Origin of the sequence: Spongiivirga sp. MCCC 1A20706 (assembly GCF_046524175.1) — a bacterium.
Lineage (GTDB): Bacteria > Bacteroidota > Bacteroidia > Flavobacteriales > Flavobacteriaceae > Spongiivirga.
In genome coordinates this window covers 173,015-288,357 of the sequence record NZ_JBEFZF010000002.1, presented here as the reverse complement: position 1 = coordinate 288,357, position 115,343 = coordinate 173,015, and the positions used below count along the sequence as shown (strand labels likewise).

Annotated in this window: 96 protein-coding genes and 1 pseudogene (2 of these 97 running past the window's edge); 56 read left to right on the top strand and 41 right to left on the bottom strand. The window is 36.6% G+C overall.

Going from position 1 to position 115,343, the window contains the following annotated elements; all coding sequences use genetic code 11:
- From ABN763_RS05305 to ABN763_RS05275, 7 genes are all read left to right on the top strand, one after another.
- Nucleotides 1–809 carry the end of a tetratricopeptide repeat protein gene (locus ABN763_RS05305; RefSeq protein WP_410484394.1) on the top strand. The gene continues 1,180 nt to the left of window position 1, outside the view, so 809 of the gene's 1,989 nt are visible here — the last part of the coding sequence; its start codon lies beyond the left edge, outside the window; its stop codon occupies nt 807–809.
- A complete protein-coding gene (locus tag ABN763_RS05300; RefSeq protein ID WP_410484393.1) occupies nt 806–1,546 on the top strand; it encodes a LytR/AlgR family response regulator transcription factor in 741 nt (246 codons plus the stop codon). The genes ABN763_RS05305 and ABN763_RS05300 overlap by 4 nt, the downstream gene beginning before the upstream one ends.
- A gap of 109 nt (nt 1,547–1,655) precedes the next feature.
- Nucleotides 1,656–1,853 (top strand): hypothetical protein, encoded by a 198-nt coding sequence (locus ABN763_RS05295; RefSeq protein WP_410484392.1) that lies wholly within the window; start codon nt 1,656–1,658, stop codon nt 1,851–1,853.
- A gap of 101 nt (nt 1,854–1,954) precedes the next feature.
- Nucleotides 1,955–3,397, top strand: coding sequence for a leucine-rich repeat domain-containing protein (locus ABN763_RS05290; protein WP_410484391.1), 1,443 nt, complete (start codon nt 1,955–1,957; stop codon nt 3,395–3,397).
- A 10-nt stretch (nt 3,398–3,407) separates the two neighbouring features.
- Entirely contained in the window at nt 3,408–4,016 is a 609-nt protein-coding gene (locus ABN763_RS05285) for a DUF6515 family protein (protein WP_410484390.1), read from the top strand.
- Nucleotides 4,017–4,035: 19 nt separating this feature from the next.
- Nucleotides 4,036–4,989 carry an alpha/beta hydrolase family esterase gene (locus ABN763_RS05280; protein ID WP_410484389.1) on the top strand — a complete coding sequence of 318 codons (954 nt, stop codon included), beginning with the start codon at nt 4,036–4,038 and terminating at the stop codon, nt 4,987–4,989.
- A 38-nt stretch (nt 4,990–5,027) separates the two neighbouring features.
- On the top strand, nt 5,028–5,528 hold the full coding sequence (locus ABN763_RS05275) for a hypothetical protein (protein ID WP_410484388.1): 501 nt from the start codon (nt 5,028–5,030) through the stop codon (nt 5,526–5,528).
- Nucleotides 5,529–5,614: 86 nt separating this feature from the next.
- Here ABN763_RS05275 and ABN763_RS05270 read toward each other — a convergent pair whose 3' ends face one another.
- From ABN763_RS05270 to ABN763_RS05255, 4 genes are all read right to left on the bottom strand, one after another.
- A complete protein-coding gene (locus ABN763_RS05270; protein ID WP_410484387.1) occupies nt 5,615–8,452 on the bottom strand; it encodes a leucine-rich repeat domain-containing protein in 2,838 nt (945 codons plus the stop codon).
- A gap of 117 nt (nt 8,453–8,569) precedes the next feature.
- Complete coding sequence (locus tag ABN763_RS05265) at nt 8,570–9,004, bottom strand: DUF3995 domain-containing protein (RefSeq protein WP_410484386.1); 435 nt, start codon at nt 9,002–9,004, stop codon at nt 8,570–8,572.
- 7 nt (nt 9,005–9,011) lie between these two features.
- Nucleotides 9,012–9,548 (bottom strand): 3-hydroxyanthranilate 3,4-dioxygenase, encoded by a 537-nt coding sequence (locus ABN763_RS05260; RefSeq protein ID WP_410484385.1) that lies wholly within the window; start codon nt 9,546–9,548, stop codon nt 9,012–9,014.
- A gap of 55 nt (nt 9,549–9,603) precedes the next feature.
- Complete coding sequence (locus ABN763_RS05255; RefSeq protein WP_410484384.1) at nt 9,604–10,098, bottom strand: CAP domain-containing protein; 495 nt, start codon at nt 10,096–10,098, stop codon at nt 9,604–9,606.
- A gap of 196 nt (nt 10,099–10,294) precedes the next feature.
- Here ABN763_RS05255 and ABN763_RS05250 point away from each other — a divergent pair, with 196 nt between their 5' ends.
- Both ABN763_RS05250 and ABN763_RS05245 read left to right on the top strand, forming a co-directional pair.
- Nucleotides 10,295–11,371 (top strand): isoaspartyl peptidase/L-asparaginase family protein, encoded by a 1,077-nt coding sequence (locus tag ABN763_RS05250; protein ID WP_410484383.1) that lies wholly within the window; start codon nt 10,295–10,297, stop codon nt 11,369–11,371.
- 26 nt (nt 11,372–11,397) lie between these two features.
- Nucleotides 11,398–12,051, top strand: coding sequence for a DUF2461 domain-containing protein (locus tag ABN763_RS05245; RefSeq protein WP_410484382.1), 654 nt, complete (start codon nt 11,398–11,400; stop codon nt 12,049–12,051).
- A 21-nt stretch (nt 12,052–12,072) separates the two neighbouring features.
- On the opposite strand, the gene ABN763_RS05240 is transcribed toward ABN763_RS05245, so the two are convergent.
- Both ABN763_RS05240 and ABN763_RS05235 read right to left on the bottom strand, forming a co-directional pair.
- Nucleotides 12,073–12,765 (bottom strand): LytR/AlgR family response regulator transcription factor, encoded by a 693-nt coding sequence (locus ABN763_RS05240; protein WP_410484381.1) that lies wholly within the window; start codon nt 12,763–12,765, stop codon nt 12,073–12,075.
- Nucleotides 12,762–13,877 (bottom strand): sensor histidine kinase, encoded by a 1,116-nt coding sequence (locus tag ABN763_RS05235; protein WP_410484380.1) that lies wholly within the window; start codon nt 13,875–13,877, stop codon nt 12,762–12,764. Before ABN763_RS05235 ends, ABN763_RS05240 begins: the two co-directional genes overlap by 4 nt.
- Nucleotides 13,878–14,077: 200 nt before the next feature.
- On the opposite strand from ABN763_RS05235, the gene ABN763_RS05230 reads away from it, so the two are divergent.
- The 4 genes from ABN763_RS05230 to ABN763_RS05215 all read left to right on the top strand — a co-directional run bounded on the left by ABN763_RS05230 (nt 14,078) and on the right by ABN763_RS05215 (nt 24,751).
- Nucleotides 14,078–14,968: an ABC transporter ATP-binding protein gene (locus ABN763_RS05230; RefSeq protein WP_410484379.1), complete on the top strand. Its 891-nt coding sequence runs from the start codon at nt 14,078–14,080 to the stop codon at nt 14,966–14,968.
- A 1-nt stretch (nt 14,969) separates the two neighbouring features.
- Nucleotides 14,970–18,539, top strand: coding sequence for a M1 family aminopeptidase (locus ABN763_RS05225; RefSeq protein WP_410484378.1), 3,570 nt, complete (start codon nt 14,970–14,972; stop codon nt 18,537–18,539).
- A gap of 86 nt (nt 18,540–18,625) precedes the next feature.
- Nucleotides 18,626–18,949, top strand: coding sequence for a hypothetical protein (locus tag ABN763_RS05220; RefSeq protein ID WP_410484377.1), 324 nt, complete (start codon nt 18,626–18,628; stop codon nt 18,947–18,949).
- 267 nt (nt 18,950–19,216) lie between these two features.
- Nucleotides 19,217–24,751, top strand: a complete 5,535-nt coding sequence (locus tag ABN763_RS05215) for an alpha-2-macroglobulin family protein (protein WP_410484376.1) — start codon at nt 19,217–19,219, stop codon at nt 24,749–24,751.
- 80 nt (nt 24,752–24,831) lie between these two features.
- On the opposite strand, the gene ABN763_RS05210 is transcribed toward ABN763_RS05215, so the two are convergent.
- Nucleotides 24,832–25,116 (bottom strand): hypothetical protein, encoded by a 285-nt coding sequence (locus ABN763_RS05210; protein WP_410484375.1) that lies wholly within the window; start codon nt 25,114–25,116, stop codon nt 24,832–24,834.
- Between the two features lie 77 nt (nt 25,117–25,193).
- Here ABN763_RS05210 and pbpC point away from each other — a divergent pair, with 77 nt between their 5' ends.
- Nucleotides 25,194–27,548 (top strand): penicillin-binding protein 1C, encoded by a 2,355-nt coding sequence (gene pbpC / locus ABN763_RS05205; protein ID WP_410484374.1) that lies wholly within the window; start codon nt 25,194–25,196, stop codon nt 27,546–27,548.
- A gap of 130 nt (nt 27,549–27,678) precedes the next feature.
- Here the strand turns inward: pbpC and mscL are convergent, their stop codons facing one another.
- The 3 genes from mscL to ABN763_RS05190 form a co-directional block, all read right to left on the bottom strand.
- Entirely contained in the window at nt 27,679–28,080 is a 402-nt protein-coding gene (gene mscL / locus ABN763_RS05200; RefSeq protein WP_410484373.1) for a large conductance mechanosensitive channel protein MscL, read from the bottom strand.
- A gap of 90 nt (nt 28,081–28,170) precedes the next feature.
- A complete protein-coding gene (alr, locus tag ABN763_RS05195) occupies nt 28,171–29,274 on the bottom strand; it encodes an alanine racemase (RefSeq protein WP_410484372.1) in 1,104 nt (367 codons plus the stop codon).
- Nucleotides 29,274–29,921: a thymidine kinase gene (locus tag ABN763_RS05190; RefSeq protein ID WP_410484371.1), complete on the bottom strand. Its 648-nt coding sequence runs from the start codon at nt 29,919–29,921 to the stop codon at nt 29,274–29,276. Before ABN763_RS05190 ends, alr begins: the two co-directional genes overlap by 1 nt.
- 83 nt (nt 29,922–30,004) lie before the next feature.
- On the opposite strand from ABN763_RS05190, the gene ABN763_RS05185 reads away from it, so the two are divergent.
- The 6 genes from ABN763_RS05185 to ABN763_RS05160 are packed head-to-tail and all read left to right on the top strand — an operon-like array spanning nt 30,005 to nt 33,533.
- The gene (locus ABN763_RS05185) at nt 30,005–30,676 is read left to right on the top strand and encodes a hypothetical protein (protein ID WP_410484370.1); all 672 of its coding nucleotides are present in this window, start codon (nt 30,005–30,007) and stop codon (nt 30,674–30,676) included.
- A 22-nt stretch (nt 30,677–30,698) separates the two neighbouring features.
- A complete protein-coding gene (locus tag ABN763_RS05180) occupies nt 30,699–31,070 on the top strand; it encodes a DoxX family protein (RefSeq protein WP_410484369.1) in 372 nt (123 codons plus the stop codon).
- The gene (gene rsmI, locus ABN763_RS05175; RefSeq protein WP_410484368.1) at nt 31,063–31,737 is read left to right on the top strand and encodes a 16S rRNA (cytidine(1402)-2'-O)-methyltransferase; all 675 of its coding nucleotides are present in this window, start codon (nt 31,063–31,065) and stop codon (nt 31,735–31,737) included. Before ABN763_RS05180 ends, rsmI begins: the two co-directional genes overlap by 8 nt.
- 41 nt (nt 31,738–31,778) lie before the next feature.
- Nucleotides 31,779–32,183 carry a hypothetical protein gene (locus tag ABN763_RS05170; RefSeq protein WP_410484367.1) on the top strand — a complete coding sequence of 135 codons (405 nt, stop codon included), beginning with the start codon at nt 31,779–31,781 and terminating at the stop codon, nt 32,181–32,183.
- 51 nt (nt 32,184–32,234) lie between these two features.
- On the top strand, nt 32,235–32,954 hold the full coding sequence (locus ABN763_RS05165) for a M50 family metallopeptidase (RefSeq protein ID WP_410484366.1): 720 nt from the start codon (nt 32,235–32,237) through the stop codon (nt 32,952–32,954).
- Between the two features lie 3 nt (nt 32,955–32,957).
- Nucleotides 32,958–33,533, top strand: coding sequence for a uracil-DNA glycosylase family protein (locus ABN763_RS05160; RefSeq protein WP_410484365.1), 576 nt, complete (start codon nt 32,958–32,960; stop codon nt 33,531–33,533).
- Between the two features lie 167 nt (nt 33,534–33,700).
- Here ABN763_RS05160 and ABN763_RS05155 read toward each other — a convergent pair whose 3' ends face one another.
- Nucleotides 33,701–34,303: a carboxymuconolactone decarboxylase family protein gene (locus tag ABN763_RS05155; protein ID WP_410484364.1), complete on the bottom strand. Its 603-nt coding sequence runs from the start codon at nt 34,301–34,303 to the stop codon at nt 33,701–33,703.
- A gap of 151 nt (nt 34,304–34,454) precedes the next feature.
- On the opposite strand from ABN763_RS05155, the gene recJ reads away from it, so the two are divergent.
- Together recJ and ABN763_RS05145 are read left to right on the top strand one after the other, a co-directional pair.
- Nucleotides 34,455–36,143 carry a single-stranded-DNA-specific exonuclease RecJ gene (gene recJ / locus ABN763_RS05150; RefSeq protein WP_410484909.1) on the top strand — a complete coding sequence of 563 codons (1,689 nt, stop codon included), beginning with the start codon at nt 34,455–34,457 and terminating at the stop codon, nt 36,141–36,143.
- Between the two features lie 72 nt (nt 36,144–36,215).
- Nucleotides 36,216–36,566: a hypothetical protein gene (locus ABN763_RS05145; protein WP_410484363.1), complete on the top strand. Its 351-nt coding sequence runs from the start codon at nt 36,216–36,218 to the stop codon at nt 36,564–36,566.
- Nucleotides 36,567–36,667: 101 nt separating this feature from the next.
- On the opposite strand, the gene ABN763_RS05140 is transcribed toward ABN763_RS05145, so the two are convergent.
- A complete protein-coding gene (locus ABN763_RS05140; protein ID WP_410484362.1) occupies nt 36,668–37,609 on the bottom strand; it encodes a nicotinic acid mononucleotide adenyltransferase in 942 nt (313 codons plus the stop codon).
- A 123-nt stretch (nt 37,610–37,732) separates the two neighbouring features.
- On the opposite strand from ABN763_RS05140, the gene ABN763_RS05135 reads away from it, so the two are divergent.
- Both ABN763_RS05135 and ABN763_RS05130 read left to right on the top strand, forming a co-directional pair.
- Nucleotides 37,733–38,728: an NAD(P)H-dependent glycerol-3-phosphate dehydrogenase gene (locus ABN763_RS05135; RefSeq protein ID WP_410484361.1), complete on the top strand. Its 996-nt coding sequence runs from the start codon at nt 37,733–37,735 to the stop codon at nt 38,726–38,728.
- 19 nt (nt 38,729–38,747) lie between these two features.
- Complete coding sequence (locus ABN763_RS05130; RefSeq protein ID WP_410484360.1) at nt 38,748–41,246, top strand: hypothetical protein; 2,499 nt, start codon at nt 38,748–38,750, stop codon at nt 41,244–41,246.
- Here ABN763_RS05130 and ABN763_RS05125 read toward each other — a convergent pair.
- From ABN763_RS05125 to pdxA, 11 genes are all read right to left on the bottom strand, one after another.
- Nucleotides 41,240–41,635: a hypothetical protein gene (locus ABN763_RS05125; RefSeq protein WP_410484359.1), complete on the bottom strand. Its 396-nt coding sequence runs from the start codon at nt 41,633–41,635 to the stop codon at nt 41,240–41,242. The two genes, ABN763_RS05130 and ABN763_RS05125, sit on opposite strands and share 7 nt — an antisense overlap.
- A gap of 1 nt (nt 41,636) precedes the next feature.
- On the bottom strand, nt 41,637–42,656 hold the full coding sequence (gene pheS, locus ABN763_RS05120) for a phenylalanine--tRNA ligase subunit alpha (protein ID WP_410484908.1): 1,020 nt from the start codon (nt 42,654–42,656) through the stop codon (nt 41,637–41,639).
- A 141-nt stretch (nt 42,657–42,797) separates the two neighbouring features.
- On the bottom strand, nt 42,798–43,154 hold the full coding sequence (locus ABN763_RS05115; RefSeq protein WP_410484358.1) for a hypothetical protein: 357 nt from the start codon (nt 43,152–43,154) through the stop codon (nt 42,798–42,800).
- A 33-nt stretch (nt 43,155–43,187) separates the two neighbouring features.
- Nucleotides 43,188–44,300, bottom strand: a complete 1,113-nt coding sequence (locus ABN763_RS05110) for an NAD(P)/FAD-dependent oxidoreductase (protein ID WP_410484357.1) — start codon at nt 44,298–44,300, stop codon at nt 43,188–43,190.
- Nucleotides 44,301–44,443: 143 nt separating this feature from the next.
- A complete protein-coding gene (gene accC / locus ABN763_RS05105) occupies nt 44,444–45,796 on the bottom strand; it encodes an acetyl-CoA carboxylase biotin carboxylase subunit (RefSeq protein ID WP_410484356.1) in 1,353 nt (450 codons plus the stop codon).
- Between the two features lie 76 nt (nt 45,797–45,872).
- Entirely contained in the window at nt 45,873–46,370 is a 498-nt protein-coding gene (gene accB, locus ABN763_RS05100; protein WP_410484355.1) for an acetyl-CoA carboxylase biotin carboxyl carrier protein, read from the bottom strand.
- A gap of 30 nt (nt 46,371–46,400) precedes the next feature.
- A complete protein-coding gene (locus ABN763_RS05095; RefSeq protein WP_410484354.1) occupies nt 46,401–47,396 on the bottom strand; it encodes a beta-ketoacyl-ACP synthase III in 996 nt (331 codons plus the stop codon).
- 224 nt (nt 47,397–47,620) lie between these two features.
- On the bottom strand, nt 47,621–47,818 hold the full coding sequence (gene rpmF / locus ABN763_RS05090; RefSeq protein ID WP_410484353.1) for a 50S ribosomal protein L32: 198 nt from the start codon (nt 47,816–47,818) through the stop codon (nt 47,621–47,623).
- A gap of 9 nt (nt 47,819–47,827) precedes the next feature.
- The gene (locus ABN763_RS05085; RefSeq protein ID WP_410484352.1) at nt 47,828–48,361 is read right to left on the bottom strand and encodes a YceD family protein; all 534 of its coding nucleotides are present in this window, start codon (nt 48,359–48,361) and stop codon (nt 47,828–47,830) included.
- Between the two features lie 669 nt (nt 48,362–49,030).
- Nucleotides 49,031–49,195 (bottom strand): hypothetical protein, encoded by a 165-nt coding sequence (locus tag ABN763_RS05080; protein ID WP_410484351.1) that lies wholly within the window; start codon nt 49,193–49,195, stop codon nt 49,031–49,033.
- 172 nt (nt 49,196–49,367) lie between these two features.
- Nucleotides 49,368–50,420 (bottom strand): 4-hydroxythreonine-4-phosphate dehydrogenase PdxA, encoded by a 1,053-nt coding sequence (gene pdxA / locus ABN763_RS05075; protein ID WP_410484350.1) that lies wholly within the window; start codon nt 50,418–50,420, stop codon nt 49,368–49,370.
- 61 nt (nt 50,421–50,481) lie between these two features.
- On the opposite strand from pdxA, the gene ABN763_RS05070 reads away from it, so the two are divergent.
- Nucleotides 50,482–51,069 (top strand): riboflavin synthase, encoded by a 588-nt coding sequence (locus tag ABN763_RS05070; RefSeq protein WP_410484349.1) that lies wholly within the window; start codon nt 50,482–50,484, stop codon nt 51,067–51,069.
- 223 nt (nt 51,070–51,292) lie between these two features.
- A complete protein-coding gene (locus tag ABN763_RS05065) occupies nt 51,293–51,661 on the top strand; it encodes a hypothetical protein (RefSeq protein WP_410484348.1) in 369 nt (122 codons plus the stop codon).
- A gap of 108 nt (nt 51,662–51,769) precedes the next feature.
- Here ABN763_RS05065 and ABN763_RS05060 read toward each other — a convergent pair whose 3' ends face one another.
- A complete protein-coding gene (locus ABN763_RS05060) occupies nt 51,770–54,580 on the bottom strand; it encodes a S8 family serine peptidase (RefSeq protein WP_410484347.1) in 2,811 nt (936 codons plus the stop codon).
- Nucleotides 54,581–54,916: 336 nt separating this feature from the next.
- Here ABN763_RS05060 and ABN763_RS05055 point away from each other — a divergent pair, with 336 nt between their 5' ends.
- The 4 genes from ABN763_RS05055 to ABN763_RS05040 all read left to right on the top strand — a co-directional run bounded on the left by ABN763_RS05055 (nt 54,917) and on the right by ABN763_RS05040 (nt 58,642).
- Nucleotides 54,917–55,753 (top strand): M57 family metalloprotease, encoded by an 837-nt coding sequence (locus ABN763_RS05055; protein WP_410484346.1) that lies wholly within the window; start codon nt 54,917–54,919, stop codon nt 55,751–55,753.
- Between the two features lie 144 nt (nt 55,754–55,897).
- Entirely contained in the window at nt 55,898–56,509 is a 612-nt protein-coding gene (locus tag ABN763_RS05050) for a DUF1080 domain-containing protein (RefSeq protein ID WP_410484345.1), read from the top strand.
- Nucleotides 56,506–57,855: a Gfo/Idh/MocA family protein gene (locus ABN763_RS05045; protein ID WP_410484344.1), complete on the top strand. Its 1,350-nt coding sequence runs from the start codon at nt 56,506–56,508 to the stop codon at nt 57,853–57,855. Before ABN763_RS05050 ends, ABN763_RS05045 begins: the two co-directional genes overlap by 4 nt.
- Before the next feature lie 28 nt (nt 57,856–57,883).
- Nucleotides 57,884–58,642, top strand: a complete 759-nt coding sequence (locus ABN763_RS05040; protein WP_410484343.1) for a DUF1080 domain-containing protein — start codon at nt 57,884–57,886, stop codon at nt 58,640–58,642.
- Between the two features lie 94 nt (nt 58,643–58,736).
- Here the strand turns inward: ABN763_RS05040 and ABN763_RS05035 are convergent, their stop codons facing one another.
- A complete protein-coding gene (locus ABN763_RS05035) occupies nt 58,737–59,228 on the bottom strand; it encodes a hypothetical protein (RefSeq protein WP_410484342.1) in 492 nt (163 codons plus the stop codon).
- 205 nt (nt 59,229–59,433) lie between these two features.
- On the opposite strand from ABN763_RS05035, the gene ABN763_RS05030 reads away from it, so the two are divergent.
- From ABN763_RS05030 to ABN763_RS04960, 15 genes and pseudogenes are all read left to right on the top strand, one after another.
- A complete protein-coding gene (locus ABN763_RS05030) occupies nt 59,434–59,739 on the top strand; it encodes a hypothetical protein (protein ID WP_410484341.1) in 306 nt (101 codons plus the stop codon).
- Between the two features lie 226 nt (nt 59,740–59,965).
- Nucleotides 59,966–60,088 (top strand): annotated as a pseudogene (locus ABN763_RS05025) (GTP-binding protein); the annotation flags it as partial.
- A gap of 39 nt (nt 60,089–60,127) precedes the next feature.
- Complete coding sequence (locus ABN763_RS05020; protein ID WP_410484340.1) at nt 60,128–60,844, top strand: ABC transporter ATP-binding protein; 717 nt, start codon at nt 60,128–60,130, stop codon at nt 60,842–60,844.
- Complete coding sequence (locus ABN763_RS05015; RefSeq protein ID WP_410484339.1) at nt 60,841–62,247, top strand: ABC transporter permease; 1,407 nt, start codon at nt 60,841–60,843, stop codon at nt 62,245–62,247. The genes ABN763_RS05020 and ABN763_RS05015 overlap by 4 nt, the downstream gene beginning before the upstream one ends.
- A 1-nt stretch (nt 62,248) precedes the next feature.
- Nucleotides 62,249–63,670, top strand: coding sequence for a DUF3526 domain-containing protein (locus tag ABN763_RS05010; RefSeq protein WP_410484338.1), 1,422 nt, complete (start codon nt 62,249–62,251; stop codon nt 63,668–63,670).
- A gap of 7 nt (nt 63,671–63,677) precedes the next feature.
- Nucleotides 63,678–65,894: a DUF5916 domain-containing protein gene (locus tag ABN763_RS05005; RefSeq protein WP_410484337.1), complete on the top strand. Its 2,217-nt coding sequence runs from the start codon at nt 63,678–63,680 to the stop codon at nt 65,892–65,894.
- Nucleotides 65,895–65,912: 18 nt separating this feature from the next.
- Nucleotides 65,913–67,139 carry a GTP-binding protein gene (locus tag ABN763_RS05000; protein ID WP_410484336.1) on the top strand — a complete coding sequence of 409 codons (1,227 nt, stop codon included), beginning with the start codon at nt 65,913–65,915 and terminating at the stop codon, nt 67,137–67,139.
- A gap of 12 nt (nt 67,140–67,151) precedes the next feature.
- Nucleotides 67,152–68,135 carry a DUF5829 family protein gene (locus ABN763_RS04995; protein ID WP_410484335.1) on the top strand — a complete coding sequence of 328 codons (984 nt, stop codon included), beginning with the start codon at nt 67,152–67,154 and terminating at the stop codon, nt 68,133–68,135.
- Nucleotides 68,125–68,946 carry a hypothetical protein gene (locus tag ABN763_RS04990; protein ID WP_410484334.1) on the top strand — a complete coding sequence of 274 codons (822 nt, stop codon included), beginning with the start codon at nt 68,125–68,127 and terminating at the stop codon, nt 68,944–68,946. Before ABN763_RS04995 ends, ABN763_RS04990 begins: the two co-directional genes overlap by 11 nt.
- A gap of 29 nt (nt 68,947–68,975) precedes the next feature.
- Nucleotides 68,976–70,673, top strand: a complete 1,698-nt coding sequence (gene ggt, locus ABN763_RS04985) for a gamma-glutamyltransferase (protein ID WP_410484333.1) — start codon at nt 68,976–68,978, stop codon at nt 70,671–70,673.
- 53 nt (nt 70,674–70,726) lie between these two features.
- On the top strand, nt 70,727–72,121 hold the full coding sequence (locus ABN763_RS04980) for a YfcC family protein (RefSeq protein ID WP_410484332.1): 1,395 nt from the start codon (nt 70,727–70,729) through the stop codon (nt 72,119–72,121).
- 5 nt (nt 72,122–72,126) lie between these two features.
- Nucleotides 72,127–73,302, top strand: a complete 1,176-nt coding sequence (gene argE / locus ABN763_RS04975; protein WP_410484331.1) for an acetylornithine deacetylase — start codon at nt 72,127–72,129, stop codon at nt 73,300–73,302.
- Nucleotides 73,303–73,353: 51 nt separating this feature from the next.
- A complete protein-coding gene (locus ABN763_RS04970; protein ID WP_410484330.1) occupies nt 73,354–74,625 on the top strand; it encodes a dipeptidase in 1,272 nt (423 codons plus the stop codon).
- A 23-nt stretch (nt 74,626–74,648) separates the two neighbouring features.
- Nucleotides 74,649–75,161, top strand: coding sequence for a DUF6702 family protein (locus ABN763_RS04965; protein ID WP_410484329.1), 513 nt, complete (start codon nt 74,649–74,651; stop codon nt 75,159–75,161).
- A gap of 1 nt (nt 75,162) precedes the next feature.
- Nucleotides 75,163–75,747, top strand: a complete 585-nt coding sequence (locus tag ABN763_RS04960) for a HupE/UreJ family protein (RefSeq protein WP_410484328.1) — start codon at nt 75,163–75,165, stop codon at nt 75,745–75,747.
- On the opposite strand, the gene ABN763_RS04955 is transcribed toward ABN763_RS04960, so the two are convergent.
- From ABN763_RS04955 to ABN763_RS04935, 5 genes are all read right to left on the bottom strand, one after another.
- Nucleotides 75,748–76,149, bottom strand: a complete 402-nt coding sequence (locus ABN763_RS04955) for a Fur family transcriptional regulator (RefSeq protein ID WP_410484327.1) — start codon at nt 76,147–76,149, stop codon at nt 75,748–75,750.
- 12 nt (nt 76,150–76,161) lie between these two features.
- Complete coding sequence (locus tag ABN763_RS04950; protein WP_410484326.1) at nt 76,162–76,599, bottom strand: hypothetical protein; 438 nt, start codon at nt 76,597–76,599, stop codon at nt 76,162–76,164.
- A gap of 70 nt (nt 76,600–76,669) precedes the next feature.
- The gene (locus tag ABN763_RS04945; protein ID WP_410484325.1) at nt 76,670–77,110 is read right to left on the bottom strand and encodes a hypothetical protein; all 441 of its coding nucleotides are present in this window, start codon (nt 77,108–77,110) and stop codon (nt 76,670–76,672) included.
- A complete protein-coding gene (locus tag ABN763_RS04940; protein WP_410484324.1) occupies nt 77,103–78,311 on the bottom strand; it encodes an ABC transporter permease in 1,209 nt (402 codons plus the stop codon). Before ABN763_RS04940 ends, ABN763_RS04945 begins: the two co-directional genes overlap by 8 nt.
- A complete protein-coding gene (locus tag ABN763_RS04935; protein ID WP_410484323.1) occupies nt 78,308–78,934 on the bottom strand; it encodes an ABC transporter ATP-binding protein in 627 nt (208 codons plus the stop codon). Before ABN763_RS04935 ends, ABN763_RS04940 begins: the two co-directional genes overlap by 4 nt.
- A gap of 131 nt (nt 78,935–79,065) precedes the next feature.
- Between ABN763_RS04935 and ABN763_RS04930 the strand changes: the two genes are divergently transcribed.
- The 8 genes from ABN763_RS04930 (at nt 79,066) to ABN763_RS04895 (ending at nt 87,906) form a co-directional block, all read left to right on the top strand.
- Complete coding sequence (locus ABN763_RS04930; RefSeq protein ID WP_410484322.1) at nt 79,066–79,482, top strand: MerC domain-containing protein; 417 nt, start codon at nt 79,066–79,068, stop codon at nt 79,480–79,482.
- 11 nt (nt 79,483–79,493) lie between these two features.
- The gene (folE, locus tag ABN763_RS04925) at nt 79,494–80,165 is read left to right on the top strand and encodes a GTP cyclohydrolase I FolE (RefSeq protein ID WP_410484321.1); all 672 of its coding nucleotides are present in this window, start codon (nt 79,494–79,496) and stop codon (nt 80,163–80,165) included.
- A 115-nt stretch (nt 80,166–80,280) separates the two neighbouring features.
- Nucleotides 80,281–80,583, top strand: a complete 303-nt coding sequence (locus ABN763_RS04920) for a hypothetical protein (RefSeq protein ID WP_410484320.1) — start codon at nt 80,281–80,283, stop codon at nt 80,581–80,583.
- Between the two features lie 233 nt (nt 80,584–80,816).
- Complete coding sequence (locus ABN763_RS04915; protein WP_410484319.1) at nt 80,817–81,512, top strand: ABC transporter ATP-binding protein; 696 nt, start codon at nt 80,817–80,819, stop codon at nt 81,510–81,512.
- A 5-nt stretch (nt 81,513–81,517) separates the two neighbouring features.
- Complete coding sequence (locus ABN763_RS04910) at nt 81,518–84,013, top strand: TonB-dependent receptor domain-containing protein (protein ID WP_410484318.1); 2,496 nt, start codon at nt 81,518–81,520, stop codon at nt 84,011–84,013.
- A 3-nt stretch (nt 84,014–84,016) separates the two neighbouring features.
- Nucleotides 84,017–85,468, top strand: a complete 1,452-nt coding sequence (locus ABN763_RS04905; protein WP_410484317.1) for a DUF3526 domain-containing protein — start codon at nt 84,017–84,019, stop codon at nt 85,466–85,468.
- The gene (locus ABN763_RS04900; RefSeq protein ID WP_410484316.1) at nt 85,465–86,811 is read left to right on the top strand and encodes a DUF3526 domain-containing protein; all 1,347 of its coding nucleotides are present in this window, start codon (nt 85,465–85,467) and stop codon (nt 86,809–86,811) included. Before ABN763_RS04905 ends, ABN763_RS04900 begins: the two co-directional genes overlap by 4 nt.
- 51 nt (nt 86,812–86,862) lie before the next feature.
- Nucleotides 86,863–87,906 (top strand): succinylglutamate desuccinylase/aspartoacylase family protein, encoded by a 1,044-nt coding sequence (locus tag ABN763_RS04895; protein WP_410484315.1) that lies wholly within the window; start codon nt 86,863–86,865, stop codon nt 87,904–87,906.
- Nucleotides 87,907–87,988: 82 nt separating this feature from the next.
- Here ABN763_RS04895 and ABN763_RS04890 read toward each other — a convergent pair whose 3' ends face one another.
- On the bottom strand, nt 87,989–90,397 hold the full coding sequence (locus ABN763_RS04890) for a TonB-dependent receptor domain-containing protein (RefSeq protein ID WP_410484314.1): 2,409 nt from the start codon (nt 90,395–90,397) through the stop codon (nt 87,989–87,991).
- 353 nt (nt 90,398–90,750) lie between these two features.
- On the opposite strand from ABN763_RS04890, the gene ABN763_RS04885 reads away from it, so the two are divergent.
- From ABN763_RS04885 to ABN763_RS04875, 3 genes are all read left to right on the top strand, one after another.
- Nucleotides 90,751–91,806 (top strand): sensor histidine kinase, encoded by a 1,056-nt coding sequence (locus ABN763_RS04885; RefSeq protein WP_410484313.1) that lies wholly within the window; start codon nt 90,751–90,753, stop codon nt 91,804–91,806.
- Nucleotides 91,803–92,528, top strand: coding sequence for a LytR/AlgR family response regulator transcription factor (locus tag ABN763_RS04880; RefSeq protein ID WP_410484312.1), 726 nt, complete (start codon nt 91,803–91,805; stop codon nt 92,526–92,528). Before ABN763_RS04885 ends, ABN763_RS04880 begins: the two co-directional genes overlap by 4 nt.
- Before the next feature lie 109 nt (nt 92,529–92,637).
- On the top strand, nt 92,638–93,714 hold the full coding sequence (locus ABN763_RS04875) for a hypothetical protein (protein WP_410484311.1): 1,077 nt from the start codon (nt 92,638–92,640) through the stop codon (nt 93,712–93,714).
- Between the two features lie 72 nt (nt 93,715–93,786).
- On the opposite strand, the gene ABN763_RS04870 is transcribed toward ABN763_RS04875, so the two are convergent.
- From ABN763_RS04870 to ABN763_RS04825, 10 genes are all read right to left on the bottom strand, one after another.
- Nucleotides 93,787–94,449: an ABC transporter ATP-binding protein gene (locus ABN763_RS04870; protein ID WP_410484310.1), complete on the bottom strand. Its 663-nt coding sequence runs from the start codon at nt 94,447–94,449 to the stop codon at nt 93,787–93,789.
- Between the two features lie 64 nt (nt 94,450–94,513).
- A complete protein-coding gene (locus ABN763_RS04865; protein ID WP_410484309.1) occupies nt 94,514–96,913 on the bottom strand; it encodes an ABC transporter permease in 2,400 nt (799 codons plus the stop codon).
- Between the two features lie 10 nt (nt 96,914–96,923).
- Nucleotides 96,924–99,302, bottom strand: a complete 2,379-nt coding sequence (locus tag ABN763_RS04860; RefSeq protein WP_410484308.1) for an ABC transporter permease — start codon at nt 99,300–99,302, stop codon at nt 96,924–96,926.
- Nucleotides 99,303–99,373: 71 nt separating this feature from the next.
- Nucleotides 99,374–101,824: an ABC transporter permease gene (locus ABN763_RS04855; RefSeq protein WP_410484307.1), complete on the bottom strand. Its 2,451-nt coding sequence runs from the start codon at nt 101,822–101,824 to the stop codon at nt 99,374–99,376.
- Nucleotides 101,825–101,834: 10 nt separating this feature from the next.
- Nucleotides 101,835–104,213: an FtsX-like permease family protein gene (locus ABN763_RS04850; RefSeq protein ID WP_410484306.1), complete on the bottom strand. Its 2,379-nt coding sequence runs from the start codon at nt 104,211–104,213 to the stop codon at nt 101,835–101,837.
- Between the two features lie 189 nt (nt 104,214–104,402).
- Nucleotides 104,403–106,913, bottom strand: coding sequence for an ABC transporter permease (locus ABN763_RS04845; RefSeq protein ID WP_410484305.1), 2,511 nt, complete (start codon nt 106,911–106,913; stop codon nt 104,403–104,405).
- Between the two features lie 28 nt (nt 106,914–106,941).
- On the bottom strand, nt 106,942–109,302 hold the full coding sequence (locus tag ABN763_RS04840) for an ABC transporter permease (protein ID WP_410484304.1): 2,361 nt from the start codon (nt 109,300–109,302) through the stop codon (nt 106,942–106,944).
- A gap of 25 nt (nt 109,303–109,327) precedes the next feature.
- A complete protein-coding gene (locus ABN763_RS04835) occupies nt 109,328–111,712 on the bottom strand; it encodes an ABC transporter permease (protein WP_410484303.1) in 2,385 nt (794 codons plus the stop codon).
- Between the two features lie 53 nt (nt 111,713–111,765).
- Nucleotides 111,766–114,189: an ABC transporter permease gene (locus ABN763_RS04830; RefSeq protein ID WP_410484302.1), complete on the bottom strand. Its 2,424-nt coding sequence runs from the start codon at nt 114,187–114,189 to the stop codon at nt 111,766–111,768.
- Between the two features lie 50 nt (nt 114,190–114,239).
- On the bottom strand, nt 114,240–115,343 hold the final stretch of the coding sequence (locus ABN763_RS04825) for an ABC transporter permease (RefSeq protein WP_410484301.1). Its footprint extends 1,332 nt past the window's final position; the window shows 1,104 of its 2,436 coding nt (coding positions 1,333–2,436); its start codon lies off the right edge, out of view; it ends in the stop codon at nt 114,240–114,242.

The following is a 115,343-nucleotide window of genomic DNA, read 5'->3' as shown; positions in this document are numbered from 1 at the left end:
AGGAGGTAAACGCCGAAAAGCAATCCACTATTAAGAATGCTATTACAATGGGTATTGTTTTGTTGGCAATTATAGCTGGCTTAATCATTTTCACATTAAGACAGCGGCTGAAGAGTCAAAAAATATTGTTGAAAAAAAATGAGCAGCTAAAAAATGCCCGGTTAAAAGAAGAATTGCAGGTATTGGAAATGAAAGCACTTCGGGCACAAATGAATCCACATTTTTTATTTAATTGCCTGAATGCCATTAATACGATGATCTTGAAAAACGAGGGTGATAACGCCTCTAGATATTTGGCAAAATTCTCAAAACTGGTGCGTTTAATCTTAGAGAATTCTGAACAGCAAAAAGTCTCCTTGAAGGATGAAATAGATATGTTAGAGTCCTACATTCAGCTCGAGGCAATCCGTTTTAATAATAAAATGGATTACGAAATTAACATTGAAGAAAGCATCGATCAATACAACACCTTTATCCCATCAATGGTACTACAGCCTTTTGTTGAAAACGGCATTTGGCATGGCTTGATGCATAAAGACAAGAAAGGTTTCCTTACTATTAACATCAATGAGAAAGATGATGCATTACTTTGCGAGATTATTGATAATGGCGTTGGACGGGAAAAGTCAGTGAGTCTAGAGAAAAAAGACCAGCATAAAAAGAAATCGATGGGTATCAAGATTACTACTGAACGACTTAAGATTTTAACCCAGCAAACCATGAGTGAATTGGTCAATATTATCGATCTGAAAGATGATCATAACAATGCATTAGGAACCAAGGTTCATATTGAAATTCCTATATCATGACAAGAGCAATTATTATTGATGATGAGGAACGAGCAAGAGAAGGATTAAGCATCATGCTGCAAAAGTATTGTCCTGAGGTTGACATTATTTCGTTATGCGCAAATGCTAAAATAGGTATTGAGGAAATTTATGCACAGGGTCCTGATCTCGTTTTTTTAGATGTACAGATGCCCGAAATGTCAGGATTTCAAATGCTTGAAAAGCTAGGAAAAATTGATTTTGATGTCATTTTTGTCACGGCATTTGATAAATATGCTATTAAGGCCATAAAGTTTAGTGCCTTAGATTATCTTTTAAAACCCGTTGATATTGATGACTTAATTAAAGCGGTACAAAAAGTGCAGCAAAAGCAACAGAAACAAAGTGATTTTCAATCATTATTGCAAAACGTACATCAGGTTCGCAACGATCTTACTCGATTAGCAATTCCTTCTGAAAATGAGATTATCATGCAAGAAGTAAAGGATATTCTGTATTGTGAGGCAGACAGTAGTTATACCACTATATACGTTTCTGGAGGGAGTAAAATGACGGTTTCTAAAACGCTTAAAGAATTTGAAAACATCTTACCAGAAACTAAATTTTGCCGTATTCATCATGGTACTTTGGTAAACATTGAGCATGTAACCAAGTATATTAAAGGAGAAGGAGGCTATGTCATTGTATCAAATGGACAACACCTGAATGTCTCTCGCCGAAAAAAGGAATCCTTTATCCAAATGCTATCAAAAGTTTAATTCCAACAACTGCACTTATTCTTGTTTTACCTCCACTTGCTAGTTTTAGATAGTAAAGACTACAACCTCAACCTAGTTTTGATCTTGTTAATCAATTACATACAAGATCATGAAAAACTATCAACGTGTCAATTCATCATTTAGCATATTCTTAATTCTTGCGGCCATTATTTTAGCCGCATGTATGTCTTGTGAAGATGATGATGCACAACCTCAAGAAGAGCCGATACAAGATCCTCCACCAACAGAAGATTCTTTGATAACCCAGCAGAACATTACAAATACACTGTTGTTTAATTACGCTTAAGCTTCACAAAAAAGGAGGTTTAACCTGTTGTTTTCATCGCTAAGAACTGTATTCTTTTTTGGTTAGAACCTCCTCATTGTATCAACTTTAAATACTTAATCATGAAATATTCAATAATATTAATATGCAGTTTCATCGTCTTTACACTGATTAGTTCATGTAAAAAAGATGATGATTCTCCTGTAGACAATCCGATTAATCCTCCTCCGTTAGCTGAAGAGGTCGCTGAAGATTATGAGGCGCTAAAGGCCCTTTATAATGCCAACCCAAACAACACCTTAAATTGGGATCTAGATGACAAAACACTCAAAAGCTGGGAAGGCCTAACAATTAAAAATGGTCGAGTTACGGAAATACGAATTCCTGCGAAAAAAATTCAACGATTTACCATTTCAATATTTACTATAAATGAACTCAAAACTCTTGGTTTTGCCGATAATGAAATCAAAGAAATTCCTCCTCAAATTGAAAACCTTACTCGATTAGAAGTACTGAATCTTGAAAATAATCAACTGGAAAATTTGGTTGAAGAGATCAAGAACAATGCCGGTCTAAAATTACTAAACCTAAAAGGAAATCAGCTTAGAGAATTGCCTTATGATATGGATAAGCTTACAGCTCTTGCTACGCTGAATATCGAAGACAATTTATTGATTAAAATCCCATATGAAATATGCATTTTAGAAGAAAACGGCACCAATGTTTTGAAAAATCCTAGAACCACCTGTGATTTAGTGAACTATCACTACAGGGGTTTAAAAGCCCTTTACGAGGTCAATCCAAACAATATTCTCACATGGGATTTAACCGATACCACAATGGCAAATTGGGATGGAATAACCTTAACACCGGAAGGAACCGTACTTTACATAGAACTTGAATCTAAAGGGTTATCGATAATTCCCGATGAAATTGGAAACTTGATTGGGGTAAATCTTATAGAGCTTGATCGTAATGCCATAGCATCGCTACCTGATGAGTTTGTTAAACTTAAAACCTTACAATACTTATATATTGATGAAAACTCATTGACTAGTCTTCCGAATAATTTTGGCTTATTGACAGAGCTTCTACAACTTGATCTTTCTGATAATTTACTGGTAAACTTACCCGAATCAATTGGAAATTTAGCCGAGCTTACCAGACTAGTCCTTACGAGAAATTTATTGAAAAAACTTCCTGAATCCATAGCGAACCTTTCTAAACTACAAAGTCTACAAGCCCAATATAATGCTTTAGAAATATTACCAATAAATATTGGGAATCTTCAAAAACTAGAATCCCTGAATGTGTTCGATAATTTCATTGAAATAATTCCTGAAAATATTTCCGATTTACAAAACCTATCTAGTATTTACATTTCAAATAATAAGATAACTAAGATACCTTCTGGTGTGTCGCAGCTTAACAGTCTTTCCGTTTTTGACATTAAAGGAAATCCTCTAGAAGGTCCTTTTACAACAGAATTGTGTGATTTGTATATAAGCGGAATTTTGCAACTCGATTCCAATCAACTTACAATCTCTGGATGTCCAACACCATAAATCGATTATTATGAAACGTTTTAAAAACAGTTATATCATTCTGATCATAATAGCTATGTGTTTCTTTTTACCAAATGAAATAGAAGCACAAAGAAGAAAAACAACCGTTGTAAAACGAACAACTGTCAAACGAGGCGTTACAAGAAAAAGACCTGTGCGAATACGTCGAGTTGCCCATGTTCGATATCGACATTTACCGAGTTGGGGCAGAGTAGTTAAAAAAGTAGGTGCTGGTTACCGAACAATTCGATATCGGGGAATTGGATTTCGATTTCACAATGGTGTTTGGTATCGACCAAAAGGGAATCGATTCATGGTTGCAAGAGCTCCTTTTGGAATTCGGGTAAGGACATTACCAATAGGTTATAAACGATTTGTTATCGGACCAAGACCTTACTTTTATTATTACGGCACTTATTATGCAAAAGTTGAAGGAACTGGTGAATACGAAGTGGTCGAACCACCTATTGGTGCCGAAATTGATGCCTTACCAGAGGGTTATAATGTCATTGAAATCAACGGGCAAGAATACTGTAAGCTTGAAAACACCTATTACGAAGCCCGAATAGATACAGACGGTAATGACTATTATGTCGTTGTCGAAGATCCTACAAAGTAAACTCATAAAATCATTAGCAATGAAATACAATTTAAAAATGCTAGTTAGTGTTCTGCTTATTTCTTTTTCAAGTTGTAATAAAGATGATGTTTCTATTATTAATAATCATCAAACCAGAGGTAAACGGATCGATATAATCACAAATCATAACGGAGATCAACGTTCATATATCATATATATTCCATCTACATATAATAGCACTCAACAGCATCCTTTAGTATTTCAATTACATGGAGGCAGCGGTAATGGTGAAAAGTTTTACAACATATCAGGATGGAATGAAATTGCAGAGCAAAACAGATTGATCATTATTTATCCCACCTCCTACGCCTACGATATCAAAGCTAATGGCTGCGGTAATAATTTGGTAAACCATTGGAATAACTATAATATGCCCCAACAAGTATGTGACCCTACTATATTACGTGATGATACCGACTTTTTAAATCAAATCATTAATGAAGTAAAAGGTAAATACGCTATTAACGAAAAACGAATTTATGTGGCCGGGTTTTCAAATGGCAGCGGGATGGTAAGTAGATTAGGCGTTGAGCTTTCTTCAAAAATAGCCGCTGTAGGTGGTTTGGCTGGGTTTTTCCCTGGTGATACAATATTCAGCCCTGAACGAAAACTTCCAGTTCATATTATGCTAGGAACCAAAGATGAAAAGATCGTTCCACAAACCAAATTCAACAATGAAATACCGTTTGACATCGATCAAGCTTTTACCGATCCTTCTTTGTACGACATTATTAAAACCTATATCATTACTTTCGATTTAGACCCTAGTTACGAAATTACATACGCTTCCAATGATCGGATAACCTGTACTTTTGAAGGTAAATCTGGAGGTCTTGAAAATGTGCTTCATTTTTCATTATTAAAAGACCTTGGTCATCGTTTTCCAAACCCTTCAGCTAAACCAGGTGCAGCTGATCTTTTTTGGGAATTTTTTCAATCCAACTCCCTTTAATATCTCTACCAACATCCCCCTTAAACTACCAATAAAACATGTCTAATCATCGCAAAAACAGAGCAAAAAGACATCTTGAAAATGTATTCCATGATTTTATGGATGTTGTTGATTACTTACAACAAAAAGAGGTGCATTCTTCTAAAGAAATGAACCATGTAAAGTCTATTCTGATTTCAATTATAGCCGACCTACAAACCTACTACCCGACTATTATTAAAAAAAGTACACATCAAAAAAGTAACTTTTGCATCCTTCAAAAAATGAAAATGTTATACCATTTTCATCTACCGATTAAAAGTAGCTCCTCTTCCTTCCGATCACTAATATTACTTTATACCAGAGCTTATGATGAAATGCTTCTTTTAATTGATAACATTCTAGATACAGAATGGGATATTCCTATTGACATTCCCAGTAAACATTATAAGTCTTTAACAATTGAAGATGTTTTCTGCTTGCTTATTCCTAATGAATTCGAATTACAGTTTCTAGATATTATAAGGGTTATAGAACGTAATAAACCTGCTGTTGATTAATATCGCTGCCAAAATTCCGACACTTTAAAACAAAAGAAGATCCGACATATATAAGCCGGACCTTGTCTTAGTATTCTGTATTGAGGCTATTTATTGCAAATATCATCAACGTTTACATCCATTCTAATAGTGGTATTTACATTTCCTCCTGTTCGCATATTACAAATTCTTGGTGGTAATGAGGTGACCGCTGTTTGACGTAAATCTAATGTGAACAAATTAAGCAGACCGTCAAGTTCTTCCGGTAACTCTTCTAGATCGGCATTAATGTTTAGCGATAAGATAGTTAGTGTAGTAATGTTACCTATTTCCGGAGGAATAGCCCCCGTTGCTGACAGATTATTATCACTTGCATCTATCAATTTAATGCTTTGAAAGTTTTCAAAAAGTGCTGGTAAGCTTGTTAAGTTATTCTCTCTAAGATACAACTCTTCTAAAGCGCTTAAGTTCGTTATTTCTTGAGGAAAATCAGCTTCTGTAAGTTGATTGGCTCCCAGATCAAAGAGTCTAAGATTAGCAAGGTTTCCTATAGACGCTGGAATTGGACCCGATAATTGATTTCTAAAAAAAGTAAGTTCAATTAAGTTTGTCATACCCCCAACATATTCAGGGATACTGGTAAACTGATTATTGTACAGCCATAAAAGCTCTACTGAAGACATTTGTCCTATACTTGATGGCAAACTACTCAATTCATTTGTGTGAAGGATAAAGGTATTCATGCTGGTTAGACCTCCTAAAGTGTCGGGCATGCTTGAAAGCTTATTGAAGGCTAGATCACAGTACACTAAATTGGATAGGTTTCCAAAACTAGCTGGTAAGGTCGTTAAGAGATTTCCATACACATTTAGATTTTCAAGGTTTTGCAAGTTTCCTAGATCAACCGGAAGTTCAAGCAATAACTTCTTTCCAGTAAAAGAGGGAGCTCCTCTAGAACTAAGTTGGCGCAAATTGGCTAATTGCGAAATACTGTTAGGAAGATATTCAAGATTATTGCCTCCGACTTTAAGAATTTCTAAGGCGGCTAAATTTCCTATTTCGTTCGGTAACTCCTGAATTAGATTATCATCTACGATAAACTGTTTAAGACTGGTAAGTCCCTCTATTTGGGTAGGAAGAGTTGTTAAATCATTTCCTGTAAGCATTAAAATCTCTAGCGCATCCAATTGTCCAAAAGTTGCCGGTAGCACATTGATATCCTTATACCTAATATCTAGCTCAACAACACGCCCACTACTAATCGTTACGCCTTCCCATCCAGTCATTGTATTGTCTGCCAGATCCCAGTTGAGATCATTATTTGGGTTTTCTTCATACAACTGCTTCAAAACCTCATAATCATTAGCTAAAACAGGGGTGTCATCAGCACAAAGGGTGTCATCATCTACCAAAATGGTAATTGGGATACCGCTCACTTCATGTTCACATACCTCAGCAGGTATTTCGGTTATTGGGTTTTCTCTAAGATCAAGATTAGACAAGGACGCAATAGCTGATAGTTCAATTGGCACCTCAACAATATTGTTATTTCTTAGAACCAAACTATTCAAAATTTCCATTCCTGAAATAGTGCTCGGAATTTCAGTTATTTGATTCCCCTCCATGTTCAAAGAATAAATGGTTTTCATTCCAATAATTACAGCAGGCATCTCTGCAAACTCGTTATTTGCTAACGATAAAAACAATGCTCCTGAAATATTGGTGATCTCATCAGGAATTTGTTTCAACTTATTGTCATTTACATAACACTCTTCTAAATGGATAAGCTGCCCTATTTCAATAGGCAATGATTCAATACCATTATTTGAAATATCTAATGTTCTCAATTCAGTTAATTCCCCTAAATCAGCTGTCATATTAGGAAATTGTTTTCCGCTAATATCTAGACCTGATACCAGCCCTTCACCACCTAGAGTCACCCCCGACCAACTTTTCATAGTCCCATCAGAAAGATCCCAATCTGCTGTATTATCAGGGTTTTGTAGTAATAGATTATAAAGTGCTATATAGTTTGGATAAATAGTACCGCATACCGTTCCTGAATCTTTCTCAATGGTTGTTCCACTGATTTCAAGATCACATACTTCCTGCGGCAGAACCCCTATTTGATTATTGACTAACCTGAGGTTTTCCAAACTGGTAAGGTTTCCTATTTCAACCGGAACTATAACCAACTCATTCATGCTTAGATCGAGCTCTTTAATATTTTGAAGTTGACCTATACTAGCAGGCAAACCTAAAAGTTGATTATTACTTAGATTAATTTCCTCAACTTTCACTAGTTTATTAACTAATGAGGGGATAGCTTTAATTTGATTATCACTAAGATTCAAGTGTTGAAGTTTGCTCAATCCTTCGATTTGAAATGGAACTTCGACGATCTCATTTTGTTCTAAATTAAGATCTATCAGATTTTCAAGAGATCCTATTTCAATGGGAATTGTTTTTATATTGTTTCCTTGAAAATTAATCGCGGTAAGTGCCGTTAGGCTCCCAATACTAGTTGGCATTACAGTCAACCCATTTCCGATAAATGACAATTCCTGTAATCTCAGATTTTTACCAATATCTGAAGGAAGTGTTGTGATTGCATTACTATCAGCCTTAAATAAGGTAAGCTCATTTAACTCACCAATTTTGGGCGGAATTGTTTTAAGTCCTTTCTTAAAAAGGTCAAGCTTAGTGACTTTTTCTCCAGAAGTCATAACACCGTTCCAACTTTTCATGGTCAGGTCGTTAAAATCCCAGTCTAGGGTATTTCCCGTATTAGCATCATACAATGCCTTTAACACCAAATAATCGGCAGGAAACTCTTGTTGTGGCTCTTCGATGATAATGTCATCATCTTTTTTGCAGGAAAGTACTAGTAAAAGTACTGCTATCATGGGGGAAATTACATTTCTAAGAATTACTGTAGTTTTCATGATAAATTATTTTATCATCAAACTTAGCCGCAAAGAAAGGTGCAAAAAATAAGAAGTAAGTAGTCGGAAATGAAGTTTAATTAAGTGGTATAAACTGGGCCATAAATGGCAACTACTTTAAAAACCAATCAACAATTCAATAATGGTAATCATTATTGCAATCATTAAACATAAGGGTACGTAAACATGAGTATCCATTTTGGCAAAACCCGTATCCTTTACTCGTTTGAAAACTCCCAAATATCTGAAGTCGCCAATCGCACGAATAAAAAATACTCCAGCAATAACCCAGCCTAGATATTTGTTAACCAAGACCGGCCATTTTATGGGTGAATCTATTCTATACCAGAAAAAAAAGCCGAAAAACAATAACCCTAAACCAACTAATACTGTTGCTAAAACTGGAGGTTTAAATAAACTTTCCGAATTCGCTTTTGAAGGTATTGCAGTTTGAATACCCCATTTCCCACCAAAAAGCCAATAAATATGAAGTAATCCCAAAAAAAGAAATACTAAAGCGAGAATTATTCTGAAAACAGCAAAAAGTATCATAGTAGTTTTATTCGCCTACGAAACGCTTGTCAGCTTCCATCACAGCGCCACAGTTTGAGCAAGTTCTGTTTTCTTCTGATCCGTAAAAATCTTTAAAATGACCTAAAAAGTCTTTTTCAATGTTATATAACGGAAAATATACTTCGTGTAACTTGTTATTGCAGTTGTCGCAAAACCAAAGTAGCCCATCTTTACCTTCTAAATCAGTGCGCTTTCTTTCAATAACTAAGCCAATAGAACCTTCATGTCGAACTGGCGAATGTGGTACTTGCGCAGGATGGAGATACATATCTCCCGGGCCGAGTTTCATTGTTTTTTTCTCGCCATCCTCCTGAATATGAACTTCTATATTACCTTCTAGCTGATAGAAAAGCTCTTCGGTTTCATTATAGTGATAGTCTTTTCTGGCATTAGGACCAGCAACTATCATCACGATGTAATCACCAGCATCCTTATAAAGATTTTTATTTCCAACCGGTGGTTTAAGAGTATCGCGGTTGTCCTCAATCCATTTTTGCAAATTAAACGGTGCGCTGATAGCCATAACTAAAAGGTTTTAAAACCTTAAAGTTACGGCATTCAACTAATATGTAAAACCTTTATTTTTTGTAAAAAATTTGTGTGTAGTATGCTTCTCCATCATCTCCTTTAACAACGCCTATACCGGTGTGTGTGTAATCATGAATCATGTTGGCATAATGTTCTTTACTATTTATCCAAGCATGGATAACACCATCAGCAGTTTTATATCCCTTTGCCACGTTTTCACCAGTAACTTGTGCGTCAGTCATATCTTCTACCTTTAAATGTCGTACATCAAACTGCTTATGTGTGGCGGACCTTTCCGTTAACATCTGAACCGAATGTTCTTTTGCTATTTCACTAACCTCTCTATCAAAAGTAAGTGGCGATAAATCGTTTTCAACACGATATGCATTTACTCGTTGGTGTACTTCTAGGGCCAGTCGTTGGTCTTCAGTAAAGCTTGTTGGTTCTTCTATGAAAGGAGCATCATCAGCGCTACAAGAAAAAAAGATAGGTGCAGTTGTTAGCAAAAGGCATAGCATTGCCAATCGTGTTAATAGATTCGTCATGAGTAGGTGATTTAGGTGAAAAATGGGTTTGTTCTTGGTAGGGCTTGTTCTTTTTACATGTTGTTTTGTTTGTTAGTGTTTTAATTGTCGTACAAGTATAAAACAACCATCAACTTAAAAACCCTACCCTTTATCGGGAAAAAAGCTTCAGGAAAAGTGGTACCTTAGAGCTTAGTTTTAATTCACACCAAAAACAATGAAAAAAATAGCTTTACTTATCTCACTGGTTTTTATTGCGTTATCATGCAAAAACACGAATGAGTCAAAAACGACTATTGTTCAAAACACGAATGCGGAAAAAAATGAAATAAATTTTCAAGAAAACTTCGGAATTGTCATTCATGGAGGTGCAGGTACCATATTAAAAAAGAATATGACTCCCGAAAAAGAAGCTGCATATAGAGCAAAACTGGAAGAAGCTATTAGGGTAGGCCATGAAATTCTTAAAAATGGAGGCACTAGCCTGGAAGCTGTAGAGAAAACTATTAATGTGATGGAAGATTCTCCGCTTTTTAATGCAGGAGTTGGTGCGGTATTTACCAATGCGGGTACTAATGAGCTTGACGCTTCTATTATGGATGGGAAAACATTAAATGCCGGAGCTGCAGCGGGCGTAAAGACAGTGAAGAATCCTATTAATCTAGCACGGACAGTTATGAATGACTCTCCTCATGTAATGTTGTCAGGGGCTGGAGCCGATATTTTTGCCAAGGAGCAGGGATTGGAGATTGTTGATCCTAAATATTTCTTTACTGAACGTAGAATGAACAGTCTAAAAAAGGCTCAGGAGCGAGAACAAATCGAGCTCGATCATGATGAAAAAACCTCTTTCTATGACGAGGATATTAAAGACTATAAATTCGGAACCGTAGGGTGTGCTGCCCTTGATAAAAATGGGAATTTGGCTGCCGGAACCTCAACCGGAGGAATGACTAATAAGCGATGGGGCCGCGTTGGAGATGCCCCCATAATTGGTGCCGGCACCTATGCCAATAATGCTACTTGTGCTGTATCTTCAACTGGGTGGGGCGAATTCTTTATTAGAGCTATGGTAGCGCATGATATTTCAGCTCTTATGGAATATAAAGGAATGACCATTCAAGATGCGGCTCGCGAGGTCATTCATGACAAAGTAGGAGGTCTTGGCGGCGATGGCGGGATTGTGGCTATCGACAATAAAGGAAATATCGCTATGGAGTTCAATACGGCAGGAATGTATCGCGCTCATATGAATGCCAAAGGTGAGTTGGTGATTGGTATTTATGAAAAATGAGCAACAACAAAATTCTAGTTACAAGAATGAGTTTTAAAAAACTATTCTCTTTCCTACTCGACCTCAATAAAAATAATAATAAAGAGTGGATGGACGCCCACCGAAAGGAATATCACGCAGTACGAGATTGGTATAAGGATTGGCTAGCAGAATTGGATGCTAAACTAGCCAATGTTGATCCAAATTATACTCATACACCATCAAAAAAAGCGATTAATCGCATTAATAATAACCTGATGTTCCACCCGAATAGACCTATTTATAAAGATCATTTGGGAGCTGGACTCGATATGGTTAAAGGCACTTGTGATTTCTACATTCACTTGGGGATTAATGAATGCTTATTGTGCAGCGGCTTTTATAAACCCGATTCAAAAACTTTAAGAAGTATTCGTGAAGCCATTGATTACAATGGCGAAGAACTGAAGAAAATACTAAATAAAAGGGCCTTTAAAAAACACTTCCCTACTTTATTTCAAGATGAGACCTTAAAAACAGTCCCCAAGGGGTTTTCTAAAGATCATCCACATATAGATTTATTGCGAAATAAAAGTTTTGCAGTAGAGCATAAGATTACCCAAGAACAAGTCATGCAAAACAATTTTATGGACTATGTGATTGAGGTTTATAAGGAAGTACTCCCTTTTAGGCAATATCTAAATGAGGCTGTAACAGTATAATTTTTTAAATCAAATACCTCCTTAAAAAAGAGTTTTAATAACGCTTTTATAGGTTCTGCCTATTGGAACTTTATAATCCCTAATTAAAATAGTATTGCCTTCAATCTCTTTGATTTTATCTTTTGCTACTATAAATGATTTATGAATTCTTAAAAATTCTGATTGTGGTAGCAGGTTTTCATAATGCGATATATTCTCATGACTAAGAATCATCTCTTCTTTAAAATATAGCTTACTATAATTACCATAAGCTTCTATGTACAATATCTCATTAGACTTTATTTGATGATATTTTTTATCCCCTTTAATATAAAAACGTAAGGGCTCCTCCTTTCTATCAACCTCATTATTAGTAAATTCATTAACCGGTCCGATTGCCTTATTAATAGCTTTTAAGAAGCGTTCAAAACTAAATGGTTTTAATAAATAATCGGATATATTAAGCTCATATCCGTCAAGAGCGAACTCCTTGTATGCAGTTGTTACTATCACCTTTGGTGGATTAACGAGCGTTTTTAGAAACTCAAAACCTGTAAGTTTTGGCATATTTAAATCTAAAAACATAAGGTCTACAGCACTTGTATTTAGAAACTGAATTGCTTCAAGAGCATTATAACAGTTTTTTTCAAGTTTTAAATGCGGTAACATCCCGCAAAATTCTGTTATTAATTCATGCGCTAAAGGTTCATCGTCAACAATAATATATCTAATCATCTTTTCTTGATTCTTAGATTAACCTTATAGATGTCAGCTACCTGACTTATGTTTAATGAATGTGTATTTGGGTAAATCAACAGTAGCCTTTTTTTCAAATTTTCTAATCCAATTCCCTTGTCTTCACTTTCTGAATCCTGTTCGTAATTGTTTTCAATTAAAAAATTGATCTCATTTAAATCACTAGTCAGCTTAATTTTAATGAACGCATCGTTTGCAAGTTTTTCGACCCCATGTTTAAATGCATTTTCTAACAATATAATAAATAGCAGCGGAGCCACCTTATCATCGTCAATGCAGTGATGTTCAAATTGAATACTCACGTTCTTATAATGCCTTATCTCATGTAGTGCAATATAGTTTTCTAAATACGCTATTTCATCAGATAGCAAAACCCGATCATTCTTACCTTCATAAATAGTATATCGCATCATATCAGATAATTTGAGTATTACTTCAGGGGCCTGATCTGACCGTTTAACTGATAAAGCATATAGGTTATTTAATGTATTGAATAAAAAATGAGGGTTTACCTGCGTCTTCAGCAATTCTAACTCGGCCTTTGATTTTTCCGATTTCAAATTTCTAAACCATTTCCACTGCTCATAAATCCAAATAAAAAATAAAATAGGAATGGGCAACATAAGCAAGTTAAGTGCTCGATCATGATATTGATCAAGATAGTTTTCATCAGCCCGTAAGTAAAAGAAGTAGGTTAAAATTATCCCGTAAGTTACCAGTATTAAGATCCTATACTTCATGAAGAACTTTGGGAAAATCAAATAAAACAACCCCAACCAGAATATCACGAGCAAAAACATGACAATTGGATGATCTGGTATCTGAAAATAGCTATTGGCACCAAAAATGGCGAATAATGTAATGATTAGAAGAGCGATTCCCAATATGATCTCCTTTCTTCTTTTTAAATACTGAATATGTCGAATTGTAAATGAAACCGCCAACCACCAAAAACCCATTATTAAAACGAGCTCTAAGGGAGCGTCTTCAGGTATTTTGATTGCTCCAACATACGACAAGTAGCTGGTGACAACTGCAACCACAATAGCCCCTATCCAAAATGCTTTATACCTTTTTAAAAACGATAACATGAGTCAAAACTAACTAGGTATATATGATCTTCCAAACTAATTGATAAACGACATTATTACCACCATCAATCGCAATAATTTTTGAACGAAATACCGCTAGAACAATTTATTGAACCGTGTGACCTCAAATAGGGAGCAAAAGTCATTTTAATTAGTTGGCGCTGTTGCGCGCCACTAGATTTACTCCAAAATTAAGATTGATGAACACACTTAAGATCGAGAATTTATTTAAAACATATTCTAATGGAGTACAAGCCTTAGAAAATATAAACCTTAACATTACCAATGGCATGTTCGGATTGTTAGGTGCTAATGGGGCGGGCAAATCTACTTTAATGCGCACTATTGCTGCTCTTCAAAAACCAACCACCGGCGATATAGTATTTAATGAGGTTAATATTGTAGAAAATGAGCAGAAGGTACGCAATCATTTGGGTTACCTACCGCAAGAATTTGGTGTTTATCCCAAAATATCCGCCCAGAAATTACTAGACCATCTTGCTGTTTTAAAAGGCATCTTAAATAAAAAAGAGCGAAAGAAACAAGTAGAAATGTTACTACAGCAAACCAATCTATACCAACATCGCAAAAAATCGGTTCATACATTTTCAGGAGGAATGAAACAGCGTTTTGGTATTGCTCAGGCCTTATTGGGCGATCCACAACTTATCATTGTAGATGAACCAACAGCCGGTTTAGATCCGGAAGAACGGAATCGCTTTTTAAATCTACTAAGTGATATAGGGCAAAACATAATAGTAATATTATCTACCCATATCGTTGAAGATATTCAAGAATTATGCACGCAGATGGCCATTCTTGCAAATGGGAAAATCATTTCTGAAGGCAATCCTAAAGAACTTGTAGAAACAATAAGAGGTAAAATCTGGAGCAAAATCATCCCAAAAGGGCAGCTTCCTGAATACAACAAAAAATACCCGGTAATCTCGACGAGACTTATTGCCGGCGAAACTCAAATAAGAGTTATTTCTGAAACACAGCCAGACGACGATTTCAAGATCGTAAACGCCGGTTTAGAAGATTACTACTTCACACAAATACATTTCGTAAACTCCTCAAAAAAGAAATAGAATGAGCCTATTACTACAATTACTTCGTTTTGAATTTTTATACCAATCAAAGCAAAGAGCATTGCCCCTTTTCTCACTACTTTTTTTTCTGTTTGGTTTTTTCCTTGGTGGTATTGGTCAAGCCCCCGCTCAAGTAGATTTCAATGCTGCTTACCAAGTAGTGAATAGTACAACTATTTCTTGTTTAGGGTGTGTATTTATCATCATGTTTTTTGCGGTGAGTGGTGCGCTCAGGGATAAAAAATACCAAATGCAGTCAATTGTGTTTAGCACTCCTATTCAAAAAAAATACTTCTTCTGGAGTCGATTCATTGGTGTTTTCATTTATAGCACATTAGCGTTCAGTCTTTTTCTTCCGGGGTTCATTGCTGGTTTATCTATTTCGGACCTTGATCCGGCGCGCATAGCTGTTTTTGATTTCTCAACATATATCTGGCCAATGCTGGTCATTGTTGTCCCTAACTTTTTTATATGCACTGCTCTTATATTCTCAGTAAGTATTTTAACTAAAAACAACTTAGCAACCTATTCGGCCGCGGTACTTATTTACATTCTGTATTTTTTAGTTGCATTTTATTCAAACTCTCCGATAATTGCATCTTCTGTGCCAGCGACTCCTGAGCAAATGGCAATAGCTGCCTTAACAGATCCTTTTGCAGGGGCGACCTTTTTTGAATATACCCAGTTCTGGACGCCTTATGAAAAAAGTAGTTTGAAGTTTACATTATCAGGATCTTACCTTTGGAACAGACTAATATGGACTGCATTCTCCTTAGTTGTTCTAGTAATTACCTATCACTTGTTTTCCTTTAGACAATCATCGCAAAGAGTCAAAAAAATAGAACAAGAAGAAAACACTGTTGCCGTTTCGCCATATTTCGCTGCTAAGTCTTCCGTTAATAGTAAAACACAATGGATAGCATTTTGGTCATCAATTAAAATTGATATAATTGGTGTTTATAAAAGTCTCCCTTTTCTAGTTGTTATATTAACTCTATTCTCCACCTCCATTCTTGAATTATATGCAAGAATTTTTGATGGTGGTGCTTATGGCGATAGCTGGTATCCATTTACCAATTTGCTTATTGAGATTGTAATGGAATTAGTCCCAATGATGTCGCTCATCTTAATTGTATTATATTCTGGTGAGCTCATTTGGAGAGCAAGAGACAAACAATTTGACAGCATTTTAAATACCTCTCCTACCTTAAACTGGGCGTTCTTTTTGTCAAAACTGATTGTGCTTGCATTAATTCCTATGATCCTCATTACAACCGTGATTATCGTTTGTATGGGCTTTCAACTAATCAATGGATATACCAATATTGAAATAGATCAATATCTAGCCATCTTTTATTACAACGGTGCTACATTATTCGTATCTGCCATCGTTGCCGTCTTTATTCAGAGTGTTGTAAATCATAAATACCTGGGAATGGGTATTACGGCACTCGTACTTCTCTTCCTAGGCACTTCACTTTCTGCCAATCTTGGCATTGAACACCCCATGCTTCGAATAGGAAATATGCCAACTCCCATATATTCAAATATGGCGGGCTATTCGCTGCATGCAAAAGCCTTTAATTCTTATGCACTATACTGGTTGTCATTTGGTACCATCCTATCTATTTTGTCTTTTAAGTTGTGGAACCGAGAAATCAACATAAAAAATAACTTCAAGAACTATTTTAGTCTAAAAAAATGGAAGCAGTGGGAATTGGTAAGTCTGTCATTAGGTGTCATTCTTTTTACTTTTTCTGCCCTAAATCTGTTTAACGAACTAAATATTAAAAATACGTATCAAACTTCAACCGATCGTAAAGATTACTTCGAGCAGTACGAGCGATTATTTAAGCAATACGATACGATACCTAGGCTTCATTATACTGATATGAAGACAAAAGTTGACATATTCCCTACCGAGCAAAAGTATGAGTTCTCTGCTGATTACCAACTTCTAAATAAAAACAACCTTCCTGTTACTCATCTGTTTATTACAGAGCGTAAAATACTATCATCAATTCATCTTGAAAACGCGAAACTCGTTTTTAAGGATACTGTATTTGGCACCTATCTTTTCAAGTTCAACAACCCCATTTTGCCTCAAGAAACAGCTAGATTTCAATATCAGTTTACCAAGCAATCAAGTCCTTATAAGGTAGACAGAACTATCGTAAAAAATGGCACTTACATCAGACATGATGTCTTCGAACCTGTATTGGGATATCGCTCTTCATTAGAGTTATCTGACCCATTTGAGCGCGAACAAACAGGCTTACCAAAAAAAGAAGAAGTCATTGCAGAAGATGACCACTTACATATAAATAATGCCCAGTATGGAAAAGTGAAATTCCGGACAGTAGTATCAACTGATTCGGATCAAATAGCGCTAGCACCAGGTAATTTGGTCAAAAAGCAGGATAAGAATAACAGAAGCTTCTATACTTATGAGTTCCCTGCAAAGCATATTCCCGCCTTGGCATATTTTTCAGCCGATTACGCTCTTAAAACGGATGCTTACGAAGACATTTCTTTAGAATATTACTATCAGGTAGGTCACGACACAAATCATAAAACAATAAATGAAAGTACGCGGGCTACTTTGGATTATTGTCTATCTAATTTTGGAGGTTACTTATTTGATCATTTACGAATAGCCGAAATTCCTTCTTATCACCCTTTTGGTGGTGCGGCGCACCCAGGACTTATTAATATGGTAGAAGACAATTTATATCTAATTGATATAAGAAACACCAAAACTTTTGATCTTGTTTCAAAAAGAACCATTCACGAGGTGGCCCACCAATGGTGGGGAATGCAATTGACCCCAAAAAACGTTAGTGGAGCAAGTTTTATAACCGAAGGCTTTACAAAATATACAGAAGGAGTAGTTCTTGAAAACATGTATGGAAAAGGCGCTCTTTGGGAACTCAACAAACAATCAATTTCCAGATATTTTAGTGGTCGCACCTTCGCTTCAGTTATAGAACCTCCTTTATATCTGCAACAAGATGAAAACTACCTTATATACGGGAAAAATGGGCCTGTATTGTTGTCAATCAGAGACCTTATTGGTGAGGAGACTCTTAACAACATACTACAAAGTTTGATGCAAAAATATCGTCATAATGATGAGCCTGGAGTGCATACATTGGAATTTCTAGAAGAACTCTACAAATTAACTTCAGAAAAATACCATCCTCTCGTTAATGATTGGATGAAAAGAATAATACGTTATGATTTATCTATTATTTCATCAACCCATGAAAAATTAGAGGACGGTACTTTTGACATTACTATTAAAGTACAGGCAAAACGATATAAGACCTTGAAAAATGGTCAAGAAAGAGAAATAGATATTAATGAGCCAATTCAAATCGGACTCTTTAATAAACATCCTAAAAATTTAGCCAAAAAAGACATCCCGATCTATCTTAACCAGCATCTTATTAAAGAGAATATAAGTACTGTTAAAATTAACGTAGAAAGTTTGCCAAACTTTATTTCTGTAGATCCATTTTTAACCAGAATAGACCGTATTTACTCAGACAATACCATTGTCTTAAAATAGCTAATTGCGTTCTTAATAGATGCAACATTTGCCACACGCAACGAGTTCGTTCTTTTTGCATCAACCTATGGTAAAACTCAATTAATATGCGGCGCCAATTTTTATACTTGTTTGCATTCTTATCATTTATAAGTTGTTCGAATGACGATGACAGGACAACATTTGAATCAGAAGGACTTATTACCGGGGCAGACCTTACCCTGTGTATTTGTTTTTGTGGTGGTTATTTCATAGAGATTGAAGATCAAACATACCGGTTCGAAGTTGATCAACTCCCCGCTAACGATTTGGATTTATCAATTGAAAACTTACCCTTAAAAGTTGACTTAAACTGGAGTTTAATTGAGCCTAATGATGATTGCGGAGCTTCGGATAGGATTTTAATTTCGTCAATAATAGAAGCCCCTTAATTACTTTCTCTTTCAACTCATTTTCTTAAATCTTTCCTAACAAAAATCTAAGTTGATACTTTCATTAGTATATTTAATTGTAGTTAGTAACTAACTACACCTCTCCATCCAATTGTATTGAACTAATGGTAAATCCCAAAATTCAGGGATGTGATCACCATTATTTCGTAATAATTTTACATTGATTTTAACGAAAAGCGTAACTTTCAGCTTGGTATACTGTTGTAATATATTACAACAGTAAATCAGCTACTTAACAAACAACCCATGAAGCGATTCCTAGCCCTTGTGCTGCTTACAGCAACAATTTTTTCCTGTAAAGACAAAGCAACTGAAACTGATAACTTATTCAATTTTAAAGACTACATTCATTACACCACCTCTGGTAGAATATCTATAGCACAGCCTATTCAAATAGATCTTGCAAAAGAAGTAGCCGGTTGGGAAACCGGTCAAATTCTTGAAAGTGCTATTATAAAAATAAGTCCTTCAATCGAAGGCACGTTGAAGGCTGCAAACAAGCGTTCGCTCATTTTTCAACCTAGTGACGACCTACAGCCGGATACTGAATACAAGATTACCCTTAACCTAAGAAAGATATATGACGATCTTCCATCTGCTTATAAACAATATAGCTTTTCGTTTAAAACAATAGAACCCAACTTCAATATTGTAACCAACAACCTACAGTCATACAGCAAGCAATGGCAATATTTAGAAGGTGTTATTAAAACCGCCGACATTATCACTTTAGAAAACGCTAAAAAACTGGTTTCAGCAATACAAAACAAAAAGGATCTATCAATAAAGTTTGATGAGTCCGTCCAAAAATCAACAGTATTTGATTTTAAGATCGACAGCATCGAACGAGAAGTTGAAGACACAAAAATCAGTATCAAATGGAATGGAAATGCCATCAACGCGGATAATAATGGTGAAAACACAGTCACTATTCCTGGCATTAACAACTTCACTATTATTGAAGTAGATGTTATTCAAAGTCCTGAACAATACTTAAGTATCAATTTCTCTGATCAACTTAAAAAACAACAGAATTTTGATGGTTTGGTTTCCATTTCAGGCGTTAAAAATCCCAATTTCACGGTCGATGGGAATGTACTTAAAGTCTATCCAGGTAGCAGAGTTGTTGGCAACGTACAAGTGGATATTTTTCAAGGCATCAAAAACACTGATAACTATCGCTTAAAAAAAGCTTTTTCTGAAACGATTTCCTTTGAAGAATTAAAGCCGCAAGTTAGGCTGGTCACTAACGGCGTTATTCTGCCTAATTCACAAAACCTAAAGTTCAATTTCGAGGCGGTAAGTCTTAAAAAGGTCGATGTGCGAATTATCAAGATCTATGAAGATAATATGTTGCAGTTTCTGCAGGATAACAATATAAACGGAGGGTATAGCAATAGTATAAAACGAGTCGGGAGACGCATTGCCAAAAAGACAATTCAGTTGGTGAACGATGGTGAAGTTAATTCTGGAAAATGGAGCGCTTATAGTGTTGACCTTGCTAGTATTTTTAATGCCGATCCTGGCGCAATGTATCGTATTGAGCTTAGTTTTAAACCCTCTTATTCTTTATATGATTGTGGTGAAAACTCAACTCAACCAGATGACGATAATGAAGATATTGCAGATTACAATAACCAGGAAAATGAAATAGCCGAAGAAGAGTACTGGGATAATCTACGGTATAATTATCGCAATTATCGGTATAACTGGAATCAGCGTGAGAATCCGTGTCATGAAGCGTATTACCATGAAGATAGGATTGTCACCAATAACTTGCTGGCTTCTAATCTAGGAGTAATCGCAAAACGCGGGACCAATAAGTCATATTATTTTGCGGTGACCAATATTTTAACAACTGAACCACAGGCTGGAACAACCATTAAACTATTCAATTTTCAGCAACAAGAGATCGGCTCCATAAATACTGATAATGATGGTTTAGCCATTTTTGACGCCGATAACTATGCTTCTTTTGCAATGGCTTCTAAAGGGAATAGTACAACCTACATTAAGTTAGATGATGGCAATTCCCTATCGCTTAGTAAGTTTAATGTATCGGGGAGAACATTGCAACGTGGGTTAAAAGGATTTATCTATGGTGAACGCGGAGTTTGGCGCCCAGGAGATTCACTACATCTTACTTTTATGTTGAATGACAACGGTAACAAACTGCCAAAAAAACACCCTGTTCGTATGGAGGTTACCGACCCTAGCGGGAAACTCATATATAAAAAGATACTCTCCAATGGGGTTAATAATGTATATGCATTTAAAGTCCCAACTAACAGCGAAGACAAAACAGGAAACTGGAATGCAACGGTTTCTGTGGGGGGTGCTCGTTTCTATAAATCCTTAAAAGTTGAAACGGTAAAACCAAATCGACTAAAGATCAAATTCGATTTTGAAAATGAGGTTCTGTCTAGCAAACAAGCTCTAAATGCCGATTTAAATGTGCAGTGGTTACATGGTGCTCCTGCAAAAAATTTGAAGGCCGAAGTCCGAGCCAATTTCACTTCAAGCTACACTGGCTTTAAAAAATATCCTAAATATATTTTTAATGATCCTACAAGAACCTTTCGCTCAGAAGAAATGACCATTTTTGAAGGAAATGTGAATGAAGAAGGAAGCGCTACGATCAACAAGACAATCAACATTGGCACCAATGCTCCAGGAATGTTGAACGTGTCATTTTTAACTCGGGCTTTTGAGCAGGGTGGTGATTTCTCAATAGATGCTTTTAGTAAGAAATATTCTCCATACGAGTCCTATGTTGGTATTCGTTCTCCTAAAAGTAGAGCGTACGGATCGTACTATACCGATGAAAATACCACTTTTGATATTGTTACTGTTGATGAAAATGGAAAGCCTGTTCGGCGAAAGAACTTAGAGGTACGAGTATATCAAGTGAAATGGCGTTGGTGGTGGAGTTCTTCATATGATAATCTAGCTTCTTATGCTTCAAACAATTACCACCGCCCGTTTATCACCAAAAAAGTAAACACCAATAGCAAAGGAGAAGCTAGTGTTACAATCAATGTTCCTGATAATGATCGTGGGCGTTATTTAATTCGTGTGTACGATCCGAAAAGTGGTCACGCTACTGGCCGTACAGCTTATTTCTATAAAAATTGGTGGCGAAGTGACTGGTCTGCTGATAGCGAAGCAGCAAGTATGCTTGTATTCTCTACCGATAAAGAAAAATATAATGTAGGTGAAACTGCTACTGTAACCTTCCCTTCAGGATCAGAAGGCCGCGCTTTGGTAAGTGTTGAGAATGGTACAGAAGTGCTTCAAACTACTTGGATTAAAACCAAAAAAGGTGAGACTAAAGCGAGTGTTCAAATAACTAAAGAAATGGCTCCTAATGTCTTTATTAATATCTCGTTATTACAACCACATGCAGTTACTGAAAATGACCTGCCATTACGCTTATACGGAGTGATTCCAATCATGGTTGAAGATGCAAATACTAGGCTAGACCCTCAAATTTCGATGCCTGATGAGCTTCAACCCGAAAAAGAATTTACGGTTAAGGTACATGAGAAAAACAATAAAGCAATGACCTACACCGTAGCAGTAGTGGATGATGGACTACTCGACCTCACCCGTTTTAAAACCCCTAATGCATGGAATGAATTTTACGCAAGAGAAGCGCTTGGGGTTAAAACATGGGATATTTATGACTATGTTATGGGCGCATATGGTGGTAGTATAGAACAGGTGTTTAGTATTGGTGGTGATGGCGAAGCTGGTGGTGGGAAAAAGAAAAAAGCAAACCGATTTAAGCCTGTAGTGAAATACCTAGGCCCATTTAGCTTGAAGAAAGGCGAAACTAAAAGCCATAAAATAACGATGCCTAACTATGTAGGTTCGGTCCGTACTATGGTCGTTGCGGGAGATATTACCAATGCCGCCTACGGTAATGCGGAAAAAACAACCCCAGTGAAAAAATCATTAATGGTCTTGGCTACCTTGCCCAGAAAGTTAAGCCCTGGTGAGAAAGTTAGTCTTCCGGTTAGTGTTTTTGCCATGGATAACAAAGTGAAAAACGTCAGTCTTAGTTTAAAATTAAGTGACGGAATAAGCGTTGTTGGAGAAAAAACCAAGTCTCTGTCTTTTGCAAAACCTGATGAGAAAATGGCGTTTTTCGAGCTGGATGTTAGTAAAGCAAAGGGCATTAATAAAGTACAGGTAATTGCTACCGGTAATGGAGAAAAATCAACCTATGAAGTTGAGATCGATGTGGTGAATCCGAATCCGATAACTACTAAATTCAATGATGTCGTTTTAGAAGCGAATACTACTCAAACAATTCCATTTGAGACCTTTGGGGTAGTGGGTACTAATGCTGCCCAGGTTGAATTTTCTACACTGCCTCCAATGGATTTTACCCGAAGAATGGAATATCTTATAAGGTACCCTCACGGATGTGTCGAGCAAACCACAAGTAGTGTATTCCCTCAGTTATATTTAGCTGATATATTCGATATGGATTATAAGAAAAAACAGGAAATAGAGAAAAATGTCAAGAACGGCATCAAACGTTTATCACATTTTCAACAACCCAATGGCGGCATGAGTTATTGGATTGGTGAAAACACAGCCAATGATTGGGGTACTAGTTATGCTGGTCATTTTATGATTGAGGCCGAGAAGAAAAGTTATACTCTTCCGCTGACTTTTATGAGCAATTGGATAAGATATCAAAAGCAGGCCGCTCGCGATTGGAGACCTAGTTACAAGTATTACAGATCGGATGTTGCCCAAGCTTATCGTCTGTATACGCTGGCACTATCGGGCAATCCTGACTTGTCTTCGATGAATCGATTACGTGAGTTTAGTGAGATCTCTAACGATGCAAAGTGGCGACTTGCAGCAGCCTACGCCCTGGCGGGTCAAAAAGAAGCGGCAGATAAGCTAATGGCGCGATCTAATATCGATTTTAAAGCGGTAAATGGGGATTATTACACTTACGGATCAGTTGATAGAAATAGAGCAATGGCATTAGAAACTATGGTAATTACCGGTAGTAGCAAAGCAAGAGAAGTTGCTGAATATCTTGCGAAACAACTATCATCTGATCGTTGGATGAGTACGCAAACAACGGCATACAGTTTACTAGCTATGGCTAAAATGGTCGAGAAAAATGGCGGAAAGGCTTTAAACTTAAAATACGCTTTTAATGATCAGCCCAATCAAGCTATTGACACTAAAAAAGCCATTGCGCAACGTGAGCTACGAGTAAAACAAGGATCTAATAGTTTAAACATCACTAATAATAAAAGTAATGTCGTATATGTGAGAGTCGTTACCGCTGGTAAACTCCCACTAGGAGAAGAAACTATAGAGCAACGAGGGCTGAGTCTTTCTGTAAGTTATACTGATGCCAAAGGGAACGCAATCGATGTTAGCAAATTAACTCAAGGTACCGATATTGTAGCAAACATTTCTGTTTCTAACTTAAAAAGAGAGGCTGTAAAAGATATTGCACTCACACAAATTTTCCCTTCAGGATGGGAGATTGTTAATACACGGTTCACTGCATATGGCAATAACACAGCTAATCAAGCACGATATACGGATATTCGTGATGATCGTGTTAATTTCTATTTTGATTTAAGTAGAAGTGGATCGACCGGCTCAAATAAAAAATTCAGTGTGCTTCTGAATGCAGCTTATTTAGGTAAATACTATTTACCTGGTACACAAGCAGAGGCAATGTATGACAATGATTATTTAGTAAGAAATAAAGGACAATGGGTGGAGATTGAGAAGTAAACAACTATGTCTGTTTGAGCACTGTCGAGAACTAATATGACGACGAGTAGGTTTCGACAGCGCTCAAACAGACATTTCAATTAGTTATCCCAAGGCTTTGCATTTTTAGCCTTCGGTCCTTGAAGCTGTTTCCTTTTAAAGAACACCACTTTTTTGGTAGCATCGTTCTTTTTCTGCCAAGGCTTTTGATTCTTAAAAGCAGGTCCTGTTAATTGCGTTGGTTTTTCAGCAATAACAAGCTCGTTTTTAGAATCGTATTTTACTGCTGGATGGGCATTTTTATAAGCCGGACCAGTAAGTTTTTTATCCTGAGCAGATAGGCTAAATCCTATTAAAAGCGAAACTGATAAAATTGCATATTTCATAATTTGAAGTATTAAATTTTGTCAATTATAAAATTACAACATCATTAATTGACTTCAAAATGAAGTATTAATAAAATATGCTTAAAAAAGTAAGAGGCTACATTATTAAAAACAAAATCAAATCGATCATATTTTTGGTTGGCTTGATTGCTTACGCATTTTGTTTACCCAGACCTCTTTTTAAAGATTCTACAGCAACAGTAATCGATAGCGAAAATGGTGAGTTACTAGGCGCTTTAATAGCCGATGACGGACAATGGCGATTTCCGTCGAATGATAGTGTCCCTGATAAATTTAAGCACTGTATTATTCATTTTGAGGATGAATATTTTTATAAGCACCCGGGATTCAATCCCATTTCAATTGCAAAAGCCCTAAGTCAGAACATCAAATCAGGTAGTATTAAACGCGGCGGAAGTACACTTACTCAACAAACAATTCGGTTAGCTAGAAAAGGAAAAAAACGTACGTATGGTGAAAAACTGGTTGAATTAATTCTTGCCACTCGTCTCGAATTAAGGCATAGTAAAGACAAGATTTTATCCCTATATGCTTCACATGCACCTTTTGGAGGTAACGTCGTAGGTTTAGATGCCGCTGCATGGCGATACTTTGGCAGAAACGCTGAAGATTTGTCCTGGGCCGAAAGTGCTACACTTGCAGTTTTACCCAATGCTCCGGGGCTCATTTTTCCAGGTAGAAATCAAGATAAACTACTTAAAAAGAGAAATCGGCTTTTAAAAAAGCTACTAGAAAAAGAAATTATCGACAGCCTAACCTATGAGCTCTCAATTGCTGAAGCCCTTCCTCAAAAACCATATCCTATACAGCAATTAGCACCTCATTTACTTCAAAAAATAGCCGCTAAACACCGAGGGGAACGCATTCGCACATCAATTAAAACAAGATTACAGCTTCAAACCAATGAGCTAGTTAGCAACCATCATTTCAGTTTAAAACAAAATGAGATTTATAACATAGCGGTATTAGTGCTTGACGTGAAAACAAGAAAAGTACTGGCTTATATAGGCAACTCACCTACCGATAATGCACATCAAAAACACGTAGATGTTATAGACAAACCCAGGAGTACAGGTAGTATTATGAAACCTTTTTTGTTCGCTTCGGTGCTCGATGCTGGAGACATTTTACCCAATACCTTGGTTGCCGATGTCCCCACTCAAATTGCTGGCTACAATCCCGAAAACTTCAATAAACAATTTGATGGTGCAGTTTCAGCAAGTAAGGCTTTATCGCGTTCGCTTAATGTTCCATCGGTGCGAATGTTACAACAATATGGCCTCGATCGCTTCTACCATCAACTAAAACAGCTTAATTTAAAAGACTTAAAATACAATGCAAACCATTACGGTTTGTCACTCATTCTTGGTGGTGCAGAGAGTAATTTATGGGATTTAACCAAAACCTATGCTGCCTTTTCATCCACTTTAAATCACTTTAATAAAAACTCAAGCACCTACTATACTAATGAGTTTTGCGAACCTACTTTTTACGCGAATAAAGAAGTAAATTTCGGCACTGTAAGTAGAGAAAAAACTGTTTTTGATGCTGGTTCTATTTACCTCACTTATGAATCGATGAAAGAGGTTAACCGACCCGAGGGCGAAGAAAATTGGGAGTTTTTCGATGCTAGCAAGCAAATTGCCTGGAAAACGGGAACTAGTTATGGTTTTCGGGATGCATGGGCCATTGGTACGACAAAAGACTATGTGGTTGGTGTTTGGATAGGTAATGCTGATGGAGAAGGGCGACCTGGATTGGTTGGTGTCGAGGCTGCTGCACCCATACTTTTTGATGTTTTTGATTTATTACCCCGTAGCAAATGGTTTGAAAAACCCTATGATGAAATGAGAGAGGTGGCTGTTTGTGCAAAAAGCGGTTATCGTGCTGGAGAATTTTGCGAAGAAACTATACAAAGTTTTGTACAAGTAAGCGGACTTAAAACAAAACCTTGCCCCTATCATATTTGGGTACACTTAGATAAAAATGAGCAGTTTCAAATCAATTCATCCTGCGAACCCCTGACCAATATTGTCAACAAATCGTGGTTTGTATTGCCACCCTTAATGGAGTATTACTATCAGAAAAAAGACCCATACTACAAAAGCCTTCCCAATTTTCGTCCTGATTGTTTAGGTGAAAATTCATTGACTATGGACTTTATTTACCCAAAGGAAAATAGCAAGATATTTTTGCCTAAAGATTTTGATGGGACTACCAACGAGTTGATATTTAAATTGGCACATTCACAAAGTGAAACGACTGTTTTTTGGTATGTTGATGACATGTTCGTAGGAAGCACCAAAAACATTCATGATTTTGCCTTACAACCAAAAACTGGGAAGCACATCATCACCGTGGTTGATGAATTTGGAAATGAGGCAAAAAGACGAATTGAGATTGGGGAGTGATTATCATCAATCATACTTTTAGAGTTTTCAAAGGCTAGTATTTAAAACAAAAAAACCGCCCCAACAAAGGAGCGGTTAAATTAGACATATTAGCATATGCAGCGTAGCGGCTGCGTGTCTTTTACATCTTCTATTTCTTCAATGCTTCTAAAATTTCTTTTAAAAGATCATTATCTGAAGGACCTGCTGGTGCAGCGGGTGGTTCCGGCTTTTTCATTTTATTAACGCCCTTTACAATTAAGAACATTACAAATGCTACGATTATAAAGTCGATCACGTTTGTTAGGAAGGTTCCATACTCAAGCCAAACTTCGCCGACCATTTCTCCGGCTTCATTGGCCGTTCCGTCTTTGAGTTTCATACGCAAATCTTTAAAATCAGAATCAAATAATAATCCGATTAATGGTGAAACGATTCCTCCGGTAAACGAAGCTACTAACTTGTTAAAAGCAGCACCCATTACGAAACCTACGGCAATATCTACCAGATTTCCTTTCATGGCGAAATCTTTAAACTCACTAAAAAATCCCATAATAATATTATTGTTAATTGGTTTATATGACTTTAAATGTAGTCAAAAATCCAATCCTTTAACAAAATTTTTGCTAAAATGTATCCGTCTTTATCGAAGAAACGTTCGTTTTACTCGTTGAGATACCGCTGTTAGCAATTCATAAGAAATGGTGTTTGCTAATGGTGCCATATCTTCTGCTGTATAATTCTCGTCAAATAGTACCACTTCATCACCTTCCCGACAATCAATATTGGTAATATTAACCATAATCATATCCATGCATACATTACCAATTATTGGAGCTTTTTTCTTGTTGATCATTACAAACCCTCTTTCATTACCAAAGCTTCGACTAATACCATCAGCATGACCAATAGGAATTGTAGCAGTTTTTTCGTATCCTTTTGAAACATAGGCACGATTATAGCCGACAGTTTCACCTGGTTCAATCATATGAATTTGAGAAATTACCGATCTTAAACTGGCAACCGGTTTTAATTTGCCGGTATATTTTGGGTCATTACCATAACCATAAAGAGCGATTCCGCAACGAACCATATCGAACTGTGCATCGGGATAATTTAATAATCCCGAAGAGTTTAATTGGTGCATCATTGGTTGATACCCCAGTTTTTCAGCAATTTCGTTAGCAATTTTCTTAAAAGAAGTGATCTGACCCAATGTAAATTCCTGCTCATTTTCATCTTCGGAAGCTGCCAAATGCGAAAAAACCGATTTTACTTGTAGCTCAGGAGCTTTTTTTAACCTATCAATAATATAATCGACATCATTTTCCCAAAATCCAAGTCGATTTAATCCCGTGTTAAATTTGATATGAACCGGATAATTTTTTTGATTTTGTTGGGCAGCTGCGTCAATAAATCTATTTAAAATTCGAGCAGAATATAAGCTGGGCTCAAGACAGCGATCGATAATTGTTTTGAAGTTAACAGCTTGTGGGTGAAGTACTAAAATGGGCGTTTCAATCCCAGCATTGCGCAGTGCAACGCCCTCATTTGTATACGCTACCGCAAAATAATCTACCCCTAAAGTTTCCAAGAATTTAGCAATTTCAACAGAATCACTCCCATAACCAAATGCTTTTACCACTGCAAGTAATTTGGTTTCGGTTTTTAAAAGCGATCTAAGATAATTGTAATTATGCGCCAACGCATTAAGGTCTATTTGTAATACCGTTTCTTGTGCAGCCATTAGTCAGCAGACTTTTTACCTTTAGCATCTAGTTCTTCAGCATCTTTAACCTCCATATTTCTCACTTTTTGACGAAGCATTGCTTTGTAGTAGGCTGCACGACTCAAGGGTTCATATTCTTCTGTTTCACCAAGCATTACCAACTTGTCATTTTCGGCTTTTCTAAAACTATATTGAGCAAGGTTTCCCGTGCGCGTGCAAACTGCGTGTACTTTGGTCACATATTCAGCAGTAGCCATTAGGTTTGGCATGGGCCCAAATGGGTTTCCTTTAAAATCCATATCTAATCCTGCAACTATCACGCGAATCCCTTTGTTAGCAAGGTCATTACATACCGAAACAATTTCATCATCAAAAAACTGAGCTTCATCAATACCCACGACATCACAGTTATCCGCTAACAAACGAATATTAGCTGCTGCCGGAACCGGTGTAGAGCGTATCTCATTGTCATCATGCGAAACTACTTTTTCGTCATCATAACGAATGTCAATTGCCGGCTTAAAAATTTCCACTTTTTGCCTTGCAAATTGCGCTCTTTTCAATCTTCTAATCAATTCTTCCGTTTTCCCAGAAAACATCGAGCCGCAGATCACTTCGATCCAGCCAAATTGCTCTTTATGATTTACCGTGTTTTCGAGAAACATTTTGTAATTTTCTAGACGAAAACGTACAGAAGTTACGTTTACTTATAAGTGACACAAACATACATAATTTAAATACAAAAGTGATGAAGCGGAAGTTGGAAAAAGAGTTGAATGATCTTGCAGTGCGAATTTTAAAAATGAAGGATGAATCAGATATCATCATATTACAAAAAGAAGCGAAACGTATTTATGAAAAGTTAACCGTAATGCGATTTCTGGAAACTAACTTCTCTGAAGATGAACTTGATCTCACCAAAGTAAGTAAAAAAGAGGCGTTTGGTCGCTTAGGCGAAAAAATGGAGGTGCCAGAAGAAAATCCAAATCAAGAAGATATTAGAAACCACAATTTAATGGATACCATTAAAGGTATGGTTACCGAAATGCCTAGAGAAGAGACACTAGATGATATTTTAAAGGACATCGTACCTCCGCCTGTTTTTGAAAAAAGCGATATGACCGATGTTACTCCTACCGCAAATGACATCGCTACAGAAAAAAAAGTGCAATCGATCAACGATCGGTTTAAAAAGGAAATGAATATTGGGTTAAATGATAAAATCGCGTTTATAAAACATTTGTTTGACGGTAAAAATGAAGCGTATGATGAAGCAGTTGCAATGATTAACTCAAAAGATTCCTTTGCAGATGCTGAGTCATACATTAAGATTACCTTAAAACCTAAATACAACTATTGGTTAGGAAAAGAAGATTATGCCGACCGTTTTATGGAAATTGTCGAAAGTCGATTCGCTTAAAATTCAATCCAACTGCAACTAAATGAAAACCAGAACCATAATTTATTGGGTGTCTACTATTTTAATTTGTGCACTCATGGCCTATTCGGCAAGCATGTATTTTATGAATACCGAAATGATTCAAAGTTATTTCGAATCACATGGGTATCCTAGTTATATAGTTATTCCGCTTGCCGTTGCTAAGGTATTAGGGATTATAATGTTATTGATAAGAAAAGTCCGGTGGCTTACAGACTGGGCTTATGCTGGTTTCTTTTTTGATTTAGTGTTGGCAGCGGCTTTACACTACGTGCATCAGGAGGACGTTTTGCCTGCAATTGTTGGAATAGTACTTGTTTTCGTTTCTTTTTTCTTAGGAAACCAAGTGCGCCCATATCCGTTAAACGATGTCTAAACTATACATTGTTCCTACACCTATTGGAAATTTAAAAGATATGACCTTTCGTGCTGTTGAAGTGCTAAAGGACGTTGATTTGATACTTGCGGAGGACACCAGAACAAGCGGTAAGCTTTTAAAACATTTTGAGATTAATACGCATATGCAATCACATCATATGCATAATGAGCATAAAACCGTTGATGCCATTGTACAACGAATTAAAAGTGGCCAACAAGTGGCATTAATTAGTGATGCTGGTACTCCTGCAATTTCAGATCCCGGTTTTTTATTGACTCGGGCTTGTATTGAAAATGGTATCGAAGTGGAATGCCTACCAGGAGCTACCGCTTTTGTGCCAGCATTGGTGAATAGCGGATTACCAAATGACAAATTTGTCTTTGAAGGTTTCCTTCCTGTAAAAAAAGGGCGTCAAACGAGATTGCAGTTGCTTGCCGAAGAAACTCGCACTATGGTTTTCTACGAATCACCACACAAACTACTCAAAACACTGGGAAATTTCATTGAATACTTTTCAGAAAACAGACAGGTCTGTATATCTCGAGAGTTAAGCAAATTACACGAAGAAAACGTTCGTGGAACATTAAAAAAAGTGCTTTCTCATTTTGAGCAGTATCCTCCAAAAGGAGAATTGGTTATTGTTGTTGCAGGTAAGGGGAAATAAAATTTGATGTAAGTTTTACCGCTAGTTAAACAAAATAATAAATGAGCAAACTATCACTTAAAAATCACTTGTTATTGCTATTGATGAGCTTCGTTACTTGGGGGTTTTTTGTCATTGTTGGACTTCCGGATTACGGACAAAGTTGGAGCTATGATTTAACTGTAATTGTTGTGATTGCAATAACAGTATTGTATGTACCTTTTGGTAAACTATTAATTAAAAAAATGTTTCCTGGTCAAGCGTATTTTAAAAACTCGCTTTGGTTGGCATTTTATCTCACAGTTCCGTTATTTACTTATGATGTTGTTTTTCTAGCAATTATTGGAGGAGAAGGTCTGAAGTTCATCCCTAAATATTGGTATTTGACTTTTTTCTACTTTTCGTTTTGGCTTCAGTTTCCATTGATTGGGTTACTTCTAGAAAAAAACTTGACCGAAAAAACTTAATTCAAATTATACCAAAACATCTGGTCTAGTCCAGTCTGGACCCTATTCAATATGTCAGTATCCAAGCGCAATAAACAATTGCTAATTCTTATTACTATTAGCTGTTTGGTGCTGTTGCTTTGGTATATTCCCGCCTTAGGAATCGTTAGATATCCCTTTATGCTGTTAGGTACTTGGTTTCATGAAATGGGCCATGGATTAACTAGCATTGTGGTTGGGGCACATTTCGATCGGCTTGAAATATTTGCAAACGGAAGCGGTATTGCTTACACAACCTATTATTCTGATGCATGGGTTCCTATACATATTGGTCGTGCACTGGTTGCCGCAGGAGGGTTATTAGGTCCGGCTATTGCCGGTGGGATTCTGGTCATACTCTCATCCAAACCTAATTCGGCTAGATGGGGAATGCGATTTCTATTAGTAGTAATGATCACATCGATATTATTATATGTTCGGTCGACTACAGGGGTTTGGGTATTATTAATCATTAGTATCTTACTGGGGCTTGTCTCTTTTGTGAAGAACAAGAAATTAACTCAATTAACATTACTGTTTTTAGGAATTCAAAGTACATTAAGCACCTATTTACAATTAGATTATTTGTTTACAGGTGAATTTGTAATGGAGGGTAAGCTTATGAAATCTGACACACAAAATATAGCCGAATCTTTATCAGGAAGTTATTGGATGTGGGGTGTTGTTATCATAATCATTAGTGCTTTTATTCTTTGGAGAAGTTACCGCTATTATTTAATTCATTCCGAATAACCAATGGACGCTCTTTTAAAAAAAATTGCAAAATGTGAAGTTTGTGTAAAAGATCTACCTCTTGGCCCCCGGCCAATTGTAACCGCTCATCCTGATTCTAAGATTATCATTATCGGACATGCTCCTGGAACTAAAGTCCACAAAACTGGAATTCCTTGGGATGACGCTAGCGGAAAGCAATTGCGAAAATGGCTAGGGGTTTCAGATCTCGACTTCTACGATGAAACAAAATTTGCTTTTATTCCAATGGGGTTTTGTTACCCCGGAAAGGGCAGTTCTGGCGATCTACCTCCAAGACAGGAATGCGCCCCTCTTTGGCACCAAGCCTTAATGAATCAAATCAAAAGCCCTGAGCTAGTAATCCTAATAGGTGCTTTTTCCCAAAAGTATTACCTAAAAGAAAGGGCTTTTAAAACACTCACACAAACTGTAAAAAACTACAAGAATTATTTACCTAAGTATCTGCCATTGGCTCATCCTTCACCTAGAAATCGATTTTGGAAGGCAAAGAATCCTTGGTTTGAACAGGAAGTGATTCCCGAGTTACAAAAACGAGTTCGAGAAGTCATTAAACTATGAGTATGCTAATAGTCGACAAAATTATTGGCACGTATTTGTTATGAAAATTAGACCCACAAGGTTTTCAAAACCTTAGAACTTTATAATTTAAAAGAACCTATCTGGCCAACTTCAACTCATCTTACTCAGAGATAAAAATCTAATTACTCAAATCTCAATACTCATATCTAATACTGTGATCCGTTATGCTTCCCCTCATTCCATCCGTATTTGCCTAAATACTGTTTGCCACTTTCAATCGCTCCTTCTTCTACCGTAGTCCCCATACTATCATTCCAGCGATTCAGGTATCCAAATAATGAGATAACCCCAAGCATTTCTACAATCTCACCTTCATCCCAATATTTATAAAGACGTTCTTTAATATCAGCGTCCACCGCATTAGGTACCATCGACGCTTGTAATGAAAAATCAAGGGCTGCACGTTCTGCTTCGTTAAAGGCAGGATGCGTGCGGTATTCCCAAATATTATCCAGCTGTTCCTGCTCAGCTCCATAGCGCTCTGCAGCACGAATAGCATGCGCTTGACAATAACGACAACCAGTCGCATTACTACTCACCCAAGCGATCATTCTTTTTAAGGCTGATGTTACACGGCCTTCATTTGCCATTACAGCCTTATTTAGGTTAATAAATGCCTTACTTATAGCTGGGCGACGCTGCATAGTCAACACTGAATTTGGGCAAAAGCCCAATGTTTCATTGAAAAATTCTGCCAACTCTCTTGTTTCAGGATCATGTGACGGGTCTAAAGGTGTAACTAAAGCCATATTTTTTAATTAATAATGTATTGTGAAAGATTAATAATTTCTGTTTTATCGTTGGGCAAGGTACAATATAGCTTTGTTAAATTCCAATGATCAAATCCCAAAATCCAAAATTGTAATTTGTATTTTGGAGGTTGGAATTTCATTTAGAATTATGCGCTGGACACTGCAAGCTAAACCTTCAACCACAACGGTAAATCACCTTAAAAAAGTCTTGGGAATCAATTCAACAGTTGCATCGCTTTTAGCGCAACGGGGTATTGAAACGTATGAAGAAGCAAAGCAGTTTTTCAGACCCGCTTTAGACGATTTGCATGATCCTTTTTTAATGAAGGATATGCAAAAGGCCGTTGATCGTATTCAAACGGCAATTTCCAACAATGAAACCATCATGATTTATGGAGATTATGATGTAGATGGAACTACTGCGGTTGCTTTAGTATCATCCTTTTTATTGTCAATTTATCCAAATGTGACAACCTACATTCCTGATAGATATGATGAAGGATACGGGATTTCTTATAAAGGAATTGACTACGCGGATGATAACGGAATTAGTCTGATTATCGCATTGGATTGTGGCATAAAAGCTATTGAAAAGGTGGCTTATGCCAAAGAAAAGAGAATTGATTTTATAATTTGTGATCATCACCGCCCGGGTAACCAAATTCCTAATGCGGTTGCTGTTTTAGATCCAAAACAAGAAGATTGTAACTACCCTTATGATGAATTATGCGGTTGTGGAGTTGGCTTTAAATTAATACAAGCCTTGTCCGTATTATTCGGTCAGACTATTGATGATCTTATTCCGTATCTCGATCTGGTTGCGACTGCCATTGGTGCTGACATTGTTCCCATAACAGGAGAAAATAGGGTGCTTGCCTATTTTGGGTTGCAAGTGATCAATACTCAACCCAGAGCTGGTTTTGAAGCAATTATTAAACAACTTAAAAAACCAATATTAACCATTACTGATGTTGTGTTTATAATTGCTCCACGAATTAATGCAGCAGGACGCATGAAACATGGTCTGCACGCTGTTGAACTGCTTACAGAAACTGATTTGAATATTGCGATAGAATTTGCTTCTCAAATCGAAGCCTTTAATACTGATAGAAGGTCTTTGGATAAAGAAATTACGTCCGAAGCTTTATTACAAATTGAAGAAAATGATGAGCAAGATCGGCTAACAACAGTAGTGTACAATGAAAACTGGCATAAAGGTGTTATTGGTATTGTAGCTTCTAGACTAACTGAAACCTACTATCGCCCTACGCTAGTATTTACCAAAAGTGGGGATAAGTTGGCGGCCTCCGCCAGGTCAGTTAAAGGGTTTGATGTATATAATGCCTTGCAGGAGTGTTCTGAACATATCGAGCAATTTGGTGGACACAAATACGCCGCGGGACTGACCTTGTTACCGGAGCAATATGAAGCTTTTAAAAATAAGTTTGAAGAAGTAGTTGCAAATACGATTGATAGGAAACTGCTGACCCCGGAACTATCGATTATTCAAGAACTAAAACTGGAACATATCACTCCAAAGTTTTATCGCATTTTAAAACAGTTTTCACCTTTCGGTCCAGGAAACATGACTCCCGTATTTATGAGTCAGCAAGTACAGGATACTGGATACGGAAAATGCGTAGGTACCGATGAAAGTCACTTGCGAACTACCATGTCACAAGATCAATCAGAACCTATAGTTGGTATTGGTTTTGGCCTAGGTCATAAAAAGGATCTTATTACAGAGAGAAAACCTTTTGATGTTGCCTACACTATCGATGAAAATGAGTGGAATGGGAGTGTGAGTCTGCAATTAAAGATTAAGGATATTCGATAACACTCTTTTGAAATTTTATTTATATTTAGTCTAAATAAAATTAATATCTTTATCGCTTCAATCCAAAGTATCATGCAAGAGATTAAAAGAATATATCATAACGAGGTAGGAATCGGATTTTATTGGAAAAAAGAAGCCGATTTGTTAGATAAGAAAGTGCAGTTGGTTTTCAGGGACACTGGATTTTATTTAACCATTAATCAACTTGAAAAGTTTAAACTGCAAATAGCACATTCGCTTAAAACCTATTGCAACCAATGCCCCTATGCTAATGAGTGTAGGAATATTTTGCTTAAAAGCCCTTGTAATTTTATCGATTTTGCTGTAACCCAAAAAGAGCTTTATGCCATTGACGATTTAATAAAAGGTGTTTTGTTCCAAATAAAAATGAATCGTTTAATTCAAGAAGTTTGCCCTAATTAATAGGGTATTGAGTATCATGCCTGTCAAATAAAGACAAAGAAAAAACCGCCCCTTTTTGAAGTAGTAGGAGCGGTTTTCCAAACTAAATAACCAACCAAAATTTAACTAACTTTTTTATCTCTTCTGACCTTAACTTTCATTGTCTTGTTAATGGTCTTTTTACGTTTTTTACTTGTTGTTCCTTTCTTCGATTCTTGTTTCAAGAATTGCGTGTATCCTCTTCCCTTGAACTCATATATCGTTTCTGAATCTGGATGATACAATTCGATCGTGTTGTCATTAATAACGTATAATTCGAAGTAGTCATTGCCTAAAAAATCATAATCTAGTGTTAAGGTTTTCACCTTGTTTTCTCCTGCGATATCAAAGACTTCATAAATACCTTCATAGTCATACTGAATATTTCTAATGGGGGTTCCACTCGCATCTGTTGATGATAAGAACGTATCGCCGTTACCATCAGCTAAAAAGGCTAAGAAGTTTTCGGCATCAAAATCATTCAATGCTCCTTCTTCACTCACAAAGGTCTTTTCCCAAGTGTTGTATTCCTGCAAGAAATACTGAATATTATCATAGAACACGAAGTCATAATCAAAGTTATACTTTTGATAACCTGTCAAGTAATAACTGGTATTACTTGTGCGATCGTAAATCTCTATTCTGTTATCACCCCTTTGAAAAACTTCAAGCCTCCATAATCCATCAACATCATGATCTATCTCAATAAACTTTCCAAACGTATCATAGCTTCCAACATCAATTCCCAGCCCATTACCTCGATTTCCTATGCCGACTAAATTATTATTAGCGTACATAGTATAGTCGTTGTCAAACGTTACGGTAAAGGCGCGTTGCAAAAAAGGCACTTCACCATTTCCTTGTGTTTCATTGATATTCACATACCACAAATCATAAGAAATTAATAGTTCTCCCAATGTTACTTCGGGTACAACTACAAAATCGTCGTCTTCTATTATAGCAACACACGAAGTAAATAATATACTTGTCATTGCAAAAACCGTAAGTAATTTAGCTATCTTCATAATCTATTCGTTTTTGATCTGTTTGAAATATTTCAAGCATCGTGCCAAAAACATAAGTGATTTATTATCAATGTTTTAAATTGGTTTAGTGCTTTTCAATTTTGTGTTATTTAATCTTAGAGGATGAGTAATTTTCCTAAAATTGCCGTATTAGGCGGTGGCAGCTGGGCAACTGCAATTGTCAAAATGTTATCAGAAAACCTAGATGAAATAGGCTGGTATATGCGTAGTATTTATGCTAAAGAACATTTAATAAATGAAAAACATAATCCTAATTATCTAAGTGCCGTAGAGTTCAACACTGAAAAACTGAAGCTTAGCAATGATATAAATGAAATCGTTGCTGAAGCAAACTACCTGATTTTTGCCATCCCTTCTGCTTTTTTAAGTGCCGAATTAGAAAAGCTAACAGAGTCTTTAGAGGACAAAATCATATTTTCTGCCATTAAGGGAATTGTTCCTGAAAGCAGTAAGATTGTTGGTGAGCATTTTCATGATATTTACGACATTCCCTTTAAAAATATCGGGGTTATTACAGGGCCTTGCCATGCCGAAGAAGTTGCACTTGAAAGACTTTCTTATTTAACCATTGCTTGTGATGATGAAGATAAAGCCGACATTGTTGCGAAGGCACTATCCAGCAAATACATTAAAACAAAGGTTACTGAAGACATCATTGGTACTGAATATGCTGCTGTACTTAAAAACATTTATGCAATAGCGGCAGGAATTGCTCATGGCTTGGGCTATGGCGATAACTTTCAAAGCGTTTTAATGAGCAATGCCATAAGAGAGATGAGCCGTTTTATTAAAAAGGTTCACAAAATGAAACGCAAAATCAATAATTCAGCTTATTTAGGAGACCTTTTAGTAACGGGTTATTCTATTTTTAGTAGAAATCGTTTGTTTGGTAACATGATCGGGAAAGGATACACGGTAAAATCGGCTCAAATGGAAATGAACATGATCGCTGAGGGTTATTATGCAGTAAAAAGTGCCTATAAATTAAATCAAAAGAATGGTGCAGATACTCCAATAATTGATGCTGTTTATGCCATTTTATATCAGCATAAAGAGCCTAAAAAAGTGTTTAAAAAGCTGTCTCAAAAAATGGATTAATCTTTACATATAATCATTAATGCCTAGACAAAATCACATACGATATATTTCTTTCTTCATATGTCTTGGGTTTGTGATTCTAATTAAGGGGCAATCGACAATCCTTTCCAAAAATCAGGAGCAGGCACTAGTTGTACCTGTATTGAATACAGCTAACCAGTTTCCTAATCAACAAATCTACCTTCAAACAGATAAGGATATTTATGAAACCCAAGAAAATGTATGGTTTCACGCTGTCCTAAAAAATGCTCACGATCTTAGTGCAGATGACAGATCAAAAGTGTTTTTCTTGACCTTACTCAATTCAGAAAATGAAGTGATTGTAAAGGCTAAATTTCCTATTAAAGATGCCATTGTTCAAGGTAGAATATACTTACAAGAATTTTTGACCCCTGGTATTTACCATTTGGTTGGTTACACAAAACATGCTATTCAGCCAGGCCAAACCTTCTACAAAACAATAAAACGACTTGAGATCAAAGAAACATTAATACCTAAGGTGCTCATATCATACGAACAAGAACTTTTAGATTTAGAGAAACTTCAAGTACAATTTAAACTCACATCTAGGTCAGGTGCTGTTGCCAAAAAAACCAAACTAAGGCTAAAAGGAATTAGTAGTAATGGTGAATCAGTGCTAGCAAAAACAATAACGGACAGCACCGGTAAAGCGATCATTACTATTGATATTAAAAAGGCTTCAGCTTTTAAAAACTTTTTATGTGAAGTTATAGATAAGAAAAAAAATAACCAGCGTACGCCTATTTTTCTTTCGATAGATGATCTTAAAACTCCTGAAATTCACTTTTATCCAGAGTCGGATTCTCTAACTACTACATTAAACCAAAATATAGGTTTCAAAGCGATTTTAAAAAATGGTCGTCCAACAAACTTTCAAGGATTACTTCGAGAAGATAATGTACCTATAGACACTGTAAAGACCTCTTTTTATGGTATGGGTTCTTTTAAAATTAAGCCTAAACCAAATAAAAACTACTCCATTCAATCCCTTAGCGATCCAACGCTGATTTTTGAGCTTCCAAAAGCAACTAAAAATGGAGCCATTTTCAGTCTTCAAAATTTGGATCAACAACATGCAGACATTCTTTTTCAAACCACTGATCTTTCCTTTTATAAAGGAGAAATATTTATACGAGTGCAGTCAAAAGGATCGATACACTGGATGGGTAAAGGTAATCTTATTAGGAATGAGCAGTTGCTATCTATTCCAATTGATCGCGCTCCTCCCGGAATCGTTGAAGTGGCCATTTTTGACAAAAACCTACAGCTATTATTTAGCAGATTACTGTATGTACATGCCGGCAATAAGTTATATGTAGAACAACTCAATAGCCTAGAAGACAGTTATTCACCACGCTCAAAAGTAGTAATACAACTCAAAATAAAAGACCGTAAAAATCTACCAAAAAAGGCAAAATTAAGTATGAGGGTGTTTGATCATTTATATGACGATGTAGTTCAAGATAGAAACATCGCTTCTTACTTTCTTTTGGAAAGTAATTTAAAAGAAAACATTTCGAAACCCGGTATTTACTTTAAAAACAACCTTAATGGTACTGACTCACTAAATCTCCTACTATTAAACATCAAACCTGACACGTATATATGGAGCGCGTCAAATCAAATTACTAAACACGGTAAGTTCGATATTCAAGAAGATATTGTGGGTAAGGTGATGGTAAAAACTAAATCGGGAACGCTCAAATCTTCGGGAGTCTCCGACATACAACTGTTTAATTCAAATGGTGTATCACTCCATAAAACCAATGAAAATGGAATGTTTAGAATAACAAAAGAAGTATTGAATTATTTTAGAGGAGAATCCCTTTTCGTTAAAACAACAGTTGCCGATGGGGTAATTAAAATACTTGATAATGACAATAATATTTTTGGAGACAGTAAAATTACTTTGGAATACCCAGAGGTATATACCCTTCAAAATTTTGAAAAAAACAGTCAGCTAGAAGACCAAATACGAAGTTTTAATCTAAATAGCATGAATTATTTAGATGAAGTTGTGGTAAAAGCACAATACAAAAACAGAGGCAAGAACGCTGCTATTTATGGTTTATTTGCTGGTAATGTTTATGACTATGTATGTGTGGAATACAATATTTTAAATTGTATTAATCACAAGCAAGGTTACGCCCCAATAGATGGTGAATTTTATAGAGATAACTATGGCACCTTAATACAGTACAAAGCCCCAGAAAGGAAGGAGTCACCAAACAACAAACCAAAAGACTTTGTTCTCATAAACTCCTTTTATTCAGATAAGAAATTTGAGGATACTAAATATATTGACTCTTCAGAAAATTTCGATTTTGACAACAGAAAAACCCTTCATTGGGAGACCGATATAGCAACGGATAATGAGGGCAAGGCGACAATCACATTTTTTACCTCTGACAATCGAGGGGTTTATAAAGGATTCGTCGACGTGTATACCGATGATGGTTTGTTCGGTGTTTATGAGTTTTCAGTCAATGTTTATTGAACCAATACACCCCGAAGCTTCATATTCGGCACATTTTGTAAAGCCTTTACATTGATGGTATTTTTTCTAAAAAGGAACTTTTTATCATACAACATCCCACCAGCAAAAAAAGTTACTTGAAACTCATTGTTCAAACTAAGTACGTCTTCTTGCATCAATTCAATTTTAGCAAAAGACTTCGCCTCAATTTTCGGAAAACTATGACGCATGGTAGATGTTTTTCTATGTTCATCATACCCTTTAGAGACTATTAAAACACCCTCTATCGCATCCATTCGATTGTTGATGATATAAGCGTTCCAATCATTCCATTCAAATTCCGAATTGTACTCTTGTACTACCGCTACATGTACATTTTTAACTTCGGGTATTTGAATATCTTTTCTCACCTTATAAAGCCGATTTAAACTGTTCTAAAAATCGAATATCATTCTCACTTAGCAAGCGAATGTCAGGAATTTGATGTAGTAATAGCGCAATGCGATCGATACCCATACCAAAAGCAAAACCCGAATACTCTTTTGAATCGATGCCGCAGTTTTCTAGCACCTGTGGATCGACCATACCGCATCCCATAATTTCTAACCAACCAGTACCTTTGGTCATTTTATAATCAGTTTCGGTTTCTAGTCCCCAATACACATCTACTTCAGCACTGGGTTCAGTAAAGGGAAAATACGATGGGCGAAGTCGTATTTTAGATTTTCCAAACATCTCCGTTGTAAAATATTGCAAGGTTTGCTTTAGGTCAGCAAACGAAACATCTTTGTCAATATACAACCCTTCTACTTGATGAAAAAAGCAGTGCGATCTGGCCGAAATTGCTTCGTTTCGATATACTCTTCCAGGAGATATTGTCCTAATTGGTGGTTTGTTATTTTCCATGTAGCGTACCTGCACAGACGAGGTATGCGTACGCAACAAAATGTCAGGATTCGTTTGTATGAAAAAGGTGTCCTGCATATCACGAGCTGGATGGTATTCCGGTAAGTTTAATGCGGTAAAATTATGCCAATCGTCTTCAATTTCCGGTCCTTCAGATACATTAAACCCAATACGAGAAAAGATATCAATGATCTGATTTTTTACTATTGAAATAGGATGACGAGCACCAATTTCAATAGCATTTCCTGGCCGTGTTAAGTCGCCATATAATCCTGCTAGCTCCGTACTGCTTTCTAATGAGGACTTTGCCTCTTCAATCTTATTTTTAACAAGATTTTGAAGAGTGTTGACTACCTGACCAAAATCTTTTTTCTGATCAACAGGTACATTTTTAAACTCGGTGAAAAATTCTTTAATAAGACCTTTTCTACCCAAATATTTTATACGGAATTCTTCTACCTTCTCCTTGGTGTCGGCAGTAAATTGTTCTACCTCTGCAATATGTGCTTTAATCGTATCGAGCATCATCAATGATATTTCAAGCGCCAAATTTAGCTATTTAAAGGCGATTATCCTTCAAGAAATTAGCTGTTTGTTATGTTGACACACTTTACCAACGAAACTGAAGAAAATATCAACGCCCCCTAAATAAAAGATGAAAGATCATTAGTTTATATACTCTAATTCTAAAAAATACCCTACTATTGCTTCTTTCATTAAAATAGATTGCTCTCCCGCTTTTAGGCTGGGTAATTGTTCTTTTACTTTATAATGGGGCCAACCATCATCATCAAAAAAGTCAAATTCATAAAAGCCATAAGGCTCTAACAAACGGCATATTGCAATGTGCATTAGGTTGAGCTTTTCATCTTTTTTGAAGCTTCGGTGGAGTTGTCCAAGTTCTTGGACGCCTACTAAATATATGATTCCATCTAGATCTAAGTTTTCACCATCAGAAAATTGATCAGATAATTTGGTAACTAACAGTTCCCAACGCTCCTTTAACTGTTCGTCTCTTGTCATAGTTTACAAAAGTAGTATTTGCAATACTTTTAATCACACTAAATCTCCTAATTCCTGACCAATTAAGCTTCCAATAGCAACACCCATTCCCCCAAGTCGAACTCCGCATAAAACATTATTATCTAAAGCTTTTACAATCGCCTCTTTTTGACTACCAACACCCATTATACCAGTCCAACGTTGATCAATTTCAAAATCAGCATCGGGCAAAATGGTGGTTTTAAGTAAGTATTCTAAGCTATTTTGAATTTGGTCGGTAGTAGCAAAATCAGTGGTGGTTTCACCCTTGAAATCAAGGTTTCGACCACCTCCAAATAAGATTCTATTATCTATATTTCTAAAATAATAGTACCCTTTATCAAGATGAAAAGTGCCTTTAATTTCTAAATTTTTAATGGGCTTAGTGATTAATACTTGTGCTCTTGCAGGGCTTACTTTATCAATCCCCAATTTTGAGGCGAATCCGTTTGTTGCAATCAATAATTTTTCAGTTGTTAGCTGAAAATGGTTGGTATTTACAACAACCCGGTTATTTTGATCTTGATAGTCCGTAACTGTTGTGTTATTTAAAATGTTAATGCCTTTTTCCTGAACTTTCTTAAGCAATGTGTTCATCATTTTTCCAGTATCGATCTGCCCCTCAAACTGATTAAAGATTAGATTAGGGCGAACGTTTTTGAAACCGAATTTATTCGGTTTAACCGAAAAGACATCTTGCTTAAAAACAGGTGATAAAAGCTTATTTAGATAGTCTAGTTTGCTCAAGCATTCCGATTCTAGTTGAGCATCTTTGTCTATAAATAGCTCGTATCCTCCATGAGGCTGAAAATCAAGATTTGTGTCCCCAATCATTGTTCTTAGTTGGTAAAGGCCCTGCCACCGTTTTACAACGAGGTTGACCACTTCATCTTCAGAATGAGCATTAAGGTCGTCTAATAGTTCTGAAGCACTTCCAAAACACGCGAATCCAGCATTTTTGGTACTTGCCCCCTGTGGCAAAATCCCTTTTTCTAGAATTAGCACTTTGCTTTTGGGATATTTTTCTTTGAGCTGAAGTGCACAGCTAAGACCAACAATACCACTACCCACGATAGTGAAATTGACATTCGAAAGCCATGATTTTTGTTCCCAGTAGCTCAGTTGCATCTACCTAAATTTAGATGCACAAATTACAATTTTAGATTGATGGAAAAGTAAATCATCATCGCAATATTGAAGTATTGCTATGATAGTTGCCATGAATAAAAAACCCCGGAAGATTCCAGGGTTCGTAGTATTTAATATTCTTTTTATTCCTTTTCTTCAGGCTTCATTTCAAAGTCATCCATAAATGCCGTGGTGTAATTACCTGATACATAATCGGGATGATCCATTAACTGACGATGAAACGGAATAGTGGTTTTAATTCCCTCAATTACAAACTCATCCAAGGCGCGCTTCATTTTATTAATCGCCTCCTCCCGCGTTTGGGCTGTAGTGATCAATTTAGCGATCATAGAATCGTAATTAGGTGGAATAATATATCCTGAGTAAACATGAGTGTCTAATCGAATACCATGACCTCCTGGGGCATGCATATTGGTTATTCTACCTGGAGAAGGTCTGAAATTGTTATATGGGTCCTCCGCATTGATACGGCATTCTATAGAGTGTAATTTTGGCGTGTAGTTTTTACCGGAAATCGGCACTCCTGCTGCAACCAAAATCTGTTCGCGAATTAAATCGAAATCAATTACCTGTTCGGTAATCGGGTGTTCTACCTGAATACGTGTATTCATTTCCATAAAGTAGAAATTGCGGTGCTTATCTACCAAAAACTCTACCGTTCCAGCTCCCTCGTATTTAATATATTCAGCTGCTTTAACAGCCGCTTCACCCATTTTCTTGCGAAGTTTGTCTGTCATGAATGGCGAAGGTGTTTCTTCGGTTAATTTCTGATGACGACGTTGTACAGAGCAATCTCTTTCTGATAAATGACAGGCCTTCCCTCTTGAATCACCTACCACTTGTATTTCGATATGTCTTGGCTCTTCAATAAGTTTTTCCATATACATACCATCATTACCAAAAGCTGCAGCCGACTCTTGTCTGGCACTATCCCAAGCTTTTTTAAGGTCTTCTTTTTTCCAAACGGCCCGCATTCCTTTACCACCACCTCCAGCAGTAGCCTTAAGCATGACCGGATATCCTGTTTTAGCAGCAAGTTTTTCACACTCTTTGAAATCCTTTATGATTCCGTCTGAACCAGGCACGGTAGGTACTTTTGCCGCTTTCATGGTTGCTTTAGCAGTAGCCTTATCACCCATTTTTTCAATCATCTCTGCAGAAGCACCTATAAACTTAATATCGTGCTCTTCACAAATCTTTGAGAACTTAGCATTCTCAGACAAAAATCCGTAACCGGGATGAATTGCATCGGCGTTGGTAATTTCTGCCGCAGCAATAATATTTGATATTTTTAAATACGACTCACTACTGGGCGCGGGACCTATACATACCGCTTCGTCTGCAAAGCGTACATGTAAACTTTCGGCATCGGCAGTAGAATATACCGCAACCGTTTGAATACCCATTTCCTTACAAGTACGAATTACACGCAGTGCGATTTCCCCTCTATTGGCAATTAATATCTTCTTAAACATATCGATACAAATAATCAAACTCCAAGCCCCAAATCCCAGCAAAACGGGTTTTGGATATTGGACATTGGAATTTAACTTATGATGGGTCTACAAGGAATAATGGTTGATCGAACTCTACCGGAGAAGAATCATCAACTAATATTTTCACAATTTTACCTGAAACCTCTGATTCAATTTCATTAAAAAGCTTCATTGCTTCAATCACACAAAGTACATCACCTTCTGCTATCGTTTGACCTACCTCAGCAAAAACAGGCTTGTCTGGTGCTGGCTTTCTATAGAATGTTCCTATAATTGGTGATTTTATAGTGATGTATTTCGAGTCATCATCAGCTGCCGGAGCTGCTGCTTCTGCCGCCGGTGCGGGTGCCGCTGGCACTGCTGGAGCTGCGGGTGCCGCTGGCATGGCTGCAGCCATAGGTACTTGTTGTAAAATTGTAGTCTCGCCACCTCTAGCATCGCCTTCGGTACCGGTTTTAATGGTGATTTTAATATCATCCATTTCCAACTTAACTTCGCTCGCACCAGATTTAGCTACGAACTTGATCAGGTTTTGAATTTCTTTTAGTTCCATATAGTGTTTAGTTAGGAATACTTTTGGTTTTTAAGAATTATAAGCCCAGGTTAAATATATGGCTCCCCAGGTGAATCCACCGCCGAAAGCCGCAAAAACGAGTTTGTCGCCTTTTTTAAGTTTCTTTTCGTAATCAAATAATAATAATGGTAATGTAGCCGAAGTGGTATTGCCATATTTAGCAATATTCTTCATTACCTTTTCTTCCGGTAATCCTACACGATTAGCGGTAGCATCAATAATACGCATATTAGCTTGATGCGGCACTAGCCAATCTACATCTTCATTAGTGAGTGCGTTGCGCTCCAGTATTTTCACACTTACATCGGCCATATTAGACACCGCGAATTTAAAGACTGTTTTACCATCTTGTTTTACAAAATGTTTGCCTTCGCGAACAGTTTCCTCTGTTGCCGGCATCACCGAACCTCCCGCTGCAACATTTAAAAACTCACGACCTACACCATTGCCTCTTAAAAATTCGTCTTGCAGACCGAAACCTTCTTCGTTTGGCTCAAAAAGAACAGCACCTGCGCCATCTCCAAAGATGATGCAGGTGGTTCTGTCTTTATAATTTATGATTGAGGACATTTTGTCTGCCCCTATGAGTAGTATTTTTTTATAGCGTCCAGATTCAATGTAACTAGCAGCGGTAGACATTCCATACAAAAAGCTGGAACATGCCGCTTCTAAATCAAACCCAAAGGCGTTGTCTGCCCCAATTTCTGAAGCAACATAAACTGCGGTAGCAGCTGCCTGCATATCAGGTGTAGCAGTCGCTACAATAACCATATCAATTTCTTTGGGATCGATACCGCTTTTTGAAAGTAAATCTTCTGCGGCTTTGATGGCCATAAAGGAAGCCCCTTTATCCTTATCTTTAAGAATGCGGCGTTCTTTTATTCCTGTTCTGGTAGTAATCCACTCATCGTTGGTATCTACCATTGTTTCCAGAATTTGGTTAGTTAACCGGTATTCTGGGAGATAAGCTCCTACAGCGGTAATAGCTGCCTTGGTTTTACTCATATCTTGGTTTTAGTTAGGTCCCTCTCAGAAGGCCAAAACATTCAAAAAAGTGTGGAAAATTACTAAAAATATGACTAAACGAGTCAAAAAAGCGTCATTTTTAACAAGAAAGCTCGTTTTTAGTTTGAAAGCGTTTAGTATGAAAAAGTTAGCGATAACTAATTCTTGTACATAAAAAAACTCCCACCTAAGTGAGAGTTATGCGTTTAAAATAGCCTATTGTATTAAGCTGCGTTTTCCTCAGTATTATCAATTAGCACTTTTCCTCGGTAGTACAATTTACCTTCATGCCAGTGAGCCCTGTGATAAAGGTGAGACTCTCCAGTAGTTTTATCAATTGCAATTTGAGGTGCAGTGGCTTTATAGTGAGTACGTCTTTTGTCTCTTCTTGTTTTAGAGATTTTTCTCTTAGGATGTGCCATTGTACTTAATTATTTATCCGTTAATAGTTTTTTTAATGTGTCCCAACGGGGATCTATTTCCCCTGAATCTTCATCAGTTTGTTTTGGCTGAAGCTCTTCTAACTTTTCTAATATGTCTGATTTTAAACTGCCGTCTTTTACACCAGGATGTATTCTTTTTGAAGGAATACTCAACACGATCATCTCATATATATACTGAGCGATATTAATTTGATACTCGCCATGTGGTAAAATGAGTAACTCTTCATTTTCGTCATTGTACTCATCTCCAAATTTTACAACTAAATTAAGTGCTCCGTCGGTATACTGATCAAAGGGTTCGTTGGTAATATCACAATTAATATTTACCGATCCCGATGATGTAAATGCTAGCTCAAGCATATTGCTTTTTTTTTCAAGCAATAAATCGACCTTTACATTAACATCGTTAAAATCATCATATTCAAAAGTCTCAAAGAACGTCTTGCCTACTTCATATTCAAACTGATGCTTTCCTACTTTCAACCCAACAAATGGGATATTATATTCCTTCAACTGCTTCATATCGCAACATCAAGTTCAAAAAACACCTTATTCAAAGGCGGGTGCAAAGATATAAAAAATATTAAGTTTTAGTGCTGGTTATCAACTTTTTTATGTTCATACATTAAATAACATAACGGGCTTGTAAATCTGTTCTCGATATCAGTCTATTTTTTGGCCAAAACACCTATTACAAATAACAAATTCAAGAAAAAAACGATGATTTGAGCGATGAATAATATAAAAACAAAAAACTGTATATCATAAAAGTAGAATGAAACGACAGCTGTCAATATGATTAGAGCCAAATGCAAAGCAGAAAACAGGACCGATGTTTTTCTTTTTATTATTTGAATGATGAGATAGGACAGCAATGTAATTATAGGACATATTAACGCAAATAGAATAATCCAGAAACTTAAATCGACTGTGTAATCTTCAGTTTGGTTATAGCTTGGTTTCATATCAAAAGATCCCGAAGCCAAACTCAATAATACATAGGTAACAAGTGTTAGAAAAAAGAGCTTGTTTTCTAACAGGTGTTTTACAGTGTTGTTTGATTTGATTTTTTCCAATTTCAAATGCGATCAAAAAGACACATCAAAAGTATGGTTTTATTCAAAAAAATAACGAAAAAAGCCCCTTCGAAACAACGAAGAGGCTATATGTTGAAAAGCTTAAGTGCTTTACCTATCCTAATAAAGAAACGATTGCGTTATAAGCAAAAGTTAACAAGCCTAAAGAAATTAACGTTAGGTATACCCAAGTAAATGTTTTTACCGTTACGGCCTCAATACCTTTTACGTTTGATAATTTTCTTTTATATGCTTCTTTAAGTACTAAAACTGCTTGCATGATGTTTGAGGGATTTAGTTAGTTACTTTTATATTATGGCACAAACCTAAACTAACCACGGGGTTTACCCTACCACTTTTCGGTTAAATACCAGTAAATGAATATGAAAAACACAAAATAGGTTTATGTGCAGTGAAAATCGGATATATGGTTTGGCGAAGCCTTAGTGAATTTAGCGACTTTTTTCCTTTTTCTGTTTTTGCAGCGGATTTGCGCTAAGAACCTTATACTCAGAACGGTTTTTGTAAATTGATATTGCTTTAAAAACAGCTTCCTCAAACGAGCTATGATCTGCCAGGCCTTTCCCTGCTATTTCATAGGCTGTGCCATGATCAGGAGAAGTGCGAACATGACTTAGTCCGGCAGTATAATTTACTCCTTGTCCAAATGATAGCGTTTTAAAAGGAATCAAGCCCTGGTCGTGGTAGGCTGCAATTACTGCATCGAACTTTTTGTAGTTGTCAGATCCAAAAAAACTATCGGCCGCATAAGGACCATACGCCAAAAACCCTCTTTCATTAAGTTTAGCTAATGCTGGTTTTAACACCTCATCGTCTTCTTTTCCTATCACTCCATTATCCCCCACATGTGGATTGATCCCTAAGACTGCGATTTTGGGCTTTCGGATACCGAAATCAACCTTTAATGACTCGTTAATTGTAGTCAATTTTTTAGTGATCAACTCTTCATTAATATTGTTGGTCACATCTTTTACAGGGACATGATCTGTGAGCAATCCTACTCGCAATGAATTGGTAATCATGAACATTAAGCTGTTACCTTCTAATTCCTGATCTAAATAATCAGTATGTCCGGGGAATTTAAAATCTTCAGCCTGAATATTCGATTTATTGATCGGTGCAGTTACCAACACATCAATTTCGTTATTTTTCAATGCCAACGTCGCAGCTTTTAAAGATTTAATAGCATATGTACCTATTGTTTCATCTTCTTGACCAAAATTAATGTTGACATGTTCTCTCCAGATGTTAACCACATTTATTTTACCATGTACCGCTTTTGATGCACTGTCAATACCGAAAAAATCAAGCTGTAGATTTAACTGCTTTTTTAAGTAAGAAAGTGTTTTTGCCGATGCGAATATGACTGGAGTACATAATTCGAGTATCCGCTTATCCTGAAATGTTTTCATGATGACTTCGCTTCCTATGCCATTAAGATCACCTACAGAAATTCCTACCTTTATCTTTTCTTTATTTTGCATTAAGTTGATGTGGTTTTGTACTACTTTTGATATTACAAATGTACTTTAATTTCATCGAATCATGTTTACCGGTATTGTTGAAGCTTTAGGAGTAGTAACGGGTCTTGAAAACGAAAAAGACAATCTTCATATTACTATTAAAAATGAGTTAGCTAATGAGCTAAAAATAGACCAAAGTGTCATGCACAACGGGGTTTGTTTGACCGTGGTTGCTATCCATGATGATGAATATACGGTGACAGCTATCAAAGAGACCTTAGATAAAACCAACATTGGAGATTTACAAGTTGGGGATATTGTTAATCTCGAGCGGGCTATGCAGTTGGGTGCACGACTTGATGGACATATTGTACAAGGTCACGTAGATCAGACTGCTACGTGTATTAACGTAACAGATGAAAATGGTAGTTGGGTCTTTAGCTTTGAATATGACGCGTCCCTTAACAATATTACAATAGAGAAGGGGTCCATCACTGTAAATGGCACAAGCTTAACCGTTGTTGACTCAAAAACAAATGGATTTAGTGTAGCGATCATTCCTTATACCTATGAGCACACCAACTTTAAAACCTTTAAAAAAGGAACGATCGTTAATTTAGAGTTCGACGTTATTGGAAAGTACGTTGCAAGACTTCACAAACTAGCTTGATTTTCAACATTTTTACCTAAAATTGGCCTTAATACTGTTGTAAACAACAGTCTCAAAACTGGGTGATTTATGTAAAAAAGATGTATTTTATCGATGAAATATGATTTTTATCGAAATACATTATGCCTGCATAACAACTTTATCCTACACATGGCGGTATATTTGTACCACCCAACCGAAAGAACATTCAAAATCAAATTGTACATAACAACAATAAATACAAATGATCAACCCGGTTACCTTTTTTTACTCTAAAATCTATACATACATAACCTACGCTGGTATAACTGAAGTGAACCCACACTTACAGTCATCATTAATAGTAGCTGCTACCTTATTTTATTATATGCAGCAAGCCATTAACCTATTGCCATTTGAACTTAACCTAACTACGCGACTGATAACACTGTTTTTATGCCCCCTTAGTCTATTTATATGCTATAAATATTTTAACAACGACGGTAGAGAAAAACAACTTGAACGACTGAATCGAAATGAAAGTGAAGATGATCGAAGCCTAAACAACGCCTTAACAATTGCACTTTTAGTGCCCGTGTTGGTTTTCTTTACCGTTACTGTTTTTAAATTATAACAGCCCCCTACCCTTAATTTATTAATGACCTAGTTTGTAGACCACACCTAAAACAAAGAAAACCCCTTTTCATTTGAAGAGGGGTTTTAATTTTTAATATTACTTGGTTTACTTACCAATAATCACTTTCCCGCTTTTGTAGTTTTTTTTAGATGATTCAATACTATACAGGTATACTCCGGATTGAAGTGTTTCGGTATTGACAAAATCGCGATCAGAAGTTATCTCACGCTGTATGAGCAATCTTCCCTTTAAATCATATAATTCAAAAACAACGAATTCATCATCACTTTTGTTGCTATACACATTCACCCCTTTATCAATCACAGGATTCGGAAATAACAAATAGGGATCCTTTTCAGTAAAGAAAAATGCCGAAACTATATCAGATTCAATAGTACCACCATTAATTGTATTGATTAGAAACTTGTAACGGTTTTGTCCAAGATCAGGATCGTTATCAACTACTGAAATCTGCGAATTGATAAAACCTGATAAGTTTTCGATCACTATTTCTTGTCCGTCAGCTAGTATTTTTAAAATTGATATGTCTTCAATACCACTTAAACTACTTAATTGGGAAGTGATTTCTATGCCATTTTGATCATCACTTAGCTCGGCTGATATCGTATCAAAATAACACCGCTCGCCAAAATCTTGGTAACTAATTGTAGGGCTTCTCAAGGCTTTTCGATCATTGGTAAAAACAGGAGCTACTGCGAAGAAGGTAGTCACATATCCTGTTTTGTCAAAGCTGAACACCGTATCCTGCACCTGTGCTATCGCTTGCATTTGTTTTTCTTGTAAATTGTAAATCTCGTACCCTGCGGCATTGGTTGTGTTTGGCCAATTCAACTCTACTGTGGCTTCACAATTAAGCGATACTTGAACGTTAAATGACCTTGAAATGGAAAATACTTCAGATAGAAAGTTGGTGTCATCAATGGTCATTCTTAGCTGAGCAATACCCGAATAATCTACAGGAGGATCCCATTGATAAAAGCCATCGCTAACAGTAACAGCATTATCTATTAGCTGCCATTCTGCTTCATTATTATAGCGAACAGCTATAGATCCCAAAGTGTTTTCAGGGAATGTCTGCGACCATCGAACTACATTGACAAAATCGCCGTTGTATGGGTAGTTTTCATTTTCCAAAGGGTATGTCCAACTAAATGCCTCTTCGCTTTCCCAATAGTATGAAACTGAAAAGGCTTGGTCTTCGGTCAATGTCCCTGCACTTACCTTTATAAAGTAATCACCAGCAGCAGCTGTTTCAAGTGTTAGCTGTTCTACCGTATTTATATTATCAATTGCGCGAATAGCAGGTAATTGCAGTGTCGCTGCAGTTGAATCTGTGTTTAAAACCCAAGGCAAAATTTCATTGTCTCTAGAATCAATTAAGCTAAGATCAAGATCATTTACTAAAGCAATATTGTCATTAGGACTAGCCGCGGGGTCTGTCCAAACTAAAGTAACTTTAATATGTTTTACATTTTCCGGCACGGTCACACTATAATTTTTAGTTTCATTATTAGCGATTATGTCACTTATATAGGTCCCCTTTTTTACTAAATCGATAGCTTTTTTAGCATTCAAACTACCATAACCTGTTGAAAAGTCGGGTCCTTTAGCACCAACATCAGTGGCCGTATTAATTAATACTGACTTTAACATTGCCGCAGTTGGTTGGTTGGCTGTTTCATTTTCATATGCTTCACTAACCAAAAGAGCAGCACCTGAAACTAACGCTGCTGTATTTGAGGTGCCTTCAAAACTATACGCGACTAATTCTGGTTTCAATCGACCGTCATAGGCCGGACCTTTTGATGAAAAGTCGGTTGGTTGATTCAATTCGTTAATGGCACCTACTAGCAACGTATTTTTAGCCATTTTGAAATTTCCAGTAAGATTAGCAAATCCTTCAATTCCTGCATAAGTACCATTTTCAGAAGATGCCCCCCCGCTATTGCCCGAAGAAAAAACATGTAGCATTTGCGGATTCACAGCGACCATATCGTCATATTCAGCTGCTAGCTCACCATAGAAACTTTCAATTTCTGTTCCGTACGAGTGATTTTGAATCTGAACCTGTGCATTATTAAGTATTGTTTGATCATCCGGGAAAACCTCATTAAAATCAGATAAAAAGATCATTGTACCAGTAGCGACACCCGTGCTAGTTGCTGAGCTATTACCTAGTCCACTAATGATCGTTGACATATCAGTTGCGTGATTATCTATGGTCTCAGAAATAATAGGAGAGTCTACCCTCTTGCCAATAAGATCAATATCATCAGGGTTAAACTGGTTGTCTTTAATCCCAACCGTTATGTTAGCTCCTAACAGATCAGGATACGTATCTTTTAACGCATTTATGCCATTTATAGTGGGATTTAAATCACTCACAACAGACTCTTTTTTAGTAATGATTGCCTCTTTCCCTACATAAGTAACGTTATCATTGGGTAACACGATATGGCTAATAATTGCATTATTACAAGCGACGACCAATCGCCCTTCATTCTGTTTTAAAATCTCAACACCCTGAACTCTAAGCATATTAGCCAATAGCCGGGTGTTATCCCTAACTCTAATTACAAATATTTGTTGAGTTACATCTTCTAAATCAATGTTCGGAGACAATTTCCAAAGGTCATTAACCTGTACTAAGTTATCATCCAAAACAGAGGCGACAACAATGGCATGATTTGAATCCAGTCTCCTGATTAATTGATAATTTTCAATCGCTTCAGTACCATGAGTATGCTGTAAAAAATAGGAAGATTGCTTTTTCGAAGCCAAAACTCCAGATTCAAACACTTCAAAATGACTCCACTTTTTACAGGGATTATCCTGCTGACCAATACCTGACCAAACGACACAAAAAAGAGTCATGAAAACAAGAAAAAGTTTCATTTTGTTTAATAAGCAATTTTTAACAATTAAACACAATTTATGAAAAAAGAATATTAAATTTAGTTAAATACTAATTTTCCTACAATTTGAGAGGAAAAATCATGAATATTTTAAGAATAGTGTAATTCGTCGATAAGCCCTTTAGGCATCGTGCCTGATCGATGAATGAATTTGATAATTTGATAACATTTTGATTAAAAAAACAAAAAATCTCTATTTTTTTGTGATATTTTAACTATTTATTTGAAAAAAATGTATTTCGTAGTTATCTTTAAAGGGTTCTTTGAAATATATGCTTCAATTTAAAATCAAACATTAACCAAAATTAACTTAGCGATGAAAAAAGTTAAAAACTATGTTGTATTATCTATATTATCTATAGGTTTACTTACAACATCATGTGAAAAAGAAAATTCCGATCTTATCGAAGATGAGGCAAATGCTGAAATCTCTGAAGATATTATAGCCAAATTAACCTCATTGGCTTTTAATCCTAGTGATGTAGCACTAACCGATTTTGTGCTACCTGACGGTTCTACAGAAAAGCGTTATATGGTAGAAGGCGATATCGCACTTACCAAAGACTATATCGAAACAATGGAACTTAATGGTGGCGTTCAAAGTGAGCAATACCGAACTAACAATCTAGTTAGCCCAAGGACCATACGAGTTATTGGATATACTGGTGGTGGTGGTTTTGGTCTTACTCAAAACAATCGTACAGGTTTACAATGGGCTATTAACAACTATAACCGCTTAAATTTAAGTATCAGGTTTACACTTACATTTGGCACAAACTATGAGCCATATGATATGGTAGTATATCGTAACCCTAACCAAAATGGTTCTGGCGGTTCTGCTGGTTTCCCATCAAACGGGCGACCTAACAAATTCGTACAAGTATACGGACTTGATAATGCAAATCCGAATGTAAATGAACATGTAATGACTCATGAGATTGGGCACTCTGTTGGGTTTAGGCATACTGACTATTTTAGCCGTCAAAGCTGTGGTCAAAATCAAAATGAAGGTAGCGCAGGCGTTGGGGCAATTAGAATTCCCGGCACTCCTGCAGGTTACGACCCAACATCGATTATGTTGGCTTGTTTTAGCTTCTCGACCAATGGGGAGTTTAATAATAATGATGTTACCGCATTGAATTATTTATATTAATCAATTAACAGCATATATTTCAATTCTAAGCACAGCCAGTAGGCTGTGCTTTTTTTATTAGCAATTGACAAAATGGTATTTCGTAGGTGTTCAAAATATTTGCTACTTTTAATTGGCTTATAATCAACCTAAACACCAACCTTAATGTCTTACCTTTTAAAAACAAGACGGAAAATTTTCATTTTCCTATTCGGCGTTCTCATCACCAGCTGCGAACCAAAAAAAGAATCACTATTCAATGGTAAAAATCTCGATGGTTGGAAAGCCTACGGGACCGAAAAATGGTATGTGCAAGATGGAGAACTTATATGTGAAAGTGGTCCGGATGCTCAATATGGTTATCTAGCCACCGAAACCTTTTATGACAATTTCGTCCTAACAATAGATTTTAAACAAGAGGCTAATGGTAATAGTGGAGTTTTTTTTCGCTCGACCATTGATGGTACCAAAATAAGCGGCTGGCAAGTTGAAGTCGCACCACCAGAAAATAATACTGGTGGTATTTATGAATCGTATGGTCGTGGTTGGCTTATTAAACCAGAACCGTATAAAGACCGAGCGCTTAAAATGGGTGAATGGAATACCATGAAAATACGGGTTGAAGGGCCTGTAGTTACAACCTGGTTAAATGACATTGAAATGATCCAACTTTCTGATAATAAAATAGCTGAAGGAAAAGGTAGTATTGCGTTACAAATTCATGATGGTGGCGGTATTAAAGTAAAGTGGAGAAACATCTATATACAACAACTATGAGTTCTAACAACCGAAGAAATTTTATCAAAAAAGCAAGTCTTGCTGGAGTTGCTGCCCTTGCAACACCACTCTTAACGTCAGCTTCAGAAAACCGTACTTTTCAAATACTTAAAAGGTCGTCTTCTTTTACAGGAAAATCAATTCTGAACTATGCGGTAATCGGAACTGGAATTATGGGGATGGAAAATTTAAAGACTGCTTTGTTACACGAAGGAGTCAATTTTGTAGCTGCTTGTGATCTATACGCTGGTCGGTTAGAAGATATAAAAAAGAAGTACGGAAAAGACATTTATACCACCTTCGATTACAAAGACATCTTAAAACGAAAAGACGTGGATGTCGTAATTATCGGAACACCTGACCACTGGCATAAACAAATTGCTATTGATGCACTCAATGCAGGTAAACATGTGTATTGCGAAAAACCAATGGTGCATAGTGTAAAAGAAGGATGGGATTTAATAAACGCTTGGAAAAAATCAGGAAAGATAATGATGGTAGGTAGCCAGGGGTTATCTTCACTAGGTAATGAAAAAGCAAAAGAACTACTAGCAGCAGGCGCCATTGGTGATCTTAATTATGCAGAAGGCTTTTGGGCCAGGCATTCCCCGGTTGGTGCTTGGCAATACGCCATTCCCGATGATGCTTCACTCAAAACAGTACGCTGGAAAAAGTATATTTCTAATACTACCGACAGACCTTTTGATGCAATGCGATTTTTTAGATGGCGCAATTATTTAGATTACGGTACCGGAATGTCGGGAGACTTGTTTGTTCATTTGTTTTCAAGTCTACATTTTATTACCAACTCTAAAGGTCCGAATAAAATAAGTGCACTTGGAGGACTGCGTTATTGGAAAGATGGGCGTGAAGTACCCGATGTATTGTTAGGTTCGTTTAGTTATCCTGAAGCAAAAGAACATCCTGGATTTAACCTCTCGCTGCGTTGCAATTTTGTTGATGGAACCAGTGGAACCACCTATTTAAGAATCGTAGGTAGTAAAGGGTCCATGGATGTAAAATGGAGAGAAGTTGTACTCCGCACAAATAATGTTTCGACAGATGATCCTTTTGAGTTAGCTAAAATGAAAGAAAAAGGAATTCAACCAACAGAAAGAAAGAAGATACTACCCCCAACTGAAACTGTTTTTAAGGCAGAAGAAGGCTATAAAGGAGCGCATTACGACCATCACGGAAATTTAATTAATGCCATCAGAAATAACGGTAGTGTAATTGAAGACCCTATATTCGGTTTTAGGGCTGCAGCACCAGCTTTATTATGCAACGATAGTTATTTTAACGATAAGTTCATGAAATGGGATCCAGTAAAAATGAAGCTTGTTTAACCCAAAAATAATTCCAATACTAGAAGTTATGTCTGTTATGTTATTTCAAATATATAAAACCACGCTATCGCTGTTGGCTATTAGTATTCTTACTCTTGGCATTTCCTGCAAGGAAAACACAAAAAAAGAAGAAAAGACGATAGCCGAAAAACCTGTTGAACCCAAACAAGAATGGATCGCTCTTTTTGATGGCACCTCAACTGATGGTTGGCGTGGCTTTAATCAAGAAACCTTACCTAAAAGCTGGGTTGTTGAAGATGGATGTCTAAAATCACTTGGCACAGGCGGCGATATTGGAGGTGACATTGTGTACGGAGCTAAAGAATTTGAAAATTTCATTTTGAAAATGGAATGGAAAATATCGGAAGCTGGAAACAGTGGTATTTTCTACCATGTACAAGAAGGTGAACAATACGAATCTCCATATCAAAACGCTCCAGAGTATCAGGTACTCGATGATATTGGTTTCCCACCACCATTAGAAGATTGGCAAATGTTAGGGGCTGATTATGCCATGTATGCTGCTGATACGACTCAAAAAGTAGTGAAGCCCGCAGGAGAATGGAACACCACTAAAATTGTGTTTACTCCGGATAATGCAGAGTATTGGTTAAATGGCAAAAAGGTGGTACAGTTTGATCCGTGGTCCGATGATTGGAACAAGCGAAAAGCCGAAGGTAAATGGAAGGACTATCCTGATTATGGTGTTGCGAAAAAAGGCTTAATCGGACTTCAAGATCATGGTAGCTTTATCTGGTATAGAGACATCAAGATTAAGGAACTTTAGTTGACTTAATATCCCTTTTATTTTCCTCTCAACTTAAAAAACCCCTCCTAACCAAATAAAATAAGAGGGGTTTTTGTTCTATCATGAAGCTTGTTTATGCTTCGCTCTTCTCCTTGTCTTCGGCCATCATTTTTTCGTCCTCTTTCAAAACACGCTCGTGTTCAGCCTTTATTTTTTCATGTTCTTTTTCCATAGTCTCATGTTCGGCTTTCATTGTAGCATGTTCGGTAGTCATTTCTTCTAATGACATTTCTCCTGAACCATGTTTGGTTTCTAATTCAGCATGCTTTTTAATTAGTGATTCGTGAGAAGCTATAAGTTGTTGATGTTTAGCCAGTATGGCACTGTGGGTTTTTTCCATCTCCAAATGAATGGAATCATTTTCTATTGCCTTGTGTGCAGCTAGCATTTTTTCATGGCTGTCACTCATGGCGTCATGTGTTTTGCTCATTGCATCATGGGACGCCTCCATCAATGTATGCTCTTCTACCATAGCTTTATGCTCCGGTGTTTCTGCTGGATTCTGTTTACAAGAAAAACTTACTAAAATAATAGCAAGAAATGCTAATTTGATTGGTGTTTTCATTTTTATATGATTTAATTGAAGTACAACATTTTTAAATTAAATAAAAGAATCAATCTAGATTATGCAATGAGATACTTCCTTTAATAATAGTATACGATTAATTTGAAAGACTAGATGTCTTGTAGGGTTTTAACTCAACCATAACGATCATTTAAATTTTTGTTAAAAACCCTGATTTAACTTCAATATTTTAGACCTTGCATACATGCACAATAGGCTGTTAAAATATATTGTAACACTATTTTTTACGACAGTATTTCTACTGCCAACGGTTGCGAATTTACATACGTTAAGTCATCTGTCAGAAAATGATGAGCTTCATTCTTGTGAGGTTTGTGATGTTATTGCTTCACCAAATCAAGCAGATATTTTCTTGGATTTTGCGTCGAATGTTGATATCACAAACAACAATCTTCCTTCTACATTCATTCCTAATACGCAGTATAATATCCCTTTAGTGGTTATAGCATCTCCTGCTATTATTTATAACAAACCGCCTCCTTTAGTGTAGTCAATATTGCCTTTTATTGTGCAAAGCTTTGTATGATGTCTCAATAGTCCATAGGGTTACGTTTTTTGTTCGATTTTATAAAACCAAACGAATTAAAGCATCGTAGTTTTCTATGATATTTTTGCAATATTATTCACTTACACTTTTATTGAACTTATTATTGGTAGATCTCCAATTTTAACAGAAATGCTACCCCCATCTATACTTTCAAATTAACAATTAACTAATGAAAAAATTGCCTGTTATCGTTTTGAACGGATTTTTAGGCGCAGAAAAAACCTTACTCAATCATATTCTGCATAATGAGGCGCGTTTAAAAGTCGCAGTAGTCATTAATAATATGAGTAAAAGTTAACTATCAAAATGCAACACCTTAAATAACTAAAGCATGATAAACACAAATAATCTAACAAAAAAATATGGTGAGCAGGTAGCGCTCAATCAACTTAGTCTTACCGTTGAAAAGGGAGAAATATATTGCTTACTGGGCGCTAACGGAGCTGGTAAAACAACAACAATTAACCTACTATTAGGTTTTACAACCCCTACATCAGGTAGTGCTTTTATCAACCAGTTAGAGGTAAAAGCTAACGCAAAAGCTAGCAAGCAATTTCTGGCATACATTCCTGAAAATTTAATGCTTTATCCGAATCTTACCGCGTTAGAAAACCTGGATTATTTTTCGGGTATCGCTGGAAAGAAACTTTCATCAAGTAAACTTAAAACCTATTTAGAAGAAGCTGGTCTACAAGCAGAAGCATTTGACAAGCGCATCTCCACCTTTTCGAAAGGGATGCGCCAAAAAGTTGGAATAGCCATTGCTTTGGCTAAAGACGCCAAAGTACTGTTGTTGGATGAGCCCACATCAGGTTTAGACCCAAAAGCCAGTAACGAATTTGGACAATTGCTTCAACTGCTTAAAAACAAAGGCGTAGCAACTTTAATGGCTACTCATGATTTGTTTCGTGCTAAGGAAGTGGCAACCCATATAGGTATTATGAAAGATGGTGAGCTAAAGCAAGAGTTTGTCGCTAGTGATATTTCGCTTTTAGAACTAGAAAAGGCGTATTTAAATACTATGGATTATAAAGAAGCTACGATATGATCAGTAAAACGTTTATTAAGGAAACCAAAGAATTACTAAGAGAAGGTCGTGTACGCATCTCATTTATAATTGTGTTGCTGTTGCTAGCAGTAGCTGCTTTTATCAGCACGCGACAGTATCAAAATATAAACGACCAGTATGAGGTTGCAAAAGCCACCGAACGTAAAGTCTGGGATAATCAAGGAGAGAAAAATCCGCATTCTGCTGCGCATTACGGCACTTATGCTTTTAAACCTAAATACCCTCTTTCACTGGTAGATCAAGGGGTTGATAAATATGTAGGAACTTCGATCTTTTTAGAAGCCCATAAACGAAACGAGGCGGAGTTTAGTGCTGCTGCGGATCAAACTGGGTTGGCGCGATTTGGTGATTTAACCCCCGACTTTATATTACTTTTCATCATACCACTGTTAATAGTTCTTTTAGGGTATAACAGTTTTACAAAAGAACGGGAAATGGGAACGCTAACCCTGCTTAAAAGCCAGGGGTTATCAACTGGAAAGTGGATGCTTGGCAAATGGACTGCCCTATTAGTTCCCATAGTAGTAATTACCACAATCCTATTCATTATTGCAGGCTTAATATTATCAAATCTTGATGATTTTGGTGTTTTTAGCTGGACGTCCTTACTAACCATGTTTTTAGTTTATATAGTGTACTACGCTATATTTACCAATTTGGTGCTTATCATTTCAGCAAAGTCAAAAAAATCGGGAATTGCACTGGTTCTTTCATTAACTGCTTGGATTTTAACATGCTTAGCAGTACCCAAAGCAGCTAGCAATTTTGCCGAATCGAAATACCCCTATCCCACTAGGCAAGAATTTGCTGCTAATGTTCTTAAGGATAAAAAGGAAGGTCTTGATGGTCATAACCCTTGGAGCAAAGAAGCTAAAATATTCGAGCAACAAGTATTAAAGGAATATGGTGTAGACAGTGTTCATAAATTACCTTTTAATTTTGATGGTTATCGAATGCAAAAAGGAGAGGAACATCAGGCTGAGATATATTCAAAACATTACAACTATTTAAAAGAACAGTATACTAAGCAATCTAACATCTACAAAAGCCTGGCGGTGTTATCTCCTTATTTACCAACCCGTTTTTTGAGTATGGCAGTTGCCAATACCGATTATAATACACATTGGGATTTTGCCGATGCCGCTGAAAATTATCGGATTAATACACAAAAATTCTTAAATGATAATTTCGCTGAAAATTCAGAGTATGGAAACTGGGCGTATCAAGCTGATGCATCTTTTTGGAAGGAGTTGCCTGCTTTTGACTACCAACCGGAAACTTTAGGAGGCACACTTTCTAAAAACATGTCAAACCTACTCATTTTAGGTGGCTGGTTTACTGTATCGTTCGGCTTGTTATTGTTCATCACAAAAAAAATATAACATGTTTAGGTACAATTTTATATATGAACTAAAAGGATTATTACGCAGCAAGTGGATACAACTACTAAGCGTAATCTTGTTACTACTATTTGGGTTTTCTGTACTCAATGGGCACAAAAAAGTGGAACAACGTCAGCGTAACATCGCTTTAGCAAAGTCTGAAGTACAAGAAAATGATCAAATGATGGTACAACTGTTGGACTCTGTAGAGAATGGCATGACGGTAAGCGCTACAAGATGGACGATTCCAACAAGTCCAATGGTAGTAGGAAACGCGCATCCTAGAGTCGCCGCAATGGAAGTTCAACCAATGGCTTTTATATCAACTGGTCAAGCAGATATTTTTACCCATTATGTAAAACCGACAGTGAGCGGAGATGATTTTGCTCTCAACTTCACAGAAATGACCAGTCCAGTACAATTACTTTTTGGGAGTTTTGACCTGGCATTCGTAATTGTGTATTTATTGCCCTTAATTATAATTGCCTTTTCGTACAACGTGTTTTCTGCCGAAAAAGAGAGTGGTTCACTCAAGTTATTAGCATCGCAACCTATTAGTATTAAAAATTGGATACTTCAAAAACTAATGCTCAGGTTTATGTGGCTTGCGATTTTGGTGATTTCAATGCTGATAGTTGTTTTCCTTTTATCAGGGATAAACCCATTTCAAAATACAACTTCTTTCTTACAATTAGTAGGCCTTGCTTTAGGATATATGTTGTTTTGGTTCTCGTTAGTATTTCTAGTGAACCTTTGGGTAGGAAGCTCTGCTAGAAATGCTGTTTCATTGTTAGGTCTTTGGGTGCTGTTTGTGCTCTTAATACCATCTGTTCTCAATCAATTAGGAAGCTCCCTTTATCCTATGCCTTCTCGTACTTTGATGATTAACGAAATGCGTTCGCTAAAGGCAGAAGTAACCAAAAAGCAGGATGAGATACTGGATAATTTCCTTCGTGATCATCCGGAGTATGCAATCAATGATAAAAGCCAATCCAGAGGTTTTTACCATCGTTATATGGCATCTCAAAAATTAGTAAAGGAAGAATTAGCCCCTGTTATTAGTGCTTATGAAGATCAACTCCAAAAGCAACAGAATTGGGTAGGTCGTTTTAAGTGGATTTCTCCAGCGATTATCACACAAGAATCTCTTAATAAAATGGCTGGAACCGCCTATGAAGACTATGAAAATTATAGAAAGCAAGTTGTCATTTTTGCCGGGGAATGGCGGGAGCATTTACTTCCATTTCTATATAACAATACTGTTTTTACAAAAGCAGACGTAGCCAATTTACCAGCATTTAAATATAAGAACGATAGCGGGCCATCAGTTGCATCTTTAGCTATTGTCCTCATTGCTTTAATGCTATTTGGTTCTGGGTTCGTGATTTCGAGGAAACACGCTGTTCATAATGTTTTAAACTAAGGGAATAATGAAAAAAACAGTTTTTATTTCCTGCTTTTGCTTGTTTCTATTTCAACTTTCCTACACTCAGGAAAAAGAAAATGATAACTTCCCTCCACCAGAAACCCCTGTCAGTATTAAGGCAGTAAAAACTACTGAAAAGATAACTATTGATGGAAGATTAAATGAGCCGGCATGGCAAGATGCTGAACTTGTTACTGACTTTTTCCGTGTAGAACCTGTTCAGGGTGGTACCATAAAAAACCCAACACAAGTTCGAATACTGTACGATGATAAAAACTTGTATGTCGGTGTTTTCGCGCTAGATTCACTAGGTAAAAAAGGGATACGTATACAGGATTTAAGTCGGGACTTTAACGGACCTGAAAATGATACCTTCGGAGTTCAGCTTGATGCACAAAATACTAAGCAATATTCCGTATCATTTCAAACCACACCTTATGGTAACCAACAAGATGTTCAGAACTTTAACGACAACAATCGAGATGAGGACTGGAATGCCCTGTGGTCTGTAAGAACTCAGCGCACAGCCAAAGGTTGGTACGCTGAGTATGCCATACCATTTAAATCGATACGGTATGATAAGGCGGTAGAAGGCCAACCTGTTTCCTGGGGAATTACATTTTACAGACTGGCGCGAAAGGATTTTGAAAAAACAGTTTTCCCGGCTATTCCACAGTCTTTTTCGGAAAACAGAATGACATATGCAGCTAAATTAACGGGTTTGGAGGTCCCGCCACCTTCAGCTAATATCAGGATAGAACCCTATGCGCTATACCAATATGATGAAGCTAAAGAAGGTGAAACAATCATCAATGCAGATGGTGAGCCAAAGGTTGGCGGCGATGTAAAATGGGCAATTAACCCAAATTCGGTATTAGACCTTACTATTAACACCGATTTCGCACAGGCAGATGTTGATCGAGCAGTAAACAACTTAGAGCGCTTCAATATTTTCTTCCCTGAAAGACGGCAGTTCTTTTTGGAAAACTCAGGTATTTGGGCTGGGGCTGGTAACTTTCAAGTTCGGCCATTTTTCAGTCGGACTATTGGACTTTCCAACACTTTTAATGCAGCACCAGCTCCACTCGACGCAGGTGCACGATATACCTTCAGAAACGAGAATCGCACAATTGCAGGCCTTGCGGTACGCCAACGCGATACAGACAATAGTCCTGGAAGCAGTTTTGGTGTTGCCCGGTATACACAAAACTATGGCAAGGAAAATAATGTTGGGGCGATGGTTACCTATCGACTAGATGACTCGTCATCAGAGTTGGACTTAGTTAGTAAAGACAATGCTACCATAACGGTAGATGGCCTTATCCGACCAAAAAGTGAATGGACGATCACCTATCTCTTATCTGCCTCTCTTGATAGCGAGGTCGAAGGCACAGGGTATGCCGGGAGGTTTTTTACTGGACTTACTACTAATAAATACTATTTGGGATATCTCAATTATTTTGTTAGTGACGACTATACTCCAGATATGGGCTTTGTTCAGCAAAAAGATGTGATGTATCACAGTCCTGGCGGATATGCTATACTGAGACCAAAATCACTTCCTTTTGTAAGAAGATGGGACCCTGGGGTGTTTTTAAACTACTTTCATGACTTTGAAAATTTTGGCAATTTTCAGCAGGCAAGTTTGTATATCTTTCCTGTTTATACGTGGTTTAAAGACAACAGCTTTATAGAGCTCAGTTTCACCCCTACCTGGCAAAATATCAATTTTGATTTCGCTCCATTGGGACTGGATATTGCCCAAGGAAATTATCGATATACCCGCTTTTTGGGGCGTTATAATTCTGATCGATCCCGCAAATTATCTGGATCCGTGAGCTACGACTTTGGCAACTTTTACAATGGAACACGAATTCTGGTCAACACAGGGCTTCGCTATGCACCAATCCCCCATATAGCTTTTTCTGCAAACTATGAGCGGAACAATTTGAATAATATAGGCATAGATCAAGAAGATTTAGACACCGATTTGTATACCGCAAGCTTGAGACTAGCTTTGAACCCCAGAGTACAATTGTCAACCTTTTACCAATACAATAGTTTTGATCAGCAAGGACGGTGGAATGTTAGGCTCCAATGGGAATACATGCCCTTATCATTTATTTATTTAGTTTTTAATGATACGCAAACGGATGCTTTTGACCCGATACAACAAACTACACAGTTTATAAGTAAAATCACCTTTTTAAAACAATTCTAAATCCCAAAAAATAAAGAAATGAACTTTCAAAAATTACCTGTTACTGTACTTAGTGGATTTCTTGGTGCTGGTAAAACAACCTTATTAAACCATATTTTGCACAACAAAGAGGGGCTTAGAGCTGCTGTTATTGTGAATGATATGAGTGAAGTAAATGTCGATGCAATGTTGGTGGAAAATGAGAATACCCTTTCTCGAACAGAGGAAAAATTGGTAGAAATGTCCAATGGCTGTATTTGCTGTACACTAAGAGAAGACTTGATGATTGAGGTGGAAAAACTCGCAAAAGAACAGCGTTTTGATTATCTCATTATTGAAAGCACGGGCATTTCAGAGCCTATTCCTGTAGCACAAACTTTTAGCTTTGAAAGTGAAGATGGCAGCATCGATTTAAGTAGGTTTAGTTATGTTGATACGATGGTTACCGTAGTCGATGCATTTAACTTTCTCAAAGACTTTTCAAGTCCAGCGTATTTAACGGATCGAGATCTTACCAATATTGAAAATGATGACCGCACCATTGTAAATCTGTTAACCGATCAAGTAGAATTTGCCAATGTAATTTTACTGAATAAAGTTGATTTGGTTACGGAAGCTGAATTGCGAAATCTATATGATATACTACATAAACTAAATCCCAATGCTCGCATCATCCCAACAAAAAATTCTGAAGTCGCCTTATCAGAGGTGATTAATACTGGTTTATTCGATTTTGATGAGGCCGAAGCATCTGCTGGATGGATACAAGAGCTCGAAAACGAACATATACCAGAAACCGAAGAGTACGGCATTGGCTCATTTGTTTATAGAAGAAAAAGACCTTTTCACCCAGAGCGATTTTTAGCATTTGCCACAGCTCAGTTTCCGACTAATATTATACGTAGTAAAGGATTGTTTTGGCTCGCTTCAAGATCGGACCAAGCTCTTATATGGAGTTCTGCAGGAGGATCTCTTAAAACAGATCCCGCCGGCGTATGGTGGGCTTCGATGCCTTTTAATGAGCGTATTGATTATGCAGCATTTGTCAACAATCAAAAAATGATTGAGTCAGAATGGGATATGGACTATGGCGATCGCAAAATTGAGTTGGTCTTTATAGGACAGCATATAAATGTAGAAAAAGTAACCAAGCAACTAGATGACTGTTTGCTTGCAGACATTGAACTTAGGGAGTGGAAAAGTGGACGATTTTCAACAGAAGACAATTGGCCTATTCCTGCCTATCAACAGTCATCATACTCATAATGTGTTAAGCCAATGTTTCGTTCAATAATAATCATACTTATTTTATTCGTTGTCTCCTGCAAGCAGCAGAAGTCAAATGAGTATGATGCACTTATTGACAAGGACAAAATTAAAGAGCTTACGGAGACTAATAGGTCAGATGTTTTTTTCAACCATCTATATATCGTGGTTGATAGCCTTACTTATGCAAGACTTATAGAAAATGGTGGTTGGCATGAAGTTTATGCTAATTTTGATGAAGGGCTTCCAAATTTTAATCCCATTAACGAAAACACCTCGACCTGTTACCTCCGTGGACACCAACACTACATTGAAATTTTAGGACCAAATAACCGTTATAACGAACCTGTAGGTAAAAGTGGACTAGGTTTTATGCTCGAAAATCCAAAAGAACATTTTCATTTAGGCCTAAAGCCCAAAATGAAAAAAATAAAAGACTCTTTGTTATACGCATCCGAAACGGTAAAAATGCCTCTGAAAAATGGAGAAGAGACCTGGTTTAAGGCTTTTTATACCCCTAGTCAAGGTACTGCAATACATACATGGTATGGTTTTTATAATCCCGCTTTTTTAGATAGTTTATATCAGGATAAACACTATACCTACGACCGCAAAGTATTTTTAAAAAATACATACGATGAAAATAGGCTGTTTAATGGTATTTCAGCAATAGAACTAAATTGTACTCTAAATGATTATTTTCGAATTGGTCAGGAGTTGGCCAACCTGCGATGTAACCTATTAGAAAGAAATGGAGATACCTTAATTATTCAAGGAGGAGACATTAAGGTGACACTTTCGCCATCAAGTAATCTTGAATATAGCCATATTAGTAAAATACATTGCGATTTAAACCATTCAGAAAACAGCACTACACACCTAGGAAATGTTGTCATTACAAATAATGGCAATGAATCTATATGGGACCTTAATCAACTACATAAAAACAACAGTACAAATAATAACAAATTAATATACCAAAGAAATGATCTCTAAAACACTAAAATCATCAGCACTTGTTCTCATTATGCTAGTTTCAATAACTGCATGTAAGAAAAAAACGGAGCAATCAAACGAAACGAGCTCTTCTACCGAAGAAGTAAACACTGAAAGTAAGATACAAGAAATAACACTTGAAAAATTGGAGGGCTCACCAGCCTATAGCGATGCCGCTTTGGTACTAGATTCGCCAGCAAATACTACCATTACCAAAAGTGGTGAGGTTGATTTTTCGTTCTCGGTAAATAATTACGAATTGGGCGCTCAAACTGAAGGTGTCAATGCACAAACATTGGCCAATTCTGGTAAAGGCCAGCACATCCACTTTATTTTGGACAATCAACCATATTCAGCACATTATGAACCTAATTTTGCTAAAGAAATGCCTGATGGTGTTCATCATTTGGTTGCTTTTTTAAGTCGTTCATATCATGAGTCTGTTAAAAATGAAAACTCTGTCGTAGTACGCAAAATGGAAGTTGGTGAAAATCCTGAAGACGCTTTAGGTTTGGATATGGAAGCTCCAACACTAATTTATAGCCGCCCAAAAGGAACTTACGCCGGAAAAGATACTGAAAACCTCCTTCTTGACTTTTTTGTCTTGAACACCACACTTTCGGAAAATGGAAACAAGGTAAAAGCCACAATTAATGGTACGGAATTTACTATTACAGAATGGGCTCCGCATGTAGTTAAAGGATTACCCATGGGAGAAGTGAATATTCAACTTGAACTTATTGATGCCGAGGGGAATTTGATTCCCGGACCATTTAACAAGGTTAACAGAACGGTAACGCTAAAGGAATAGTATCTTGTAGTCAAACTTAAAAACCAAAAATGAAAAACTATTTAAGCTGCTTGTTAGGACTATTAATTTTCATTCAATATGGGGCTGCTCAGGACCGGATTACAGGCGAACCATTTGCCACCCGATCTGTAGTGCTAGGGCAAAACGGAATGGTGGCTACCAGCCATCCTTTAGCAACACAGATTGGATTAGATATTCTTAAAAATGGAGGAAATGCCATCGATGCTGCTATCGCTGCCAATGCGGCCTTAGGGCTTATGGAGCCGACTGGCTGCGGAATAGGCGGTGATCTTTTTGCAATCGTTTGGGATGGTAAAACCAAAAAATTATATGGTCTTAACGCTAGTGGCCGTTCACCAAAAAAGCTCACCATAGAACATTTTGAAAAAGAAGGAATGAAGAAAATACCATCTCATGGTCCGCTACCGGTAAGTGTTCCCGGCGCAGTCGATGGATGGTTTGAACTCCATCAAAAGTTCGGATCCAAACCAATGACCGAAATTCTTGCTCCGGCCATTGACTATGCAGAAAAAGGTTTTCCATTAACCGAACTTATTGCTTGGTATATGCAACGTACAGTTCCTTTTTTTGAATCTAGGGGATTCCCAAATATTGAGGATACCTACAAAACTCAAAATGGTGGGAAACTACCTAATGAAGGAGAAGTATATAAAAATCCATATTTGGGCAATACCTACCGTAAAATTGCCAAAGGCGGTCGTGATGCTTTTTACAAGGGCGATATAGCAAAAACAATTGGAAAGTTCATTAAAGAACAAGGCGGCTTTTTATCAGCTAAAGACTTAGCGGCACATAAATCAGAGTGGGTAGAGCCGGTATCCATAAATTATCGAGGTTATGATGTTTGGGAATTACCGCCTAATGGACAAGGCATTGCTGCACTTCAGATGTTACAAATTTTAAAAGGCTATGACTTTTCTAATATTGAATTCGGAAGTGCAGAGCATCTACATTTGTTTACCGAAGCTAAAAAATTGGCTTTTGAAGATCGAGCCAAATACTATGCAGATATGGACTTTTTCGATGTTCCTGTCGAAAAATTATTGTCTGATGATTATGCCAATGAACGTCGAAACAAAATCGGAGAACGTGCCGGTACTTATTCAGCGGGAGAGATTTCAGCCGGAGAGACCATTTATATGACGGTTGCAGATAGTGAAGGCACCATGATCTCATTAATACAAAGTAACTACCGTGGTATGGGTTCTGGTATGGCGCCTCCAAAATTGGGATTTATGCTACAAGATCGTGGAGAGTTGTTCAGTCTAAAGCGTGGACAAGCTAATACCTTTGAACCAGGTAAGCGACCCTTTCATACGATCATTCCAGCCTTTGTCACCAAAGACGGAAAACCCTTTGTTAGTTTCGGGGTAATGGGTGGGGATTTTCAACCTATGGGTCACACGCAAATCGTAATGAACCTTATCGATTTCGGTATGAATTTGCAAGAAGCAGGCGATGCACCGCGATGGGATCATACGGGAGGAGCGAGTCCAATGGGTCAAACCACTACTGATACCGGCATGATACGTACAGAGTCAGGTATCCCGTATTCCACAATACGCGGCTTAATGGATAAAGGTCACCGAATGGGAACAGCACGTGGTATTTACGGAGGTTATCAGGCCATTTTATGGGATGATGAGAATAAGGTTTATCACGGTGCTTCCGAAAGTCGAAAAGACGGGCAAGCTGCAGGCTATTAACTTAAGTCGATACTACTCCGTAATTTAGCATCAACTAACAGTATTAAAATAAATTGACCTCGAAAAAACTTTCTTTTTTTAACCGTATCCCTCATGCCATTACAATGTTGTTCGGTATTATTATACTAGTAGCATTACTAACGTATATATTACCGGCCGGATCGTATGAGCGGGAGTTAATTGATGGTAGAAGCACCGTAGTTCCCAATTCTTACAAAACAATTGAATCTACTCCTGTAGGGTTGTTAGATATGTTTACCGCCATTCCTTTAGGCTTTAAAGCGGCTGTAGAAATCATATTTATTGTACTAGCAGGTGCCATTATGTTTGGTTTTATGGAAAAATCAAATGCGGTTGAGAATGCGGTTGGGACTCTTGTTAAAAAACTAGGTCTAAAAAAGAAATACCTCATTATCGTCATCATGACCTTTATTTATGGAATATTGGGTGTAGCCGTAGGCTATGAAAACAATATTGCAATGGTTCCTATTGCTGCCGTTTTAAGCCTTGCTTTAGGCGGTGATTTAATGTTGGCAGCCGGTATTTCAGTCGGAGCGATGACCATCGGTTTTGGTCTTTCTCCCATCAATCCTTACACTGTGGGTACTGGTCATAAACTAGCAGAATTGCCTATGTTCTCTGGTGCCTTGTTACGAAGTGTTCTATGTTTTTTAGCACTAAGCGTGATGGCTTATTATAATGTGCGTTACTTTAAAAAAATTAGTACTCATCCGGATAAAAGCTTAAGCAAGGGCCTTGATATCAGTGAACTGACCTTATCAAGACCAATTCAAGAATATTCACTTAACCAAAAAAACTGGCTCGTGATCATCATATTCATGGCAGGGTTGTTGACCATTCTCTATGGAGTATTTAATTTAAACTGGTACGTAAATGAGCTTTCTGCTGTATTCTTAATGGTCGCCCTTTTGTGTGGACTGGCATCAAGAATGAGCGCCACCACCATGAGTGAAACTGTTTTGAAATCAGTTGCCTTGGCAGCCCCAGGAGCCTTTATGGTTGGTTTTGCAACTTCTATAAAAGTACTAATGGAAATGGGAAATATTGGTGATACCATCTCATACCAGCTTTCTTCTTTGTTACAAGGATTACCATTGTATTTATCGGCCATATCTATGTCTATTTCTCAATCGGTAATCAACTTTTTTATTCCCTCCGGAAGTGGACAAGCCTTGGCTACATTACCAGTAATGTTGCCTTTGGGCGAGTCGCTGGGATTGAGCAGACAGATTACCATTTTGGCTTTTCAAATTGGTGACGGATTATCTAATTTAATAAACCCAACCTTAGGCGGACTCATCGCTATGCTGAGTATGTGCCGAGTGCCTATTAACCGTTGGATTCGTTTTATATTTCCCGTATTGGTAAGTGTGCTTTGCTTGGCCTTTTTAGCCTTAATTATTGCCGTTGCGGTAAACTATAGTTAGTTATTATGAATGTAGAAGAAATTTTGAAGAAACTAGTGTCCTTTCCAGTTCTGGGAGGGGAAAGTAATTTGAGTATTCTAAATTGGATAAAAGGGGTATTAGAATCAAATGGAGTTACGGTTCATTTGGTTCCTAATGAAGACGGAAGTAAAGCTTCTCTGCATTGTCGAATTGGACCTGCAACTGATGGTGGTGTTATTCTTTCTGGACATATGGATGTAGTACCGGTCGAAGGTCAGGAGTGGACCACTGATCCCTTTGTGTTGACCGATAAAGGAGATGGGAAACTGTATGGTAGAGGAGCCTGCGATATGAAAGGTTTTTTAGCTTGTTGTTTGGCTGCACTGCCTCAAATGCTAGAAGCGGACTTAAAAAAGCCTATTTATTTTGCCTTTTCCTACGATGAGGAAGTTGGTTGTTTAGCAGCTCCCGAATTGGCAAGAGCTATTAGCACCCATTATGACGAAACACCAAAATATGCCATCATAGGCGAACCATCATTGATGGAACCGATAGTAGGACAAAAGGGGATATATATTTTAGAAACCTACGTTAATGGTTCTGCCGGACATAGTAGCCGCGTCAAACAGGAGGTAAGTGCTATTCATGAAGCCATGCGTTTAATTCTTTGGCTAGAAAAAAAGATGGATCAATTGATTGCCGATAAACGTTTGGATGATCGTTTTCATCCACCGCACTCTAGTATTCATATTGGTTTGGTTAGCGGTGGTATTGCGCCCAATGTAATAGCCGATAAAGCTCATTTTTATTGGGATTTACGCACCATTCCTATGGACGATATCGATGCAATTGTCAAAGAGTTTGATGGCTATTGCAAAAAACGTGAAGCAACACTTCGACAAGTATTTCCGGATTTTTCTATAAAAACAGTTGAAAATCATCCTCCAGTACCTCATTTGGATACTAAGGCAGATGCCGATGTTGTTTCACTAGTAAAACGCATATCAGGAAAATCAAAACTCAATACAGTTTCCTACGCAGCTGAAGCGGGTCAATTTGCTAATGAAGGTTTTCAGTCTGCTATTTGTGGTCCGGGTTCTATCGCACAAGCGCATCGTGCGGATGAATTTATTGCAAAAGAGCAATTAGTAAAAGGAGTAGCAATGATCAACAAACTTATTCTAGAATTGTCGTCTGAAAATTTTGCTTGGTATGCGTAGTCCTATTATTGTATATTTAATACATTCAATTTTCTAACTAAAACCGAACCCATGATACGTCAAAATTTTCTTGTTTGTCTGCTGTTTTTATTACTGATTAACAGTTGCAAGGAAAAACCTTCTTCAACAGATTCAAAAGCAGAAACTGAAGAAGAATTGGTGGCAAGAGCCCTTGAAATTCATAAAAAGGTGCTCACTTTAGATACCCATGCTGATACACCGCTTCGTATGATCGAACCGGGCTTTGATATGGCCGAACGCCATGACCCTAATGAAACAGGTTCGAAAGTTGATTATCCGAGAATGAAAGAGGGCGATTTAGATGCAATCTTTTTTGCTGCTTTTGTAGCTCAAGATATTCGGGATGATGATGGTAATACAAGAGCAAAAGCACTTTGTCTTCAAATGCTTGACTCTGTGATAGCGTCCACAAAAAGAAACGCTGATATTGTTGGCTTGGCCCTCAACCCTGATGACGCGTATGCATTAGAAAAAGAAGGGAAAAGAGCTATTTATATGGGTATTGAAAATGGGTATCCTATTGGGAAAGAACTGTCTAATGTAGAAGAATACTATAACAAAGGGGTACGCTATATTACCCTTGTACACTCGTCAAATAATGATTTAGCCGATTCTGCTACCGATCCCAATGGTACCGAACATGGTGGAATTAGCGAATTTGGTTCGAAAGTGGTTGGCGAAATGAATCGTCTGGGCATTATGGTTGATGTCTCTCATGGCAATGACAGTGTGTTTTATGATGCCATTAGATTATCAAAAGCCCCAATCATTGCTAGTCACTCAAACGCTCGATCAATAACAAAGCATGAGCGTAATATGACTGATGAAATGTTGAAATTGATGGCAGAAAACGGAGGTGTGGTTCAACTAACAATGTTAGCTACCTACCTTCGAGACACTCCTCCTAATGCCGAACGTGATTCGGCAATGGCAGCACTTCGTGCTAATATGAAACCTATAAGTGAAATGACTGATGAAGAGCGTGCTAGCCTTCGTAAATCTTTTCAAGCACTTAATGAAAAGTATCCCAACCCTCCAGCAACAGTTGAACATGTAGCCGATCATATTGATCATATTGTAAAAGTAGCAGGAATTGACCACGTAGGTATTGGTTGTGACTTCGATGGCGGTGGCGGAATCGAAGGCGTTTTTGACGCCAGTGAAGTAATGAACATCACTATTGAACTAGTAAGACGAGGGTATACTGAACAGCAAATTGAAAAAATATGGGGCGGTAATTTAATTCGTGTTTTTAAGGAAGTTCAGGCTACTGCTAAACAACTACAAGCTGATCAGTCCTAACATACACTTACTAATTCTTTGAGATGTTGGTTAGACTATGTGCTGTTTTATGTTTTCTACTATTTGCTGATCCAGCTAATGCGCATCCTTTGCGGTTATCATTATGTGAAGTAGAATATGAATCTGACAAAAAGGTACTTACTATTAATCTGAAGTTATTTTTGACTGATGTGAACGAAGCTATCGTCTTCGATCCTGATAGCAACGAACTTGCCTTTTGCCAACCGAACGAAGCAGCTAAAGCAAACCAACTGCTCATGAACTATGTCAATCGTTTTTTCTATATAAAAGCAAACGGAAAACGCATTAACCTCAGCATAAAAAGGAAGAAGTTGAGCGGTGAAGGCCAGAACACAGCGTTGTGGGTTTATTTTGAATATGAGCAGTCCTTACCATTGAAATCTTTAGAGATTAAAAATGCGGTTTTTACCGATTTGTTCTTTGATCAAAACAACATTGTATACGTACATGTAAACGGGAAATCTAAAAGCATGATGCTTAATAAAAAGACTGCTGTTCATCATCTGAAATTCTAAAATGGATCCTATAAATTTTTATTTAAAACTAGGTTTTGAGCACCTCGCAAATTTGCAAGCCTATGACCACATCCTTTTTTTGGTAGCCTTATGTGCGGTGTACAGAATAGAACAGTGGAGAAAAATACTCGTCTTGGTTACTGCGTTCACCATAGGACATAGCATTACTCTTGCTTTAGTGTCTTTAGATATTTTCTCAATTCCTTCAAATATCATTAAGTTCTTGATTCCACTTACGATATTGCTAACCGCGCTTCATAATGTAATCAGTAAATCTACGGCAGAAAGATCGATAAAAATGAAGGGGAATTATTTAATGGCATTGTTTTTTGGATTGATTCACGGGATGGATTTTTCAAACTACTTTAAAGCACTGATTATGAATAATGAAGATATCATCGTCCCGCTTTTAGGTTTTAATATTGGTATCGAATTAGGCCAATTGTTAATTGTAGTTTTTATTGTGGGTATTGCGTTTCTATTTCTCAATATCTTAAAAGTAAAGCACCGTGAATGGAATCTTTTTATTTCTGGTGCAGCAGCCGGCATGTCGTTAATTTCGATGTTAGAAAATAGTTTTTGGTAATTAGCAGTTAGCACAAATTCCTTTAATAATTGTTTGCACATTATTGGTCTTAAATCCCTTAGGAACTTCAAACTGAAGCGAAGCCAGTTTTTTCATGCAATACACCGTGTTACATTGTTCACAAACAAAATGAGCATGTTCATTACCTTGTTTGGGAGATGGCCCAAATGCATATTTTGATACACCGGTATGGTCATTAATACGGTGTATAATTCCTGCTTGTTCAAAACTGGTTAAATTACGATACAAGGTAGATTTATCAATTTCATTCGATAAAGATCCTTGTAAGTCATTATAGGATTGCGCATGGGCGACATTCATAAATTGTTGTAATAATGCAACACGGATTTTTGTTTTTTTCAATCCATTTAACGCCAACAATTCATTATGGTCTTTACCCATTTTTCAAATCAATTAATTAAAACTAAATGCATCTGCATTTTCAATTCGGTAATAACTTTTATTGGGGTCATCACCGTTTAAACGGAATATTCCTTTCACGATAATTAAATCATCCATTTCAAAAGAAGGTTTTTTTTCGAACGATAAGTCAATCACCGTTTCAAGGCCACCATTTCCGCAGAAAAAACAGGAGGCCATTGGATTTTTAGACAGTAAATAAACGGCCTGTTTAGTGTCAATTAATAAAAAATATCCGGTAATAGAAACCTCTTTGCCGTCTAATATTTTAAGATCTGGCACAAATGTCGCCTTTCTAAATTCGGGAAGCATGGTATTTGTTAGTGCGGTTTTGAAGACGATCCCATCCGACAGATCAGACCAATCCAAAACAGCCTGTGCTTTGGTCACAGATACTATCAATACTAATATTATAAGAAGGTATCGCTTCATAGTTTCAATCGATAATCTCTAACAGCAAGCATAGAGGGATTAAAAAAATCTTGATTATGCCTTAAGTCATTTACTTCACTAACTCTCCATCAGCATTTTTCAGTATATAGTTACAATGGTCTACATCATCCGCATTGAGATCAAATATGCCTGTAACTATAACAATTTGATCAGTTTTAAAAGGTGGTTTTTCTTTAAACTGTACCTCAATAATTGTCTCAGGACCTGCAGCTCCGCAAAAAAAGCAGGATGCCATTGGCTTTTGAGAGACTAAAAATACGTCACCTCCACTAGAAATATCTAAAAAATACCCCTTTATTTTAATCGGTTTTCCTTTATACGATTTTATGTAATTACCAAATGTAGGTACCAAAAAATTGGTGTCATACTTCTCATTATATTCCGATTTAAAGGTAACATCTGTTAAATCTTTCCATGTTAATTGCACTTGCGCTGTTGCATGAAAATCTATAAAGATTATCAGTAAGAAGGTAAAAATTGTTTTAAGCATCAGATAAGGTTTTAGCAACATTTAATTTAAAAATTGAACGGGATGCTAGTAAGGTCGCTATAGCAGCCAATATCACTATAAACACCAGCAAATAAAGTTCTAAAAGTTCAAGACCATTAATTTGTAAGGCATACCCGTAGGTGGCTTGTATATATTGAGAAACGACTACGAGCCCTAATCGTCCCAAAAACCATCCAGCTATAAAACCGAAAAAAGCTAACATCGCTCCTTCTAAAAGGGCTAACATCAGAAGTTGCGAGGTATGAAAACCATAGGTTCTCAATAAGGCTAGTTCCTGTTTTCTTTCGCGAATGGTTTTTAAAAGGCTAATAAATATGCTTAAGCCAGAAACTAAAAGAATAGCTATTGCAATACCATTGATTGTCTTAGCACCAGAGCCCAATAAGGCAACTAAACGTTGTACTTCGAAACCAGGTAATGCTGCTTGCATTGATGTGTTTTCATTAATGAATCTAGGCAGTTGTACCATTGCCATGGGATTTTTAAACTTCACGAGTAATGACGTAATCTCTTTTTCTTCATGATGTTCATGATCTTCCTCCTCATGTGCCGCTGCATCCTCGTGCTCGTGAGCCTCCCATATACTTTCTAAATTCGTAATAAGCAATTGGTCTATTACGGTATTCGTGGGCTTCAAAATGCCTTTAATTACAAAAGGATGATCTTCATGTGATTCAATACCCGCATCAGCTAAACCATGTGAGCTTATAAAATTGTCTCCTATTTTTAATCCTAATTTTCTGGCTACCTGACTTCCTGCAACCACTTCAAAAGATTTGGCAAATAATCTTCCTTCTGACAATTGCGCCTCATATTGATCAATATATAAAGCTTCAGTTCCTAAAATGCGAAACCCTTTGTAATTATCTCCGTAAGAAACAGGAATGGCTGTTTTGACGAAAGGATGTTTCTGCAAGGTTGCGACTTCATTTAATGGTATGTTCCCTGTAGGAGTATCAATATGAAGTACCGAAGACAATACAAGTTGTAAGGGACTCCCTTTTGCCCCAACCACCATATCAAATGGAGCGATATTTTTGTTTAACTGCCCCCCTACTTGTCGACTCAGCTGTAAAACAAATGTTACTAACGACACACTCAATGACAACAGCAGCAGACTCAAAGCTAAGTTGAGTGGTTTAGAAACCATATTTTTGAATGCCAAATAACCCAGTTTCATAAGCTAATCTGATTTTGAAAATGAGACTTTACCCTTTGGTCATGCGTAATAATTAATAGGCTACTTTGGCATATATTGGCTTCTTCTTTAAGAAGATCGATCACTTTTGCACAATTCTCATCATCTAAGTTAGAGGTGGGCTCATCAGCAAAAATAATCTTCGGTCTGTGAATCAACCCCATTGCAATACTTAGACGTTGCTGCTGGCCTTGACTCAATGCGGTAACTTTTTTATGAAGATGTTCAGAAAGACCCAACCTTTCTAGAAGTTCGTGCTTTCTATTCGCATCTATAGCGTTCTTAGAAGCACCTTCTCGTAATCGAAGGTTGTCAGACACATTTAGCGATTTAATAAAATGATATTGCTGAAAGATGATTCCAATGTGTTCGCCTCTAAATGCGTCTAATTCATTACGGGTTAATTCATTTAAAGAAACGTCATTTATAGCTACAGTTCCATTTAACGAAGGCAAAAGACCCGCCATCATGTATAAGAGTGTAGTCTTTCCTACCCCAGATGGTCCAAGTACCAACAAATGTTCTCCAGGTGTTAGTGCAATATCCGGAAATGACAATTTCTTACCGTCTTCATAGGTGTAAGAAAGGCTGGATGTTTTAACCATCTAAATGTTTTTTCAAAAATAAAATAAATTTAAATGCAACTTAGTTGCATTTGCAAAAAATGAATACCTTTGTGCTCTTATTTATGAGAGTTTTAAGAGTGCTTTCATGCTAAAACCTAAATTGCTTTTTCATGACCAACTTGGTAATTGTTAAGGATAAATCTGATATCATTGGCGGAATCGCCAGTACGCTGTGTTTTCTTCACTGTATAATGACCCCGTTTCTATTTGCGGCACAGGCTGGTCTTGTAATCGAAGAGGCGTCTCACCCTTGGTGGTGGGGTACAATTGATTTAGCATTTCTCATGATCTCTTTTTTTGCTGTGTATTGGTCTGCTAAGAACACTGCCAAAGAATGGATCAAATATGTCTTTTGGAGCCAGTGGATGTTGTTGGCGATCATTATCATTAACGAAAAACTACACATAATGCATCTGGCGGAGGAGGTTATTTATCTGCCTACCATCGCTTTAATAGGACTGCATTTTTACAATCGTCATTTCTGTCGTTGTGAAAAGGAAAATTGTTGCGCCGAGATTAACAAATAAAAGTTGTATTCATGGATGAATCTGAAATAGATATACTTGGTGATAATCACATTGCCACATCGGTAGATACCCCTATGAGGGAAGATGCATTTGTACATACCGATGATGAAAAAATAAAGAATATTCAATTTCATTTTTCCAAGATAATGGAAGAGTTGGGGTTGGATTTAACAGATGAAAGCTTATCTGGTACACCATACCGTTTTGCAAAAATGTATGTTAAAGAGCTGTTCTACGGATTAAATCCTAAAAACAGACCAAAAGTTTCTACTTTTCCCAATACCTACGGATATCAACGAATGTTGGTGGAAAAGGACATTAACATAGACTCCTCTTGCGAACATCATTTTTTACCAATAACAGGATACGCACACGTAGGTTACATTCCAAAAGATAAAGTTGTTGGGCTGTCAAAGATTAACCGTTTGGTTGATTATTATGCACACAAACCTCAAGTTCAAGAGCGACTTTGTCTTCAAATTTTGAAGGACCTACAACAAACATTAGACACCGAAGATGTCATTGTTGTAATACATGCAAAGCATTTATGCGTTTCTTCAAGAGGCATTAAAGATAAAGAGAGTGCTACCACCACTTTTGACTATGGAGGCGTTTTTGCTGATGAGGCCAAACGTGCTGAGTTTTTCAATCTATTAAAAAAAGATCACAGCAGTAATCGTTAAAAAAAGTAGCGTCGTATTTCTCATCATAATTTTCTGTACTTTTGATCGGAATTGATAATCCTTTTTACCAATAATCTTAAAAAAATATTGCATTAGCATTTAGGAAATTACCCTGATGGGCAAAAATGTATTTACTCATATCATTGCTTTATTTTTTGCAGCAGCCTTTCTTGTTCCGACTGCGGTAAAATTGCATACGCTAAGTCATTCATCAGCAGATGACGCTATTTCCTGTGACCTTTGCGATATTCAGGCACATGCTTATGAGTTAGATTTAATTGGGAATGAAGGCTCTTATACAGAAAAAGAACAGTTTATAGTTCCTGATTCATTTGTAGTCGTAACCGAATACAATAGCCCACAAGAAAAAATTGTATCTCCCACAACGGTTAACAACAAACCGCCCCCTAGCTCTTAGGGAACCATACCATTTATTTGAAATACTGACTATCGGAATCTGCTTTCGAATAGTTGCTATTGTGCTTTGTTTATCTATTTGCGTAAAAAGTTAAATCGTATAGCGTTGATGCTATTCGTACTTTCTTTTTACCCCATCTGCATCATAGATCATGGTATCTCCCTTAAATCCATTTTGTTATTCGGTTGAACCCGAATTTTTAATACGAATTATCAATCTTATTTAGTAAGCAAATGCTCGAAGCAAGAAACCTTACCAAAACATATGGTAAGCAGGAAGCCTTAAGTCAACTTAATCTATCGGTAGACAAGGGTGAAATTTTTTGTTTGCTTGGCCAAAATGGTGCAGGTAAAACAACCACAATCAATCTTTTTTTAGGCTTAATAGCACCCACAAGTGGTGAAGCATTGGTAAATGGTGTTACGGTAAAATCAAATAACAATAAAACCACCAATATGATCGCCTACATCCCCGAGGTGGTCCAACTGTATGGAAACCTTTCAGGAATAGAAAATCTAAACTTCTTTAGTCGTTTAGCAGGATTTAAATATTCCCATGCAGCATTATCTGAATTTCTATTAAAAGCAGGATTACAAGAGACTGCTCACAACAATAAATTGTCTTCTTATTCAAAAGGAATGCGCCAAAAAGTGGGCATTGCCATCGCACTTTCAAAAAACGCAGATTATATTTTTATGGATGAGCCAATCTCTGGTTTAGACCCCAAGGCAACCTTAGAATTCACAAAAATCTGCAAAGAACTCAGTAGCGAAGGTAAAGCTATCTTCATGGCAACTCACGACATTTTTAATGCTGTAAATGTGGGGACTACCATTGGTATTATGAAAGAAGGAAAACTCGTTCATACCTCAAGTACCGAAACTATCAATGCAAGCGAATTGCAAGATTTATATCTAAAAACCATTTAATAAAAATGAATATTTCTAAATTACTAACAACCATTTTTTTATTAGTCACCAGCGTCGTATCCTTCGCACAGGTGCAAGTAACAGGAACCGTAGTCGATGACCAAAATGTTCCTATAATTGGGGCCACCGTTCTCTTAAAAAGTACAACGAACAACTTTGGAAAGCTTACTGATGATTCAGGCCAATTTGAAATCGAAGCACCGGAAGGAAGCTATGCCATCGAGATTCGATATTTAGGATTTAAACCCTACAAAAATACCATTGAAGTGAGCAGTTCAGGTTTTGATGTTGGCACTATTGAACTAAAAGAAGGAGATGAGCAATTGCAAAACGTCGAAGTTATTGGTCGAGCTCGAACGGATTATAACAGTGATTATTCGTTTTCTGCCACTAAAATAGCAATCAAGAACAAAGAGTTACCGCAAGCCGTAGCCACAGTAACCAAAGAACTTATCGACGACCGTTTGGCATTTCAATTACCAGATGCTGTTAAAACGGTAAGTAGTGTTGCCCTTACAGGTCTTTACAATCATTATAACATACGTGGTATCACGCAGGCTGATGATGGGCAGGTAGTTAACGGCATGCGTACGCGCCAATATTATTTCCTACAACCAATAACATCTCACTTAGAACGTGTTGAAGTTATTAAAGGCCCATCTTCCGTAACCTTTTCTAGTGCAGACCCAGGAGGTACTGTTAATATGGTGACTAAAAAACCACTAACAGAAAAGCGTAGCGAAGTTTCTTTGACGACAGGAAGTTTCGGAACGTTGAGAGCGACAGGTGACTTTACGGGGCCTCTAAACGAGTCGAAAACCCTGTTATATCGCTTTAATGCTGCTTTTCAAGAGGCCGATTCTTTTAGAGATGTAGTAAACAACAATGCTATTTTGATTGCACCATCTTTCAGTTACATCCCTAATGATAACACTTCGCTAAATGTAGAAATGGTTTACAGCAATGCAGAAGGGAATTTAGATAGAGGTCAACCTATTTTTGACACAGGTGCCAATTATGATATTAACAGTACCCCTATTACCCGTAATGTAGGAGCATCTAGTGATCATTATAAAAATAAAGAGCTGATGCTTATGGCTAGCTTTAACAAAAAGTTTACTGAAAACTTTGGTTTTACCGCACAATATATGAAGCAAACTTGGGATGAAGATTTGGCCGAGCATAGAGTGGAAACCAACGCGGTTGATATTGACGGTAATGACGTTCCTAGTTTGATTAGACTGAGATATGACGAAAGACAACAGTTTTGGGAAACCGATAATTTTAGTGGTTATTTTAATTATGACATTAAAAAAGGCAACATTACCAACAAATTATTAGTTGGTTATGATGCAACACGCTGGGAGCGAAAAACAGGAGCAGGTTTTCTTAGAGCTAGAAGGTATTCAAGACTTGATGGTGGACAATCTAATTTCAACCCAGATAATGCGGCCGATTTTCAGCAAATCGTTGTTGATGGTGTAACATTTCCTGCTCCATCTGCTGCTTTTTTCGATTTGAATAATCCTTTTAACGGGGCTAGAGATACAAGAAATTACAATATTGCTGAGTTGAGTATTCCTGCAAACTTAAATACCTCAAATGGCATCTATATTCAAAATCAATTTAAGGTTGGAAAATTCTCTGCATTAGTAAACTTACGATATGAGTGGTTTACCGATATTTTTGATTACAAAAGTAGTAATGAAGAAGAATTTGATACTAGCGCTTTTGTACCGAGACTTGGTTTAACCTATGAAGTTACCAACGAAATTAGTGCATACGCAACGTATTTAGGAGGTTTTCAACCACATACTAATACCGTATCATTATCACCTACTGCAGAAGGGTTTTTCTGGGCAGCTTCTCCAGCTAGATTCGATCCTTTAGAAAGTAGCTTGGTAGAAGTGGGTGCAAAAGCAGAATTTTTAAATGGAAAAGTATTTGCTAATCTGGCTGTCTTTAGAGTTACACAAAAAAATATTTTGCTTGGGGACACCTATGATCTAGATAACTTAACTACAAGAGGAGAGCAACAAAGTACTGGTTTTGAAGCGGATATTTCTGGCTATATTTCACCTAATTTTCAAGTCACAGCATCTTATGGCTATAATGATGCAACCATAGAAGAAGATGCCATTCAAGAATTTATTGGAGAACGAATCGGTGGCGCTCCTGAACACAGTGCCAATTTTTGGACGAGATACGATTTTAACCCCGGCTCAGCATTAAAAGGAGTTGGAGTTGGTTTAGGCGTTCAATATGTAGATGAGCGATTTACATGGTACAATCCAACATATGATACTAATAGAGTATTATTACCATCATACACAGTGATGGAGGGTGCTATTTATTACAAGCCAACATTTACAAATATGCAGCTAACCCTAAAAGTGAATAACTTATTAAATGAAACATATTGGTTGGGTGGTTTGAACCCTTCTAGACTAGGGCCAGGTGCTCCGAGAAATGTGTTATTAAATGCAACCTATAAATTTTAAATAATGAAATGGGCAAATGTTCGGTTGTTTGCATTGCACTTTTGGAGCAATGCAACAGCGCCGAGAACTTTTTATCTCTTATACTCAATTTTTATACTGCTAACAGCCTATGCGGCTGTTAGTGGTATTCAAAATCATAGTACTCAAAACGAGATACGTCAAGAGCATCAGGTAAAGGCAAGGCAAAGTTGGGAAGCAAATCCTGATAAGCATCCGCACCGAATGGCCCATTTTGGCACTTTTGCTTTTAGAATAAGTCAGCCACTAAGTATGTTTGATTATGGCATTGAAAGCTTTACTGGAAATGCTGTTTTCTTAGAAGCACACAGACAAAATAGTGTCAACTTTTCTGAAGCTACATTTTCAACCGGAGCCCTGCGGTTTGGAGAATTAAGCCTAGCGCTATTGTTACAATTAGTACTGCCGTTAATCTTATTTTTCATTGGCTTTTCGGCTGTTGCTGCCGATAAAGAAAATGGCACACTTAAAATATTATTATCTCAAGGAGCGAGTTGGAAGGAAATTCTATTTGGCAAATCTATCGGACTTTTTATAATCGCCATGTTATTTTGCCTTCCTATTTTGGCAATTGTCATCATCGCTCCTTTAATAATAAACACTGCTGCTTTAGGCGAAGGTTATTGGTTACGGTTGTTATTTATTTTAATAGGATACATTGCTTTTTTATTTATAATAGCTTCCATCACCATTTCAGTATCTGCACAAAGTGGTAACGCTAAAAATGCGCTATTACGATTATTAGGTATTTGGCTATTGCTAGTAGTATTGATGCCAAAATCTGCTCAGGCAATGGGTAACTATTGGTATCCAACACCGACAAAGTTGGCTTTTCAGTCGGGTATTGAAAAGGAAGAAATTAAAAAAGGAGATAGCCATAATCCTGAAGATCCATATTACAACAATTTAAGAGACTCTGTTTTTGCTGTACATGGGGTAGATAAAATTACGGACTTACCATTTAATTATGGCGGATTCATCATGCGAGAAGGCGAAAAAATCACTTCTGGTTTATACAAAAAACACCATGCTGATTTAGTCTCTGTTTATGAAAAACAAAATGATATTACCCAATATACTTCTTTAGTAAATCCGTTTACTGCGATCAAACAGCTTTCGATGATCATGTCTGGCACTGATTTTTCATCCTATATCGACTTCCAAAACCAAGCTGATGATTATCGCTATACGTTATCTCAAACCATGAACGAACTACAAATGGAGTACATCAGTCCTAAAAAAGCTGGCGGCTCTGAAGGAAAAACCCACGTAGTCGATCATGAACATTGGGAAGAATTTGAAGATTTTAAACATCAACCAATGGCGTTTAAAAATTCATTTAAGTCAGCCATGCCCGCGATTGTATCCATTTTACTATGGACTTTTCTAGCATTTTGGTTGTTGGCTTTCACTTCAAAAAAGGCAAAAGCGCTATGACGAAATACAAACTATTGCTTTTACAATGCATTCGATCTAAAGAAATATGGATTAGTTTGTTATTGATCACAATCTTAGGTGTTGTCGGTATTATTATAGGCAACAAACATTTACAAAAACAACAAGATGCCATTGCCGAGGTAAAAATTTACCAAAAAGCCCATTTTGATAGGCAGGTTTCACTACATAATGAAGATTTGGGCTTATTATTATACTATACCAAATTTGGCTTTATTAATACTCTGAATCCGTTGTCGGGCCTATCTATAGGCCAATCAGATGTAAACCCGACCGTAAAACGTATTACCATCAAAACTTTTGAAGCGCAAAAGTTTGACACTGATTTGGTAAACCCGATGAATCTACAATCGGGTAATCTCGACCTTTCCTTTGTGATAATTTATCTATTTCCGCTCTTGGTAATTGTATTAGCATTTAATGTTGTTTCAGAAGAAACCGAAACCGGTACCTGGCGGTTAGTAGCCATTCAAGCACGGTCAAAACTAGGGTTTATCATCGATAAATTATTAGTGCGAGCTGTCTTATTATTGGTTGTACTATTGGTGCTTTTTTTAGTTGCTATGGTGGTTATGAGCCTTTCATTGAATACGGCATTTGTAAGCATGTTTGCACTTGCCCTAGCCTATATTTTATTTTGGTTTACGCTTAGCTATTTTGTTATCACTTTTAAAAAATCATCAGGATTCAATGCATTATTACTACTATCAGTTTGGTTGGTTTTAATCATCTTATTACCTGCGGGAATTAACGCCTTCATCGCAAATAAATATCCCTTACCCGAAGCCTTATCGACAACTATTGCTCAGCGCGATGGTTACCATATAAAATGGGATACCGATAAGCGGGAAACCATCGAAAAGTTTTATACGCATTATCCGCAGTATAAAAAATACGGTTATCCTACCGATGGCTTTAATTGGTTATGGTATTATGCCATGCAACAAATGGGTGATGATGACTCAAAATCAGAACGTGAATCTTTAGCCGAAAAAATCGAACTGCGTGAAAACGCTAGTAAGCAAATTGCAACACTAATACCAAACATGCATTTGCAACTAGCATTTAATGAACTTGCCGGAACCAGTATGAGTCAGCATATGAATTATTTAGATGCTACTGATGGCTTTCATGAAAAATTGAGGCTGTTTTTCTACCCTAAAATTTTTGAAGACCACCATGCTGATACGATTAACTGGAATACGTTTCAGCCTGAGTATTATGAATCAAAAGTAGTTTCAAAAGTAGGGTTTACCCTTCTACCTGTCCTATTTGCTTCATTACTGATGATGGTACTTTCCATTCCAAAAACTAGGAAATTATAATTTCAATAAGGCAAGTTTGCTACCTTTAAAGAACTGAATTAATTTAAGACTATGAAGCAAAAATTAATAATACTGTTCTTTGTTGGTATGACTACAGTAATAGTTGCTCAAAATCAATTTGAACGAGCTTTCAATGAAGTAAAAAGGCCGTCGAAAACAAGTATGAAAGTTGAGTTTACCGACGAGCAAAACAATCGTACTTTTTTGCCAATATCAATATTAAAAGGTAAAGAAAAGGGTCCTGTTTTTACTATTGTTGCTGGGGTACATGGATATGAATATCCGCCAATAGTAGCCACTCAAAAACTGTTACAGGAGATTGATATTCATAAGATAAAGGGTACTTTAATTATTATTCCTATTGCTAACACCGGTTCATTTTACACCAGAACTCCCTTTATGAATCCACAGGATAAAGTCAATTTAAATAATGCTTTCCCTGGTAAGGCCAGTGGGACTGTAACGTATAAAATTGCCCATTATATTACGGAATATGTCATTCCTAAAAGCGATATTTTTGTAGATATACATGGTGGTGACGCTTCTGAAGATTTACTTCCTTTTGTATGCTACTATGACAACAAAAATTATCCTGAGCAAACTAAAAAGGCTAAACGTTTATCAGAAATCAGCGGATTTGATCACGTAGTTTCGTACGCTTATACGTTAAAAGAATACGATCCGGCAAAATATGTTTTCAAACAAGCATGTAAAGATGGTAAAGTGGCTTTGAGTTATGAGAGTGGTAAGTTGGGTAATGTACAAGAAGAGGCGGTCAGCTTAATTAAAAACGGCGTTTTTCGCATGCTGTATGAAATGGAAATGTATCCTAAAGTGGTTGAAGCAGCGAAAAACAAAATCACCTATTTAAACAATCAAAAATACATTCGTTCGGACATCCAAGGTATTTTTTACAGTGATTTTAAAGCCGGGGACTTCGTTAAAAAAGGAGAAAAAGTAGGGCATATTACAAATGAATTCGGAGTGGTGATTTCAGCATTTAATGCACCAGTTTCTGGCACTATTTTGTACAAAATCGCAACCCCACCAGTGAATATCGATGATACTATCATGTGTATTAGTTATAGAGAATGAGATAAAATCTTGTCTTTTTAAATTTCGTTTTTCACCTTCTGCCAAAACAAATAATATTCACATTTGATGCATGCACTTTCAACTAGTCTATTCTGTTTTTCTGATCCTCAATACCGCCTTTTCGTTCTTTGATTTTCTTTACCTCCTTGTTCCCAAAAGTATATTGAACGTAGAAGTTAATATTACGACTATCGCTACCACCAGTACCCACTATTTGAAGATTTGGAAATTGGGTAACCCCGCGCCAAGGAATAGTATATAAAACATCATTTCCTGTTAGCTTGAAATTCCAATTCTTCCAAGATTTTTGCAACGCGATATTGAGTGATCCTATACTTTGGGTCTCATAAGTGCCCCCCCAAATAGAAGGACTGCTATACCACCCGCTTATTTCAATTCTAAACTTTTTAGGCAGTTTAAATGTATTTTGGGCATAGAATCCAAAAGTTGCTTGCGAGTTCGAAATGAAAGAAGGGTCAGTTGCTGTAAAAACGTTATAGGTACCATAAACATTAGCGTAGGCACTCCACTTTGAGTTTATTTTAAAAGGATAAGAGATACTCATATTATAAACCTCATTATCAGCAACATTTCTGGTAATGATGAAGTTTCGGTTTTCACCTTCAACCTCGGTTACTTGAGCAAAAAAATCAGAAACATAAGAGTAACTTAAACTTGTTGTCAAGGTGTACTTATAAGTATGTGATATCTTAATGTTATCAGTGTATTGAGGTTGTAAAAATGGATTCCCTTTCCGAAAACTCAATTCATCCAATTGAAATTCAAACGGATTCAAGGATTGATAGTTTGGTCGTTGTATTCTGCGACTATAGGTTAATGCTAATGAATTTTTCTGGTTGACTTGAAAGGTTAGTCCGGCAGATGGAAATAAATCAGTATAATCTAACTTAATAGTTTCATTAGCCGTATTATTGATTGTTGTCAGATCTCCTTCCGAATCTGTCGTTTCAGAACGTAAACCGAATTGCAATTTCAGCTTTTTAAACGCAACATTATATTTAAAATATGCAGCATATATCTTTTCATTGTATTCAAATTGATTACTGCGATCCACGTTTAATACGGAATTTCTGTTGATCACATCGAAAAAATCAAATTGATTATCAGTGATAACCTGTGATACCTTAGCCCCTAGTTCTATAGTGCCTTTGCCCAAGTTTTGACCGTAGTCAATTCGTCCGGCATAAATAGAAATATCAGTAGGAGTATCTTGTTCGGTAATAACTTCGTTTAATGGGTCCCCTTCCGGTGTTACATAAAAATTTGGTTGATTATTAAAACGCTCCCTTTTGTATTTTCCAAAATCAAAATCTGTACTGAAACTCACCCCTGATGTATCTTTATAGCGGTAATTTACATTTGCTGTAAAATTTTGAGTATCGTTACTAGAACTATTTGGTGCCCTTAAGATGCTATCGATCAAATTTGTGCTTCGGTCAACAATTGGTGTTCGGCTATTTGATCTGGATTCAGCGTTGTTTAAATTAAGACTAATAACAGCTCCAAGGGTATGCTTATCAGATGCATAATAATCTCCTCCAATTCGGATATTATTAGAAAAACTATCGTACTCTGAGTCAGTTTGCGCATCAAAAATTTTATCTCCTTGAGTTCTAAACAGATTGATAAAACCCGTAGATCGCCCAAAATAGTTGGAATAACTACCATAAAGGTTCCATTTTTTTAAACGGCTGGTCAGCGACAACGAGTTATTAGTTCGTGCAAAATCTCCAACCGTAACTGTGCTTGAAACACTTCCACGGGTGCCGATTCCTTTTTCTCTTTTTAATACGATGTTAATTATTCCCGCATTCCCTTCAGCGTCAAAACGGGAAGAAGGTTGAGTAATAATCTCGATGGATTCAATCGTATCAGCTTGCAGCGACTGTAAATAGGCAGTTAAATCATCGCCCCTTAAATAACTTTGCCTTCCATCAATATATATTAGGACACCTGTTTTTCCTTCCACAACGATGTTATTCTCATTCTCTAAACGCACTCCTGGTGCTTTTCGCATTAACTCTAATCCATTTACTCCAGCACTTCCTATGACACTAGACACATTAAATATCGTTTTGTCCGGAGCTACCTGAATCACCGGTTTTTCGCCTACGACTGTTACTTCATTCAAAGCTTCAACAGAAGGTTGTAATTTGATTGTACCGAGGTTAATATCGCTGGTTGTAAAATCTAGCTGTTTTATTATAGTAGTATATCCAATAAATGAGATTTTGATTTGGTAGCTTCCCACATTAATGTCCGCTATTTTGAAATCTCCTTTTTCATTAGTAGTAGTGGCTTTTATAAGGGTTTCTTTTGCATCCAGTAAAAGCACATTTACATAAGGTAGTGATTCATTTGTTTCTGAAGTAATCATTCCTTGCAACTTAAATGTTGTTTGGTTCTGACCGTAGAGAAGTTGTAACCCCGCAAATAATAGTATTAGTAAATAAAGCCTTTTTGAGTTCATGTCATCGAATTTTGACACAAATATGAAACCTTGTCTTTATTGATAATAACGAAATATGATGAAGTGACCTATGTAACGACGAGTTGTCTTGGGTCAATCTAACGACATATACGGCGACTCATCTGTTAATACCACATATGACTATTTCATAATAGTAGTTTTGTAATGCACAAACAGTTATTATATTACTTAATAAGCTATTTACTGAAAGGCTAATAGTAAATGACTAACTTAAAATTGAGGAGAAAGCAAGAAACAGGCTATTCAAAAAAAGTTTTCGAAATGGGAAAGCCATGGAAATAAGAATAGCTGTTTACTTTACCATTATGGTGTTATTTGATAAAAAGAAATAAATGAAACATACTTTTTTAAGAATACGAATTTCAGAAATCGGGGCATTATTAGGTACTTATTTAGTATTGTCACTTATTTATCACATAACCCTGTATATTAACAGAACAGGGTACAATAATCCAGATGACATTCTATTACACCCCACTTTCTGGTTTGATGATGCCGGCCTGCAATACAGCTTGATGTTTATAGGTACCATAGTAGTTTGGTTTTTTGTGTTTCGGGTATTTCAATCGTGGGTGTTTTGGAAACGGTTATTATTACATTTTATTGGTCTTCCTTTCTTCATTCTATTCTCATGGCAGTTGTACTACTTGGTATGCGAAGCCCTTGGCATGGGACATCTTAGAGGAAGCGGACAAGTTTGGGACATTTACATTCCCACTTTGATTTACCTAGTACAATTTGGGCTTATTCATGCTTATGAATATTATATTATCAATCAACGAAAACTTCAATATGAAATTGAGTTAAAAAACACAGCTTTAAAAAGTGAATTAAGTGCCATCAAGGCGCAGTTAAATCCTCATTTCCTGTACAACGTTTTTAATACAATAAATGCAAGCGTCCCTAAAGAAATGGAAGAAACCCGAGAAATGATTGCCGAATTGTCGGATTTGTTTCGGTATCAATTAAAGGCAAGTAGAGAAGACTTAGTTACTTTGAAAGAGGAGCTTGAATTTGTACAGAAATATCTCAAACTAGAACAGAAAAGATTTGAAGACCGATTACAAATCGAAATTGATATTCCTGATAAATTATTGAATCGAAAAATTCCTCCTATGATTTTACAACCACTCGTTGAAAACGCTGTGAAACATGGAATCTCCCCCTTGGTAAAAGGCGGCAAAATTGATATCAACGTAGCTGAAAAAGATCACAAACTTGTTTTCGAAATATGTGATACTGGAGTGGGTGTGGCGGATAAAAATACTGTATTTAATAAAGGTGTTGGTTTGAGCAATACCCAAAAACGTTTACAAAAAATGTATCATTCCAGTCTAAAATTATCTGATAACGTACCATCCGGACTTAGAATTCAATTTGAATTATGAAAAAAGTAATCATTGTGGATGATGAAAAGTCTGGTCGCACTTTAATAAAGCAGTATCTGGAGGATTATCCTAAGTTGGTTTTAGTTGGAGAAGCCAATAATGGTGTAGATGCCATAAAAATTATTAACGAGTTTAAACCCGATTTGGTTTTTATGGATATTCAAATGCCCGGGTTAACAGGGTTTGATGTATTAGAACACCTAGAAGAACTTCCCATTATTATTTTTAGTACCGCTTACGACAAATATGCCTTACAGGCCTTTAACGTACATGCAGTTGACTACCTTTTAAAACCATACACAAAAGAACGTTTTAGAACTGCTGTTGGTAAACTACAAGATCTTTCACCAAAAGAAATAGCACCTTTAGCGAATGAACATATTCTTTTAAAAAATAAATACCCAGAACGCATCATTGTTGAAAAAGGTAATAAATATGTAACGCTATCAGTAGAAGATGTTTATTTTATTGAGGCATATGGAGATTATTCTAAAATCCATAACAAATCGGAAACGTTTCTAAGTAATAATGGTATTTCAGTATTAGAAAATAAGTTGAGCCCACAACGATTTCTTCGGATTCATCGCAGTACAATTGTCAACATTTCAGCAGTGAATGAAATTGCCAGGTACGGTAAAAGTTATATGCTAATATTGGAAAATAAGCAACAGTTAAAAGTTAGCAGAAGCCATGCTGATAAAATTAAGGCTCTGATGTTATGATTTAATATCGGAAATGAGCATTTATCAATTATTTTTTTCTCATTTGCGCCAATCGTTGTAACACTTTTGACATATGCCAGTATTTCTTGTAAACATTAATACCACAATCATGTCAAAATCAATCACAAAACAATGGTTAATTAGTTGCCTAGCAGTTTTATCGCTAGGCTTAAACGCACAACAATCTGACAAAAAAACTACTGGTGCACATATGGTGTCCTTTAGTATGTATGGCAATAATCCGGATGTAAATTCTGGCTATTGGTTCGCAACCATTGAAAATGGAGAAATTTGTTTTCTACTGACGAAAGGAAAGGGATACCAAGGCTCATTTAATATTAATATTTGCTATCCTCAAGATTCGTTTGTCAACTTTGGTGCATCGAAAGAACGTTTTGTTTGGAAACGAGAAAGTGGCACCATGGTTTTAAACGGAAATTTTAATGCTAAACAAGCCATGGGTACTTATCAGTTTTCTAAAAATGATGATTTCAGCCGTTTTCTAAAACAACAGGGGATACTAATGAGTGGCAATGATGACTATTCTTTTTTTAAGCTTTTTCTAGGTGATGTTACCAAATCGTATGTAACGGGTTTAAAAAAGTTTAATTACCCTTCACCTTCTATCAAACAACTCTCGAAACTTGGTTTGCATGATGTTAGCTTGGATTATATTGAGGCAATATCGAAGACAAAATATCGTGATGTAGATTTAAATATGATCTATAAATTTGCGATACACGGTGTAACTATCGACTATATCAACCAATTAAACAGTATTGGTTATGGTGACCTTGAAGCCAACATGCTTAAAAAATTCGCGGTTCACAAGATTAGTGTTGATTATATAAAAGAACTGGCTGCGGCTGGCTATGACAATCTTGAACCGAATATGCTTAAAAAGTTTAAAATTCATAAGGTGAGTCCGGCATATATTAAAAACCTTTCTAAAGTGGGTTATAGCGATTTGTCGCCGAACGATTTAAAAAACTTTGCCACGCATGATATCGATACGGATTATATCAAATCATTAGTGAATACTCCCATTGAAAGGCCTACAGCCCGACAAATAAAAAAAGCGAAAATACATCACGTTACAGCAAATTTCATTGAAAATGAAATGAAAAGAGGACGCGTATCTAAAGACCTTTCTTATTACATCAAATTAAAAATAAGAGGGATCTAATTAAGTTACTCAATACAATAGAGATCCACCTATCTTAGAGATAGGTGGATTTTTTAGTTCGATAAATAGGTATTATACCATTCGTCCATCTAATAGATTAATGGTTCTAGAGCCGTACTCCGCATTTTTTTCAGAATGTGTTACTTGGATAATGGTTACACCTTCTTCATTTAATTCCTTGAAAATACTCATGATCTCTTCACCTTGGCTCGAATTCAGGTTCCCCGTAGGTTCATCCGCCAAAATGAGTTTTGGGTTTGAAATCAATGCTCTTGCAATTCCAACTAATTGTTGCTGACCACCACTTAACTGGGTTGGGAAAAGATCTTTTTTACCTACTATGTTAAATCGATCTAACATATCAGCCACCATTGCTTTTCGTTCGGAGCCTTTTAGTTTTTTATAAAGTAATGGCATTTCAAGGTTCTCTTTCACCGTTAACTCATCTAGTAAATGATATGATTGAAACACGAATCCTATATACTGCTTATATAAATCAGCACGATGCTTTTCTTTTAATTGATGCACGGGTTCATCCATAAAATTATATTCTCCTTCATTAAAACCATCGAGCATACCTATGACATTTAACAGGGTTGTTTTACCAGAACCTGAAGGGCCCATAATGGAGATAAACTCGCCTTCTTCTACCTCAAAATTGATGTCTTTTAATAAAAATGTTTGCTGGCCTCCTGTTTTGACCCATTTAAATATGTTGTTTAATTGTAGTAACATAATATTGTTTCTTTTTGCTAATATTTGATTGATTTTTCTTGATGTATACTGGATTGCAGTATACCTATTCTGTTTTTAAATTATTAATAACGTTTTTATTTGCCGCTTGGGCTGTCTGTAAAAGAATTAGTAGTAGTGCTGTCCCTGCTATTATTAAAATACCTAAAAGGAATGCAGAAAACCCAATACTAATCTTATATACATAATTCTGCAACCATACATTTATTATAAAATAAGCACTAGGGATGGCGACTAATATTGCACCCAGTAATACCCCAGCAAAATCTTTTATAAACAACCTACTTATATGATGCTTTGAAGCACCTAAGACCTTGCGCACTCCTATTTCCTTTATCCGCTTTTGTATACTTAATGATACTAAGCCAAAAATACCGAGTAAGACAATGATAAATGCTAATACAGATGCGCTATATGAAGCTTTTTGTAATTGCGTCTCATTGGTATAGAGTGTGGCTAAGGTATCATCGATAAAATCAAATTCAAAAGGCGCATTTGGCATTAACTCTTGCCATTTTTCTTTAATAGCCTCAATTCCTGCTTGTACGTTACCCGGTCGTAACTTTATGGTAAGATATCGATACGATTGTAAGGCATTTACATCAAAATAAGCTTGAGGTTTAATAGGGGTATGCAATGATTCAAAATGAATATTTTCAATAACTCCTTTAATGGTAAGAAGCCTTTCTTGACCTGCAACTTGCAACTGTTTACCAATCGCCATTTCCTTAGTTTCGAACCCGAGCAATTTTACCGCCTGTGCATTAATTAAAACTGTGTTTCCGTCAGCATTTGCCTCAAAAACTGATCCTTGAAGTAACGGAATTTGATAGGTGTCAAGATAATTTTCATCAACTACCATTCCTTGAACGGCAATGTTAGACTCAGGGTTCATACCCTTTTTATAAAGTGGTAGTTGAAAGCCGTTATTACCATTGGGTATTTCATATGAAAGACTTACTTTACTCACCTGCGGTAAGGCTTCAAGCTCATTTCTATTAGTGATCATTTTTTTAATCCCTTCTTCAGACCAGTCCCGTGGAGTCGCGGCTGAAATAAGATATTCCTTTTCGTAACCCAAGTCTTTATCAAAGAAAAAATTGATTTGCTTTGTAATCAAAAATGCCGCTATGATTACCACGAGTGCCATCGTAAATTGAAATCCTACAAATAATTTGCGTATCAAAATAGTGCTATTACTTACTTGTAATTTCCCCTTTAGAGATTGCACAGGCTTTAATGCCGAAAGTATAAAGGCGGGATAAATCCCCGACATAAACCCTACCAATAGTATTATTAAAAAAGGGATCAAAATAGCATAAGGAGGATATGAACTAATAGTAATTAATGATTTACCGATAACTTGTTCGAATACATTTCCTAAAAAAGGATATGCTATAACGGCTAATATCGTAGCAATACTTACCAGTATAGTTGACTCTGACAAAAATTGAAAAACAAGTTGTTTTCTTTTTCCTCCCAATACCTTACGAATCCCAATTTCGCGCATACGGCTGCTAGAAAAACTTACCGCTATATTCACAAAATTAATAATCGCCATTGCGATGATAAAAAGCCCTATGAAAGACAATGTATAAAGCATCTTTTTTATTAACCCACTATTTTTTTGCAAATAGTAGTCGGTTAACGGTATCGGAACTAAGGTCAGATTGTTGATTATATTTTCCGAAGCGTGGTTACTTAAAATCTCCTGTAAAGGTTGCTCTAATTCTTTTGCTGTTATACCGGGTTGTAATTCTATAAATGAAATGAAAAAGGGGATTTCCCAATTTTCAAAATCTGCCCTATCGAAGAACTCTCGTGAGTTGGTTGCAGTAAAAATGCCGTTATATTGATTATTAATCCAGGTTATTGAGTTCTCATCAAGATCTTTCAATACGCCCGTCACTTCAAACTGTTGCAGATTTCCTGAAAAATTTTCAATACTTAAAGTATTACCCACAACCTGAGTAGTCCCAAAATATTTAATGGCCTTTTCCTCGGTAATTAATACCGAATATGGCTTTTCGAAAACCGATTTTTGATCCCCATACAAAAGTTTAAATCCAAATTGATCGAGAAATGAAGCGTCACCTATTTGTATGCCTTCCCTGAACTTTTTGTCTCCGTTAACAATCACAGATCTAATCCCATCCCAACGATAAAATCCTTTAACTAGATGAGGATATGATTCTTTTAACATCGCTGCAGGAGGAGCTAAAGTGGCAAATTCGACCCCCATATTGGCATCCTTCCATTGACTGGTGAGTATGTATTGATTTTCGGCGTTCTTAAGATTTCTGTTAACATTGTACTCTTGCCAGACATAGGCCCCAATTAGTAATACAAAAGCAATGCCTGCAAAAAGACCTAGAATATTGATTGTGGCATACAGCGGCTTTTTTCGTAAACCTCTCCAGGCAATTTTTAGATAGTTTTTGATCATCTCTTATTTTTTACTCCTCTTTTAGTGCTTTAATAGGGTTTTCGTTTGCCGCTCGTATTGCCTGACTACCAACAGTCAGTATTGCCGTAATGAGTGCTGCCAAAGCTGCACCTATAAAATACCCTGAATGCAGCGAGATTTTGTAGGCAAAATCAGAAAGCCAATCCGCTGCAAGTAAATACGAAATTGGCAGCGTAATAAAAATCGCAATCAATACAAGCTTTACAAATTCGCTAGAAAGCATAACAGTAACCTGACTAATACTTTGGCCAAGTACTTTACGAATACTGATTTCTTTTCTTCTTCTTTCAGCTGTAAAAGCTGCAAGGCCAAATAGTCCAAGACAAGAGATCAATATGGCCATCCCTGCAAAATATTTAGACAGGGTTGCTACGCGCTGTTCTGATTGGTAAAGTTGCTGATATTGATCGTCTAAAAAACGGAAATTGAACCCTAAGCCAGGGTTGAACTTATTATATAAGTTTGACAGTTCTGAAATTGTAGCTTTTTCTTCGCCAGCCTTAATTCTTAACACTAAACTGCTCACCCATTCTGTTCTACACAGCAATGCCATTGGTGCAATTTCGTCATACAATGATTGAATATTAAAATCTTTTACCACACCAATGATCTCTCTATTTGGCCCCCGCATATTTATTATCGTACCTATAGGATTTTCAAGGCCCATCATTTTCACAGCGGTCTCATTTAATATGATTTTTGAATCGTTATCTGGTTTTTCATTGATGTATGATCGGCCAAGTTTCATTTCGATACCCATGGTTTCAATAAACTCCGGCCCCACATGTGCGTGCCTAAATGTTATTTCCTTCCCTTCTTCATTTTGACCGGGCCATGAATGCCCCCGAGATGAATTGCTAAAATTGGTCATCCCTCCCTGCATAAAAGATGCATTGACAACCCCCGGAATTTGCTTAGCCTCCTCTATAAAAACATCCATATTAGTAATAAGCCCATCCTGTCGATCAATAACCATTACATTGTCTTTATTATAACCAAGATTTTTTGATTGTATATAATCTAATTGCATATAGATAACACTTACTGCCACTATCAATAAAATGGAAATGCTGAATTGAAATACTACCAGACCCTTGCGTATCATTAATTCTCCAAAAGAAGTGCTTATTTTTCCTTTTAATACCTTAACTGCGTTAAACTTAGTGAGATAAAAAGCTGGATAACTTCCTGAAGTCAAACCAGTGAGCAACGCAATTACGATTAGGGTTATTAAAATTTCCGGTTCAATACTAAAAACAAGTTCTTTCCCAGTAATGCTGTTAAACCATGGTAAAATGATGATCACCACAATATACGCACACACTAGGGCAAAGAATGAGAGCAGTAAAGATTCCGAAAGAAATTGAAAGATTAATGATTTTCTGTTCGCTCCAACTGCTTTTTTAACCCCCACTTCCTTTAATCTTCTAGAGGCGCGTGCAGTAGATAGATTCATAAAATTGATGCAAGCAATAGACAGCACAAAAAGGGCTACAATAGAAAACAACATCACATAAGTTATTCGGCCCCCTGCTTGCTTGCCATTTTCATACGTTCCTCTTAAGTAATTGTCACTATACTTAGTAAAAAGAACTTTTTCGTTTTTAGAGTATTGACTTTTCGTCCCTAAAAAATCAACCATTTTAGTATTTAATGCTTCAATATCAATATCAGGCTTAAGCAACGCATACATGCTAGAACTGTTGCTATACCAAGCGATATCGTCAGGATCTCGGTATTTTAAAAAGGTCTTATAAGGCAATACGAAATCAAATTCCTCTGAAGAGTCTTTAGGAACCTCATAAACACCAGTAATGGTAAAAACGTCATCAACGTTTTCTTCCGATACTTTTATAGCGATGGATTTTCCTATTGGGTCAGTTACCTCTCCGAAAAAATTGGCAGACAGTTCTGACGAGATTGTTACCGAATTTGCGTCTGCCAAAACGGTGCTCTTGTCTCCCGAGATTAAAGGAAAAGAGAATATCCTAAAAAAATCTTCACTTGCCATCCTTCCAAAACCACTCAGTTTTTTTTCTTCAGTTTGTAAGGTGGATTTATTATCAATGTTATAAACTGCTGTGGCCATTTCTACTTCCGGAATTTCTTCCTGAAGTGCGGTAAGCATTAAGCTTGAATTTGAAGTAAAGGTTCCTATTGCCCCAAATCCCATGGGCACATTTCTTCGTACTTGGTATAATCGCTCCTCATTTTGATGAAATTTATCTTTGTTAAGTTCATCAAAAACCCATAAATAAACCAATAATACACAGATTAGACCTGTTGATAAGCCAACTAAATTGATTAAGAAACTGCTTTTGTGTTTTTTAATGTTCCTTAAATACAATAACAAATTATGTTTTAACATTTTTCAAGTTTTAAAATAGCGGCTCAAAAATTTTAATGTATCATCTAAAGTTCGTCTTCATCCTTTTGTTTTTATTCCGTTCGTAAACTCTCAACAGGATTTCTCATTCCTGCTGCAATTGTTTTAAAACTCATGATTGCCAATGCAAGTACTATCATACCAATACCACTTACAGCAAATGCCCCCCAACCAATGCTAGCTTTATATGTAAAGTCCTGTAACCAATAATCAATACCATACCAGGCAATCGGTATTGCAATTAAAAAAGCAATACTTACCAACCACAAAAACTCTTTACATAATAGCATATTAAGTTGAAGTAAACTGGCCCCTAACACTTTACGAATACCAATTTCTTTGGTGCGTCTTTCAGTGGTATAGATTACCAATCCTAGTAATCCCAAGCAGCTAATTAATATAGAAAGTCCGGTAGCCCATTTTAACAAAAGAGCCATTTTTCGTTCTTGATTGTAAAATTGCTGTACTAAATTATCCATAAAGGTTAGGCGAAATTCAGTTTCAGGATATACATCTTTCCATATCGTTTCAATTTCTGTAATGCTTGATTGCCAAGCTTCTTTATTTTCTATGGGTAGCGAAAAATGCACATAATTAAATTGTGAAAAGCCGCTATCGCGATACCAATCTCCAATCAAAGCCATCGGTTCTATGCCTGATTTTAGAGACCGCTGATTAAAATCTTTCATTACCCCAACAATCGTTAACTTCTCATCGTCAGATTGTAATTGCTCGCCAATTACTGATGCAGCATCGTTAAACCCAAGTGTTTTCATTAGTTTTTCATTAATAACCAACTCCCTAATGGTATCGTTCAAGGCTTTTCTACCGGCCAGTAATTTTATATCATACACCTCAGCGTAGTCCTCGTCTCCAAATAGAAGCTGTATGCCTGCATTCATATTTTTTTCGTCTGTTACATAGCTCATAGTGGTAGCATTATAACCAAAAGAGGCAGGAGGTCGACCTCCAAAAGCCGACTTTTCTACTTGAGGTAAACGGCTGATTTTATCCAGAACTCGTTGCTTTTTTACAAAAGACTTATCGTTAAATGGAAAGTTGACATAAGCGACAGCTTCTGTTTTTATGCCCATGTCTTCATTCATCATATAATGAATTTGCTTACCCACTAATAAGGTCCCGATAACAAATACTTGGGCAATAACAAATTGAAAAACGGTCAGGTACTTTCTTAAGGGAACAGTCTCTCCCGGTGATGCAACTTGGTCTTTTAATGCCTTAGCAGGTTTGAATTTTGATAATACCAATGCCGGATAAAAACCAGATACAACGGACACAATAACTAACAACAATAGAACACCAACTATTACTATCGGATTATAAAATAGTGACATCGTTACAGTAGCTGGAATGAAATCTCTAAATACCTGCAGTAACCAAAATGCCACAAACACAGATAGTACAGCGGCAAACATTGTCAAAATGCCAGTTTCGGTTAAAAACTGCGTTCTTATCTGTTTTTTAGAACCCCCCAAGGTTTTGCGCACCCCGACCTCTTTTGATCTTTTTAAACCTTGAGCAGTATTAAGATTGATAAAGTTGACACAACCTAGTAACAATAAAAAGATGGAGACAATAGCAAGACCTATTAGGGTTTTCTTACTGGCTTGAGGCAAGCTATAATCGTAAATACCATAGGTCGAGTTGAAGTGAATATCGCTTAAAGGTTGCGCATAATAGGTATGCGTTTGACCATATTTAATATCATCAGGGTCTTTATGCTGCTCTGCTAAACGATCAAGCTGCGATTGTATATTTTCAATAGCAACACCTTTACTAACCTTTACAAATAGTTGAGAGTCATCGGTTGTATTATTCCATTCAATATTATCTACTTGGTCTTTAACTCCGAAAGAAGTGGCACTTGAACGCGAAATAAATTCATCAAAAAATAGATCCGAACGGCCTTCAAAACTGTTAACGATACCAGCAACTTCAGCAACAATTGAATCATTGTACGTTACATTAAGACCCATTGCTTGTTCGGGGGTTAAACCCGGAAAGTATTTATCCGCTTTCTCTTTGGTCAATACTACCTGATTTGGGTTTTTGAACGCGTTTGCTGGATTACCTGTTAACCACTGGTAATTAAATAACTGAAAATAGTTGTGGTCAGTAAAAATTGCTGTGCTTACATCTTTAAACTCATTTGGTTGATGATCAGTCTGTACTTTGAAAAAAAAGGCACGATAAAAAGGCGCTACTAGCTCTAAACCCGAAACCTCTTTACCAACCGCTTTGGTTAAAGGCACGGGCACACCTGTGTTATGAAACTTTCCTTGTGGAGATGTAAAATCGCTTGTAATTCTATAAATACGATCTGCATCCTTGTGAAAATTATCAAATGTCATATCGTGATAAATAATCAAACCAATAACAAATGCTGCACTTAAGCCTATTGAAAGACTAAGAATGTTGATAAAAGAGAAAATCTTGTTTTTTAGTAAGTTTCTCCAGGCGATTTTTAGATAGTTTTTGATCATATATTGATTTTTACTCCTCTTTTAATGCTTTAACAGGGTTTTCGTTTGCCGCTCGGATTGCCTGACTACCTACAGTCAATATTGCCGTAATGAGTGCTATCGAAGCTGCACCTATAAAATACCCAGAATGTAAGGGGATTTTGTAGGCAAAATCAGACAACCAATCCACTGCAAGTAAATAAGAAATTGGTAGTGCAATACAAATTGCAATCAATACTAGCTTTACAAATTCGCTAGAAAGCATAACAGTAACCTGACCAATACTTTGGCCGAGTACTTTACGAATGCTAATTTCTTTTTTTCTTCTTTCTGCCGTAAACGTAGCTAGCCCAAAAAGGCCTAAGCTCGAAATAATAATAGCCAACACAGCAAAAAAGTCTGAAAGTTGCGCTACTCTGTTTTCTGCTGCGTATAATTTATTATAATTAGCGTCCATGAAGGAATAGTCAAAAGAATACCCTGGATTAAATTTTTTAAAAACAGATTCCATTTTCGAAAGCGTTTCTCGTTCAGTTCCAGCAGTAATTTTAACCAGAATATTATTTCCATAAGGTCTAAATCTTATGATAAGCGGTTCAATTTTCTTATGTAGTGAGCCATATTGAAAATCTTTAACGATACCTATTATTTCTTGTTGATCATCTCCTTTTTGTAAGAGGTGTCCAATAGGGTCTTCTATATTCATTAATTTTAAAGCCGACTCGTTGAGTATAATTTTATTGTAGTCGTCTTTAAAATCTTTTGAAAATGAACGACCAGCAATAATTTTCATTCCCAACGTTTCTATAGCCCCATATCCTAATCTAGGCGCTTGAAAAGACCTATCACTTTCGTTTTCATTTCCTGACCAATTCCATCCACCATTATCATCATTACCATCCAAAAATTCTCCATTTGTATATCCTACACTTTCAATTGTGGGGATGGTTTTTAATTCATTTATTAGTAAATAGATGTTCTTAATTACTCCAATTTCAAATTGAACAACATTGTCTTTATTGTACCCCAAGTTTTTAGTCTGCATGTATTTTACTTGCTTGTTTACTACCAAAATGCTGAGAATAAAAACAATTGAAATTACAAATTGAAAAACCACAAGCCCTTTTCTAACGAAGAATTCCCATCCTGTTTTAGGGGCCTCACCTTTCAAAATGGTTACAGGTTTAAAAGAAGAAAGTCTAAAAGCTGGATAACTACCAGCTAAAAAACCAGTAACAACAATAATTAATGTAATTATGAGTAATTGATTATTTTCAAAACTTAGAATAATATTCTTATCGGTAATCGCATTGAATTTTGGAAGAAACAAAAACACCAAAAGCAAACCGACCCCAGTTGATAAAATAACAAGAATGGTAGCTTCACTTAAATATTGATATATTAATGATTTCCGACTGGCTCCAAGCGTTTTTTTAACCCCTACTTCTTTCATTTTTCTAGTTGCTTGGGCTGTAGAAAGATTTACAAAATTGATACAGGCTATTAATAGTGTAATAAGAGCGATACTGAAAAATAATCTTACATAAACAATACGTCCCCCTACTTGTATACCATTTTCATAAGGTTCTTTAAGATATCTTTCTGAAAATCTTTGAACAAAACTCGTAATTTCATATTCGCTGTCTTCTTTTTTATTACTTAAGTATTTTGCTATTTTTTGATTGAAATTACCGATGTCCGTTCCTTCTTTTAAAACCAAAAAGGATTTTCCGTAATGTCCATTCCAGTCTCCAGCCCATCTATCTGCATCGACCAATAAATCGGAATGCACTATGTAATCAAATTGAAGTGTTGAATGAACAGGTGGTGTTTTAAAAACCCCGGAAACAACTAGCCTTTCTTCTCCACTTCCGTCAGTCCACTTGTAATCCCAATCTATTGTTTCCCCAATAGCATCTTCTTCTGTTTTAAATAGTTTTCTAGCTAAATTTTCGGAGATTACTACATTGTGTTTATTATCTAGTACTTGACTTTTATCTCCAATAAAGACATCAAAAGAGAACACCTCAAAGAAGTTTGCCGAAGCAAATAACCCTTTTGCACTTTGACGAATATCTCCGTAAGTAAAAATACCTGTAGGAGTCGCAAAATCAGCATTGATTGCCGTGGCAGATTCAACCTCTGGAAACTCTTCAATTATATTTTCTGCTAGTAATAAAGGACTGTCAACCCGTGTAATTACTTCACCATTAATGACGCTATTAGATAACACTTGATATAGTTGAGTTTCATTTTTATGAAACTTGTCGACACGCATTTCATCATGTATCCAGAAAGAGATAAAAAGTACACAAGCGATACCCGAAGAAAGCCCGATGATATTAATAATGAAACTACTTTTGTACTTTTTAAAGCTTCGAAATGATACTTTGATGTTATTTGTAATCATAACTATTCTTTTTTGATGATGACATATTTAAAACAGATATGGGTAGTACTCATGACTGAACATGCCTAATTTCGTGCCATATGTGCAAACAACTGATTTTTAATATTTTACAATTAAAAATCAAAAAGTAATATCAAAAGAATGTCAAATTTTTTGACAATAATTGTCCAGTATTTATACAGTTAGTAGTTATTCCGTTCGTAAACTTTTTACCGGATTTGCTTTAGCTGCTTTTAATGCCTGAAAGCTAACCGTTAATATGGTTATGATAAATGCACATATCGAGGCGGCAATAAACACCCATAAATCAATTTGCGTTCGGTATGCAAAATTGGTAAGCCATTCATCTACTAAAAAATATGAGATTGTCGATGCGATCAATACAGCGATAATGATAAGTTTGGCGAATTCTGTGGAAAATAATATAACCAATTCTGATAGCTTAGCACCAAGGACCTTTCTAATTCCTAACTCTTTGATTCTTTGTTCAGCTGAAAAGGCAGCAAGTCCGAATAAACCAAGACATGCTATAATTAGTGCCAATACCGTAAATATGTTCAGTACAACTCCCATACGAGTCTCTGCTCTAAATGTACTTTCAAACTCCTCATCCATAAAACTATATTCAAATAAAACGGAAGAGTCCATTTGTGCTATCTCAGTCTGAATCTCACTTATTAATAATTGTAAATCCCCCGCATTATTCACTGCTTTGGGATCAATTCGTGCAGATAAATACGTGCGTCCTCTTCCATAATTCCAAATCTTATCATTGTCTTGATGTAATATTACCAGAGGTCCTATTTTTTCTTTTACCGTTGAAAAATTAAAATCCTTTACAATACCCAGTACTTCTAGTTTATCTGCATTTTCATTAGTTAATGCAACATACTTCCCAACAGGAGAGTCAGTTGCATAATTTTCTTTGTTACCCCATCCAAATATTTTTACTGCCTCTTCATTTAAAATCACCCCATATTTGTCATTTGGCCGATTGGAATCAAAGTTTCTTCCCGCTATAAAGTCAAGATCTAATAAGTCTAAATAATCTCCTTCTGTACGGAAATCGTTTAGCTGTATGGCAGGATTTTCAGGCCCAAAGGCTCTATACTTATCACCAGACCATACATTGGGTGGCATCCCATAAGATAAACCAACATGACTAAAAGCCGGCGTGTTTTCTAGTTTCGTTTTAAGGGTTTCGGCATTGATACCTAATTGCTCCATATTGTGTATTTGAAGCACATTATCTTTTGACAGCCCTAATTCTAGCGAAGACGTATAATCCAATTGTTTTTGCACAAAAAAGGCGCAAATAATCAATGCAATTGAGATGGTAAACTGAAAAACAACCAAACCATTTCTTAAATTCTTTCCTTTAAATCCTGCATTTAATTTCCCTTTTAAAGTCTCTATTGGTTTAAATGAAGAAAGGTAAAAAGCAGGGTAACTCCCTGCCAATATTCCTAAAAGCAACACAAATAAAAGAAGAGTAACCAAAAATATAGGTTCACTAAACAAGGGAATTAGAGACAGCTGTTTCTCGGCGATCGAGTTAAAACCGCCTAACGAAATTTGCACAATTAGCAACCCTATTACCGTACTGATCGCTACAAATATGGTTGATTCCATTACAAACTGGTTAATCAATCGTTTTCTGGCAGAACCTAAAACTTTTCTGACGCCTACCTCTTTTGCTCGTTTAGCCGATCTAGCCGTAGATAGGTTCATAAAATTAATACTGGACAAAAAGAGAATTAAAATTCCAATAGCCCCAAATAGTCTTACGAATTGAGGATTTCCGTTAGGTCCAAAGCGATGAACTCCAGGCGAATTTGATAAATAAATCTTGGATAACGGTTCTAGATATAACTTCCATTCCTTTCCTGAGGTGAACTCTTCATACGGTTGGTTAAAAACTCTTTCTGTTGTCAAAGCTGCCCATTTTGGGGGAATAGCTTGAATTTTTTCACTTAGAGATACGATATCGGTATTCTTCTTAACGAGCCCATAGGTTGAAAAGCCAGTCCAAACCCATAACCAATCTTCTCTTTGTAAACGTTGTTGTAAACTATTTAGAGACACAAGCATATCGAATTGCAAATGAGATTTAGCCGATATATTTTCAATCACGGCACTTACCTTTAAAGTCTCCCAGCTTCCATCTGTATTTCTTACTTCTAACAATTTCCCAATAGGATCTTTAGAACCAAAATATCGGTTTGCAGTTTCTTGAGTAATCACGAGACTGTTTGGATCTTTCAAGGCTGTAGACGCATTTCCCTTTTTAAATTGAAAAGAAAACACTTTAAAAAAGTTCTCTTCGGCAACAAAAAAATGCTCTTCTTTGAAAATAGTTTCGGTTTTACTGCTTTCAGCGTTACGCACCGTTTTATCTCCAGAATCCAATATTCTGGTGACCTCTTCAAATTCTGGCATATCCGCTTTCAATGCGACAGCGACATTGGGCCCTGTAGATGCAAATTGATCGCTCCAGTCACCCCAAATATGAGATTGATTTACCCGGTAAATACGATCAGCTTTGTCATGAAACGTATCATATGTCATCTCACTATAAACGTATAACCCAATCATAAGACAACACGCGATACCTAGAGTTAGGCCAAATACATTAAGAAAGGTAAATTGCTTTTGTCGAACAATGTTCCTCCATGCGATTTTCAGATAATTCTTAAACATGATTTTCTTTTTTGATTGATTGTTGAGTTTATTCGGTTCGTAAACTTTTTATAGGATTTGATTTTGCGGCTTTAATCGCTTGGTAACTCACTGTTAAAAAAGCTAAACCAAGTGCCATGATACCAGCAAGACCAAAAAACCACCATGATATATCAATTCTATAGGCAAACTCCTGTAGCCATCGATTGGTAGTATACCAAGAAATTGGTGTTGCGATAACAAGTGAAATAAGCACTAATTTTAGAAAATCTTTTGAAAGCAGTGTTGTTATTCTACTCACTGATGCGCCCAAAACTTTGCGAATACCAATTTCTTTAATTCTATTTTCTGCCATATAGCTCGCTAAACCAAATAGCCCCAAACAAGAGATGAGAATAGTTAACAAAGTAAACAAGCTAGCCAACTTCTCGGTACGCTTTTCATCAACAAACTTTTGTGCGTACCCTTCGTCTATAAAATCGTAATTAAAGGGGTAGTTTGGATTGTGTTTTTTGAAGATTGCTTCAATAGTTGCTAAATTATCGGAGATACTTTGTTTGTTATTCATTTTAATATGAATCATCGTAAACCAAGCTTTGGCGCCCTCGATAACAATAGGTTCAATTTTTTGAAAAGGAGAGTTGAACACAAAGTCTTTGATAACACCCACTACACGCCAGTCAATTCCGTCATCCCTTACAACCTCACCAATAGGGTTTTTAAAATCCATTAGCTTGACGGCCGATTCGTTAAGAATCATTGCCGTTGAATCAGTTGGGTACTTGTTTAAGTCAAAATCACGCCCTTCGACAAGTTGCAAGCCCATGGTTTTGATTATAGCATCATCTGCCACCAAACGATGCACTAATGTTTTATCTTCCTTATCTTTCCCTTTCCATTGAAAATTCCACGAGTTGCTCCAAGTTTCGGTTATTGGTGAGTTTGTTTTGGAAACAGATACTGCTGCACTTGACTCTAAAAGTGCTGATTTTATAACTTGATAGTTTTTTTCAATATCACCTTCCATTTGAACATATACCAAATTGTCTTTGTTATATCCAAGTTTTCGATTTTGAACGTTATCAATTTGCTCTTTTACAACAATGGTAGCTGTAATCAATATAATTGCCACTGAAAATTGGATCACCACAAGTATTTTTCTTGGTGTAATCAGCGTATTTATTTTATAAAAAGTCCCCTTTAAAACTGTCGAAGGATTAAATGAGGATAGATATAATGCCGGATAACTGCCTGCTAATACACCTGTAAAAATCATAACGCCAACCACAATGCTCCAAAACCTAGGGTTCAACCAATCGACAACTAATTCCTCATTTACAAGTTCAGAGAACGATGGAAGTACTAATAAAACTGTGAGTAATGCGAATGCAGAAGCCAAGAAAGAAATCATAATTGACTCTCCTAAAAACTGAGCAACTAGTGCTCTTTTTCGGGCGCCCACAACCTTGCGAACACCTACTTCTTTGGCTCTTTTCTCGCTCCTGGCAGTACTTAAATTCATAAAGTTGATACATGCAATTACCAACACAATAATTGCGATAACACCAAACAATCGAATACGATCTATTAAACCGCCAACTTCTTTCCCGTTTTCAAATTTTGAATATAGATGTGATCTCTTATAAGGATAAAGAAATGTCACCATATCGGGTGACGCCTTATCATAGGTTTTACGAAGCGGTTTAATCTTTTCAGAAAAAACATCGTAGTTAACACCCTCTCGAAGTAGCACATAAGTCGCTATTGAATTGTTACTCCAATTATTGTCGTCATAACCCTTTTGTTTTAAGTAAGCCCATGGAATAAGAAACTCAAAATCAAATTCTGAATTAGCTGGAGGATCTTTTAATATTCCTGTTACTTTAAAGCTATCATCATTATCCATTGTTACTATTTGCCCAACCGCAGGCTCATCACCAAACATTTTTTGAGCAAACTTTTGAGTAACGACTACTGAATTCACATCTTCTAAAACGGTATCTACATTTCCTTCAATTAAAGGAAAAGTGAAAATCTTCAAAAAACTGGGGTCAACCATAGTCCCAGTAGATTTAATATTTTTTTCGTCATTAGAAAACAGAAAAGTGTTCTCATAAAAATACCTTGAAACCGCTTCCACATCAGGATAGTCTTTCTCGATAGTTGGCCCCATTACCTTTGGAGTAGAATTCCAAGTCCAGATTTCGCCATCGATAGGGTATTCATTATAAACCTGGTAAATTCTATCTTTCTTATCGTGAAATTGATCTACCCCAACTTCAAAGTTTATCCATATTAAAATAAGTGTTGTCACCGCCAGTCCCATTGAAAGTCCAACAATATTCAACAAGGAAAAGCTTTTGTTGCGAAGTAAATTGCGCCATGCAATTTTTAGATAATTCTTAAACATGATTTTCTTTTTTGATTGATTGATGTTATTCTGTTCGCAAACTATTTACTGGATTCATAATCGCAGCACGAATACTTTGAAATGACACGGTCATTATTGCAAGGGCGACGGCACCAAGGGCCGTAATTAAAAATACTGATATGGGCATATCAATCTTATACGCGAACCCCTCTAGCCATTGTTTCATGAAAACCCAGGCAACAGGCGATGCTATCGCTAAAGCGATTAAGGTTAACTGTACAAAGTCTTTTGAAAGTAAGGTGACAATTTGCCCAATGCTTGCTCCTAATACCTTTCTAATTCCAATTTCTTTATGTCGACGTTCAATCGTAAAAGCCGCTAAACCAAATAGCCCCAAGGCCGCTACAAAAATGGCAAGGCTACAAAAAATGAGCCCGATACTAGCTGTTTTCTCTTCTTTTTCATAAAACTGCTGTACTTTACTTTCCACAAAACTGTAATCGAATACCGCATTACCTGCTACCTTTTTATAGGCGCTTTCTAAACCAGTTAAAGCATTTTGGGTACTACCTCCATAGCGCACCAATAAATAGGATAAGTATTCTGTTTTGCGATTATGAAATGCATACCCGCCTATTGGTTCGCGCAGCGAATTAAAATTGAAGTTTTCAACCACTCCAACGATATAGGCATTATCGCCTAGTTGCATGTTGACCCGTTTACCTATGGCATCATCTGGACTTATTCCTAAATAATCAACTACTTTTTTGTTGACAACAACGTCAACAATAGTATCGGTCTGACTTTTATTTATCGGAAGACTTGTACCTGCCAATAACTTTAATTGGAGCGCATTGATCACATGGGCATCACTTCGATTGGTACGCACGGTATAACCCTCTTCATCTGTATCATTTTTAAAGACAGAACGCCCACTTACACCAACACCAGGAAATCCTTGTGCTCTTGATACGGAAGAAACGTAACTCAACCGCTCTAGTTCTTGTATTAAAGCATTTTGCATTTCAGGTTTTGCCATTCCTGTAGTTGAAATAGCCACAACACTTTCGGGCTGAAAACCTAAGCTTTTTTCTTTTACAAAATTGAGTTGCATATAGATAACAAGTACTCCTATGATCAACACGGAAGACGCCATAAACTGAAAAACCACAAGACCTTTACGCACAAAAACGGTGCTTTTACTTTGACGGAATGTAGGACTTAGAATATTTTTAGGAGAGAACCCCGCCATGAACAATGCCGGATACGATCCTGAAACAAAAGTGGTAATTACAAATACTAGTAGTAATCCTAGTACAAATTTCGTCGAAAATGCAGTATTGATGTCCAGCGTATTATTAGTTAATTGATTAAATACTGGTACGAGTAACATGGCCAAAACCAGCCCAATACCAATAGCAATAGCTGTTACCAAAGCTGTTTCAGTATAAAAACGGACAATAAGATTCTTTTTAGATGCTCCCAACGTTTTACTTATGCCGACATCTTTATTTCTTTTTTGGGTTTTTGCAGTTGTTAAGTTCATGTAGTTGATACAGGCAATGATCAACACCAAAATTGCCAGTAATAACATACTGCGCACCTCGGTTATGCTTCCAATATTGTTGGTATAGGTATCTGTATATCCTGAAGAATATAGGTGAATATCAGGAAGGGGTTGTAACGAAAGTGAAAACCATTGATCTTGTTTCTCAATGTTTTTATCTAATACGGATTGCATTTGCGATTCAACAATGATAGGATCAGCAGCTTTATCCAGTAACGCATATGTTTCAAAACTAGCGTTATCCCAAGTGAGTCTTTTTGCAGCCCATGTACTTGAAAACGACCCTAAAATATCACATTGTAACGAGCTATTTTTCTCAAAATCCTTAAAAACCCCTGTAATTTCAAGTTGGGTGTCGCCATCTACAACCAAAACTTCTCCTAAGGGATTATTAGACCCAAAATACTTGGAGGCAATGCTTTCTGAGATCAGCACTGTTTGTGGTTTGATCAGCTGATCTTGAAGATCACCTTGAGTGATGTTAAGATCAAATAGTTCCATAATAGAAGGGTCAACCCAATATAACTTATCCTCTATAAAACTCTGTTTATTCACAGCAACGACCGCAGTGCCCCCAAAATCATGTTGTAGTAATCGCGTGGCTTCCGTTATCCCCGGAATTGCGTCTTTCATTTCCGGACCAACTGCCGATGGGCTTGAACACCAGGTCTCTTTGGTGCCCTCATCATCCACATTCATTAAAATGCGATATACTTGATCTTTTTTACTATACATCAAGTCATGACTTCGTTCATAATTGATAAACAATAGCAACAAAATAGTTATAGCCAAACCAAGTGATAACCCAAGAATGTTGATAGTTGAAAACAGCTTGTGATGCTGAAAACTACGCCAAGCAATTTTTAAATGATTTTTGAACATGATTTCTGTTTTTTAATTGATGACTAAACAACTTAATGCAGGTTGATATAAGACTATTCGTCTTTTAATGCTTCTATAGGATTCCCGTTAGCAGCGTTAAAACTCTGCCAGCTAACCGTTAGCAAGGTGATCAATAAAGTACTAATACCTGCAAGGACAAAAACCCACCAACTAATACTAGTTTTAACAGCAAAGTTTTCTAACCAATTATTCATAAAATACCACCCTAATGGTACTGCTACAATAAAGGCAATAGCTACCCACTTTATAAAATCAATATTTAAAAGCTTCAGTATTTTCAGTACCGATGCTCCATTTACTTTTCGAATACCAATTTCTTTTTTACGTTGAATACAGGTGTACGAAGTAAGACCAAACAGCCCTAAACACGCAATGAAAATGGCTAGTAGGGTGAATACAGTAAAGGCTGTTCCGAACTTTTTGTCTTCGGCGTATTGCTCTTCAAATTTTGAATCTAAAAACGTATAATTAAATGTGCTATATGGGAATAAATCTCTCCAAGTACTTCTTATTTGAGAAATTGCAGATGAGAACCCTGCTACTGATGAAGCTTTTTCATCTAACTTAATCAAGATGTTATTGTCAGACTGTCCATGGGTAATGACCATCGGCAGTACTGGGTTTTTTAAACCAAAATGATGATAGTCTTTCACGACCCCAGTAACGAGCCAATCATTACCCCAAAATCTAATTGTTTTATCAATAATGGCATTCGCATCTGGAATATTCATTACCTTCAAAAATGTTTCATTTAGGACAACATTGTTACTCGTTTTTCTTGGAGTGTCTACAAAAGTTTTACCCGCAACAAAATCAATTTCAAGAAGTTCAAAATAGTCGCGCTGGGTGTAGTATTGATACCATATTTGTTGATCATTTTCAACGCCTCCGGGAAGTATTATTCCAACTGAAGAAGAAAGTTGATCAAAACTTGCTCCTGGAATTGTTTTAGAGTTTGTGATCTTTTCAACGAAAGGAAGCTTTGAAAGCTCAGTCTGTAAAACATTAAACTCTTCTTGAAGTAGTGAATCTTTCTTGGTTGATATCACACTTCCTTGAATAGACACAATCTGATTGAGGTTGACCCCTGTTGGTTGATTTTGAATGTAGTCTATTTGTTTGGTCACTACAAAAGTGCCAATTATTAAAATAATAGTCGCCAAAAACTGGGTAATGATCAGGCCTTTTCTTATGTTCAACCCCCCGGCAGAAGCCCGAACCTTACCTTTTAATGCTTTTGAAGGCGAATAACTACTTAACAACATAGCAGGATATAAACCAGCCAATATCATTCCCAAAAGAATAATACCTAAAACCGGAGCTAACTGTTTAAGGTTGCTTAAACTAATACTAAGATCACTTCCTGTAAGATTGTTATAAATGGGTAGTACAATAAGCGCGACTCCTAATGCGATTGCTATTGCAGCTGCATTAAGTATCACTGACTCTAATAACGACTGCATGATAAGCTGCCTTTTTTGTGCACCGGCTACCTTCCTAATCCCAATTTCTTTAGCACGCTCTAATGACTTTGTGGTGGATAAATTGATGTAGTTTAACCAAGATAAAACAAGAATAATAAAAGCAATAGCTGTTAAAAATTTTACTCGTGTGGCACTGCCATTAGTTTCAATCTCAAATGGCATATTAGATTGTAAATGAATGTCTTGAATTGCTTGAATATTGTGTCGTTCATCAGGGTCATCTTCTATGTCGTCATTAATTATTTTTTGTCTTAGCTGGGCGATGCTGGCATTCTTATCCACTTTAAAATACGTGTAGTAGTTGTTCATGTTCCAGTTAAGGTCAGTATGCCTTGGGCCAAATATATCCCACGCTTTTTGAGTGCTAAATGAAATTAGATACGCATTTTTAAAATGAGAGTTCTTAGGAATATCCTGCATTACTCCGCTTACTTTTAAAGTAAGAGCATCGCCGTCCCACACCATTTTAACTGATTTACCCATTGGATCTTGGTTGCCAAATAACTTGTTCTTTAGACTCTCAGTAAGTACAATGGTGTTGGGTTCTTTTAAAGCAGTTTCTTTAGTGCCCTGAAGGAGATCATAAGTAAAGATGTTAAAGAAGCTATCATCTGCCATCGACCCTCTTGGCTGTTCTATTATATTCTCACCAACCTGAAACGTTACTTTTTCAAAGTAAAAAAACCGAACAAAGTCTAGTATCTCGGGATATTTTTCTTTTAAGGTTGGGCCTGTAACATTATAAGTCATAGCGTCACCCGGCACATAAGTATCACCTTCTAAATAATCTAAATATGGACGATACACATTTTCTGATCCCTCAAACTTATCGAAGCTACGTTCATAGTTTACATAAACCATGATTAGTATAAATGAAGCGACCCCAACTGTTAATCCTCCTATGTTGATAAAAGAATACAACTTGTTTTTCAATAAATATCGAACAGCAATTTTGATGTATAATGTGAACATAATTTCTTTTTTTTGACGTATAGCTAAAACCTTTCTGGTTAACTTATCAGCTATTCCGTTCTTAAACTTTTTACAGGGTTAACAATAGCGGCCTTAATGCTTTGATAGCTTACCGTTATAATTGAAATTATAACTGCAGCTAAAGCAGAAACAAAAAATACCTGCCAGCCAATATCTATTTTGTACGTGAAATCTTCCAGCCATTTGCTCATAGCATACCACCCAAACGGAAGGGAAATAAGAATGGCTATTCCTACTAATTTCAGAAAATCTATGGTCAGTTTAAATGCAATTTGAGAAACGCTAGCCCCCAAGACTTTTCGAACGCCAATTTCCTTTGTTCTTTTTTCGGCATTAAACGCTGCAAGACCAAATAACCCTAGACAGGCAATTAAAATAGATAGGATGGTAAATACCACGAATATTCTTCCTAGATTTTGCTCAGCCCTATAGGTAGTGTTAAAAGCTTCGTCCATAAACCGATAGGTAAAGGGTTGCCCAGGCGCGACCTCGTTCCATGTGTTTTCGATTGCAGCAATAGCATTGGAAAAATCTCCTGCACTTAATTTAATAGCCATTGAACCTCGAGAATCACCTATAGTCAAACTAAGTGCGCCAATATCTTTGCGAAGTGTTTCAAAATGAAAATCTTTTACCACCCCAATGACAGTTAGAAATTCCATGTTCTCACCCTGACCAAGATTTCTAGACAATCGCATACCTAATGCTTCATTCGCAGATTTGCCGATAATTGCTAGCGCAGATTCATTGATAATCATCGCAGTAGAATCGGCAGTGAATTCTTGGTTGAAATCCCTTCCGGCGACAATCTCCATATTCAAGGTAGGAATGTAATCGTGATCAACTTCCCAAATTTGCATATTAATGGCATCTTCCTGATTCATTTTACCTTCCCTGCCAAAACTGGTATTACTTCTAAATGACGGTGTGGGCAAGTATCCCGTAAGTGAAACACTTTCAACTTGGGCCAATTGTTTTATTTGCTCCTTAAATGAGTTCGCTCTATCTCCAACGGCATATGCATCTTCAATAATAAGCACTTGATCTTTGGTGAAACCCAATTCCTTACTCTGTATAAAACTTAGTTGCTGATAAACAATTAACGTGCTAATAATAAGAAACACTGATATTGC

Coding starts and splice junctions, on each gene's coding strand:
- ABN763_RS05300 (WP_410484393.1), top strand. CDS start 806: ATGACAAGAGCAATTATTATTGATGATGAGGAACGAGCAAGAGAAGGA.
- ABN763_RS05295 (WP_410484392.1), top strand. CDS start 1,656: ATGAAAAACTATCAACGTGTCAATTCATCATTTAGCATATTCTTAATT.
- ABN763_RS05290 (WP_410484391.1), top strand. CDS start 1,955: ATGAAATATTCAATAATATTAATATGCAGTTTCATCGTCTTTACACTG.
- ABN763_RS05285 (WP_410484390.1), top strand. CDS start 3,408: ATGAAACGTTTTAAAAACAGTTATATCATTCTGATCATAATAGCTATG.
- ABN763_RS05280 (WP_410484389.1), top strand. CDS start 4,036: ATGAAATACAATTTAAAAATGCTAGTTAGTGTTCTGCTTATTTCTTTT.
- ABN763_RS05275 (WP_410484388.1), top strand. CDS start 5,028: ATGTCTAATCATCGCAAAAACAGAGCAAAAAGACATCTTGAAAATGTA.
- ABN763_RS05270 (WP_410484387.1), bottom strand. CDS start 8,452: ATGAAAACTACAGTAATTCTTAGAAATGTAATTTCCCCCATGATAGCA.
- ABN763_RS05265 (WP_410484386.1), bottom strand. CDS start 9,004: ATGATACTTTTTGCTGTTTTCAGAATAATTCTCGCTTTAGTATTTCTT.
- ABN763_RS05260 (WP_410484385.1), bottom strand. CDS start 9,548: ATGGCTATCAGCGCACCGTTTAATTTGCAAAAATGGATTGAGGACAAC.
- ABN763_RS05255 (WP_410484384.1), bottom strand. CDS start 10,098: ATGACGAATCTATTAACACGATTGGCAATGCTATGCCTTTTGCTAACA.
- ABN763_RS05250 (WP_410484383.1), top strand. CDS start 10,295: ATGAAAAAAATAGCTTTACTTATCTCACTGGTTTTTATTGCGTTATCA.
- ABN763_RS05245 (WP_410484382.1), top strand. CDS start 11,398: ATGAGTTTTAAAAAACTATTCTCTTTCCTACTCGACCTCAATAAAAAT.
- ABN763_RS05240 (WP_410484381.1), bottom strand. CDS start 12,765: ATGATTAGATATATTATTGTTGACGATGAACCTTTAGCGCATGAATTA.
- ABN763_RS05235 (WP_410484380.1), bottom strand. CDS start 13,877: ATGTTATCGTTTTTAAAAAGGTATAAAGCATTTTGGATAGGGGCTATT.
- ABN763_RS05230 (WP_410484379.1), top strand. CDS start 14,078: ATGAACACACTTAAGATCGAGAATTTATTTAAAACATATTCTAATGGA.
- ABN763_RS05225 (WP_410484378.1), top strand. CDS start 14,970: ATGAGCCTATTACTACAATTACTTCGTTTTGAATTTTTATACCAATCA.
- ABN763_RS05220 (WP_410484377.1), top strand. CDS start 18,626: ATGCGGCGCCAATTTTTATACTTGTTTGCATTCTTATCATTTATAAGT.
- ABN763_RS05215 (WP_410484376.1), top strand. CDS start 19,217: ATGAAGCGATTCCTAGCCCTTGTGCTGCTTACAGCAACAATTTTTTCC.
- ABN763_RS05210 (WP_410484375.1), bottom strand. CDS start 25,116: ATGAAATATGCAATTTTATCAGTTTCGCTTTTAATAGGATTTAGCCTA.
- pbpC (WP_410484374.1), top strand. CDS start 25,194: ATGCTTAAAAAAGTAAGAGGCTACATTATTAAAAACAAAATCAAATCG.
- mscL (WP_410484373.1), bottom strand. CDS start 28,080: ATGGGATTTTTTAGTGAGTTTAAAGATTTCGCCATGAAAGGAAATCTG.
- alr (WP_410484372.1), bottom strand. CDS start 29,274: ATGGCTGCACAAGAAACGGTATTACAAATAGACCTTAATGCGTTGGCG.
- ABN763_RS05190 (WP_410484371.1), bottom strand. CDS start 29,921: ATGTTTCTCGAAAACACGGTAAATCATAAAGAGCAATTTGGCTGGATC.
- ABN763_RS05185 (WP_410484370.1), top strand. CDS start 30,005: ATGAAGCGGAAGTTGGAAAAAGAGTTGAATGATCTTGCAGTGCGAATT.
- ABN763_RS05180 (WP_410484369.1), top strand. CDS start 30,699: ATGAAAACCAGAACCATAATTTATTGGGTGTCTACTATTTTAATTTGT.
- rsmI (WP_410484368.1), top strand. CDS start 31,063: ATGTCTAAACTATACATTGTTCCTACACCTATTGGAAATTTAAAAGAT.
- ABN763_RS05170 (WP_410484367.1), top strand. CDS start 31,779: ATGAGCAAACTATCACTTAAAAATCACTTGTTATTGCTATTGATGAGC.
- ABN763_RS05165 (WP_410484366.1), top strand. CDS start 32,235: ATGTCAGTATCCAAGCGCAATAAACAATTGCTAATTCTTATTACTATT.
- ABN763_RS05160 (WP_410484365.1), top strand. CDS start 32,958: ATGGACGCTCTTTTAAAAAAAATTGCAAAATGTGAAGTTTGTGTAAAA.
- ABN763_RS05155 (WP_410484364.1), bottom strand. CDS start 34,303: ATGGCTTTAGTTACACCTTTAGACCCGTCACATGATCCTGAAACAAGA.
- recJ (WP_410484909.1), top strand. CDS start 34,455: ATGCGCTGGACACTGCAAGCTAAACCTTCAACCACAACGGTAAATCAC.
- ABN763_RS05145 (WP_410484363.1), top strand. CDS start 36,216: ATGCAAGAGATTAAAAGAATATATCATAACGAGGTAGGAATCGGATTT.
- ABN763_RS05140 (WP_410484362.1), bottom strand. CDS start 37,609: ATGAAGATAGCTAAATTACTTACGGTTTTTGCAATGACAAGTATATTA.
- ABN763_RS05135 (WP_410484361.1), top strand. CDS start 37,733: ATGAGTAATTTTCCTAAAATTGCCGTATTAGGCGGTGGCAGCTGGGCA.
- ABN763_RS05130 (WP_410484360.1), top strand. CDS start 38,748: ATGCCTAGACAAAATCACATACGATATATTTCTTTCTTCATATGTCTT.
- pheS (WP_410484908.1), bottom strand. CDS start 42,656: ATGCTCGATACGATTAAAGCACATATTGCAGAGGTAGAACAATTTACT.
- ABN763_RS05115 (WP_410484358.1), bottom strand. CDS start 43,154: ATGACAAGAGACGAACAGTTAAAGGAGCGTTGGGAACTGTTAGTTACC.
- ABN763_RS05110 (WP_410484357.1), bottom strand. CDS start 44,300: ATGCAACTGAGCTACTGGGAACAAAAATCATGGCTTTCGAATGTCAAT.
- accC (WP_410484356.1), bottom strand. CDS start 45,796: ATGTTTAAGAAGATATTAATTGCCAATAGAGGGGAAATCGCACTGCGT.
- accB (WP_410484355.1), bottom strand. CDS start 46,370: ATGGAACTAAAAGAAATTCAAAACCTGATCAAGTTCGTAGCTAAATCT.
- ABN763_RS05095 (WP_410484354.1), bottom strand. CDS start 47,396: ATGAGTAAAACCAAGGCAGCTATTACCGCTGTAGGAGCTTATCTCCCA.
- rpmF (WP_410484353.1), bottom strand. CDS start 47,818: ATGGCACATCCTAAGAGAAAAATCTCTAAAACAAGAAGAGACAAAAGA.
- ABN763_RS05085 (WP_410484352.1), bottom strand. CDS start 48,361: ATGAAGCAGTTGAAGGAATATAATATCCCATTTGTTGGGTTGAAAGTA.
- ABN763_RS05080 (WP_410484351.1), bottom strand. CDS start 49,195: ATGCAAGCAGTTTTAGTACTTAAAGAAGCATATAAAAGAAAATTATCA.
- pdxA (WP_410484350.1), bottom strand. CDS start 50,420: ATGCAAAATAAAGAAAAGATAAAGGTAGGAATTTCTGTAGGTGATCTT.
- ABN763_RS05070 (WP_410484349.1), top strand. CDS start 50,482: ATGTTTACCGGTATTGTTGAAGCTTTAGGAGTAGTAACGGGTCTTGAA.
- ABN763_RS05065 (WP_410484348.1), top strand. CDS start 51,293: ATGATCAACCCGGTTACCTTTTTTTACTCTAAAATCTATACATACATA.
- ABN763_RS05060 (WP_410484347.1), bottom strand. CDS start 54,580: ATGAAACTTTTTCTTGTTTTCATGACTCTTTTTTGTGTCGTTTGGTCA.
- ABN763_RS05055 (WP_410484346.1), top strand. CDS start 54,917: ATGAAAAAAGTTAAAAACTATGTTGTATTATCTATATTATCTATAGGT.
- ABN763_RS05050 (WP_410484345.1), top strand. CDS start 55,898: ATGTCTTACCTTTTAAAAACAAGACGGAAAATTTTCATTTTCCTATTC.
- ABN763_RS05045 (WP_410484344.1), top strand. CDS start 56,506: ATGAGTTCTAACAACCGAAGAAATTTTATCAAAAAAGCAAGTCTTGCT.
- ABN763_RS05040 (WP_410484343.1), top strand. CDS start 57,884: ATGTCTGTTATGTTATTTCAAATATATAAAACCACGCTATCGCTGTTG.
- ABN763_RS05035 (WP_410484342.1), bottom strand. CDS start 59,228: ATGAAAACACCAATCAAATTAGCATTTCTTGCTATTATTTTAGTAAGT.
- ABN763_RS05030 (WP_410484341.1), top strand. CDS start 59,434: ATGCACAATAGGCTGTTAAAATATATTGTAACACTATTTTTTACGACA.
- ABN763_RS05020 (WP_410484340.1), top strand. CDS start 60,128: ATGATAAACACAAATAATCTAACAAAAAAATATGGTGAGCAGGTAGCG.
- ABN763_RS05015 (WP_410484339.1), top strand. CDS start 60,841: ATGATCAGTAAAACGTTTATTAAGGAAACCAAAGAATTACTAAGAGAA.
- ABN763_RS05010 (WP_410484338.1), top strand. CDS start 62,249: ATGTTTAGGTACAATTTTATATATGAACTAAAAGGATTATTACGCAGC.
- ABN763_RS05005 (WP_410484337.1), top strand. CDS start 63,678: ATGAAAAAAACAGTTTTTATTTCCTGCTTTTGCTTGTTTCTATTTCAA.
- ABN763_RS05000 (WP_410484336.1), top strand. CDS start 65,913: ATGAACTTTCAAAAATTACCTGTTACTGTACTTAGTGGATTTCTTGGT.
- ABN763_RS04995 (WP_410484335.1), top strand. CDS start 67,152: ATGTTTCGTTCAATAATAATCATACTTATTTTATTCGTTGTCTCCTGC.
- ABN763_RS04990 (WP_410484334.1), top strand. CDS start 68,125: ATGATCTCTAAAACACTAAAATCATCAGCACTTGTTCTCATTATGCTA.
- ggt (WP_410484333.1), top strand. CDS start 68,976: ATGAAAAACTATTTAAGCTGCTTGTTAGGACTATTAATTTTCATTCAA.
- argE (WP_410484331.1), top strand. CDS start 72,127: ATGAATGTAGAAGAAATTTTGAAGAAACTAGTGTCCTTTCCAGTTCTG.
- ABN763_RS04970 (WP_410484330.1), top strand. CDS start 73,354: ATGATACGTCAAAATTTTCTTGTTTGTCTGCTGTTTTTATTACTGATT.
- ABN763_RS04965 (WP_410484329.1), top strand. CDS start 74,649: ATGTTGGTTAGACTATGTGCTGTTTTATGTTTTCTACTATTTGCTGAT.
- ABN763_RS04960 (WP_410484328.1), top strand. CDS start 75,163: ATGGATCCTATAAATTTTTATTTAAAACTAGGTTTTGAGCACCTCGCA.
- ABN763_RS04955 (WP_410484327.1), bottom strand. CDS start 76,149: ATGGGTAAAGACCATAATGAATTGTTGGCGTTAAATGGATTGAAAAAA.
- ABN763_RS04950 (WP_410484326.1), bottom strand. CDS start 76,599: ATGAAGCGATACCTTCTTATAATATTAGTATTGATAGTATCTGTGACC.
- ABN763_RS04945 (WP_410484325.1), bottom strand. CDS start 77,110: ATGCTTAAAACAATTTTTACCTTCTTACTGATAATCTTTATAGATTTT.
- ABN763_RS04940 (WP_410484324.1), bottom strand. CDS start 78,311: ATGAAACTGGGTTATTTGGCATTCAAAAATATGGTTTCTAAACCACTC.
- ABN763_RS04935 (WP_410484323.1), bottom strand. CDS start 78,934: ATGGTTAAAACATCCAGCCTTTCTTACACCTATGAAGACGGTAAGAAA.
- ABN763_RS04930 (WP_410484322.1), top strand. CDS start 79,066: ATGACCAACTTGGTAATTGTTAAGGATAAATCTGATATCATTGGCGGA.
- folE (WP_410484321.1), top strand. CDS start 79,494: ATGGATGAATCTGAAATAGATATACTTGGTGATAATCACATTGCCACA.
- ABN763_RS04920 (WP_410484320.1), top strand. CDS start 80,281: ATGGGCAAAAATGTATTTACTCATATCATTGCTTTATTTTTTGCAGCA.
- ABN763_RS04915 (WP_410484319.1), top strand. CDS start 80,817: ATGCTCGAAGCAAGAAACCTTACCAAAACATATGGTAAGCAGGAAGCC.
- ABN763_RS04910 (WP_410484318.1), top strand. CDS start 81,518: ATGAATATTTCTAAATTACTAACAACCATTTTTTTATTAGTCACCAGC.
- ABN763_RS04905 (WP_410484317.1), top strand. CDS start 84,017: ATGAAATGGGCAAATGTTCGGTTGTTTGCATTGCACTTTTGGAGCAAT.
- ABN763_RS04900 (WP_410484316.1), top strand. CDS start 85,465: ATGACGAAATACAAACTATTGCTTTTACAATGCATTCGATCTAAAGAA.
- ABN763_RS04895 (WP_410484315.1), top strand. CDS start 86,863: ATGAAGCAAAAATTAATAATACTGTTCTTTGTTGGTATGACTACAGTA.
- ABN763_RS04890 (WP_410484314.1), bottom strand. CDS start 90,397: ATGAACTCAAAAAGGCTTTATTTACTAATACTATTATTTGCGGGGTTA.
- ABN763_RS04885 (WP_410484313.1), top strand. CDS start 90,751: ATGAAACATACTTTTTTAAGAATACGAATTTCAGAAATCGGGGCATTA.
- ABN763_RS04880 (WP_410484312.1), top strand. CDS start 91,803: ATGAAAAAAGTAATCATTGTGGATGATGAAAAGTCTGGTCGCACTTTA.
- ABN763_RS04875 (WP_410484311.1), top strand. CDS start 92,638: ATGTCAAAATCAATCACAAAACAATGGTTAATTAGTTGCCTAGCAGTT.
- ABN763_RS04870 (WP_410484310.1), bottom strand. CDS start 94,449: ATGTTACTACAATTAAACAACATATTTAAATGGGTCAAAACAGGAGGC.
- ABN763_RS04865 (WP_410484309.1), bottom strand. CDS start 96,913: ATGATCAAAAACTATCTAAAAATTGCCTGGAGAGGTTTACGAAAAAAG.
- ABN763_RS04860 (WP_410484308.1), bottom strand. CDS start 99,302: ATGTTAAAACATAATTTGTTATTGTATTTAAGGAACATTAAAAAACAC.
- ABN763_RS04855 (WP_410484307.1), bottom strand. CDS start 101,824: ATGATCAAAAACTATCTAAAAATCGCCTGGAGAAACTTACTAAAAAAC.
- ABN763_RS04850 (WP_410484306.1), bottom strand. CDS start 104,213: ATGATTACAAATAACATCAAAGTATCATTTCGAAGCTTTAAAAAGTAC.
- ABN763_RS04845 (WP_410484305.1), bottom strand. CDS start 106,913: ATGTTTAAGAATTATCTGAAAATCGCATGGAGGAACATTGTTCGACAA.
- ABN763_RS04840 (WP_410484304.1), bottom strand. CDS start 109,302: ATGTTTAAGAATTATCTAAAAATTGCATGGCGCAATTTACTTCGCAAC.
- ABN763_RS04835 (WP_410484303.1), bottom strand. CDS start 111,712: ATGTTCAAAAATCATTTAAAAATTGCTTGGCGTAGTTTTCAGCATCAC.
- ABN763_RS04830 (WP_410484302.1), bottom strand. CDS start 114,189: ATGTTCACATTATACATCAAAATTGCTGTTCGATATTTATTGAAAAAC.